Source organism: Amycolatopsis sp. cmx-11-32, from assembly GCF_047608695.1.
GTDB lineage: Bacteria > Actinomycetota > Actinomycetes > Mycobacteriales > Pseudonocardiaceae > Amycolatopsis.
The window spans coordinates 1-115,343 of record NZ_JADNQN010000007.1 but is presented as its reverse complement, the minus strand read 5'-3'; the positions used below and the strand labels follow the sequence as shown (position 1 = coordinate 115,343).

At 68.5% G+C, this 115,343-nt stretch carries 102 protein-coding genes, 4 tRNA genes, 1 rRNA gene and 2 pseudogenes (1 of these 109 running past the window's edge); 28 read left to right on the top strand and 81 right to left on the bottom strand.

What is annotated here, in order from left to right; all coding sequences use genetic code 11:
• On the bottom strand, nt 1-89 hold the beginning of the coding sequence (gene pdxS, locus ACM6LR_RS22370) for a pyridoxal 5'-phosphate synthase lyase subunit PdxS (protein ID WP_414940359.1). It extends 826 nt beyond the left edge of the window; the window shows 89 of its 915 coding nt (coding positions 1-89); its start codon is at nt 87-89; its stop codon lies beyond the left edge, outside the window.
• A 173-nt stretch (nt 90-262) separates the two neighbouring features.
• Nucleotides 263-568, bottom strand: a complete 306-nt coding sequence (locus ACM6LR_RS22365; protein WP_414940455.1) for an FAD-binding oxidoreductase — start codon at nt 566-568, stop codon at nt 263-265.
• Between the two features lie 358 nt (nt 569-926).
• Here ACM6LR_RS22365 and ACM6LR_RS22360 point away from each other — a divergent pair, with 358 nt between their 5' ends.
• Nucleotides 927-3,035 carry an elongation factor G-like protein EF-G2 gene (locus ACM6LR_RS22360; RefSeq protein WP_414944437.1) on the top strand — a complete coding sequence of 703 codons (2,109 nt, stop codon included), beginning with the start codon at nt 927-929 and terminating at the stop codon, nt 3,033-3,035.
• A gap of 26 nt (nt 3,036-3,061) precedes the next feature.
• Here the strand turns inward: ACM6LR_RS22360 and ACM6LR_RS22355 are convergent, their stop codons facing one another.
• From ACM6LR_RS22355 to ACM6LR_RS22330, 6 genes are all read right to left on the bottom strand, one after another.
• Entirely contained in the window at nt 3,062-3,544 is a 483-nt protein-coding gene (locus ACM6LR_RS22355; protein WP_414940357.1) for an XdhC family protein, read from the bottom strand.
• A gap of 13 nt (nt 3,545-3,557) precedes the next feature.
• A complete protein-coding gene (locus ACM6LR_RS22350) occupies nt 3,558-4,040 on the bottom strand; it encodes an NUDIX hydrolase (RefSeq protein ID WP_414940356.1) in 483 nt (160 codons plus the stop codon).
• Nucleotides 4,037-5,182, bottom strand: coding sequence for a glycosyltransferase family 4 protein (locus ACM6LR_RS22345; RefSeq protein WP_414940454.1), 1,146 nt, complete (start codon nt 5,180-5,182; stop codon nt 4,037-4,039). Before ACM6LR_RS22345 ends, ACM6LR_RS22350 begins: the two co-directional genes overlap by 4 nt.
• 22 nt (nt 5,183-5,204) lie before the next feature.
• Nucleotides 5,205-6,122, bottom strand: a complete 918-nt coding sequence (locus ACM6LR_RS22340; RefSeq protein WP_414944436.1) for a phosphatidylinositol mannoside acyltransferase — start codon at nt 6,120-6,122, stop codon at nt 5,205-5,207.
• Entirely contained in the window at nt 6,119-6,760 is a 642-nt protein-coding gene (gene pgsA, locus ACM6LR_RS22335; RefSeq protein WP_414940354.1) for a phosphatidylinositol phosphate synthase, read from the bottom strand. Before pgsA ends, ACM6LR_RS22340 begins: the two co-directional genes overlap by 4 nt.
• 102 nt (nt 6,761-6,862) lie before the next feature.
• On the bottom strand, nt 6,863-7,405 hold the full coding sequence (locus tag ACM6LR_RS22330) for a MarR family winged helix-turn-helix transcriptional regulator (RefSeq protein WP_414940353.1): 543 nt from the start codon (nt 7,403-7,405) through the stop codon (nt 6,863-6,865).
• Nucleotides 7,406-7,521: 116 nt separating this feature from the next.
• Here ACM6LR_RS22330 and ACM6LR_RS22325 point away from each other — a divergent pair, with 116 nt between their 5' ends.
• On the top strand, nt 7,522-8,064 hold the full coding sequence (locus ACM6LR_RS22325) for a YceI family protein (protein ID WP_410600830.1): 543 nt from the start codon (nt 7,522-7,524) through the stop codon (nt 8,062-8,064).
• 116 nt (nt 8,065-8,180) lie between these two features.
• Here the strand turns inward: ACM6LR_RS22325 and ACM6LR_RS22320 are convergent, their stop codons facing one another.
• The 5 genes from ACM6LR_RS22320 to ACM6LR_RS22300 form a co-directional block, all read right to left on the bottom strand.
• A complete protein-coding gene (locus ACM6LR_RS22320) occupies nt 8,181-8,717 on the bottom strand; it encodes an HIT family protein (protein WP_414940352.1) in 537 nt (178 codons plus the stop codon).
• The gene (thrS, locus tag ACM6LR_RS22315) at nt 8,714-10,774 is read right to left on the bottom strand and encodes a threonine--tRNA ligase (RefSeq protein ID WP_414940351.1); all 2,061 of its coding nucleotides are present in this window, start codon (nt 10,772-10,774) and stop codon (nt 8,714-8,716) included. Before thrS ends, ACM6LR_RS22320 begins: the two co-directional genes overlap by 4 nt.
• Nucleotides 10,775-10,911: 137 nt before the next feature.
• Nucleotides 10,912-11,526 (bottom strand): malonic semialdehyde reductase, encoded by a 615-nt coding sequence (locus ACM6LR_RS22310; protein ID WP_414940350.1) that lies wholly within the window; start codon nt 11,524-11,526, stop codon nt 10,912-10,914.
• Between the two features lie 110 nt (nt 11,527-11,636).
• Complete coding sequence (locus ACM6LR_RS22305; RefSeq protein WP_414940349.1) at nt 11,637-13,163, bottom strand: sugar transferase; 1,527 nt, start codon at nt 13,161-13,163, stop codon at nt 11,637-11,639.
• A gap of 893 nt (nt 13,164-14,056) precedes the next feature.
• Nucleotides 14,057-14,128: transfer RNA gene (locus tag ACM6LR_RS22300), tRNA-Val, on the bottom strand.
• 400 nt (nt 14,129-14,528) lie between these two features.
• On the opposite strand from ACM6LR_RS22300, the gene ACM6LR_RS22295 reads away from it, so the two are divergent.
• From ACM6LR_RS22295 to ACM6LR_RS22280, 4 genes are all read left to right on the top strand, one after another.
• Nucleotides 14,529-14,954, top strand: a complete 426-nt coding sequence (locus ACM6LR_RS22295; RefSeq protein ID WP_220241370.1) for an SsgA family sporulation/cell division regulator — start codon at nt 14,529-14,531, stop codon at nt 14,952-14,954.
• A 136-nt stretch (nt 14,955-15,090) separates the two neighbouring features.
• Nucleotides 15,091-15,163 (top strand) — tRNA-Gly (locus ACM6LR_RS22290).
• A gap of 25 nt (nt 15,164-15,188) precedes the next feature.
• A tRNA-Cys gene (locus tag ACM6LR_RS22285) sits at nt 15,189-15,259 on the top strand.
• Between the two features lies 1 nt (nt 15,260).
• Nucleotides 15,261-15,335, top strand: a tRNA-Val gene (locus ACM6LR_RS22280).
• Nucleotides 15,336-15,571: 236 nt separating this feature from the next.
• Here the strand turns inward: ACM6LR_RS22280 and ACM6LR_RS22275 are convergent.
• Nucleotides 15,572-15,703, bottom strand: coding sequence for a hypothetical protein (locus tag ACM6LR_RS22275; RefSeq protein ID WP_414940348.1), 132 nt, complete (start codon nt 15,701-15,703; stop codon nt 15,572-15,574).
• 39 nt (nt 15,704-15,742) lie between these two features.
• On the opposite strand from ACM6LR_RS22275, the gene ACM6LR_RS22270 reads away from it, so the two are divergent.
• Both ACM6LR_RS22270 and ACM6LR_RS22265 read left to right on the top strand, forming a co-directional pair.
• A complete protein-coding gene (locus ACM6LR_RS22270) occupies nt 15,743-16,492 on the top strand; it encodes an alpha/beta fold hydrolase (protein ID WP_414944435.1) in 750 nt (249 codons plus the stop codon).
• Nucleotides 16,434-17,051, top strand: a complete 618-nt coding sequence (locus tag ACM6LR_RS22265; RefSeq protein ID WP_414944434.1) for an alpha/beta hydrolase — start codon at nt 16,434-16,436, stop codon at nt 17,049-17,051. Before ACM6LR_RS22270 ends, ACM6LR_RS22265 begins: the two co-directional genes overlap by 59 nt.
• Nucleotides 17,052-18,274: 1,223 nt before the next feature.
• On the opposite strand, the gene ACM6LR_RS22260 is transcribed toward ACM6LR_RS22265, so the two are convergent.
• The 17 genes from ACM6LR_RS22260 to ACM6LR_RS22180 form a co-directional block, all read right to left on the bottom strand.
• Nucleotides 18,275-19,000, bottom strand: a complete 726-nt coding sequence (locus ACM6LR_RS22260; RefSeq protein ID WP_414940345.1) for an O-methyltransferase — start codon at nt 18,998-19,000, stop codon at nt 18,275-18,277.
• Nucleotides 19,001-19,024: 24 nt separating this feature from the next.
• A complete protein-coding gene (locus ACM6LR_RS22255) occupies nt 19,025-20,245 on the bottom strand; it encodes a dihydrolipoamide acetyltransferase family protein (RefSeq protein WP_414940344.1) in 1,221 nt (406 codons plus the stop codon).
• Complete coding sequence (locus ACM6LR_RS22250) at nt 20,232-21,224, bottom strand: alpha-ketoacid dehydrogenase subunit beta (RefSeq protein WP_414940453.1); 993 nt, start codon at nt 21,222-21,224, stop codon at nt 20,232-20,234. The genes ACM6LR_RS22255 and ACM6LR_RS22250 overlap by 14 nt, the downstream gene beginning before the upstream one ends.
• Nucleotides 21,225-21,280: 56 nt before the next feature.
• Complete coding sequence (gene pdhA, locus ACM6LR_RS22245) at nt 21,281-22,390, bottom strand: pyruvate dehydrogenase (acetyl-transferring) E1 component subunit alpha (protein ID WP_414940343.1); 1,110 nt, start codon at nt 22,388-22,390, stop codon at nt 21,281-21,283.
• Entirely contained in the window at nt 22,387-22,839 is a 453-nt protein-coding gene (locus tag ACM6LR_RS22240; protein WP_414940342.1) for a MaoC/PaaZ C-terminal domain-containing protein, read from the bottom strand. Before ACM6LR_RS22240 ends, pdhA begins: the two co-directional genes overlap by 4 nt.
• Nucleotides 22,815-24,185 (bottom strand): 3-deoxy-7-phosphoheptulonate synthase, encoded by a 1,371-nt coding sequence (locus ACM6LR_RS22235; protein WP_414944433.1) that lies wholly within the window; start codon nt 24,183-24,185, stop codon nt 22,815-22,817. Before ACM6LR_RS22235 ends, ACM6LR_RS22240 begins: the two co-directional genes overlap by 25 nt.
• Nucleotides 24,182-24,457, bottom strand: coding sequence for a chorismate mutase (locus ACM6LR_RS22230; protein ID WP_414940340.1), 276 nt, complete (start codon nt 24,455-24,457; stop codon nt 24,182-24,184). Before ACM6LR_RS22230 ends, ACM6LR_RS22235 begins: the two co-directional genes overlap by 4 nt.
• 9 nt (nt 24,458-24,466) lie before the next feature.
• Nucleotides 24,467-25,087, bottom strand: coding sequence for a transferase hexapeptide repeat family protein (locus ACM6LR_RS22225; RefSeq protein ID WP_414944432.1), 621 nt, complete (start codon nt 25,085-25,087; stop codon nt 24,467-24,469).
• A 25-nt stretch (nt 25,088-25,112) separates the two neighbouring features.
• Nucleotides 25,113-26,321 (bottom strand): FAD-dependent monooxygenase, encoded by a 1,209-nt coding sequence (locus ACM6LR_RS22220; RefSeq protein WP_414944431.1) that lies wholly within the window; start codon nt 26,319-26,321, stop codon nt 25,113-25,115.
• A complete protein-coding gene (locus ACM6LR_RS22215; RefSeq protein WP_414940337.1) occupies nt 26,318-27,088 on the bottom strand; it encodes an AfsA-related hotdog domain-containing protein in 771 nt (256 codons plus the stop codon). The genes ACM6LR_RS22220 and ACM6LR_RS22215 overlap by 4 nt, the downstream gene beginning before the upstream one ends.
• Nucleotides 27,089-27,113: 25 nt before the next feature.
• On the bottom strand, nt 27,114-27,632 hold the full coding sequence (locus ACM6LR_RS22210) for a flavin reductase family protein (protein WP_414940336.1): 519 nt from the start codon (nt 27,630-27,632) through the stop codon (nt 27,114-27,116).
• A 6-nt stretch (nt 27,633-27,638) separates the two neighbouring features.
• Nucleotides 27,639-29,180: a 4-hydroxyphenylacetate 3-hydroxylase N-terminal domain-containing protein gene (locus ACM6LR_RS22205; protein WP_414944430.1), complete on the bottom strand. Its 1,542-nt coding sequence runs from the start codon at nt 29,178-29,180 to the stop codon at nt 27,639-27,641.
• 221 nt (nt 29,181-29,401) lie between these two features.
• A complete protein-coding gene (locus tag ACM6LR_RS22200; RefSeq protein ID WP_414940334.1) occupies nt 29,402-30,304 on the bottom strand; it encodes a LysR family transcriptional regulator in 903 nt (300 codons plus the stop codon).
• A 99-nt stretch (nt 30,305-30,403) separates the two neighbouring features.
• Complete coding sequence (locus tag ACM6LR_RS22195) at nt 30,404-31,117, bottom strand: siderophore-interacting protein (RefSeq protein WP_414940333.1); 714 nt, start codon at nt 31,115-31,117, stop codon at nt 30,404-30,406.
• Entirely contained in the window at nt 31,114-31,746 is a 633-nt protein-coding gene (locus ACM6LR_RS22190; protein WP_414940332.1) for a TetR/AcrR family transcriptional regulator, read from the bottom strand. The genes ACM6LR_RS22195 and ACM6LR_RS22190 overlap by 4 nt, the downstream gene beginning before the upstream one ends.
• Nucleotides 31,743-32,960, bottom strand: coding sequence for an MFS transporter (locus ACM6LR_RS22185; protein ID WP_414944429.1), 1,218 nt, complete (start codon nt 32,958-32,960; stop codon nt 31,743-31,745). The genes ACM6LR_RS22190 and ACM6LR_RS22185 overlap by 4 nt, the downstream gene beginning before the upstream one ends.
• Before the next feature lie 180 nt (nt 32,961-33,140).
• Nucleotides 33,141-33,575, bottom strand: coding sequence for a response regulator transcription factor (locus ACM6LR_RS22180; protein ID WP_414944428.1), 435 nt, complete (start codon nt 33,573-33,575; stop codon nt 33,141-33,143).
• Between the two features lie 1,039 nt (nt 33,576-34,614).
• On the opposite strand from ACM6LR_RS22180, the gene ACM6LR_RS22175 reads away from it, so the two are divergent.
• On the top strand, nt 34,615-35,490 hold the full coding sequence (locus tag ACM6LR_RS22175; protein WP_414944427.1) for a hypothetical protein: 876 nt from the start codon (nt 34,615-34,617) through the stop codon (nt 35,488-35,490).
• A 729-nt stretch (nt 35,491-36,219) separates the two neighbouring features.
• Here the strand turns inward: ACM6LR_RS22175 and ACM6LR_RS22170 are convergent.
• The 3 genes from ACM6LR_RS22170 to ACM6LR_RS22160 form a co-directional block, all read right to left on the bottom strand.
• Nucleotides 36,220-36,936, bottom strand: coding sequence for a twin-arginine translocation pathway signal protein (locus tag ACM6LR_RS22170; protein ID WP_414944426.1), 717 nt, complete (start codon nt 36,934-36,936; stop codon nt 36,220-36,222).
• Between the two features lie 364 nt (nt 36,937-37,300).
• Nucleotides 37,301-37,480, bottom strand: coding sequence for a helix-turn-helix domain-containing protein (locus tag ACM6LR_RS22165; RefSeq protein WP_414940452.1), 180 nt, complete (start codon nt 37,478-37,480; stop codon nt 37,301-37,303).
• The gene (locus ACM6LR_RS22160) at nt 37,449-37,853 is read right to left on the bottom strand and encodes a DJ-1/PfpI family protein (RefSeq protein WP_414944496.1); all 405 of its coding nucleotides are present in this window, start codon (nt 37,851-37,853) and stop codon (nt 37,449-37,451) included. The genes ACM6LR_RS22165 and ACM6LR_RS22160 overlap by 32 nt, the downstream gene beginning before the upstream one ends.
• Nucleotides 37,854-37,990: 137 nt before the next feature.
• Here ACM6LR_RS22160 and ACM6LR_RS22155 point away from each other — a divergent pair, with 137 nt between their 5' ends.
• Both ACM6LR_RS22155 and ACM6LR_RS22150 read left to right on the top strand, forming a co-directional pair.
• The gene (locus ACM6LR_RS22155) at nt 37,991-38,335 is read left to right on the top strand and encodes a hypothetical protein (RefSeq protein ID WP_414944425.1); all 345 of its coding nucleotides are present in this window, start codon (nt 37,991-37,993) and stop codon (nt 38,333-38,335) included.
• A 287-nt stretch (nt 38,336-38,622) separates the two neighbouring features.
• Nucleotides 38,623-39,084: a DUF6292 family protein gene (locus ACM6LR_RS22150; protein ID WP_414940326.1), complete on the top strand. Its 462-nt coding sequence runs from the start codon at nt 38,623-38,625 to the stop codon at nt 39,082-39,084.
• Between the two features lie 73 nt (nt 39,085-39,157).
• On the opposite strand, the gene ACM6LR_RS22145 is transcribed toward ACM6LR_RS22150, so the two are convergent.
• Both ACM6LR_RS22145 and ACM6LR_RS22140 read right to left on the bottom strand, forming a co-directional pair.
• Nucleotides 39,158-40,897 carry a pyruvate dehydrogenase gene (locus ACM6LR_RS22145; protein ID WP_414944424.1) on the bottom strand — a complete coding sequence of 580 codons (1,740 nt, stop codon included), beginning with the start codon at nt 40,895-40,897 and terminating at the stop codon, nt 39,158-39,160.
• Between the two features lie 420 nt (nt 40,898-41,317).
• The gene (locus ACM6LR_RS22140) at nt 41,318-41,758 is read right to left on the bottom strand and encodes a hypothetical protein (protein WP_414944423.1); all 441 of its coding nucleotides are present in this window, start codon (nt 41,756-41,758) and stop codon (nt 41,318-41,320) included.
• A 618-nt stretch (nt 41,759-42,376) separates the two neighbouring features.
• Here ACM6LR_RS22140 and ACM6LR_RS22135 point away from each other — a divergent pair.
• Entirely contained in the window at nt 42,377-43,633 is a 1,257-nt protein-coding gene (locus tag ACM6LR_RS22135) for a DUF222 domain-containing protein (protein ID WP_414944422.1), read from the top strand.
• A 192-nt stretch (nt 43,634-43,825) separates the two neighbouring features.
• Here ACM6LR_RS22135 and ACM6LR_RS22130 read toward each other — a convergent pair whose 3' ends face one another.
• Nucleotides 43,826-44,491, bottom strand: a complete 666-nt coding sequence (locus ACM6LR_RS22130; protein WP_414944421.1) for a hypothetical protein — start codon at nt 44,489-44,491, stop codon at nt 43,826-43,828.
• Between the two features lie 15 nt (nt 44,492-44,506).
• Nucleotides 44,507-45,610 (bottom strand): FAD-dependent monooxygenase, encoded by a 1,104-nt coding sequence (locus ACM6LR_RS22125; RefSeq protein WP_414940321.1) that lies wholly within the window; start codon nt 45,608-45,610, stop codon nt 44,507-44,509.
• Nucleotides 45,611-45,700: 90 nt separating this feature from the next.
• Here ACM6LR_RS22125 and ACM6LR_RS22120 point away from each other — a divergent pair, with 90 nt between their 5' ends.
• Complete coding sequence (locus ACM6LR_RS22120) at nt 45,701-46,432, top strand: TetR/AcrR family transcriptional regulator (protein WP_414940320.1); 732 nt, start codon at nt 45,701-45,703, stop codon at nt 46,430-46,432.
• Between the two features lie 275 nt (nt 46,433-46,707).
• Here the strand turns inward: ACM6LR_RS22120 and ACM6LR_RS22115 are convergent, their stop codons facing one another.
• On the bottom strand, nt 46,708-50,157 hold the full coding sequence (locus ACM6LR_RS22115) for an indolepyruvate ferredoxin oxidoreductase family protein (protein ID WP_414944420.1): 3,450 nt from the start codon (nt 50,155-50,157) through the stop codon (nt 46,708-46,710).
• A 160-nt stretch (nt 50,158-50,317) separates the two neighbouring features.
• On the opposite strand from ACM6LR_RS22115, the gene ACM6LR_RS22110 reads away from it, so the two are divergent.
• Nucleotides 50,318-50,788: an Lrp/AsnC family transcriptional regulator gene (locus ACM6LR_RS22110; RefSeq protein WP_414940318.1), complete on the top strand. Its 471-nt coding sequence runs from the start codon at nt 50,318-50,320 to the stop codon at nt 50,786-50,788.
• A gap of 489 nt (nt 50,789-51,277) precedes the next feature.
• Here ACM6LR_RS22110 and ACM6LR_RS22105 read toward each other — a convergent pair whose 3' ends face one another.
• Entirely contained in the window at nt 51,278-52,243 is a 966-nt protein-coding gene (locus tag ACM6LR_RS22105; RefSeq protein ID WP_414944418.1) for a helix-turn-helix transcriptional regulator, read from the bottom strand.
• A gap of 64 nt (nt 52,244-52,307) precedes the next feature.
• Here ACM6LR_RS22105 and ACM6LR_RS22100 point away from each other — a divergent pair, with 64 nt between their 5' ends.
• On the top strand, nt 52,308-54,593 hold the full coding sequence (locus ACM6LR_RS22100) for an excinuclease ABC subunit UvrA (protein WP_414944417.1): 2,286 nt from the start codon (nt 52,308-52,310) through the stop codon (nt 54,591-54,593).
• Between the two features lie 373 nt (nt 54,594-54,966).
• Nucleotides 54,967-55,314, top strand: coding sequence for a beta/gamma crystallin domain-containing protein (locus ACM6LR_RS22095; RefSeq protein WP_414944416.1), 348 nt, complete (start codon nt 54,967-54,969; stop codon nt 55,312-55,314).
• Between the two features lie 151 nt (nt 55,315-55,465).
• Here ACM6LR_RS22095 and yidC read toward each other — a convergent pair whose 3' ends face one another.
• On the bottom strand, nt 55,466-56,266 hold the full coding sequence (gene yidC / locus ACM6LR_RS22090) for a membrane protein insertase YidC (protein WP_414944415.1): 801 nt from the start codon (nt 56,264-56,266) through the stop codon (nt 55,466-55,468).
• Nucleotides 56,267-56,335: 69 nt separating this feature from the next.
• Entirely contained in the window at nt 56,336-56,773 is a 438-nt protein-coding gene (locus tag ACM6LR_RS22085) for a DUF6412 domain-containing protein (RefSeq protein WP_414944414.1), read from the bottom strand.
• On the opposite strand from ACM6LR_RS22085, the pseudogene ACM6LR_RS22080 reads away from it, so the two are divergent.
• The 4 genes and pseudogenes from ACM6LR_RS22080 to ACM6LR_RS22065 all read left to right on the top strand — a co-directional run.
• Nucleotides 56,748-56,832 (top strand): annotated as a pseudogene (locus ACM6LR_RS22080) (ATP-binding cassette domain-containing protein); the annotation flags it as partial. The gene ACM6LR_RS22085 and the pseudogene ACM6LR_RS22080 sit on opposite strands and share 26 nt — an antisense overlap.
• Before the next feature lie 16 nt (nt 56,833-56,848).
• Nucleotides 56,849-57,061 (top strand): annotated as a pseudogene (locus ACM6LR_RS22075) (ABC transporter ATP-binding protein); the annotation flags it as partial.
• Between the two features lie 209 nt (nt 57,062-57,270).
• On the top strand, nt 57,271-58,281 hold the full coding sequence (locus ACM6LR_RS22070) for an ElyC/SanA/YdcF family protein (protein WP_414940312.1): 1,011 nt from the start codon (nt 57,271-57,273) through the stop codon (nt 58,279-58,281).
• A 98-nt stretch (nt 58,282-58,379) separates the two neighbouring features.
• Nucleotides 58,380-59,204: a class I SAM-dependent methyltransferase gene (locus ACM6LR_RS22065; RefSeq protein ID WP_414940311.1), complete on the top strand. Its 825-nt coding sequence runs from the start codon at nt 58,380-58,382 to the stop codon at nt 59,202-59,204.
• Nucleotides 59,205-59,208: 4 nt separating this feature from the next.
• Here ACM6LR_RS22065 and ACM6LR_RS22060 read toward each other — a convergent pair whose 3' ends face one another.
• A complete protein-coding gene (locus ACM6LR_RS22060; protein WP_414940310.1) occupies nt 59,209-60,573 on the bottom strand; it encodes an ATP-binding cassette domain-containing protein in 1,365 nt (454 codons plus the stop codon).
• Between the two features lie 377 nt (nt 60,574-60,950).
• On the opposite strand from ACM6LR_RS22060, the gene ACM6LR_RS22055 reads away from it, so the two are divergent.
• Nucleotides 60,951-61,760: a DUF2382 domain-containing protein gene (locus tag ACM6LR_RS22055; protein ID WP_414940309.1), complete on the top strand. Its 810-nt coding sequence runs from the start codon at nt 60,951-60,953 to the stop codon at nt 61,758-61,760.
• A 63-nt stretch (nt 61,761-61,823) separates the two neighbouring features.
• Here ACM6LR_RS22055 and ACM6LR_RS22050 read toward each other — a convergent pair whose 3' ends face one another.
• From ACM6LR_RS22050 to ACM6LR_RS22040, 3 genes are read right to left on the bottom strand one after another with little or no spacing between them, the layout of a single operon-like run.
• Nucleotides 61,824-62,261, bottom strand: coding sequence for a response regulator (locus ACM6LR_RS22050; protein ID WP_414940308.1), 438 nt, complete (start codon nt 62,259-62,261; stop codon nt 61,824-61,826).
• Complete coding sequence (locus ACM6LR_RS22045; protein WP_414940307.1) at nt 62,258-63,820, bottom strand: sensor histidine kinase; 1,563 nt, start codon at nt 63,818-63,820, stop codon at nt 62,258-62,260. Before ACM6LR_RS22045 ends, ACM6LR_RS22050 begins: the two co-directional genes overlap by 4 nt.
• A complete protein-coding gene (locus ACM6LR_RS22040) occupies nt 63,817-65,043 on the bottom strand; it encodes a PP2C family protein-serine/threonine phosphatase (RefSeq protein ID WP_414940306.1) in 1,227 nt (408 codons plus the stop codon). Before ACM6LR_RS22040 ends, ACM6LR_RS22045 begins: the two co-directional genes overlap by 4 nt.
• Nucleotides 65,044-65,414: 371 nt before the next feature.
• Between ACM6LR_RS22040 and ACM6LR_RS22035 the strand changes: the two genes are divergently transcribed.
• Nucleotides 65,415-65,804, top strand: coding sequence for a hypothetical protein (locus ACM6LR_RS22035; protein ID WP_414944413.1), 390 nt, complete (start codon nt 65,415-65,417; stop codon nt 65,802-65,804).
• On the opposite strand, the gene ACM6LR_RS22030 is transcribed toward ACM6LR_RS22035, so the two are convergent.
• From ACM6LR_RS22030 to ACM6LR_RS21995, 8 genes are all read right to left on the bottom strand, one after another.
• A complete protein-coding gene (locus ACM6LR_RS22030; RefSeq protein ID WP_414942205.1) occupies nt 65,797-66,594 on the bottom strand; it encodes an alpha/beta fold hydrolase in 798 nt (265 codons plus the stop codon). The genes ACM6LR_RS22035 and ACM6LR_RS22030 overlap by 8 nt on opposite strands.
• A gap of 71 nt (nt 66,595-66,665) precedes the next feature.
• The gene (locus ACM6LR_RS22025; protein ID WP_414942206.1) at nt 66,666-67,814 is read right to left on the bottom strand and encodes an epoxide hydrolase family protein; all 1,149 of its coding nucleotides are present in this window, start codon (nt 67,812-67,814) and stop codon (nt 66,666-66,668) included.
• Nucleotides 67,815-67,936: 122 nt separating this feature from the next.
• Complete coding sequence (locus tag ACM6LR_RS22020) at nt 67,937-70,288, bottom strand: polysaccharide lyase 8 family protein (RefSeq protein WP_414944412.1); 2,352 nt, start codon at nt 70,286-70,288, stop codon at nt 67,937-67,939.
• Nucleotides 70,289-70,526: 238 nt separating this feature from the next.
• Nucleotides 70,527-71,984, bottom strand: a complete 1,458-nt coding sequence (locus tag ACM6LR_RS22015) for an aldehyde dehydrogenase (NADP(+)) (RefSeq protein WP_414944411.1) — start codon at nt 71,982-71,984, stop codon at nt 70,527-70,529.
• Between the two features lie 15 nt (nt 71,985-71,999).
• Nucleotides 72,000-73,145, bottom strand: coding sequence for a hypothetical protein (locus ACM6LR_RS22010; protein ID WP_414942209.1), 1,146 nt, complete (start codon nt 73,143-73,145; stop codon nt 72,000-72,002).
• A 4-nt stretch (nt 73,146-73,149) separates the two neighbouring features.
• Nucleotides 73,150-74,406, bottom strand: a complete 1,257-nt coding sequence (locus tag ACM6LR_RS22005; protein ID WP_414942210.1) for a glucarate dehydratase family protein — start codon at nt 74,404-74,406, stop codon at nt 73,150-73,152.
• A 2-nt stretch (nt 74,407-74,408) separates the two neighbouring features.
• Nucleotides 74,409-75,392 carry a 5-dehydro-4-deoxyglucarate dehydratase gene (locus ACM6LR_RS22000; protein ID WP_414942211.1) on the bottom strand — a complete coding sequence of 328 codons (984 nt, stop codon included), beginning with the start codon at nt 75,390-75,392 and terminating at the stop codon, nt 74,409-74,411.
• Nucleotides 75,393-75,437: 45 nt separating this feature from the next.
• The gene (locus tag ACM6LR_RS21995) at nt 75,438-76,949 is read right to left on the bottom strand and encodes a sodium:solute symporter family protein (protein ID WP_414944410.1); all 1,512 of its coding nucleotides are present in this window, start codon (nt 76,947-76,949) and stop codon (nt 75,438-75,440) included.
• A gap of 159 nt (nt 76,950-77,108) precedes the next feature.
• Here ACM6LR_RS21995 and ACM6LR_RS21990 point away from each other — a divergent pair, with 159 nt between their 5' ends.
• Together ACM6LR_RS21990 and ACM6LR_RS21985 are read left to right on the top strand one after the other, a co-directional pair.
• The gene (locus tag ACM6LR_RS21990) at nt 77,109-77,915 is read left to right on the top strand and encodes an IclR family transcriptional regulator (RefSeq protein ID WP_414942213.1); all 807 of its coding nucleotides are present in this window, start codon (nt 77,109-77,111) and stop codon (nt 77,913-77,915) included.
• 33 nt (nt 77,916-77,948) lie between these two features.
• Nucleotides 77,949-78,773, top strand: a complete 825-nt coding sequence (locus ACM6LR_RS21985; protein WP_414944409.1) for an NAD-dependent epimerase/dehydratase family protein — start codon at nt 77,949-77,951, stop codon at nt 78,771-78,773.
• Nucleotides 78,774-79,136: 363 nt separating this feature from the next.
• Here ACM6LR_RS21985 and ACM6LR_RS21980 read toward each other — a convergent pair whose 3' ends face one another.
• The 7 genes from ACM6LR_RS21980 to ACM6LR_RS21950 all read right to left on the bottom strand — a co-directional run bounded on the left by ACM6LR_RS21980 (nt 79,137) and on the right by ACM6LR_RS21950 (nt 90,590).
• Nucleotides 79,137-80,108 carry a peptidylprolyl isomerase gene (locus ACM6LR_RS21980; protein ID WP_414942215.1) on the bottom strand — a complete coding sequence of 324 codons (972 nt, stop codon included), beginning with the start codon at nt 80,106-80,108 and terminating at the stop codon, nt 79,137-79,139.
• Nucleotides 80,109-81,365: 1,257 nt separating this feature from the next.
• On the bottom strand, nt 81,366-82,805 hold the full coding sequence (locus ACM6LR_RS21975; protein ID WP_414942216.1) for a M1 family metallopeptidase: 1,440 nt from the start codon (nt 82,803-82,805) through the stop codon (nt 81,366-81,368).
• A gap of 115 nt (nt 82,806-82,920) precedes the next feature.
• Nucleotides 82,921-86,823: a Pls/PosA family non-ribosomal peptide synthetase gene (locus ACM6LR_RS21970; protein ID WP_414944408.1), complete on the bottom strand. Its 3,903-nt coding sequence runs from the start codon at nt 86,821-86,823 to the stop codon at nt 82,921-82,923.
• A gap of 244 nt (nt 86,824-87,067) precedes the next feature.
• Nucleotides 87,068-88,537: a ribosome biogenesis GTPase Der gene (gene der / locus ACM6LR_RS21965; protein ID WP_076167974.1), complete on the bottom strand. Its 1,470-nt coding sequence runs from the start codon at nt 88,535-88,537 to the stop codon at nt 87,068-87,070.
• Nucleotides 88,538-88,540: 3 nt separating this feature from the next.
• Complete coding sequence (locus ACM6LR_RS21960) at nt 88,541-89,215, bottom strand: lysophospholipid acyltransferase family protein (RefSeq protein WP_414944407.1); 675 nt, start codon at nt 89,213-89,215, stop codon at nt 88,541-88,543.
• The gene (cmk, locus tag ACM6LR_RS21955; RefSeq protein WP_414942243.1) at nt 89,212-89,916 is read right to left on the bottom strand and encodes a (d)CMP kinase; all 705 of its coding nucleotides are present in this window, start codon (nt 89,914-89,916) and stop codon (nt 89,212-89,214) included. Before cmk ends, ACM6LR_RS21960 begins: the two co-directional genes overlap by 4 nt.
• A 95-nt stretch (nt 89,917-90,011) precedes the next feature.
• Nucleotides 90,012-90,590, bottom strand: a complete 579-nt coding sequence (locus ACM6LR_RS21950; protein WP_414942219.1) for a TetR/AcrR family transcriptional regulator — start codon at nt 90,588-90,590, stop codon at nt 90,012-90,014.
• A 91-nt stretch (nt 90,591-90,681) separates the two neighbouring features.
• On the opposite strand from ACM6LR_RS21950, the gene ACM6LR_RS21945 reads away from it, so the two are divergent.
• From ACM6LR_RS21945 to ACM6LR_RS21935, 3 genes are read left to right on the top strand one after another with little or no spacing between them, the layout of a single operon-like run.
• Nucleotides 90,682-91,074 carry a DUF4267 domain-containing protein gene (locus ACM6LR_RS21945; RefSeq protein ID WP_414942220.1) on the top strand — a complete coding sequence of 131 codons (393 nt, stop codon included), beginning with the start codon at nt 90,682-90,684 and terminating at the stop codon, nt 91,072-91,074.
• Nucleotides 91,075-91,089: 15 nt separating this feature from the next.
• Nucleotides 91,090-91,572, top strand: a complete 483-nt coding sequence (locus tag ACM6LR_RS21940) for a cation:proton antiporter regulatory subunit (protein WP_409495087.1) — start codon at nt 91,090-91,092, stop codon at nt 91,570-91,572.
• Between the two features lie 6 nt (nt 91,573-91,578).
• Nucleotides 91,579-92,775, top strand: coding sequence for a cation:proton antiporter (locus tag ACM6LR_RS21935; RefSeq protein WP_414942221.1), 1,197 nt, complete (start codon nt 91,579-91,581; stop codon nt 92,773-92,775).
• A 167-nt stretch (nt 92,776-92,942) separates the two neighbouring features.
• Here the strand turns inward: ACM6LR_RS21935 and ACM6LR_RS21930 are convergent, their stop codons facing one another.
• The 9 genes from ACM6LR_RS21930 to ACM6LR_RS21890 form a co-directional block, all read right to left on the bottom strand.
• On the bottom strand, nt 92,943-94,811 hold the full coding sequence (locus ACM6LR_RS21930; RefSeq protein WP_414944495.1) for a Xaa-Pro dipeptidyl-peptidase: 1,869 nt from the start codon (nt 94,809-94,811) through the stop codon (nt 92,943-92,945).
• Nucleotides 94,812-94,958: 147 nt separating this feature from the next.
• Nucleotides 94,959-95,711 carry a pseudouridine synthase gene (locus ACM6LR_RS21925; RefSeq protein WP_414942222.1) on the bottom strand — a complete coding sequence of 251 codons (753 nt, stop codon included), beginning with the start codon at nt 95,709-95,711 and terminating at the stop codon, nt 94,959-94,961.
• Entirely contained in the window at nt 95,701-96,477 is a 777-nt protein-coding gene (gene scpB / locus ACM6LR_RS21920; protein WP_414942223.1) for an SMC-Scp complex subunit ScpB, read from the bottom strand. Before scpB ends, ACM6LR_RS21925 begins: the two co-directional genes overlap by 11 nt.
• Nucleotides 96,474-97,409, bottom strand: coding sequence for a segregation and condensation protein A (locus ACM6LR_RS21915; protein ID WP_414942224.1), 936 nt, complete (start codon nt 97,407-97,409; stop codon nt 96,474-96,476). The genes scpB and ACM6LR_RS21915 overlap by 4 nt, the downstream gene beginning before the upstream one ends.
• Complete coding sequence (locus tag ACM6LR_RS21910) at nt 97,409-97,834, bottom strand: cobyrinic acid a,c-diamide synthase (protein WP_414942225.1); 426 nt, start codon at nt 97,832-97,834, stop codon at nt 97,409-97,411. Before ACM6LR_RS21910 ends, ACM6LR_RS21915 begins: the two co-directional genes overlap by 1 nt.
• Nucleotides 97,831-98,847 (bottom strand): ParA family protein, encoded by a 1,017-nt coding sequence (locus ACM6LR_RS21905; protein WP_414944406.1) that lies wholly within the window; start codon nt 98,845-98,847, stop codon nt 97,831-97,833. Before ACM6LR_RS21905 ends, ACM6LR_RS21910 begins: the two co-directional genes overlap by 4 nt.
• 91 nt (nt 98,848-98,938) lie before the next feature.
• The gene (gene xerD / locus ACM6LR_RS21900) at nt 98,939-99,841 is read right to left on the bottom strand and encodes a site-specific tyrosine recombinase XerD (RefSeq protein WP_414942245.1); all 903 of its coding nucleotides are present in this window, start codon (nt 99,839-99,841) and stop codon (nt 98,939-98,941) included.
• Between the two features lie 361 nt (nt 99,842-100,202).
• Nucleotides 100,203-100,829 carry an NUDIX domain-containing protein gene (locus ACM6LR_RS21895; RefSeq protein ID WP_414942227.1) on the bottom strand — a complete coding sequence of 209 codons (627 nt, stop codon included), beginning with the start codon at nt 100,827-100,829 and terminating at the stop codon, nt 100,203-100,205.
• Entirely contained in the window at nt 100,826-102,526 is a 1,701-nt protein-coding gene (locus tag ACM6LR_RS21890) for a CTP synthase (RefSeq protein WP_414942228.1), read from the bottom strand. Before ACM6LR_RS21890 ends, ACM6LR_RS21895 begins: the two co-directional genes overlap by 4 nt.
• Before the next feature lie 88 nt (nt 102,527-102,614).
• Between ACM6LR_RS21890 and aroA the strand changes: the two genes are divergently transcribed.
• A complete protein-coding gene (gene aroA / locus ACM6LR_RS21885) occupies nt 102,615-103,901 on the top strand; it encodes a 3-phosphoshikimate 1-carboxyvinyltransferase (protein ID WP_414942229.1) in 1,287 nt (428 codons plus the stop codon).
• Here aroA and ACM6LR_RS21880 read toward each other — a convergent pair.
• From ACM6LR_RS21880 to rrf, 11 genes are all read right to left on the bottom strand, one after another.
• On the bottom strand, nt 103,898-104,824 hold the full coding sequence (locus ACM6LR_RS21880) for an aminoglycoside phosphotransferase family protein (RefSeq protein WP_414942230.1): 927 nt from the start codon (nt 104,822-104,824) through the stop codon (nt 103,898-103,900). The two genes, aroA and ACM6LR_RS21880, sit on opposite strands and share 4 nt — an antisense overlap.
• 23 nt (nt 104,825-104,847) lie before the next feature.
• Entirely contained in the window at nt 104,848-105,525 is a 678-nt protein-coding gene (locus ACM6LR_RS21875) for a GntR family transcriptional regulator (RefSeq protein ID WP_414942231.1), read from the bottom strand.
• Between the two features lie 272 nt (nt 105,526-105,797).
• Complete coding sequence (locus tag ACM6LR_RS21870; protein ID WP_414942232.1) at nt 105,798-106,745, bottom strand: copper transporter; 948 nt, start codon at nt 106,743-106,745, stop codon at nt 105,798-105,800.
• Nucleotides 106,742-107,926, bottom strand: coding sequence for a putative cytokinetic ring protein SteA (steA, locus tag ACM6LR_RS21865; RefSeq protein WP_414942233.1), 1,185 nt, complete (start codon nt 107,924-107,926; stop codon nt 106,742-106,744). The genes ACM6LR_RS21870 and steA overlap by 4 nt, the downstream gene beginning before the upstream one ends.
• Before the next feature lie 298 nt (nt 107,927-108,224).
• Nucleotides 108,225-110,021, bottom strand: a complete 1,797-nt coding sequence (recN, locus tag ACM6LR_RS21860; protein ID WP_414942246.1) for a DNA repair protein RecN — start codon at nt 110,019-110,021, stop codon at nt 108,225-108,227.
• 104 nt (nt 110,022-110,125) lie between these two features.
• The gene (locus ACM6LR_RS21855; RefSeq protein WP_414942234.1) at nt 110,126-111,037 is read right to left on the bottom strand and encodes an NAD kinase; all 912 of its coding nucleotides are present in this window, start codon (nt 111,035-111,037) and stop codon (nt 110,126-110,128) included.
• Nucleotides 111,034-111,849, bottom strand: a complete 816-nt coding sequence (locus ACM6LR_RS21850) for a TlyA family RNA methyltransferase (protein ID WP_414944405.1) — start codon at nt 111,847-111,849, stop codon at nt 111,034-111,036. The genes ACM6LR_RS21855 and ACM6LR_RS21850 overlap by 4 nt, the downstream gene beginning before the upstream one ends.
• 4 nt (nt 111,850-111,853) lie before the next feature.
• A complete protein-coding gene (locus ACM6LR_RS21845) occupies nt 111,854-112,078 on the bottom strand; it encodes a hypothetical protein (protein WP_414944404.1) in 225 nt (74 codons plus the stop codon).
• Nucleotides 112,079-112,100: 22 nt separating this feature from the next.
• Complete coding sequence (locus ACM6LR_RS21840) at nt 112,101-113,090, bottom strand: HAD-IIA family hydrolase (protein WP_414942237.1); 990 nt, start codon at nt 113,088-113,090, stop codon at nt 112,101-112,103.
• The gene (locus ACM6LR_RS21835; protein WP_414944403.1) at nt 113,083-115,053 is read right to left on the bottom strand and encodes a hypothetical protein; all 1,971 of its coding nucleotides are present in this window, start codon (nt 115,051-115,053) and stop codon (nt 113,083-113,085) included. Before ACM6LR_RS21835 ends, ACM6LR_RS21840 begins: the two co-directional genes overlap by 8 nt.
• A gap of 164 nt (nt 115,054-115,217) precedes the next feature.
• Nucleotides 115,218-115,334: ribosomal RNA gene (gene rrf / locus ACM6LR_RS21830) — 5S ribosomal RNA — on the bottom strand.
• Nucleotides 115,335-115,343: the final 9 nt, after the last annotated feature.

Genomic DNA, 115,343 nt, shown 5'->3' with positions numbered 1-115,343 from the left:
CCGCCCTTGAGCATCTCCGCCATCCCGCGCTTGACCCTGGCGGTGCCGGTGAGCGAGGTGGTGGCCGTGTTCGTGGAGTCGTCAGACACTGCTGGACCTTTCGGAAAGCGCACGAGGTGGGGTGACGCTTCCGAGGGTAGGCCGCTTTTGGACCTCTCAAGCAGGCCAGTTCGCAGCGATTTCAGCAGTCCACTGAGTGATCTCGCCCGCAATTAGTCCTCTGGTTGCGGTAGTTGCACGCGCAACTACCGCAACCAGAGGACTAATTGCGAAGGGGGGCTAGCGCGCCAGGCCGACCCCCGGACAGCTGCCGGCGGGCAGCGCACAGCCCGCCGCCAGGGCCTCGTACACCTGGCCCAGCACCGCGCCCGCCCCGACCGCCGCCCGGCCGGATCTCGACCGCGTTCAGCCGGGAAAGATCGACGACGAGCCCTTTGTCCACAATGGAGTACCCGGCGCAGCTGTGCCCACCCGACCGAGCCACGATCGGGATCCGGTGCCTTGCCGCGAAATCGACGCGCCGCCGGACGTCGTCCTCGTTCGCACATACTGCGACACCGTCAGGCATTCGATGGTCGTGAAGGCTGAAAAACCCGAGCCGCGCTTCGTCGTAACCGGGGTCACCGGGCCGGAACAGTTCACCCGCCAGGTGGGCACGCAGTCGCTCCCACGGGCCACCACCCTCGGGAACGCCACCGGTACCGCGGCCAGCGCCGGAACCGCGCCTGCCAGTCGCAGAATCGTCCGCCTGCCGAGCTCCATCGCTCATCCCCCACCGTCGGAGTCACCTCCGGGTGTCCGCCATCGAGCATAACGGCGGGTCGACATTCGGGGGGTCCCTCGCCGGTCGCCTTGCCGCGACGGCCGTCACGGGTGTGTGATCGAGGACACACCTGTTCGCGGCGTCGTGTGGTGAGGAGACCGGCATGGCCGACAAACAGAGCAAGAACGGAGACTCCGGGGCCGCCGTCGCTGTGGCCGACCCGGCGAAAGTGCGCAACGTCGTCCTGGTCGGCCCGTCCGGCTCCGGCAAGACGACGCTCGCCGAGGCACTGCTCGCCGCGTCCGGCACGGTGACGCGGGCGGGCTCCGTCGTGGAGGGCACCACGGTGTGCGACCACGACCCCGCCGCGGTCCGGCAGCAGCGGTCGGTCGGCCTCTCGGTCGCGCCGGTGCTGCACCAGGGCCACAAGATCAACCTCATCGACACCCCCGGATACGCCGATTTCGTCGGCGAACTGCGGGCCGGGCTCCGTGCCGCGGACGCGGCGCTGTTCGTGGTCTGCGCGGCGGAGGGCGTCGACGCGGCCACGATCGCGGTCTGGGACGAGTGCGCGGCGGTCGGGATGCCGAGGGCGGTCGTCGTCTCCCGGCTCGACCACCACCGCGCCGACCCCGAAGGCGAGATCGCGGCCTGCCAGGCGGCCTTCGGTGCCGGCGTCCTGCCGCTGTACCTGCCCGCTCGCGACGGGCTCGTCGGGCTCATCACGCGCCGCTACTTCGACTATTCGGCGGGCTTCCCTCCCACGGTCGGCGAGCCGGACGGGAACGAACTCGCCCGGATGACCGAAGCACGCAACGAACTGATCGAAGGGGTCATCGCCGAGAGCGAGGACGAGTCCCTGATGGACCGGTACCTCGCCGGTGAGGAGATTCCCGAGGACACCCTGATCGCCGATCTCGAGACCGCCGTCGCCCGCGGGTCCTTCCATCCGGTGATCCCGGTGTGCGCGACGACCGGCGTCGGGCTCGCCGAAGTCCTCGACGGGATCGTGCGCGCGTTCCCATCGCCGCTGGAGCACGTCCCGCCGGAGGTCACTTCGCCCACCGGCGAACCGCACGCGGGTCTCCGCGCCGATCCCGACGGCCCTCTCGCCGCCGAGGTCGTCCGGACAGCGGTCGATTCCTACGTCGGCCGGGTGTCGCTGGTGCGGGTGTTCTCCGGGACGCTTCGCCCGGAACGCCCGGTACACGTCTCGGGCCACGGCCTCGCCGAACGCGGGCACGAGGATCACGACGCCGACGAGCGGGTCGCGCATCTGTACTCGCCGCTCGGCGTGAACCTGCGCGAGGTCCCGTACTGCGTGGCGGGCGACCTCTGCGCGCTCACCAAGGTCGCCTCGGCGGAAACGGGTGACACCGTCTCCTCGCCCGAAGACCCGCTGATCATGAAACCGTGGACGATGCCGGAACCGCTGCTGCCGGTCGCCGTCATCGCGAAGACACGCAGCGACGAGGACACGCTGGCGCGCAACCTTTCCCGGCTCGTCGCGGGCGACCCGACACTGCGGCTGGACCGCAACGCCGAGACCAACCAGCTCGTGCTGTGGTGCATGGGCGAGGCGCACGCCGACGTCGTGCTGTCGCGGCTGCGCGCGGGAGGCGCCGACGTGGACACCGAACCCGTCCGCATCAGTCTGCGTTCGACCTTCGCCGGGCCGGGTCGTGGCCACGGGAGGCACGTCAAGCAGTCCGGTGGTCACGGCCAGTTCGCCGTTTGCGACATCGAGGTCCAGCCGCTGCCGCGGGGTTCGGGGTTCGAGTTCGTGGACAAGGTCGTCGGCGGTTCGGTGCCGCACCAGTTCATCCCGAGTGTCGAAAAGGGAGTCCGGGCCCAAGCGCAGCGAGGGCTGGTCGACGGCCATCCGCTGATCGACATCCGGGTGTCCCTCGTCGACGGCAAGGCGCACAGTGTCGACTCGTCGGACGCCGCGTTCCAGACGGCGGGCGCGCTGGCGCTGAGGGAGGCGGCCGCTGCCGGGAAGATCGCGTTGCTCGAACCACTCGATGAGGTGGCGGTGCGGCTTCCGGACGAGCACCTGGGCACTGTGCTGGGTGATCTCTCGTCCCGGCGTGGCCGCGTTCTGGGCACCGAATCGGGTGAGGGCGGCCGCACGGTGATCCGCGCCGAAGTGCCCGCCGCGGAACTATTGCGCTACGCGATCGACCTGCGTTCGCTGACCTCGGGCACGGCGACGTTCACTCGCAAGCACGCCCGGTTCGAGCCGATGCCGGAAGGAGCGATGGCCCTCTAAACCCAGACCCCGCCCCGCCGCCACCCTCAACGGACAGGCTGCGCCTGACTGCTGAATTCGAAACCGCCTGGACGCCCGTTCCGGTCGGCCAGCAGCCCGGCCAGGATCGCGACGGCGATCTCCGGCGGCGTACGCGAGCCGATGTTCAGCCCGACCGGGCGATGCACCCGCGCGATCTCGGCGTCCGGAACGTCCAGTGCCTTGAGCGCGACCACATGCGGGCCGGCGTGGCGCGGGTTGCCCAGCACGCCGACCCACCGGGCCGGGCGGTCCAGCACGGCCCTGAGCGCCTCGCCGAGTTCTGGCCGGTCGTGATCGGTGACGACCACGTCGGCGCCCGCGCCGAGTTCCGGCACGGTCGAGACGGCCTCGATGCCGTACCCGACGTCGGTCGCCCGCGCGCCGTCCGGCTCGAACAACACCGTCGTGTACCCGAGATCCTTGCCGTAGCGCAGAAGAAACGACGCGACCGGCGTCGCGAAGACGGCCACCAGCTTCCGCTCACTCATGGATTCGTTCCTCCTACAGCTCGGGCTCGGCGATCTCGAAGTACTCCGGGAGCCGGGCGGTACCGGCGAGGCCGAAGTAGCGGACCTTCCGGCGGCGGCGCAGATGCAGCGTGTCACGGACGGCGTCGTTGTGCACCCGCCGCGCGATGACGACGCGGTGCTCGGCGTCGGTCAGTTCCTCGGCCATCGGTGGTGGCAAGGTCGTCCGGTCGACGCGCGCCAGCCGCAGCGTCAGTTCGCTCTCCTCGGCTTCGCGATCCGGGCGCCGGGCGTGCTCGGCCCGTTCGGCCAGCGCGCGCAGTTCTTCGTCCGCCAGGATCACCGCGGCCGCCCTGGCGACGACGGCGCGGCGCGCGAGGGCGGCGTCGAGAGCCGCCCAGCCCGCGTCCGTGCGGACGTGCAGCCGGTCCAGCCGGTTCGCCGTCGCGAGCAGGAACAGCCCGCCCAGCACCACGATCGCGGCCAGCAGGCCGCCGAGCCACACCCAGGCCGTCATCGGCTGAACTCGCGTTCGCCCGCGCCGACCCGCCGGGGATCGGCGGCGATCGCCGCCTCGTAAACCCGCAGGACCTGCGTGGTGATGACGGACCAGTCGAACATCGCGACCCGCTCGCCCGCGGCCGCCGCCAGCGACGCCCGCCGCGCCGGGTCACCGAGCAGCTCACGCAACCCGTCGGCCAACGCCACCGGGTCACCGGTTTCGGTCAGCATCCCGGCCCTGCCGTCGTCGAGGACCCGGCGGAACGAATCCAGTCCGCTCGCCAGCACCGGGGTGCCCGCCGCCATCGCCTCGGTGAGGATCATCCCGAAACTCTCCCCGCCCGTGTTGGGCGCGCAGTACACGTCGGCGCTGCGCAGGGCGCGTGCCTTCGTCTCGTCGTCGACCTGGCCCAGCAGATCGATGTGCGGTGCCAGGTCCGGGCCCGCCTCACGCCGGAGCTGGTCCGCGTCACCCCCGCCGACGATCAGCAGCCGCAGGTCCTCGAAGTCCGGCAGCAGGATCCGCAGCGCCTCCAGCAGCACGCTCATCCCCTTGCGGGGCTCGAGGTACCGCCCGACGAAGCCCACCGTGCCGCCCGCTCGCGGATAGCCGTCCAGCGGGAGCGCGCGCGAGAAGAAGTCGACGTCGACGCCGTTGGGCACCTCGACCGCGTCACCGCCGGCGTGCTCGACCTGGACCCGGCGGGCCAGCGCCGACACCGCGATCCGCGCGGTGATCTTCTCCAGCAGCGGCCGCAGCACCGGCTGGAACGCCGCCAGCGTGCGCGAACGCGTCGTCGCGGTGTGGAAGGTCGCCACGATCGGGCCGTCCGCGACCTTCAACGCCAGCAGGGAAAGACTCGGCGCGGCGGGTTCGTGCAGGTGCAGGACGTCGAACTCGCCATCACGGATCCACCGCCGCACCCGTGCGTAGGACACCGGGCCGAACTGCAGCCGTGCGACCGAGCCGTTGTACGGGATGCCGAGCGCCTTCCCGGCGGGGACGACGAAGTCCGGGACGTCGGAGTCCTCGTCCGCGGGCGCGAGCACCGAGACCTCGTGCCCGCGCGCGAGAAGTGCCTTCGCGAGAGCGATGACGTGTCCCTGCACCCCGCCCGGCACGTCGAACGAGTACGGGCAGACGATCCCGATCTTCATGCCCCGCGTCTGAGCCATCGGCTCAACTCGCTTCGCCGAGGTTGGCCTGTTCCCCGGCTTCGAAATCGGAGAGCCAGAACTTCTGCATCATGTGCCAGTCCGCCGGATGCGCGGCGATGTCACCGGCGAAGATGTCCGCCAGCGCCTGGGTGGCCGCCGGGACCTCGGACCGGTTCGTGACCCGGATCCGCGGGTGCAGCCGGATCTGCCAGCCGTCCTCGGTGAACCAGCAGCCCGCCGGGATCAGCGCCGCACCGGTGGTGGCGGCCAGCCGGGCCGGGCCGCCGGGCATCCGGGTCTGCTCGCCGAAGAACTTGACCGGCACCCCGGAAGTCGTCAGGTCCCTGTCCCCCACCAGGCAGATCGCCTTGTTCTCCCGCAGCCGCTTGAGCAGCACGCGCATCGCGGAGCTGTCACCGGTCAGTGGCACGATCTCGAATCCGAGGGATTCCCGATAAGACACGAACCGCTGGTACAGCGATTCGGGTTTCAGCCGCTCCGCGACCGTGGTGAAGCCGCCGAGGTAGTCCGCCAGCCAGACGCCCGCCGCGTCCCAGTTTCCGCTGTGCGGCAACGCCATCACCGCGCCGTTGCCCTCGGCGAGAGCGGCGTCGAGGTTCTCGACCCCGGTGATCGACTGGGAGACCTTGCGGCTGACCTCCTTGTGATCCATCGAAGGCAGCCGGAACATTTCGTGCCAGTACCGAGCGTAGGACCGCATCGCGCGGCTGGTCAGTTCGTCGAGTTCGGCATCGTCCGCCTGCGGCACGACCCTGGCGAGATTGCTCCGGAGCTGGCGCACCGCACCGCCGTCCCGCCGGACGGCGAGGTCGGCGCCGAGGCCGAAGGTCACCGCGCCGATCTGCTCCGGCAGCCAGCGCGCGAGCCGCCAGCCCGCCGCGTAGCCGAAGTCGCCGAGCCGCTGGGAGTACCCGCTCATGACCCGCCTTCCGTGACGGGTGGCCCGGCCGCCTTCGCGGCCCTCGCCGCCTTGGCCACCGCGGCCGTCCGCTGCAGCAGGGTGATCACCGAAAGCACCGCGAGCAGCCAGAGCGTGATGTCCACGGTGTACGGAACGCCCAGACCGTGCAGCCCGGTTCCCACGAGGGCGATGATCAGCCGCTCCGCGCGTTCGACGAGCCCGCCGTCCGCCTCCAGCCCGGAGGCCTCGGCGCGGGCCTTGACGTACGAGATGACCTGCGCGAGCACCAGGCAGATCAGCGCGGCGGCCGCGGCGGGCCGGTTGTCGTCGTGGACGAAGCACCACCACGCGATCGCGGCGAACAACGCGCCGTCGACCAGTCTGTCGCAGGTCGCGTCGAGGACGGCCCCGAACGCCGTGCCGTACCCGCGGGCGCGGGCCATCGCGCCGTCGAGCAGGTCCAGCATCGCGAAGCCCCAGACGGTGAAGGTGCCCCACAGCAGCATGTCGTTGGGGAAGAACGCGAGCGCGCAGAGCACCGCCCCGGCCGTGCCGATGACGGTCATCGCGTTCGGGGTCAGACCGGCGCGCACGAGCACCTTCCCCAACGGGTCGGTGACGCGGGAAACGGAGGCGCGCGCGAAAATGTTGAGCATCGGTTCTTCAGGTGCACCTAAGCAGCAGGGTCGGATGGTGCCCGAAGCCTATCCACCCGCACCGACGCCCGTCGTCGCGCCTGCCCCTGGACCGGCTTTCCCTCAGTCCGCTTTGGCCAGTTCGGCCGGGTCCTCCAGGTCGGCGAGAGCGTCTTCCCGCAGCGCGAGTTCCGCCTCCGCGGCGGCACATTTCGGCGACAGCCGCCCCAGCACGGCGGCGCTGATCTCCCCGAGCGCTTTCACCTGTTCGGGGGTCAGCGGGTCGAAGAGGCTCTCGCGGACGGCCTCGACGTGCCCGGGCGCGGCCTTCTCCAGCGCGGCGAAGCCTTCGGCGGTGAGCACAGCCCAGGAACCACGCTTGTCGGCGGGGCAGGACTCACGGCGCACCCAGCCGTTCGCCTCGAGCCGCGCGACCGCGTGCGAAAGCCTGCTTCGTGACGCCTTGCGCGCGTCGGCGAGTTCGCTCATCCGCAGCCGACGGCCCGGCGCCTCGGACAGGGCGACGAGTACTTCGTAGTAGGTGTGGGGCATGCCCGCCTCGTGCTGGAGCTGGCCCTCCAAATGCGCTTGCAGCATCCGCGTGGCCGCGGAGAAGTCGCGCCAGGTTCTTTGCTCCTCGTCGGAGAGCCATCGGGGTTCGGACATGTCACTCATTCTACCCCTGGTTGAGCGCTCAACCAAACTGCGCTACAGTCGTGGTTGAGCGCTCAACCAGCCGAGGGTTCACCACAGACAGATCACAGACTTTGGAGATCGACTTAATGACCACCACCGAAATCCCGGGCTACGTCGCAGGCAAGTGGACCGTCGACACCGCCCACTCCGACATCGCCTACACCGTGAAGCACCTCGGCCTGGCGAAGTCCCGCGGCAACTTCACCGCCTTCACCGGCGAGGTCGTCACCGCCGACAACATCCTCGACTCCACCGTCACCGTCGAGATCGACGCCTCGTCGGTCGCCAGCGGTGTCGACGGGCGTGACACGCACCTCAAGTCCGAGGACTTCTTCCACGTCGACGAGCACCCGGTCATCACCTTCCGCTCGACCGGCATCCGCGAGGACGGCGGCGACTACGTCATCGACGGCGAACTCACCTGGCGCGGCAAGAGCGTCCCGGTCTCGCTCGAAGCCGAGTTCAACGGCATCGGCACCAACCCGGCCAACGACAACGCCACCACACTCGGCGTCTCGGCCACCGCCACCGTGAACCGCCGCGACTTCGGCATCGGCCCCGAGGGCAACGCCTTCCTGTCCGAGAAGGTCAAGATCGACATCGAGCTGCAGGCCGCGCTCAACGCCTGAGTCACGCTTCGGCCGGGTGGGCCGGTTGGGCCGTGAGTGCCTGGCGCAAGTAGTCCTCTAGTTGCGGTAGTTGCGTGTGCAAGGACCGCAACTAGAGGACTACTTGCGCCAGGCACCTACCAGGCATCCGCCAGCAGCTGCCGCGTCTCCCCCAGCAGCTGCGGCAAGACCTTCGTATGCCCGATCACCGGCATGAAGTTCGCGTCGCCGCCCCACCTCGGCACCACGTGCTGGTGCAGGTGCGCGGCGATCCCCGCGCCGGCGATCACACCCTGGTTCATCCCGATGTTGAACCCGTGCGCCGACGAAACCTCCCGGATCACCCGCATCGCGTGCTGGGTGAACTCGGCGACCTCGACGGTCTCCTCCGGCGTCAGGTCCGGGTAATCCGCGACATGGCGGTACGGCACGGCCATCAGGTGACCGGGGTTGTACGGGTACAGGTTCAGTACCGCGTACACGTTCTTCCCGCGCGCGAGGATCAGCGCGTCCTCGTCGCTCTTCTCGGGGAGGCGACAGAACGGACAGCCTTCGTCGGGTTTCTTCGAGCCCTGCACGTAGGCGAGGCGGTGCGGGGTCCACAGGCGCTGCAGCGCGTCCGGGACCCCTACTCCGTCCTGTCCGACGACTTCAGGGCCATCGGGGCCCGTCACCGGAGGACCGTCTCCAAGCCCGCCACCGTCGGCGAGGAGTTCTCGCGACGCTGGACCCAACCGGTGATCGCCTCGACCGCGTCGGCCACCGGGATGCCGTTGATCTGGCCGCCGTCACGGAACCGGAACGACACCGCGCCCGCCTCGACGTCCTTCGCGCCAGCCAGGAGCATGAAGGGTACCTTCTGCGTGGTGTGGGTGCGGATCTTCTTCTGCATCCGGTCGTCACTCGCGTCGACGTTGACCCGGATCCCCTTGGCCCGCAGCGCCTTCTCGACCCCGCGCAGGTGCTCGACCTGGTCCTCGGTGATCGGGATGCCGACCACCTGGACCGGCGACAGCCACGCCGGGAACGCGCCCGCGTAGTGCTCGGTCAGCACACCGAAGAACCGCTCGATCGACCCGAACAGCGCGCGGTGGATCATCACCGGACGCTGACGGCTGCCGTCGCCAGCGGTGTACTCCAGCTCGAACTTCTCGGGCAGCATGAAGTCCAGCTGGATGGTCGACATCTGCCACGTGCGACCCAGCGCGTCCTTGGCCTGCACGGAGATCTTCGGCCCGTAGAACGCCGCGCCGCCCGGGTCCGGCACCAGTTCGAGCCCGGAGTCCACGGCGGCGGTGCGCAGCACCTCGGTCGCCTCGGCCCACACCTCTTCGGATCCGATGTACTTCTCTTCGTTCCGAGTGGACAGTTCGAGGTAGAAGTCGTCGAGACCGTAGTCGCGCAACAGGTTCAACACGAAGTCCAAAAGGGACTTCAGCTCACCGGGGACCTGCTCCAGGGTGCAGAAGATGTGTGCGTCGTCCTGCGTCATGCCCCGGACGCGGGTGAGTCCGTGGATGACACCGGACTTCTCGTAGCGGTACACCGAGCCGAACTCGAACATCCGCAGTGGCAGTTCCCGGTAGGAACGCCCGCGTGAGCGGAAGATCAGGTCGTGGAACGGGCAGTTCATCGGCTTGAGGTAGTAGTCCTGGCCCGGCTTGCGGACCGAACCGTCCTCGTTGTGCTCGGCGTCGAGGTGCATCGCCGGGTACATGCCGTCGCGGTACCAGTCGAGGTGGCCGGAGGTCTCGAAGAGCGCGCCCTTGGTGATATGCGGGGAGTAGACGAAGTCGTACCCGGCCTCGACATGCCGCCGGCGCGAGTAGTTCTCCATCTCCTGCCGGATGATCCCGCCCTTGGGGTGGAACACGGGCAGCCCCGAGCCGATCTCGTCGGGGAAGGAGAACAGGTCCAGCTCGACGCCCAGCTTGCGGTGGTCGCGGCGCTCGGCCTCGGCGAGGCGCTCCAGGTAGACGTCCTGCGCCTCGGCGGATTCCCATGCGGTGCCGTAGATCCGCTGCAACTGCGGGTTCTTGTCGTCGCCGCGCCAGTACGCCGCGGCGACGCGGGTGAGCTTGAACGCCGGGATGAACTTGGTGGTCGGCACGTGCGGTCCGCGGCAGAGGTCGCTCCACACGCGCTCCTTGGTGCGCGGGTCGAGGTTGTCGTAGATGGTCAGCTCGCCGCCGCCGACCTCCATGATCTCGGAAGTGTCCACATCGGACTTGATGTCGACGAGTTCGAGCTTGAACGGCTCGTCGGCCAGTTCCTTCTTGGCCTCGTCGACCGAGTCGAAGACGCGGCGGGAGAACTGCTGCGAACCCTTCACGATCTGCTTCATGCGCTTTTCCAGCGCCTGCAGGTCTTCCGGGGTGAACGGGGTGTCGACGGCGAAGTCGTAGTAGAAGCCGTCCTTGACCGGCGGCCCGATGCCGAGCTTGGCCTGCGGGAACTGCTGCTGCACGGCCTGGGCGAGCACATGGGCGGCCGAGTGACGGATGACGCTGCGGCCGTCTTCGGTGTTGGCGGCGACGGCCTCGACCTCGACCTCGGACTCCGGGGCCCAGGCCAGGTCGCGGAGGTTGCCCTCGGCGTCGCGCACGACGACGATCGTGTCCGGCCCCTTGGTCGGCAGACCTGCCTCTCGGACCGCGGCGCCCGCCGTAGTGCCCGCCGGTACCACCACGCGCGAGGCGGTTGCGGCTGCTACTGACGACGGCTGGGACACGATGGACTCCTCGCGGTGAAAGCGGATGGTTCCCGTGATGTTAGTCGTCACGTGCGGCGCGACTCACGCGCATTACCCCTAACCACGCGTTGGCCTCCTTCTCATTGGAAGGAGGCCAACGCGTTTCGAGCGACGGGTCAGATGGTCTCGACGACCTCGTCGAAGTCCAGCCGCGGCAGGCGGTCGAACCAGGGGTTGTCACCCGGCTTGCCGACGTTGATCACGACGAGGGACTTCCACGACTTGTCCGCGAAGAACTCCTTGTCGACGCCTTCGCGGTCGAAGCCGGTCATCGGACCGGCGGCCAGCCCGGCGGCGCGGACGCCGATGATGAAGTAGCCGACCTGCAGCAGCGCGTTGAGCTTGGCGACCTCGGTGCGACCCGCCTCGTCGGCGAACAGGTCCTTGGCGCCGGGGAAGTGCGGGAACGTCCGCGGCAGATGCTCGTGGAACTCGGTGTCGGCGGCCAGCACGACGGTCACGGGCGCGGCCTCGGTCTTCGCGCGGTTGCCCTCGGACAGCAACGGGGAGAGGCGCTTCTTGCCGTCTTCGGTCCGGATCACCAGCGCGCGCAGCGGCTGGTTGTTCATCGACGTCGGGGCCCACTTGACCAGTTCGTAGATCGCGCGGAGCTGCTCGTCGGTCACCGGCTCGGCACTGAAGTTGTTCGCGGTGCGGGCCTCGCGGAACAGCAGGTCCTGCACGTCCTGTGGGAGGTTCAGGGTTACGGCCGACTCAACGCTGGTGGTCATGGGTGGATCTTCCTTCCGTACGCTTCCAGTTACTCGGCTCAACCTGGTTGAGCGTTGAACTATTTCTCGTTCAACTATCCGGATGTGTGCGGTCGATCACTATCGGGAGGTCAGTAGGCCCCTCGCCCCTGCACCACGGCCCGGAAGGTCTTCCAGAGGATCACCAGGTCCAGGGCGAGCGACCAGTCCTCGACATAGCGCAGGTCGAGACGGATGCTCTCGGCCCAGCTGAGGTCGCTTCGACCGCTGACCTGCCAGAGCCCGGTCAGGCCCGGCTTCACCAGCAGGCGACGGCGCGCGTCGGGGGCGTATTTCGCGGTCTCCTCCGGCAACGGCGGACGAGGGCCGACGAGGGACATACGCCCGCTCACGACGTTGAGCAACTGTGGCAGTTCGTCGAGCGAGTACCGGCGAAGCATGCCGCCGACCCGCGTGATCCGCGGATCCTCCCGCATTTTGAACAGTGGTCCCGCGCCTTCGTTGTCCGCCTGGAGTTCCTGCTTGAGCTTGTCGGCGTTGGTGACCATGGTGCGGAACTTCAGCATCGTGAACGTGTGGCCGTCGCGGCCGACACGGCGCTGCCGGTAGATCACCGGACCGCGGTCGTCGAGCTTGATCGCGACCGCGATCGCCAGCAACAGCGGGGAAACGAGGGTGAGGATCAGGGCGGAGCCGAACCTGTCGAGCACTTCCTTGACCAGACGGCGGCCACCGGTGAACATCGGCGCGCTGACCCGCAGCAGTGGCATGCCGAGCACGCCGGAGACGTTCAGCCGGGGACCGGCCACCTCCATCAGCATCGGGGCGACCACCATCTCGGCGGAGGTGCCTTCGAGGTCCCAGGCGAGGCGCTGCAGGCGTTTCGGGTTCCAGTGCTGGTCCGCGGTCACGGCGACCACGCGGTAGCCGCCACGGCGGACATGGCCCGCGAGGTCGTCGAGCTTCCCGACGACCGGAACGCCTTCCACCTCACCGCTCCCCCGCTCCGCGCCGGCGCCGGAGTACGTGCAGACCGCTTCCACCCGCCAGCCGACGTGCGGGTCGGCCTTGGTGCGGGCGATGAGATCGGCGACCGTGTCGGCGCTGCCGGCCGCGAGCACCGGCAGCAGGCACTCACCGAGCCGTCTGCGCCGGTGCAGCACCTGTCGCAGCGCGTACCGCTGCAGGAACATGAAGACCGAGATCATCGGGACGACGATGAAGACCCACGGTTGCACGGCGAGCGCGCCGAAGAGCAAGCCGCCCAGCGCGACGAGGACCGCGGTGGCCACCAGACCTCGCCCCAGCGTCCGGTACTCCTCCGCGCCTTCGCCCAGCACGCGAGGACTCCAGGCGCGACAGACCGACAAGCCGAACAGGAACGCCGCCGCGGTACCGAGCGCGTGCATGTCGTGCGGATCGGATCGATCGATCAAGAAGGCGCTCATCACGATGAGTGCGAAGGCGGTGAAAACGTCACTACCGATGACCCAGGCACGGTAGCGCGATTCCCAAGCCGCGTACGGCGGCCGCGCCGACGTCGTGTCGACCGCCGCGGCGATGCCCGCACCCCTTTGCGGGGGAAGCGGGATCGACTGAAGGTCGATGTGCTGCGGCGTCCCGTTAACGGTGGACGACGGCCGCACCGACTCTTCCATCAGACCTCCCGGATTGGGGATTCCCGAACGCCGGATCAACACGCTGAGTAAATGAGAGTGATTTCGAAGAGTGATCGATTCTCAAGGTCCCGCAGCGGCCGATGGGGCGACACACGACAAGGTATCGGCCACTCTCCGGCCATCGTTACAAGGATTTCCAGCCACGCCCTGCGCGACCTTCCGGCAAATGAATGACCTGTTGATAACAAGATGATGACGATGCGTAATAGATCGTATCCTCCGAACAACTACGCAAAGTAGTCACGAATTCCCGGCCTTCCCGGCCACTTGGAGCACAGCGCACCCGAACGGCCGAACAGCCCCGAAAACTCCATAGTGGACGGTCCGGAAAAGTCGATCTCCGACCGGTCCACTGTGGATTTCACCCCCTGGGAGCAGCACGGCCCCAGAGGCGCGCTCACCTCGTCCCGACCTACCTTGTCAATCGGTCACGGGAGTGGCGTTTCGTCACATCACGTCAGCATCACGGCGACCCCGCAGCCAGAGCCGGACGAGTGAGCCGCTCCTCCGTGCTCCGCATCACTTCCACCATGGTCTAGACCTCCTAGGAGGGCACGGCGTGCCGAGGATCACAATGTTGTCTCGATGGACCTCTCATGTGACGTTTTCGTCGCGCGACACCAAATTTCCGGCGAATGTCCACACCGGCCGGACCGGCCCGCTGTGGAGATGTCCGATCCGGTGATCCCGGCCATCCCTTTCGTACCGGGCGAATTCAGCCGGGCAGGCGGGCCTGCCCGCGACGGTAGAAGTACCGCCCCCACATAACCCGCGTCCGACCTGGGGATCGAATGCCGCCGGACGGCTGCCCGCCGACACCGTCCGAGAACGAATCAAGGCCCCGGACCGAGTGGTCCAGGGCCTTCATCCGGTGGGCGATACTGGGATCGAACCAGCGACCTCTTCGGTGTGAACGAAGCGCTCTCCCGCTGAGCTAATCGCCCGCTCGCGGTGTCCGGCAGACACTACCCCACGACTTTAGGGCGCCTGCAAACGGGTGGTTCGTCCCGACCACACTCCGCTCACCAGCAAATACGGAGCGAACAACCACGAGCTAGCCGGGGTTGTCGAGGCCAGGGGGCGCCTGCGACCCGTTTCGACATTCATGCGACGGTGCTATCGCGTGACGACTAAACCGCGCAGTATGTACATGTGGACTGCCTGCAGGGCGCATGTAGGGCTGCGCGTCGCGCGGGTGATGATGGGGTGGCGGAGTATGGATCCGGGGTCCGATGACCCCGTCCGGGTGATCTGCGGCAAAACCGCGTTCCGATCAGCCGGCCGATACGTCACATCATCGCCACTCGGTTCGACCGGGCCGGGAAGGAGACGAAGGGTAGGACGATGCGCAACGATCACGTGACGCTCCGCTCGACGGCGGTGTTCGACCTCCTGGCGCCGCGGACACCCGCGGTTCCGGTCAAGGTGGAACTGCGATACGACACACGCGACCCTTACGCGGTCGTCGCTGCCTTCCGCACCGGCCGCGCCGGCTGGGTCGAGTGGGTGTACGCCCGCGATCTCCTCGCCGACGGCCTCCTGGCCGACGCGGGCGATGGCGACGTCCGCATCCGCCCCTCCGTCGAAGATCCCGAGTCCGTCCTCATCGAACTGAACTCGCCCTCCGGGCACGCCATGTTCGAGGCATCCGCTCAGGAGCTGGCCGACTTCCTCGACCGGACCTACGACGTCGTGCTGCCAGGCAACGAGCACCTGTGGGTCGACGTCGACGACGCATTGACCCACCTCATCCCCAACGATCTGACCTGATGACGGGCTTGCGAACAGCAAGTGGCACCCCGGTTGCAAAGCCGCTTTCAGGGTCGGATAGTGTTCACACACACCACGGCGACGAGGTGAGAGACGGAACCGCGAGGGTCTGACCTCCCACCTGGACCGAGGATGTGCGGATGTAGCGCAGCTGGTAGCGCATCACCTTGCCAAGGTGAGGGTCGCGGGTTCGAATCCCGTCATCCGCTCGGAAGGCCTTCCAGGGCCTGACACGGTGGAGTGGCCGAGAGGCGAGGCAACGGCCTGCAAAGCCGTGTACACGGGTTCGAATCCCGTCTCCACCTCGCGCGATTAGCTCAGCGGGAGAGCGCTTCCCTGACACGGAAGAGGTCACTGGTTCAATCCCAGTATCGCGCACCAACTGTTTTCGCACGACGGAAGCCCTGTTCCTCCTCGGAGGAGCAGGGCTTCCGTCGTTCAATGGCAATGAAATGGCGATGACCTTCGGGCCGTCTCGAGTCGCATGTCACCGAACGTGGCATGCAGGTGCGGGAACCACTCCCCCAGCTTCGTCCGCTCACTCGGGGTGAGGGCGACCAGCGACCCGATCCAGCGGGTCTCGAGCGCTTGCAGAATCTGGCGGCGCATCAGCGGAGTCACGTGTCGTAGACCCTCGCGATGCCCTTCATCTTCTGACCCAGCCGCCCCCGGCGGGCGACTTCGGGGATGCCGTCCTCGGCCATCCAGGTGCTGTGACTGTGCCGTCCTTCGTGGAAGGTGAAGGTCAAGCGTTTCCGGTGGCAACACGCGAGCGAGTTCGGTCACAGATGGAACCTTTCCGAGTCGCCGTCAGCGACCCCGTCCCGGTGGATTGGACCGATCGGACGGGACCGGCCACCGTTGTCGACGTGGTGCGGGTCGCGGCGAAGGATCCGGCTCGCCGGTCAGGCACAGTGGTGGCCAACCTCGGTGCGGGCAACAGCACGGCCGCGATCACCGGCCCGCGGTCGGCGCCGATTCAGAGCTGGCTCGATCAGCTCACCAAACGGCTGGACGTCGTGGTGTTCGACCCGCGCGGGCTCGGCCGGGACGCCGGGCGGATCGAGTGCCCGCGCTCTCCGGCGTCGATCCTCGGTTTGGTGCGCGGGCAGGATGAGGCCACGTGGCGGGCGCACGCCAAGGAGAACGCGGCGTACGACGCCGGGTGTCGTCAGGCCGCCGGACCGGCGTTCGCGGGCCTCAACTCCTGGCAGATGGCGCATGATCTGGACGCCCTCCGCGCGGCACTCGGCGAGGAGAAGCTGCGGTACTTCGGCAATTCCTACGGCACCACTTACGGGCAGGCGTACGCCGAACTGTTCGGAGCGCGGCTGGAGCGGCTGTACCTCGATGGTGTCGCCGACCACACGCAGGCCCGGCTCGTCGACTGGTTGTCCGACCACGCCCCAAGCGCAGGAACAGCAGTTGTCGCGCTTCCGCGATTGGTGTGCGCGAACACCGTCCTGCGCGCTGTACGGCGTGGACGCCGCAGCAGCCTGGGACGACCTCGTCGCGTCGGCCGGCCACTTGACCGGTGACCTGTTCGCCGGCGCGCTCGTCGGCATGAACCCACCTCGGTGGCCGGATCTGGCACGGGCCATCGCGAAAGCGCGAGCCGGTGACTTCGGCGACTTTCGCACCGTGCTCCAGTACCCACCGAATGGTCCGACCGGATCCGTGCAAAGCGCGACCCTGTGCCACGACTTCGTGCCGGCATTGCCCGGTTACCACCGATTTCTCCGGATCGAACGACAGCTGAAGGCCATCGCCCCGCGCTTCGGCTGGATCGAAGGCCGCTACCAACTCGGGCGCTGCGTCGGCATCCCCGGGGAGCCCGCTTACCCGCCACACCCGCTTTCGGCGCCACACTCACCGCCCGTCCTGGTGACGATCGGCGAACTCGACAACAACACTGGCCATCTCGGGGCGGCACACGTCGCGTCGCAGTTCCCTCGGGCGCGCCCGGTCCGGCACGGCGACGGACATGCCGCCTACCTGCTGGGCAACACCTGTCTCCGCCGCCACGGAAACGCCTATCTCATCGACGGCACCCTGCCCGCGCCCGGCACGGTCTGTCCCGGCGAGCTCGCACCGTGAACCTCCCCGATTTTCCGTCGATCAAGACGCCGGTCGTCCGGCGACAGCGCACTCAGTCGACTACACGCGTGGACGCTGCCCGGACTCCCCGTGCGCTACACCGACTTCGCCACCTGGCAACGTTCTCGGCCGACCGACCCGGCGCTGCGGCCGCATCTGTCGAGTACACCGAGCACCTGATCGGGATCAGTGCGGTCGGCACCGCGCAGGACTGTCTGGATCACCTGTGCGGCAGCACATTCGGCGTCGGCCACCACCGCTCATGGTGGAGGGGAATGAGGGCGCGTCCATGCGGGCAGAGGTCTGTGTCAGGCAGACCCCGGCGGTATTCGCATCGTGTCCGGCGTGGGTGGGCATGGCTCCCAGCCGGCGTCGAGTTCCGCGATATCGCCGCAGTCGTCGCCGGTGATCGGAAGAGCACAAACGCAACGTGCATGCCGCGCTGCGGGCGGCTCTTGGAATCTAGGCCATCGAAACCGGTGTTCCCGGTCCAGGTGGTTCCATCGTGCGCCTTCGGCATCGCCCCGGCGTAGCGAGCAGAGTGACACGGTCGTACTGGATGTGAGCTTCCCAGCGATCCCGGAAGGTACCCAGCCCGTTGTCCTTGCTCTACGCCCGAAACGCGCTGTGTGGTGCCGAGGCGGTCGCTCGTCGCGACGGCGCCACTTGCCCACCAGCCATCCAATAAGCCGAATCCGGTGAAGACGGGTTCGCCAACGACTGCGAGGTCGCATGTCCACCGGCGGCTTGATGCTGCCATCGGCCCACCGCTGCCACATCCAGCCGTCAAAATCAGCGAAACTCGCGGAAGTTTGGAGACGGTCGGAGTAGGGCACGGAACCCGGATCGGGGTTTTCGACGACGACCAGATCAAGCGTCAGCTTCTCCCCCGCATCGAGCCGGTGAGCGACGGCGAAGGGGACCTCCTGCAAAAGTGCGCTGTGCACACGAATGAAGACGTCGGTGATGGGCAGCTCGCCGGCGTTGAGCACCTCGGCGGTGACGCGAGCGAATCCGGGCTGCGTCCCCGAGGTGGAGACGAGGTGCGGGCTCACGGCCACCCGCCGAGCGGCGACCTCGAATGCCTCGCACGTCCGCGCCGATGACGATGTCGGCGCGCGCGGCGGAACCGTTCGCGCCGCCCCGGCACGTATGGGTGCTGCCACCGGCCGACCAGGAGCGGACTGCCCGGCGGTGACGTACGACAACGGCGACGAACCGGTTCATCCGGCCTTCCCGGACTCGATCGCCCCGGCGGACCCCTCCCTCAGCTCGCGGCTGACGTAGGTCGATGCCTCCAGGCCGTTGCCCAGGGGGACCTCCACGGAGAAGAACCCGTTCGCGCTGTCACGCACGTGATCCAGGTATGGCCGTGCCTGTACGCCGAAGCGGCGCGTGGAGTTCGCGTAGATCTGCGCACCGGGTCGCAACGCGGGCCGCAGGACGATAAGCGCGTCCAGGTACGAACCCACCCAGCTGTCCAGGTACACCAAGTCGACCTGCTCGCCGAAACCCTTCAGGCTCGTCGCGGCGTCTCCCAGCAGGACCCGTACGTGGGAGTGGAGGCCGGCCGCGGTGAAGTTCCAGGTCGCGTCCCTGGCCTTGCGAGGGTCGATCTCGGAGGTGAAGACGGTCCCGTGCCCGTTGTCCCGCAGGGCCGCGGCGATGTGCAGGGTGGAAAACCCGTACGAGGTACCGAGTTCGACCACCACGTCCGGTTTGATCGATCGGACCGCCGAGTACAACAGCAGTCCGATCTCCGGCGGTGACGCGAAGGCGCCGTCCCGGTAGACCTCGAGGACGTCGCCCAGTTCCGGTTGCGCGTCCGTGCCACGCAGCAGCCGGTCCAGCGCCGGCTCCTCCCCCGAGTTCCATCCGTTCCGGTCACCGATCCGGTCGAGCACGCGCCGCACCTTGGCCTCGTCGAGAGCCGTCCCGCCGTTGCGCATTCGCTGTCCTTTCAGCCGTCAGGGTCAGTTGTCCGCGAGGAGCCGCATCGGCTCCTCCACGCAGTCGGCCACGTAGCGAAGGAATCCGCCCGCCACGGCGCCGTCGCACACCCGGTGGTCGAAGGTGAGGCCGAGCTGGACCAGATCGCGCAGTTCGATCCCGCCGTCGTGGCCCCACGGCCGGGGCACGATGCGGCCCACGCCGAGCATCGCCGCCTCCGGATGGTTGAGCAGCGGCGAGGCACCGTCCACTCCGAACACCCCATAGTTGTTGAGGGTGAACGTCCCGCCCGACATCTCGGCGAGCGACAGGTCACCCGTGCGGGCGCGTTCGACCAGCCGGGCCATCTCGGCCGCGAGCTCGGCGGTGCTCAGTTTCTGCGCGTCGCGCACCACCGGGACCACCAGTCCGTCCCGGCCCTGTGCGGCGAACCCGAGGTGCACGACCCGGTGCAGGACCAGCTCGCCGCGTTCGACGTCCACTGTGGAATTGAGATCGGGATACCTCGCCAGCGCGGCGACGCAGACGCGGCCGAGCAGGGCCGACAAGCCGATCGGCCGGGCGTCGGTACTGATCCGCTGCCTCGCCGTGCGCAGCTCCGTCGCGTCGGCGTCCACCCAGCAGGTCGCGGCCGGGATCTCGCCGTGGCTGCGGGTGAACCGGTCGGCGGCGGTCTTGCGGCGGCCGCGGATCGGGACGCGCTGGGCCTCATCGTCCGCCGCGGGCCGGGTGACGGCGACGACGTCCGCGCGCACGATCAGCCCTCCCGGCCCACTGCCGCGCAGCTTCGTGAGGTCGACGCCGTGGTCCTTGGCCAGCCGCCGCACCACCGGTGAGGCCACCGCGACGGCACCGCGCGCCGGGGCCGCCGCGGTGCCGCCGCGAGTGGCGGGCTCTCGGCCGCCGAACAGGTCACGCCGGTTCCGCGTCGAGCGCCGGGTGGTGCCGTAACCGACGAGGACCGGGCCCGAGCCGGGATCGGACGCTACCGGGGCTTCCTCGTCTTCGTCCGCCACCACCAGCAGCGGTCTCCCGATGGCGAGTGTCTCGCCTTTTGCCGCGCAGAGCACCGTGACGATGCCGCCGTGCGGGCTCGGCACCTCGACGGTCGCCTTCGCGGTCTCGACCTCGGCGACCGGCTGGTCCACGGCGATCAGGTCGCCGACAGCGACGAGCCACTGGACGACGGTGGCCTCGATCAGGCCCTCGCCGAGGTCGGGCAGCAGGAATTCACGCGCCGGCACAGGAAACACCTCCCGGACGGCCGTCCCACTGCAGGCGCGCGAGGGTGTCGAGCACGCGGTCCACGCTTGGCAGATGGTGGCTCTCGAGCTTAGGCGGCGGGTACGGGATGTCGAACCCGGTCACCCGCAGCACCGGCGCTTCCAGCTGGTGGAAACAGCGCTCGACGATCCGGGCGGCGATCTCCGCGCCCACTCCGCCGAAACCGGTCGCCTCGTGCACGACCACCGCGCGGCCGGTCCGGCGCACCACTTCGCAGATCGTCTCGTCGTCCAGCGGGACGAGGCTCCGCAGGTCGAGCACGGCGACGTCCAGCCCCAGCGGTTTGGCCGCCTCCGCGGTTTCGAGACACACCTCGAGGCTCGGCCCATACGTGACGAGCACGGCGTCCCGGCCGGGGCGGCGCACGACCGCGCGGCCGATGGGCGGCACGTCGAGGGTGCGGCGGAAGGGCTGCTTGCCCCAGTACAACCGTTTCGGCTCGAGGAACACGACCGGGTCATCACTCGCGATCGCTTGCCGCAGCAGGCCGTAGGCGTCATCGACGGTGGCCGGGGTGACGACGTGCAGCCCCGGGGTGTGCGTGTAGTACGCCTCGGAGGAATCGCTGTGGTGCTCGACGCCGCCGATGCCACCGCCGTAGGGCACCCGGACGGTGAGCGGCAGCGAAACCGCTCCCCTGGTCCGGTTGCGCATCTTGGCGGCGTGTCCGACGAGCTGCTCGAAGGCCGGGTGGGCGAACGCGTCGAACTGCATCTCGACGACCGGACGGGCGCCGTAGAGGCACATGCCGATGGCGCTGCCGAGGATCCCTGCCTCCGCGAGCGGCGTGTCGGTGCACCGGTCTTCCCCGAACTCGGCGGTCAGGCCGTCGGTCACCCGGAACACGCCGCCGAGCGCACCGACGTCCTCACCCAGCACGTGCACGGACCGATCCGCCGCCATGCTGTCGCGCAGGGCGGCGTTGAGCGCACGGGCCATGCTTTCTTCGACGTCCTCGGGAGCGGGCCGTACCCGGGGACTCGTCTGGACACTGGTCACGGCGAGCAATTCCCTTCCACGTCTTCGGAAAGCTCGGCGAGCAGGAGTTCCCGCTGTTCGAGCAGCTGGGGGGTCGGTTCGGCGTAGACGTGGTCGAACAGGCCGAGCGGGGCGACGGCGGGCTCGGCGTGCATCCGCGTCCGCAGGTCGGCCGCCATCCGCTCGGCCGCGGCGCGGGCCTCTTCGATCGTCCCGGTGTCGAGCCTGCCGGTCTCCAGCAGATGACGTTCGAGTCTGTCCAGCGGGTCGCGTTCGCGCCACGCCTCCACTTCGGCGGTGGAGCGGTACCGCGTCGCGTCGTCGGCGTTGGTGTGTGCGTCGACGCGATAGGTCAGCGCCTCGACCAGCGTCGGGCCGCCACCGTCGCGGGCGCGGTCGACGGCTTCGGTGAGCACGCCCAGCATCGCCGGCGCGTCGTTGCCGTCGACGAGCACACCCCGGATGCCGTAGCCGACGGCTTTGTGCGCGAGCGTCGGCGCCGCGGTCTGCTTGGCGAGCGGCACGGAAATGGCGTATCCGTTGTTCTGTACCAGGAACACGACTGGCGCACCCCAGACCCCGGCGAAGTTCAGCGCCTCGTGGAAGTCACCCTCGCTGGTGCCGCCGTCCCCGACCAGCGCCATCGCGACGACGTCGTCCCCGGCGACCCGCGCGGCGTGCGCCAGGCCGACCGCGTGCGGCAGGTGGGTGGCCAGCGGGGTGCACAGCGGCGCGACCCGGGTGGCGTGCGGATCGTAACCGGTGTGCCAGTCGCCCCGCAGCAGCGTCAAAGTCTGTACCGGGTCGACCCCGCGCAGGACGACCGAGAGCGTGTCCCGGTAGGTCGGGAACAGCCAGTCCTGAGTGGACAGTGCCAGTGCGGCGGCCACCTGGCAGGCCTCCTGCCCGGTGGACGAGGGGTACACCGCCAGCCTGCCCTGCTTCACCAGCGCGGTCGCTTGCTCGTTGTACCGGCGTCCGAGCACGAGTTCGCGGTAAAGGCGCAGCAAGTCCTCGTGATCGAGATCCGCCGCGGCGGGGGTGTCCAGCACGCGCACCGGATCGTTGTCGGGCAGCAGCGCCGTGGCGTCGGGCCGGACGAGGGCGGTGTCTTCGGTGAGCGTCATCCCGCCACCGCTTCCCGGCGGCCGACGAGGACGCGGGTCCGCAAGGTCAGGACGTCTTCGCCGTCCGCGCCCGCGGCGGCGACCAGCAGGTGCACCACGCCGGTGTCCGGGCGGCGCGGATGGCCGACCGCCTGCTCGACCTCGGCGCGGACGGCGAGCACGTCACCGGCGAACACCGGCCGCAGGTACCGCACCTCGTCCAGACCGTAGGAGCCCCGGCAGGTCGAGTCGGCGAGCAGCTGCGAGACGTACAGCCTGGTCGCGTGCGCGGTGGTGTGGTTCCCGCTCGCCACCAGCTTGCCGAACGGGCCGGCACTCGCCGCCGCTTCGTCGGTGTGGAAGGGCATCGGGTCCCATTGCCTGGCGTAGCCGATGATCTCCTCTTCGGTCATCGCGACCTGGCCGAGCTGGTGCTCGTCACCGGTCACGAAGTCCTCGAAACAGCGCATGCCGTCCTCCTGTCCTCCGCGGCCCGGTCCTCGAACACCATTGCGAGTTCGAGGGCCAGATGCAGGGACTGATCGTGGTTGAGCCGCGGATCGCACGCGGACTCGTAGCGGGTGGCCAGGTCGTCGAACCCGACACCCGAGCTGCCGACGCATTCGGTCACGTCTTCGCCGGTGAGCTCCAGGTGCAGGCCACCCGCGTGGGTTCCCAGCTCGTGGTGAACCGCGAAGAAATCCTGCACCTCGCGCAGAATGTCGTCGAAGTGCCGCGTCTTGTGGCCATCGGGTGCGGTGATCGTGTTGCCGTGCATCGGATCGCAGATCCAGATCGCCGGGGACCCGCTGTCGCGGACCCGCTCCACCAATGGCGGCAACAGGTCGCGGACCCGGTCGGCGCCCAAGCGGGCGATGAAGGTGAGCCGACCCGGCTCCCGATCCGGGTCGAGCCGTTCGGCGAGCGCCAGCGCCTCTTCCGGCCGCACCGCCGGCCCCAGCTTGACCGCGACGGGGTTGCGCACCCGGGCCGCGAACGCCACATGGGCGCCATCGGGCTGACGGGTGCGTTCGCCGATCCACAGGAGATGGCCCGAGCTGCCGTAGTCGTCACCGGTGCGGGGGTCGATGCGCACCAGGGCCGTCTCGTAGTTCAGCAGCAGCGCCTCGTGGCTGCTGTAGAAGTCCGGCGCGCGCAGATCGCTGTCCGCCCCGGCGTATCCGGCGAGGAACCGCAGCGCCACCGAGATCTTTTCAATCAACTCCTGGTGCCGCTCGTTGCGTGGGCCGCGGGCGGCCATCTCCCGGATCTGCTCGTGCAGCGACGTCAGGTCGATGCCGTCGTGTCCGATCAGCGCGCTGATCTCGTCGAGGGTGTCGGCCGAGGAGCGGTACGTGCGCAGCAGCCGGTACGGATCGATCCGGCGCGCGTCCTCGGTGAATTCGACGTCGTTCACCGCGTCGCCCAGGTAGGACGGCAACGTCACGCCGTCGCGGGTCTCGACCGGCCGCGATCGCGGTTTCGCGTACTGGCCGGCGATCCGGCCCACCTGCACGACTCCGAGTCCGGAGGCGCAGGCCAGGATGACGGCCATCTCTCGCAGGCAGCGCAGCTTGCCCCGCACCGAGGCAGGTGTCGCCTTGGCGAACGTCTCGGCGCAGTCACCGCCCTGCAGCAGCATCGCGCGGCCGAGCGACACGTCGGCGAGGCGATCACGCAGCCGGTCGCACTCGCGAGGCGCGACAAGCGGCGGATAACCGGCCAGTTCGGTCTCGACCGCCACGATGTCGGGGCCGGTGGGCCAGTCCGGCTGGTGTGGCGCGCGCTCGGCGCGCCACGTCGGCAACACGGTCATGTTCGTGTCCTTCCCGGCTCGGTGCCGCGGCAGAGCCGCAGGAGGGTTTCGGCCAGGGCGCCACCGGTGCCACCCAGCGCGTCGCGATAGCGCCCGATGACGGCCTCTTCACGCCCTTCGGCGATCCGCGCGCCACCGGTCTTCGTCCGCCGCCGCTGAATGCTGCGGGAAATCTCCAACCGCTGCCGCAGCAGCGCGATGATGGACTGGTCGAGCTGGTCGATCCGGGCCCGGTCGGTCCGGAAGTCCAGAGTTCCTTGCTGCTCAGGCACTGCGTGCTCCTATCTACCGCGGTAGCTGTGGAGGGTGACGTGGACCGGTTCGGTGCCGTCCGATCCGGCGAAACTGCGGCGGCCGGGCTCTTCCCAGGAGGCGGGCTCGGTTTCGCGCAGGCTCGCCAGGCTCCGCCGTGCGAGGTCCTGATAGGTGCGGGTCCCGTTGGCCTTCCAGTCGATCTCGGCGTCCGTCAGCTCGCGCAGCACCTTCGCCGGGCTGCCCGCGATCAGGGAACGCGCGGGCACCCGGGTTTCCGCCTTGACGAAACTCATCGCCCCGACGAACGACTGGTCCTCGACGATGACTCCGTCCATCAGGACGCTGTTCATTCCCACCAGCACGTCCCGGCCGACCTGGCACCCGTGCAGCACGGTGCCGTGGCCGACGTGCCCGTTCTCGCCGACCACCGTGACCGAACCGGGGAAGCAGTGCACGACACAGCCGTCTTGGATGTTCGCCCCGGCCCGGACCTCGATCCGGCCGAAGTCACCGCGCAGGCTGGCCAGCGGGCCGATGTAGCAGCCGGGGCCGATCAGGACGTCGCCGATGAGGACCGCGTCCGGGTGCACGAACGCCTCCGGGTCGATGACCGGGACCACTCCGTCGATCTCGTAGACGCGAGCCATCTGCCGCGTTCCTTTCGTTCCGGGGTCAGACGCCGAGACCGAGTTCGGCTTCGGCGTCGAAACCGTGGATCCAGGCGACGTTGTCCGCGAGGTGGGTGAGCCGCTCGTCGCGCTTCAGCGCCTCCGGCCCGTCGGGGACCTGGAAGCAGTCGCCGTTGGTCCGCGAGCCGATCTGCAGCTGCCGGGACCTGGGCTTGCGCAGCGCTTCGTACCGGCGCAGGGCTTCGGCGATGCCGGCCGGTTCACGGACGCCGTCGAGCTGGCCCGCCAGCACGACCGCGTCCTCGATCGCCTGATTCGCGCCCTGCCCGTGGTGCGGCAGCATCGCGTGGGCGGCGTCGCCGAGCAGCGTGACCCGCGAAGTGCTCCAGCGGTACAGCGGTTCACGGTCGTACAGCGCCCATTTGCCGATACTCCGTGCCCCGGCGAGGATCGACGTGACCACGGTGTTCCAGCCGTCGAACGCCGCCACCGCCTCGCCGACGTCGCCGCGCGTGACCCAGGATTCCTGGGTCCAGTGCCGGTCCGGGACCACGCCAAGGAAGTTGATCAGCCGCCCGCCGCTGACCGGGTAGCAGATGAAGTGCCGCCCCGGTCCCGGGAACAACCAGAGCGCGGGCTTCCGCGGATCGAATCCCGGACCCAGTGGGAGGTGGTCGATCGGGGTGAGCCCGCGCAGGCCGCTGGTGCCGGAGAACGTCGCCTCCTGCGGACCCCACAGGGCCTCCCGCAACGCGGAGTGCACGCCGTCGGCCCCGATGACGATGTCCGCCCGCGTGGTGACGCCGTTGTCGAAGACCAGCTCCACGCCGTCGGCGTCCTCGGTGACCGAAACGCATTTGTGTCCCAGGTGCAGGGCACCGTCGGCGAACCCGTCCAGCAGCAACCGGTGCAGGTGGCCGCGGTGCACCGTGTAGTACGGCGAGCCGAATCTGCCGGTGTAGTGGTCACCCAGCTCGTGGGAGCAGAACACTTCGCCACCGGCCCATCGGTGGAACTGCGCGTGTGACGGCAGCACGGCGTCGGCGCGCAAGGCGTCACCCAAGCCGAGACGCTCCAGCAGCCTGCTGGCGTTGGCGCCGATCGCCACCCCCGCGCCGACCTCGGCGAACTCCTCAGCCTGGTCGTAAAGCGTCGGCTCGAGGCCCCGGCGGCGCAGGGCGACCGCGGCGGCGAGCCCGCCGATGCCGGCACCCACCACGGCGACCCGCGGGGACGCCTGCGCCGCGATCACCGGGCGGCCGCGGAGTTTTCCAGCACCGTGGCCAAGGTCTGCTTGGCGCGGCGCTGTTCCTTGTCGTCGATGACGCCGAGGTCGATCGCGGCGAAGTCGATCCTGGTCACCGCGGCGGGGCGGCCCGCCTGCTCGATGACGACCTCGTGGGAGAACACCAGCTGCTCAGGCTTGTCCAGGTCGGCCTGCAGCACGGTGAGGCGGAGGGTGGCGCCGACCGGGAACAGGAAGTTCTTGAACGTCGTGTTCATCGCGTTGATGACGAGGTAGTACCGGCGGCCGGGGGTACGGCTGAGGTAGAACCGCTCGGTCACCGCCACGAACATCTGGCGCGCGGCCTCGACCGCCACCATCCCCTGCACGTGTGGCCGGGTCTGCGCGTCGACCACCAGCTCGTTGTCGTTGTGCAGTCGGAGATCGGCGGTGAAGACCTCGGGGGTCTCCTCGGTGAGGTTGGCCACCAGGACGTTGTGCGCCTGGCCCTTGTGCAGCTCGTGCCGGTCGGCGATGACCTCTTCCGGCCGCAGCAGGCTCACCTCGGACTCCTGGACACCTCGCCGCGTCAGCGCGGCCAGCAGGTAGGCGCCGGAGTAGTCGTCGATCCCTTGCCCTATCAGGATTCGCAGCGGCCACGGCCCTTCGTCGAACTCGCCTCCCGTGATCGCGGCGACGAGTTCGCTCAGCGACCAGGCGCCGACCGACTCGGCGAAATCGCGGAAGCGGTCCCCTACGACACAGATGACGCGGGGCGACCCGGTTTCGGACATCGCGGATACCTCCAGGTGGCTGCCGTCAGCGCGGCAGATCGGAAAACGGGGCGTGATAGGCGCCGCGGTGGAACACCAGCGGCGGCGCCGGGGTGGTGTCGAGCCCGACGACCGAGCCGATCACCAGGACGTGGTCTCCGAGCTCGACACAGCGGTAGAGCTCGCATTCGATCGTCGCGGGACTGCCGTCCAGTACCGGGCAGCCGGTCTCAGGGCCGGAGTGCCAGGCGCCGACTTCGGCCAGCGGCGGCCGGCTTCCGTACGGGCGGCTCAGCGCCTTGGCCACCTCGGCCGTGCCGGACCCCAGGATCGAGGCGGCCCAGACTTCGGACCGGCGCAGGCGGTTGAGGAAGGTCGAGTCCTGCCGCAGGTAGAGCGAGACCAGCGGCGGGTCGAGCGAGACGGAGGTGAAGCTGTTCACCACGACCGCGTCCTCGGCCTCCCCTGGTCTGCCGTGCACCAGGGTGGACACGACGCAGATTCCGGTCACCAGTTCGCTCATCACCGTGCGCAGGCGGTCCCGGCCGTCGGTCGATGCGGTCACGACGGGTCACATCCCGCGCAGCGCCGGGCTCCGGGGCCCGTGCAGGTGCGGCAGCTTCCAGCCGTCGACGTCGTACTCCGACAGGCAGGAGTCGACCAGGCCGGTGTACTCGTCGAACTTGCCGGTGGCCTGCTGCGCCTGCAGCGCCTCGAACCGGATCTGCTCGTGGTTACCGGCGTAGTTCATCTCGTACAGCTCGTGCCTGCCGCCGAACTCGGTCCCGACCGCGTCCCAGATGAGCTTCATCAACTTGACCCGCTCCTGCGCGGGAACGCCCCGGCCGCGGATGTACTTGTCGAGGTACGGGCGCAGCTCGGGCACTCCCCAGTCCGCGGCGTCGGAGTTGTTGTAGATCAACGCGCTGCCGAGGTCCTTGAAGAAGATCTCCTTGATCTTCGGGTACACGCTGGTGGCCAGCACCCGGAAGGCCATCGCGGTCTCGCCGTTCGGGGCGAGCGTGCCGTCGGGCCAGGGCGTCGGGTTGTGCACCATCGAATCGATGAGGCCCCAGAACACGCTGCGGTAGGACAGGACCTCGCCGAGCCGCCCCTGCACACCGCGGTAGTCGAGAGTGCCGGTGGTGTCGAGGCCCTTGGCCAGCAGGCCGGTGAGGAAGTCGAGCTTCACCGCGAACCGGACGCAGGCGTGCAGCATCGCGCGGTAGAAGAAGCCGGAGCCGACGAAGAAGTTGTTGGCCTTCTCGACGTCGTAGCAGAACACGTCCTCCCAGGGTACGAAGACCTGGTCGAACACGAGGATCCCGTCGTTCTCGTCGAACCGGCTGCTCAACGGCTGATCGAACGGGGTGCTGGTGGCCGAGGCGACCTGCTCGTAGGACCGGCGCGAGATGATCTTCAGCCCGGAGGCGTTCATCGGCACGATGAAGAACGCCGAGAACTCCTTGCCTTTCTCCGGGATCCGCGCGTAACTGCCGACGAAGATGTGCTGGGTCACGGCCGCGCCGGTGCCCACCACCTTCGCTCCGGACACGACGAGGCCGGCGTCGGTCTCGCGGTCGACGGTGAGGTAGACGTCCTTGTGCTCGGTCATCCCCCGGTGGCGGTCGATCGGCGGATTGACGATCCCGTGGCCGATGAACATCACCTTTTCCTGGGCCTTGCGGTACCAGTTGGCGGCGTTGTCCTCGAACGGCGCGTAGTGGTCGCCGTTGGAACCCAGGGTGGACAGGAACGCCGCCTTGAAGTCCGGCGTGCGGCCCATCCAGCCGTAGGTCATCCGCGACCACTGGGTCATCGCCTCGACGCCCGCCTGCAGGTCCTCGACCGTCCGCGGTGCCTTGAAGTAGGGATGGGTGAAGCCGCCGTTGCCGGTGTCGGTCGGTACGATCAGCTTCTTGCTGGTGGCCGGATCGTGCAACGAGTCGTAGAGCCGCGCGATGGAACCGGCGTTGTTCCGGAACGCCGGGTGCGCGGTGACGTCCTCGACGCGCTCACCGCCGATCCAGACCTCACGCCCGTCCTTCAGGCTGTCCAGGTACTCGGCACCGGTGTAAGGAAGTTCCACGGATTCGGGTCGCGAGGTCGTCATTGTCCACCTAGTTTTCGTCTCTTTCGTCCGTCCGCTACAGCATCTCCGGCCCCGGTTCGGTCCAGTACCCGCCTTTTGGTACTAGCCGTTAAGGACTATGGCGAACGGGGACCGTGAATACCCGGCCGAAAGGTGGGCGCATTCCCGCGACCGCGACTTCGCGCGCACCACGGCATTCTTACCCACGGGGAGATTCGGATAAACGGAGGCGAACCGGGTGTTCAGCCCGCCATTTCCCGGTGACAGACGTCGCGGAACTGGTGGCGCAGCCAGCGGTGGGCCGGGTCTGCGTCCATCCGGGGGTGCCAGGCCTGGGAAATCGCGACCGGCGCGCTGATCGGGTGGTCGACCTCGGCGAGGCCGAACCGGCCGATGGCCGAGCCGAGCACCCTCGACGGCACGACCGCGACGAAGTCCGACGCCGAAGCCACTTCGAGGGCCACGTAAAACGACGCCACCACCAGGCTCACCTGGCGGTTCAGGCCTTCGCGCCGCAGAAGGCCGTCCAGCGGGCCGTGGGTCCGCCCACGGCGCGAGACGTTCACGTGCGGATAGGCCGCGACCTGTTCGAGGGTGGCCTCACCGGTCACCAGCGGATGACCCTTCCGCACGGCGATCACGAACCTGTCGTCGAACAGCCACTCGACCCGAACCTCAGGGCCGAGATGCCCGATCATCCCGATGTCGAGGTCGATTTCCCCGTCGCGCAACGGGTCGACGTCCTCCCCGCCCTCGGCCGTGAACCGCAGCACCGCGTTCGGCGCGCTCTCGCCGAACCGTTTCACCAGCGGGCCGACCACCGCCGACGCCAAGCCGTCACTGGCGCGGACCACGAACGTGCGGGTCATCGAGAACATCTCGAGCGGGTCCTTCGGGCGAAGGAGCTCCGATGCCTCCTCGACCAGGCCGCGAACCCGATCACGCAGGGCCAGCGCGTGCGGAGTGGGCACGAGCCGGCGACCCGCCCGCACGAGAATCGGGTCGCCGAGCTCGAGCCGTATCCGCGACAGCGACCGGCTGACCGAAGGCGCGCTGAGTCCCAGCTTCTTCGCCGCGCCGGTCACACTGCATTCCTCCAGCAGCGCGTCGAGAACGACAAGCGTATTGAGGTTCAGAGCCTTCATCTCGCCAGTTTATCCAGCGAACCGTGCCGCGAAATGACCTCTTCGGAGAACTAGGGGTCCGTTCGGGCCGCCCGAAAAGGCAGATACTTGAAAGCTCAGCTACTCGCGATGGTCGGGCTCACCGTATTTCCAATAGCCTTTGGTTGAGAATTCATCGCGATCGAGACCCCATTCGTTGAGAAATAACATTCGCGCCTGCTTCACTGCGCCGCCCTCGCCCGCGACCCAGATCACCGAGTCGACGGAAGGTTTCGGGAGCGCACGCAGCGCCGGGGTGATCAACGTGCCCTTCTTCATCCCCTCGCTCCGGCGAAGCGAGCACACCGACGTCATCGTCGGATCGATGGGCGGCAGCAAGTGCTCACCGCCCTCGAGCACCACGGTCACCTTGCCGTGTCCCGCGGGCAGGGAGCCGAGGATCGAGGCGATCGCCGGTGCGGCGCTTTCGTCGCCGGCGAGCAGGTATGGCGTTCCGGGCTTCGGATGGGTGAACCCGCCGCGCGGCCCGGCCACCGTCACGACCTCGCCGAGCAGCGGCGATTCCGCCCACCGAGCCACCGGGCCGTTGCCGTGCAACACGATGTCGAGATCGATCTCGGCGGAGCGTTGCCGTCGCACCGTGTAGGCCCGCCCGACCTGCGCTCCGGTGTCGGGGTCGACGACGAACAACTTCACCCATCGGGTCGGCCCGTCGAACCGCACTCCGTCGGCGCCGCCGAGCATGAGCGTGATCCGCACGAACGGCTCCGACAACCGGACGACGTCGACCACCGATGCCGGGACGCGGTGGCGGTCCGGCCGCGACCGGGTCATTCCCGCCGCCCCTCACGGGCTTGCCCGACCACCGAATGCGCCAGATCCGCCAGGAACTCGGGGCTCGACGAGATCCCGAGCACCACTGACCGGTAGTAGATCGGGCCGAGCAGCCGGTCGAGCAGTTCGGCGAGCTCGGCGTCGCCCGTTGGCGCACAGTCCAGGCGCTCCAGCACGTTCCGCAGCCCGGCCAGATCCCGCCGCCGCTGCGCGAGCAGGAAACCTTCCCGGAACCGCTGGGCGGTGTCGAGGTCGTGCAGGGCTTGGCCGATGAGGCTGTGCATGACGGCACCGGCGGCTTCGTCGCGCAGGAACGCCTGCAGCCGCGAGAGCTGGCCGACCAGCTCCGCCAGCGGCTCACCATCGCCGTTCTCCCAGGCCAGCGCGGCTTCGCCATCTTCCTCCAGGTTGTCGAGGAGGATCTCGACCTTCGACTTCCACCAGCGGTAGATCGTCTGTTTGGCGACTCCCGCGCGGTTCGCGATGGCCTCGATGGTCACCCCGGCGAAACCCCGTTCCACCAGCAGGTCGTCCGCAGCGTCGAGCACGGCCTGTCGGGCGCTCACGTTGCGGCGGGGCCCCGCGTGCCCGTGGGGGTTCTTACCGGTGGACGGACGTGTGCTGGTCATTCGGCTGCTTTCTTCTGGCTGGTCAGACTGAGCAGCACCCCTGCCGCGATCAGCGCGACCACGATCGCGAACGTGGTACCCGCGACCCGCAGGCCGGACAGCTGGATGAGCACGCCCACGCCCACCGCGGGCAAGCTCAGCATCCCATACAGGATCGCGAAGAAGGTGGACACGGCGGCGCCGCGCAGCTGGGGCGCGGCGCCCGTGGTGATCGCCAGCATGCCGCAGCCGATCGCGATCCCGGTGCCGAAACCGGTGGCCACCGCGGCGAGCAGCAGCGCTGTCAGCGAAGCGGCGAGCACGGCGAGGGCGACGAGCACCGAGGCGAGGATCAGGGCCGAACACGCGACGGGCAGGGCGATGGCGGGCCGCATCCGCCGGAGAACGAGCTGACCGAGCGCGGTGCAGGCGAACGCGAGAAACACGACGAAGCCGGTCAGCGCCGGACTGGTCAGGTGCAGTTCGGAGGCCAGCAGGATGCCGGTGACCGCGGTGAGGACGCCGAGCACCGCGAAGCCCGCGCCACCGGTCATGGCCGAACGCAGGAAGACGCCGCGGATCTCGCGCGGCACGTGCAGTTTTTGCGGGGCCAGCTTCAGCTTGCCGGCGACGGTCACCGTCTCGGGCACGAACGCCTGGGAGACCAGGGCGATCAGCAGCAGGCCGCCGTGCACGATCCACGGCAGGCGCAGCGGCGCGATCCCGGTGTCGGCGAGCAGTCCGGCGATCAGGTTGCCGCAGGCCAGCCCGCCCATGTTGGACAGCAGGGTGACGATAGGTGCCCTTCCTTTGCGCGCCAACGGAAACAGTTCCATGATGCCGGCCGTCGCCGCACCGGTGACGAGAGCGGCGGAGAAACCGGACAGCACGCGACCGACGAGCAGGCCGGGCAGGCCTTGCGCGGTCAGGAACACGACCGCGGCGACGGCGGCCAGCAGCACCGCGGCGAACACCACCGGCTTGCGCCCGACCTGGTCCGACACCCGCCCGAAGACGAGCAAGCCGGCGACGACACCAACGGCATAGACGGCGAACAGGATCGTCACCGCCAGCGAGCCGAAGGCGAACTGCGACTTGTAGAGCGGGTACAGCGCGGTGGGCACCGTGGTGCCCACCATCACGGCCCAGAAGGCGAAGGCGGTGACCGCCGCCAACGGGCCACGCGAGCGCTCGACGGAAGGCGGTAAGTCGGGCGACGTCTGGATGTTCGACACGCGGAGCGCTCCTTGCGGGTTCAGGGGATCAGGCTTTGAGGGCGCGGAAAAGTTCACGAAGCGGCGACCATACGCTTGCCTATACGCAACGTTGAGTCTCGATATAAGCATAGACGCACCGTTGCGTCAATGCTTCACCGTAGGAGTGGACTTCGAGACAAGAACTTCGGAAGAGGGCTTCTACCTGCCGGTTTCCACCAGGCCCAGCCGCAGGGCGCTCAGAACCGCCTCCGTGCGCGACGCCACCCGAAGCTTGGAGAAGACCGTCTTCAGGTGCACCTTGACCGTCCGCTCGGAGATACCCAGCGTCCGGGCGATCAACCGGTTCGACTTGCCTTCCGCCAGCTGCCGGACCACCTCCAGCTCGCGCGGCGTGAGCTGGCAACCCAGTCCTTGCCGCGAACCGGAAACGGTCCCCACGACCGCCTGGCCGCCCTCGGTGTCCAACGGATAGCCGATCACCGTCTTGACGAACTCCGCCGGCTCCGCCTGCTCCTTCGGATGCATTCTGGAAAGCAGTATGATGATCATGCTTTGGGTTTTCAGCACCTCGCCGAGCAGGTGCGTCATGCGTTCTGAAACGGATTCGTGAAGATCACCATTCGCCACAGGCATAGAAGTCCCCCAGATACAGTAACGGCAGGCATTTTGCGCGTCATCGCGGATACCGCGACCTACCGATGTCGGCAGGTCGTCGCAGGTGATAGGCCGAAGGCCCCTCGATCGGCCGGACCAAGTCTAACCTCGACGTCGCGGAGCCGACAACCACAACACTGCACAAAGAGACTTTTTGCCAGGCGCAACAATCGGAATCCTTCGGGGATACCGCCCGAGAGGCCGGGACCTGCGCCGACACGTATTCGAGGATAAATACGTCAACTTCGATCACGATAGCGCATCAACTGATCATTCCGTCGCGGATGGCACCGTGGAGCCGCCGGGCCCAGACCACGAGAGTCGGGCCAACCCGACCGCACGGAGGGCGGCAGGAAGGCCAGGACGTCGCCGAACCCGAACAGGAACGTCAGCCCCACGATGACGCCGATGATCACCGTGACTAGCTGCAGAACAGCGTCACGCTCGACCGGAAATCCAACAGCTTTGACAGACACGAAGCAACTTCCGTAACTAGCAATCCAAAGATCAACTGGCGATGTTGAGGCGACCGGAACGCGTTCGAAGTCGCCCCTCCGAGGAGGAACGGGAGACCGCGAACCTGCGAATACAGAGGAAATGCCTGGTCAGGAGCTAGTTCAATGGCGATGAGACGGCGATGGCCTCGGTGCCGTCTTCGACTGTCCGTCACGGAAGGTGGCGTGCAGGTGAGGGACCACTCCCCCAGCTTCGTCCGCTTACTTGGGGTGGGTGCGACCAGCGACCCGACCCAACAGGTCTCGAGCGCTGGTGTACGTGGCTATGTGCCCGCGCCCCTGAGACGTCCAGCGAAAGGTCCTTGGCTCAAACGCGCGGCCTTCGGCGGCCTCGCCGTCCGGATGCTGCTCAGCGAAAACCGCTTGCGCGGCCACGACAGCTCGCTCCGAAGCCGTCAGCATCCGAAGATGCCGGTCCTGTCGTGTCTTGACTTCGACTTTGGTCGAGGTCGGAGACTGGCGGCATGTTGTTCACCAGAACCCCGCTTGGTCAGGTGAGGCGAGTGGCGCTGCTCGGTATCGTGATGGCCGTGGTCCTCGTGGCGGGCACGCCTGCTCCCGGATCGACGGCGTCGGCCGAAGTCCCCGTCCAGCCGAGGCCGCCCGTGCAGGTGATCGCCGATGAGGACAAGCTCAGCATCCCCGGCGAATCCACGCTACCGCCGGGTACCACGACCTTCCGGGTAAGCACACCGCGCGGCACTCCCAATACCCCCTCGCGCTGGGTGATCGCCGTCCGATTGCGCCCCGATGTCCCTTTGACCGCGTTCCTGGAGACCATGACGACCGTCATGCGGAGCGTGGACCCGGTCGAGCGTGCGCGTGCCGTGCGCAAATGGAACCGGCAGGCCACCGCCCTCGGTGGCGTCTCGGTGACGGGCGACGCGCCTCAAACCTTCACCTCGTTCCTCACATCTGGGACCTACTACCTGATGGATCTGCGGTCGCTGGCCCAGCCTGATCCAGGAGACCCCGTCAGGCGGCTGACGGTGCAAGGCGACTGGCAGGTCGAACCTGTCGAATTCGACCAGGTCATCGAGCACTTCATCGGCGCGGACGGTCAGCCGCGATTCTCCGCACCCGGACGCCTCGCCGCGCACGCCAGGTTGTTGGTGCGCAACAGGACCGGTGCCCACGAGGAAGCGATCCTTATGCAGGTCAGGGCCGACACCACCGAGCAGGACGTGCAAAGAATGATCCGGGGCGAAGGTCCCGACCCCGTTATCGCCCAGCCTCGGGGCATAACCCCGATCGCCGGCGGCAATCAGGTCGTGGCACACCTGGACCTCGTCCCCGGCCGATACCTGCTCATCTCCTGGGTGAACAACCCGCAGGCCATGCACCGCTTCATCGACGTCGGCCAACGTCCACCGCGGTAGTCGCCGTGCCGGTCGCGATCTGGCTTCGCGACCGTGAGGTCATCGGGCGGACGGCGGCGCGGCGAACTCCAGCTACCGGCCGGTTCGACCTCGCCCGCGCCCGCGCCCGGCAACTGCTGTCCGGTTATGCGGAGGTTCGGCCGCTGTCCGACCCTGTACCTAAAAGTACCGCCGTATCTGGCGGACATTCGAAACTCGTTGGCCGGAGCTGGAAAGGAGACATCGATCGTAACGGGGGCCTGTGCCGAGCCAGCACCGCTGCAAGTGACACCCGACGGCAAGCCGTCCGCCCACCGCCGCATTCTTGGTGTTGGTAAGGACCAGATCGCGGCGAAGCGGGCGGTCGAAAGTCATCGACAGCTGTTGGCGCAAGACAGGGCAACATACTGGCAGACCGACGAACAGCGGGACGCTACCGTCGTGAAGATCGGAAGTAGTCAGGACCGGGTCACCGGAACGCGTCGACCTTTCAGCCCGTCCATACCTGCAATTCCGGCGACTGGGCTATTCGCGTCGCAACCGCTTGTTGGCTTTCAGAGCACGTAGCGACTGTCGCGCCCCTCGGGAATGCGGACGGCAAGTCCCCCTGCGACCTCGCAGGGGGACAATAGCGCCCTAGAATGCTGCTTCGACCAGCCCAAACAGCCATGCCACGCGCGCCGCCACAACTAGGCAGAACTCACCGTCGCCGTCCACGATCTCTGGTCCTGGTGGCTTACTGGGCCTGCTCTAATCGGGCCTGCCGACTTGGGTGTTCGACAGGTCGAGGCCGATCGCGAAGTCCGCCGTGTAGCCGCTTCCGGCCTGCTGCGGGCGCAGCAGCATCTGGGCGCCGCCGTTGCGGTAGATCGAGTCGCGGTTGTTGGTCGTGTCGGCCGGGCCTTTCCGCCGGTACGGTTCGGTCCGCAGATAGGCCGCGCCGAACTCGGGCGTGAAGTAAAGCTGCGATGTGAACTCGTACGGCCGGCCGTTGGTTCCGACGGTGCGTATTTTGACGTGGATGTGCAGCGTGCGCCCCGAATACCAGCCCGGCAGAATGGTAGTGAACCGGGCCGCCCCCGACTGGTCGGCGTTCTGGTAACCGCGCAGGAATCGGCGGCCGGAACTTCCCTGAGACGGAATGTCCGAGTACAGGCCGAACGCGTCGCACTGCCAGAGGTCGATCATCGCTCCCGGCAGTGGCGTGCACGACTGCTGACGAATTTGCTGAATGGTGAAATTGATTACCAGCGCAGTGCCGGAAACTAGTTGTCCGGTGGTCGGCTCACTGCGGATATCGGAGCGGTTGAGTCGTTCGTCGACGAAGTACGGACCCTCCATTTGCTCTGGCTTGACTACACAATCCAGCGTGCAGACGTCGGGAGTTCCTGCGGTGGAGGTGGTGGCACTGGCCGTGGTGGATCCAGCGACAGCGAGTGTCGCACCAGCGGCACCGAGCAGAATCAACGCCTGCCGCCTACCGAGCACCCGACCTACTGGCTCATCATCGTCATGCATAGGTTTCCTTTTCGCCAAATGATGGGAGCAGGGAACTGAGCGCAACAAAGGCTTTGCTTGCAGGGTGCCGCGCACATCCGATTATCCGCCATGACTCGACCACTGTCGAGACCGTTCACTCTCACGCATCATACTCCGAAGCGAGCAGCATCCTTTGATGGGCCAAATTATCGAACCACTGCTACGGCATTTCGCCTACGGCCGCCTCGAAGTCCAGGTCGAGAAAGTCCGACTCGCCGAGGTGGTCCGCCGCTGTTCAGGTCGATCACCCCGCGAACGCGGCTCCGTATCTTCGTCGAGAGCCGGACGCGTTTCAGCGGTGCCGGGAGCCGAACGTGCGGCGATAGGCGGCGGGGGTCGTACCGAGGTTCCGGTGGAAATGCTGCCGCAGTAGATGTCCGCTGTCGAAGCCGGTGCGGGCGGCGATGCTGTCGACGGACAGCGTGGTGGTTTCCAGTAGCTCACGAGCCGCGGTGAGGCGCTGCCGGTTCAGCCATTTCAGCGGAGGAAGCCCGACTTGACGAGTGAAGTGCCAGGCACATGTCGATCCTCGCCGCTGTTCCCGCGCTGGTGAGAACGTCCCCTTCGTCGATGTAGAGCGCGCGTTCGTCGACTGTGACCCGAGGGTAGCCGCGCCGCAGATCGTCGGCGTGCATCCAATGTGTGGTGGCCTTGCGCTCGTCCAGAAGTCCCGCGGCGGCCAGCACGAAAGCACCGGAGCACACCGACGCGATCCGCGTGCCTCGACGGTGCGCTCCGCGAAGCGCCGGTCGTGGCCGAACACCTCGCACGGCACCGCAAGCTCGAACAGCGGAAGGTCGGCCATCAGTGGCACGGCCACCCGTACCCGTGCGCCCCCCCCCCATGACGGTCATGGCGCAAATCTTACTCGGCCTGACGTGAAAGCGACTGTTACTGGAAGGAGAAACAATCAACACTGGGTGTCGTTGGTTGAACAATAATTTCCTTTCGAGAACTGGGGTAGTCAGCTATGCGCAATTCGATGAAGCGGGCAATGACCGTCGTCGGTGCGGTACTCGGGATCGGGCTGAGCGGGAGTGTCGCGTTCGCAGCGAGCGACAATGGCGCGGTCGCCGCCCGACCCGGTGTAACGGTCGATTCGAGCTACGTAGGCGGGCTCCCGCTGGACGACTGGTGTCAGCGCACCGGGCACGCCCGCTCCGGGATCGTTCGCTGGGATGTCTATGGCTGGGTCTGTGTCGATCACGACGGCCGGCAATCCGGTATCGACTTGAACGCCGCTTGCCGTACCTACTGGGGCAGCGACACCTATGCCGCGTACACGAACTACTACGATCCGTATTCGTGGGGTTGCTACCGCGACTGATCGGCTCGGGTCATGACGCCGGCTCGCCCCGAGTTCGTAAGCCGCCAACACGGGGCTTGGTACTCAAGTCTGGCAGGTCTTGTTCGAGTTCGTCTCGGTAGGTTTCGGGCCGCTGATCACCGGATCGGTGATCAGCGGCCGCCGTCTGGAAGCCGGCAGAATCCGCCCCCGGCCGAAGGTTTGAAGCGATCAACGGATGGTCATCCTGTGCTCGGACGGGGCCTTCCCCTCATTCCGCGTCAAGCAGCCGGCGCCGCAGACCAGACGAGTGCGAGGTGGCTATCAGCATGGAATCGGGATTCGGTGACACTGTCATCCGGGGACTTCATCGCTATGTGCGGCTGGTGATCGCGGAACTCGGACTGCACGGCGACGCCTTCTACGCCCAACTCGAGCCGACTGCCGGTGCGTACATCGCCTTGGACCGACGACTTCCCGGTCATCCCGCCCAAGACGTCGCGCTCACGTGGGACGAACGGTACGGCTGGTCCCTCGCACTCGAAACGCACAGCAGTGAAGACCTGATCACCGTGGCCTATCACGGAATCGAGATTCTTCCCTCGCCGGCGGCGGTGGCCGCTTTCACGAACGAAGTGTTCGCGGGCGCGCTTGCCGGTCGCTCCGGCACCGCTCCAGTCGCGGCACACGAAGGCGACGCGGACCTCGCGGAACGCCTGACCGCGTACTCGTACCCTGCCGCGATCACGCGTTCGTCGTCTGATCGGACGAAGGCCCCTTCCACCGTGTGAACCATGGGGAAGGAACAGGCCTTCCAGCGTGGATCAACGATCTGCGTGACACATCCCAGTCGCTGTGCTGAGTTCAGGGCCGGGGAATGTTGCGGAGGTTGGCCCTGGCGAGGTCGATCATCCGGCCGACACCGCCTTCGAGGACGACTTTGCTCGCGGCCAGGGCGAATCCGCCGAGCTGGCCGGCGGTGATGTGCGGCGGGACGGACAGCGCGTTGGGGTCGGTCACGACGTCCACCAGCGCGGGACCGTCGTGGCTCAGCGCGACCTCGAGAGCCGAACGCAGCCGGGTCGGATCGGTCACCCGCTCGGCGTGCAGACCCGCACCGCGCGCGATCGCGGCGAAGTCGACAGGCTGATGGTCGGTCTGGTAGTCGGGCAGGCCGTCGACAAGCATCTCCAGCTTGACCATGCCGAGCGAGGAGTTGTTGAACGTGACGATCTTGACCGGAAGGTCGTGCAAGGCGACGGTGAGCAGCTCGCCGAGCAGCATGCCCAGCCCGCCGTCGCCGGACATCGACACCACCTGTCGTCCCGGGTAGGCGAATTGCGCGCCGATGGCGTGGGGCAACGCGTTGGCCATGGTGCCGTGCAGGAACGACCCGATGACCCGGCGGCGACCGTTGGGGGTGAGATAACGGGCGGCCCACACATTGCACATGCCGGTGTCCACGGTGAAGATCGCGTCGTCCGCGGCGAGCTCGTCCAGGAGGTCGGCGGCGAACTCCGGGTGAATGGGGACGTGCCGTTCCACGTTGCGGGTGTAGGCGTCGACGACCTGTTCCAGTGATTTGCAGTGGTCGCGCAGCATGCGGTCCAGGAACGCCCGGTCGGTCTTGCGCCGCAAGAGCGGCAGCACGGCTCGCAGGGTCTCCCCCACGTCGCCGTGCACGGCCAGTTCCAGCGGGGTGCGCCTGCCCAGCCGGGTCGCGTCATGATCGATCTGCACGGTCCTGGCCTGGGGCAGGAAGGAGTCATAAGGAAAATCGGTGCCCAGTAGCACCAGCAGATCCGCCTCGTGCATGGCCCGGTAGCAGGCGCCGTAGCCGAGTAGGCCGCTCATTCCGACGTCGTAAGGATTGTCGTACTGGATCCACTCCTTGCCACGCAGGCTGTGGCCGACCGGCGCCTGGACCGCGCCGGCGAACTCCATCACCTCGGCGTGCGCGCCGCGCACCCCGGCACCGGCGAACAGGGTGACGGTTTCGGCCTCGTTGATCAGCTCGGCCAGCCGTGCCACCTGCGGCTCGGGCGGCATGACCGTCCCGTGCTCGGTGACCTGTGCCCCGCTCCCGGTGGGCGAAGTGGCCTCGAGCTGCGCGACGTCTCCCGGCAGCACCAGCACCGAAACCTCGCCGCGGGACAGCGCGTGTTGCATGGCTATCCGCAGCACCTTGGGCATTTGAGTGGGCTGACTGATCTGCTCGCAGTAGCCGCTGCAGTCGACGAACAGCCGTTCGGGGTGAGTCTCCTGGAAGAACCCGGTACCGATCTGGCCGGACGGAATGTGCGAGGCGAGCGCGAGTACCGGGGCACCGGTGCGGTGCGCGTCGTACAGGCCCTGCACCAGATGGGTGTTGCCGGGTCCGCAGCTACCCGCGCACACCGCGAGCCGTCCGGTCAGCTGGGCCTCGGCGGCCGCGGCGAACGCGCCCGCCTCCTCGTTGCGCACGTGCACCCACTCGATACCCGGGGTACGGCGGATGGCGTCGACCACCGGGTTCAGGCTGTCACCGACCACGCCGTAGATCCGTTCCACCCCGGCCTGCAGCAGGACTTGGACGAATTGCTCGGCGACGTTGGGCTTGGCCATCTCGACCCCTTCGATGCTGCGGCGGCGGGAACGTCCCCATGATCCACGTGACGGACCGACCTCGCAGGTTCTGCGCGCGGGCGGGTGACAGCGGAAACCCCTCTGCTCGCGCTCGTCCCCGTCGGGAGCAATGCCGCCGGAGCCACTCTGCTCGTCGCCGAATGCGACATCGGCAAAACGGTTCAGGCATTCGAAACGGCCGATTTGCAGACGACGGCCAGCCCCCGAATCTGGGGGTTTCTCGCCGTTTCCCCGCCGATCGGCTTTCGTCGTAGGTTCCGGTCGGCTGGGCATCGTGGTACTGCGGGTGGGTCGGCTGAACCGCGCTACGGCTTGTGGCTCGATCGCGGAATCTGCGAGCGTCTGAAGGCCCGACTGCCGAAGTTCCGCTGTCGCCACCGGCGCGCTTGGTGACCCCGGTCAGCGACGGCCGGTGGCCAGGATGACGAGGAACTGGCCGCCACCCGGCTCGATACCGGCAGTCACCGGCAGCCCCGGTACCAGCCGGGAGAACCGGTCCACCAGCCACTCCGCCGCCTCTCGGGCATCCTTTTCGGTCGGGCAACGGGCCACCATCTCGCGACCCCCCTTGCGCTCCAGCCTCCCGGCGACGGTGATCAGCGGTGCGGGTTCGACCACGTGCAGGCGGTCCGGCCAAGAGATCACCACCTTGACCGCACCCTTGCGGGTGTTGCACCCGCGATGCGCGAGCCGCTCGGGGACCTTGGCCTTCCGGTCGGCGGTCCGGCTGTCGACGCTCGGCCCCCGAGGGTCGTTCACCGACATGTCCGCGTCGACCGGTTCGTCGCACACCCAGCATCGCCAGCCGTCGCGCTCGGCCACAACATCGAGGAGACTCACCTGAGCAACCTAGCCTGCCCCGCCGGACGCGATGATCTCGCACCCGCCCGTGCACGAGACCAAGCAACCGGCGGGCCCGTGGTCTGCCCGGGCCCGTCGTACCCGAAACTGCTTTGCGGTCGAACCTTTCTAGACGTGGCGGGTTGGCGTCGATGACGTTCGGTTGCCGATCGATATAGAAGGCGCGGGCCGAGTACGGCGACGCCCACGGTGCAGGCTTCCAGCCAGACGGGCCTGAGGATGCCGGTCTGGCGGCAGACGTTCTCGGACTGGACGCGGAGCGAGAGATTCAGGTCGCCGGCGAAGAACGGCGCCGTCGGGTTACCCGTGGCGAACTGGCCGCAAGGCCGGATCAAGGACGCGGTGGAGGCGACCCGCCAGCTGTCGCCGTACGCATAGACATCGCCGAACGTGCGGACGCGGTCAAGCCGGGTTTAGGGGGATGTGTCGATCACGCGACACTAGGCGGGTTCGCTTACGGGCCCACAAAATGGCGAACCGTTTCCGTGCGTATTCGCTCTCGTCGCACTTTGCCCCCTTTCGAGTGAAAGATACACCTGGGCTCGTCACATAAATAACCACTAGCACACTTGTTCGAATGCGAGTAATGTTGATCACGTGGCCAGCGAAAACAGTCCCCAGGCAGCACGCACCGAATGGTGGCGTGCCGATACTGCGACGCTGCACGCCCGAAAACAGGAAAACGAGGTCCTCAAACGCCAGCTGGATTTCGAGCAGGACTCGATACTGGCGGAACTGAATACCCGGGGCATTCGTGGATGCAGCGGGCATTCGACGTTGTCGGCGTTGATCGGTGAGGACTTCCACCTCATCAAGGGCGACGCCGACGACCGCGCCGACCGAGTCCTCGCACTGCACCCCGGGGTATCCGTCGACGGTGCCCCGGTCCCGCCGCTGGCACCGTTGACCGCTGAAGCCGCCGCGGAGGGCGCGATCGGCGGTCGGCAAATCGACGCCATCATCCGCGTCCTCGCCCGTATCCCCTCCACTGTCCCCGACGACGGTGTCCGCGCCGGGGAGATGACGCTCGTCGCCCTCGCCCGCCGGGCCGGACCCCGGGAAATCGCCAAGGCCGGACGTCGTCTGCTCGACCATCTCGACCCCGACGGCAAAGAACCCCGCAACGAAGACCCCAAAGACACCCGGCCCGAACTACGTTTCGTCAAACACCGCGACGGCAGCCTCGGTCTCAAGGCGAGACTTGACCTGGAGACGTATGCGCGGTTGAAGTCCGACCTCGATCCGATGGCCAAACCCCACAAGGCCATCGACGGGATCCGGGACTCCCGCACCCAAGACGAACGCTACGGCGACGCCTTCACCGACTATGTGCGCTTGAAAACCACCAGCCGCAATCTTCCCGGCCAAGCGGGCGAGGCCACCCACATTCTGGTCACCATGTCCTACGAAGACCTCATCCGGGATATCGGTGAAGCACACCTGGATCTGGTGGGACCGATCAGTGTCACCGATGCGAGAATCCTCGCCTGCGATGCTCGCGTCCGTCCCGGAGTCCTCGGCACCGCAGGGGAACCCCTCGACATCGGCCGCTCCAAACGCACCGTGTCCCTGGCTCAAAAGTATGCGTTGACCATCCGCGATGGCGGTTGCACCTTTCCAGGCTGCGATATGCCGGTGCCGCGCTGCACGGCACATCATCTTGTTTTCTGGCGCCACCACGGGGAAACAAAGATCGACAACCTGGTTCTGTTGTGCACCAAGCATCACCGGTTGATCCACCACAGCGAATGGAAAGTCCAGATCGCCCAAGACGGACTCCCCGAATTCACCGCCCCCGCCTACCTCGACCCCACCGGAACACCAAGACGCAACACCATGCACCTCCGGACATAGGCCGGACCGCCGCTGTCGAAAACGTCACCGGAGCCGCAGACGAATGGCGCTGGAGTTCAAACCTGGATTCCTTTACGTAGCGAATGAATTCCTCGAAACGCGAAGAACCGATCGCGACTGCCGCGGCCGGAAGCAGGACGCCGGGGTCTGAGCGGCCGGATAGTCGGACGACGTCCGCGGCCAGCAAGCCGGCTACCGGCGATCGCCAACGCACACCACGGCACCGTCGTTGACACGTCGATTCGATAAGGCGTGGTCAGCGATGTGTACCAGCCGACCGCGCTGCACCTTGAGAGCCCGCTGTCGCTTACGCCGATGACCTGGCTCCTGCAAACGGGCTCGGGCCGTTCTTCTTCGCCGCCGGATACGCTGCACGCGCAGTAACAGTGGCCAAAAGCCTCTGCCATAACTGGCATCCTGTCTTCCTCCGAAAGGGAAAGACATGCCCGAGCTGCGCCAAGCCTGCAACGGTGGTGGACGATCATGGACCCCCGACCAGGCCCGCGAACTTTCCTGGTCGCGCGCGGCCTGATACACCGTGCCGCTGTCCGACGAGGTCGCGGTCATCGTGACCGCCCCGCCGTCCCGTTCCGGTTCCGCCTGCTTCGGCGGGGTGACGGCAGGCACTTCGTGATCAGCTGGACAGGGATGGTCCGGACGGCTGACCCACGCCACCGCCGCGGTCTCCTTCACCACCACCCGCACTTGACGGAACGTCGCCGGATCCGCGACCGCGCTGTTGCGCACGACCTCGTCGAAGAACCATCCCGACGTGATCACCGCCGGCACGCCCGGCGACTTCGCCAGTGTTTCCTTCACCACGGGCGCGTCCAGCAGCCGGAAAGTCATCGTGATCACTCCGACGACGGTTTGTCAGATAGTCCAGGTGTAAGCGGGGACGAGTGAGCGCTCGAAGAAGGATCTGGGCAGGCGAGGAAGCACTGCGTCGCGTAGGGCGATCAATGGCGGGAAAGTCCAGTGCGCGGGAGCCCCGACTTGAAGGGAGCGGCGGGCGATCATCTGCGTCCGCGGCCGACGGGAACGGTCGTATTCCTCCAGACCCGCGGGCACGCCGAGCGTGTCGACGGCGAGAGCGAGCGTGACGGCGTCCTCGAGTGCCTGACACGCGCCCTGCCCGAGGTTGGGCGTCATGGCATGAGCGGCGTCGCCGAGAAGAGCGACCGTGCCGGACACGTAGGTGGGCAACTCCGGCAGCTGGTGGCTGTCGTGCTGCGACACCGTGTCCTCCCGCGCCGCCGCCAGCAGTACGGGAATGGGATCGTGCCAGCCCGCGAACCGCTCGCGTAGCTGGTCCAGACCGGTGCGCGAACGGATGGGGGCGTTGGCCATCAGATAGCAATAGACGCGGCCGTCAGGCATCGGAAGGTGCCCGAACCGTTCGCCACGGCCCCAGGTTTCCACGCTTCCGGTGATCGGGTGCGGAGGGACTATGAAGCGCCAAGTGGTGTACCCGACGTAGCGCGGTCCGCGTACATCGGGCCACAGGGACCGCCGGGTCGCACTGTGCACACCGTCGGCGCCCACGACCAGGTCGGCGGCGGCGGTGCCACCGCTGTGCACGACGACGCCGTCGGGCCGCACCTCACGCACGTCGGTGCCGGGCCGCAGCGCCCGCGCGGGCAGGGCCTCGACGAGCAGGTCGATCAGGTCGGCGCGGTGCACGGTCGCCCATTGGCCGAACCGGTGCTTCAGGTCGGCGACGTCGTTGCGGAACAGCCATCGCCCATTCGCACGGCGGACACCCGCGAACGGGTCGGCCAGTCCGCCGGAGCGAAGACGATCACCCAGACCGAGTGCGTCCAGCGCGCGCAGGGCGTTGGGCTGGATCGAAAGCCCCGCCCCGAGCTCGGTGAATTCGGGTGCGCGCTCGAGAACCTCGACCTCCCAGCCGCGCTGATGGAACGCGACTGCGGCGGTCAGTCCGCCGATACCGCCGCCCACGATGGTCACCTTCATCGGCCGCACCAACACTCCACGAGATCTCCTTAATGGCTCTAGGCTATCTTAGCGTCATTAAGGAAACATAGGTGCTCTAGGATGTCAACAGTGCGACGAGATGAGGCGGCGATGGCGGACAGCCCGAGCAGCAGGCGGGAGAGAAGGCGCCAGGACGCGCTGAAGGAAATCCACGCGGCCGTGCGCACCCTGCTGGTCGAGCAGGGATCGGCCGCGGTGACCATCAACGCGGTCGCCCGGCAGGTCGGCATGAGCGGCCCCGCGCTGTACCACTACTACGCGGGTCACGACGAGCTGATCGGTGCCGTGACCGCCGACTTCTTCCGCGAACTGACCGCCGCCTTGGAACAGGCCCGCGACGTCGACGCCGATGCGCCGACCGGCCGTCGCATCCTCGAGGTGTGCCGGGCCATGCGCACCTGGGCGATCACCAATCCGGCCGAGTTCGGCTGGATCTTCGCCAGCCCGATCACCCCGTCCGACCTGGATCAGAGCTCACCCCGGCACGAGGCCGGGCAACGGTTCGAACTCGTCCTGCTCGAACTGACCGCCGAACTGTGGCGGACCCGGCCTTTCCCGGTACCCGATCCGGCCGATCTTTCCCCGGCGCTCCGCAAGCAGCTGACCGCCTACTCCGCCACCATCGAAGCGCGTCTCCCCCCGGAGGCCGCGTACGTCTTCCTGACCTGCTGGACTCGGTTGTACGGCCTGCTGTGCATGGAAGTCCTGCACCAACTCGACTTCGCCTACACCGACCTGGAGCCGGTCTTCGAGGACTGCCTGCGCGGCCTCACCGTCCTCTTGGGACTGGACGGGGACTGACGGCGGCGACATCTCTGGTGTCGCCGGCGATGTCGCCGCCCATCCAGGTCACTGATCAGCAGGTGCAGACGCCGTAAGGTGGCGTCGGATGCGGGTGTGTGAAGATAGGGACTGTGTGGATTTTGGGTCATCTGACGTCCCAAAATCCACACAGTGAGGGTCGCGGTCCGGCAGCGGAACCGGTGACCGGCACCGCACTCGAACACGACACCTTTGCTTCACCTCTCAATATCCCGCAGTGCCGACATCTCCGGCCTCAGTGCCGACGGGCCTACTCACCCGCTTACGCTGAGCCTGTCTCCCGGCACGAGTTCGGCGAGGAGCGCCGACTGTTCCCGGCGGTAAGCCTCGACGTTCGCCAATTTCACGTCTTCGTAGCCGCGAACCAGATCGGGCAGCTCGGCCAAGGCCAGCAGCCTGCCGCGATCGGCGTCCACGGTGCCGAAAGCGGCGAGGATCGTCTCCCGGTACTGAACGACGAGCTCCCGTTCCACCTGCCGGACCCCTGCCCTGCCGAACGGGTCCCAGCGCGTGCCACGCAGTTTCCGCGCGGCGCGCAATGCGACGAATACCGGACGGAAACCCTTACCCAGTGCGATCTTCCGCTTCATCCCGAGTGCGCGGAGAACAGGCGGGTGCAGCCGGTAGGCGTAGCGGCTGCCCACGCCGAACTCCGCCTCGATCCCCGCGAGCACGGTGGGGTCGAGCGAAAGCCGCGCGACCTCGTATTCGTCCTTATAGGCCATCAACTTGTGCAGGTTGCGCGCCACCGCTTCGGTGACGGTGGTCGAGTCACCTTCCAGCACTCGGACGCGTTCGACGAACTCGGCGTACTCCCGCGCGTAGCGAATGTCCTGGTACTGAACGAGTTCGGGAACGCGGATGTCCAGCAGGCGCGCGAGTTCCGAACCCGGCTCGGCGTGCACGAGCGCGCGGGTACGGAGAGTGGCCTCCGACGGGGCCGGGATCGCGGCGACGGCGGGAGGCGTGACCGCCGCGTGCAGTCCGTCGGGATCGGCGACGAGCTGCCTGCCGCGCCGGAAAGCCTGCAGATTGCCCGCGACCGCGACCCCGTTGAGTTCGATCGCGCGTTCCAGGCTGGCCGCGTCCAGCGGGATGGCGCCGGTCTGGTGGGCCGCGCCGAGCTGCAGGATGTTGGCGAACTGGTCGTCGTCGAACAGGGTCTCCGCCAGCGCGCGGGCGTCGAGCACCACGGTTCGCGCCGCGTTCTCCGAGATCGCGCCCCGCACGGTCGCCGCGTCGGGGAAGGACACGGTGGTGTCGACGACCATCCGGCCGGTCGGCACCTCGGTCGTGGAGACCACCGCGGTGGTACGGCCGGCATCCGCGACCGTCAGATGCACCGGGTCCGCGCCGACGAGGACGTCACAGGCCAGGTAAAGATCGCATTCCCCGGCCGCGAGTTTCGGGGCCTGCGGGGTCGGCTCGGCGGTGATCTTCAGATCCGAGACGACGGCGCCGCCCTTCTGCGAGAGCCCGGTCTGATCCAGCGTCCGGACCTGCCTGCCTTCGAGCACGGCGGCGGTGGCGAGGATCTGCGCGACGGTGACCACGCCGGTCCCGCCGACCCCGGTGATCCGCACGGTGAAGTCGGTGCCTGCGGTCTCGGGCTCGGGCAGCTCGGCCGCGGTGATCTCCCCCATCCGCCGCCGCTGCTTCCGCCCGGTGGGCACCACCGTCATGAACGAGGGACAGTCCCCCGCCAGGCACGAATAGTCCACATTGCACGAGGACTGATGGATCGTGGTCTTGCGACCGAACTCGGTGCTGACCGGCTGCACCGACAGGCAGTTCGACTTCTCACCGCAGTCGCCGCACCCCTCGCACACCCGCTCGTTGATCACGACCTTGGCCGCCGGGGTGGCCAGCTTGCCGCGACGTCGTTTGCGGCGCTTCTCCGCGGCGCATTCCTGGTCGTGGATGAGCACCGTCACCCCGGGAACGGCCGCCAGTTCCTCTTGGGTACGCAGCAGTTCGTCGCGATGCCGGACCTCCACACCGTCGGGCAGGCGGACGCCGCGGAACCGCTTCGGCTCGTCACTGGTGATGACCACCCTGGCGACGCCTTCGACCAGCAGGAGCGACGCCAGCCGCTCCACCGGGAGGCCGCCGACGGCGTCCTGGCCGCCCGTCATCGCGACGGTCGCGTTGTAGAGGATCTTGTAGGTGATGTTCACCCCGGCGGCCACCGCAGCCCGCACCGCCAGGCTGCCGGAATGGGTGAAGGTGCCGTCGCCGATGTTCTGCACGAAATGCGAGGCCTCGACGAACGGCTCCATCCCGAGCCACTGCGCGCCCTCGCCGCCCATCTGCGTCAGTCCGACGACGTCGCCGACCTGTTCTGGTTCCATGAACAGCGCCATGGCGTGACAGCCGATGCCGCCGCCCACCACGGTTCCCTCTGGCACCTTGGTCGAGGAGTTGTGCGGGCAGCCGGAACAGAAGTACGGCGTCCTGGTCAGCAACGGCACCGAGATGCGCTCACGCCGCCGTTGTCCCCGCCACGCGGTCACCGACGGGATCTCGTGGTGCGCGGTCAACCGTCCGGCCAGCACCCTGGCGACGGCGTCCGGGTCGAGTTCGCCGAGTTCGGTGCACAGCGTGCGGCCGTCCGGGCCGGTCTTGCCGTGGACGGCCGGCGCTCCGGCGGTACCGTAGAGCACCTCCTTGATCGCCGATTCGACGAAGGAACGCTTCTCCTCCACCACGACGATCTCGGCGAGGCCGTCCGCGAACCGGCGGATGATCGACGGTTCGAGCGGATGGATGACGCCGAGTTTGAGGATCCGGATCCCGTGCCGGGACAACGCGTCGGAGTCCAGGCCGAGCAACCGCAACGCCTGCATCAGGTCCAGATAGGACTTTCCGGCGGTGACGATGCCGACGCGGTCCGCGGGTCCTTCCTGGACGATCCGGTTGACCCCGCTCGCGCGAACGTATTCGACGGCCAGCGGCAGGCGTTCGGTGTAGAGACTGCGTTCGAGCGCCATCAGCGTGGTGCCGAGCAGCCGGGAACTGGGCTTATGCCGATAGGCGGGCAGCGCCAGCTCCGGCGGCGTCCACTGTGGCCGGACGTGGGCGGTGCTCGCGGCGTCGGCCACGTTCGCCACCAGTTTCATCGACGACCACAGCCCGCTCGCCCGGGACAGTTCCACGGCGTGCAGGCCGAAGTCCAGCACGTCCTGGGAGTCGGACGGGAAGAACACCGGCATGGACAGGTCGGCCAGCGCGAGTTCGGAGGCACAGGGCACCGAGGACGACTTGGCGTTCGGATCGTCGCCGACCAGCGCCACCGCGCCGCCCGCCGGATCGGTGCCCGCGAGGTTGGCGTGCCGCAAAGCGTCCGTCGCCCGGTCCAGACCGGGTGCCTTGCCGTACCAGAACCCGGTGACCCCGCCGGGCGACGAGCCGACCGATGCGGTCAGCTGGCTGCCCATCACCGCCGTCGCGGCGAGTTCCTCGTTCAGGCCAGGGCGGTGCACGACGTCGTGGTTGTCGAGCAGGACCGACCGTCGGCCGAGTTCGAGGTCGTACCCGGCCAGCGGGGACCCCTCGTAGCCGGAGACGAACACCGCCGGGGACGCACCGGCGGCGCGGTCGTGCCGCACCCGGTCGAACAGCATCCTGACCAGCGCCTGTACCCCGCTGAGGTAGACGGTGCCGTCTTCCCGTAGATACCGGTCCTCCAACGTGAACTGCTCCACCGACCTGCCTCCTTCGGCACCCCCACGTGATGTCACGACAGAAGACCCGAACTCCCGGGTCGCCGCAACAAGCGGAAGTCTATTGACATCGATCGCGCAAAATATCCAGCCCATCCTCACCACTGGCCGATATCTGTTGCGTCTGCGTACCATCCGGCTCATGGCGGACCAGCTCATCGACGAGACCGATCGCGAAATCCTCGAACTCCTGCGGGAAGACGCCCGGCGCACCCTCGGCGACATCGGGGCCCGCGTCACGCTGTCCACCGCCGCGGTCAAACGCCGCATCGACCGCATGCAGGAGAACGGCGTCATCGTCGGCTACACCGTCCAGATCGACCACGCCAAACTCGGCTGGGCCATCGAGGCGTTCACCGAACTGCGGTTCACCGGGACCACCAAGGTCGGCGAGATCGTCCGGACGACCACCCGGATGCCGGAAGCCCAGGCCGTGTTCACCATCGCGGGTGACCCCGACGCGCTCGTCTGGCTGCGGGTGCGGGACATGGGCCACCTGCAGCACACCATCGACGAGATCCGGCGGCATCACCAGGTGACGGGGACGAAGACCCTGATGGTGCTGGACTCCTGGAGCCGCGGCCAGCAGTGGCCCCAGGCGGGTGACGCCTGAGGCCAGCCGGCCCGTCAGCGAGTGATCTGCCCGGACGGCTGCCGTTGGTGACCCACCGCAGGAGCCATGATGAGCGACGCCAGCCCCATCGTGGCCAGTGGCGAAAGAGACCCCGCGGCGCCGAACCCGACTCCGGTGAAGATCAGCAGGCCGATCGAGGACTACATCGTCTCGAGGTCACACCGGGTGCGGAGCTTGCTCAACAGAGGTTCAGGGACATGCCCCTCCGGCACACGTCCGAGCGGGGGAGAGTTCGGACGTCCAAGGTCCCACCTCCCCACTCGGCCCTGGCAGGCACTAGCGATGTCAAGCCCGGCTTACCACCAGCGGTGACCAGCGGCTCCGCGACTTTGCCGAGACCCTGACCCTCAAAGCAGGGAAGGAGGCCTTCACGCGGCACGACACACCGCAGGCCTGATGTCCCCAGTGCCACATTGGGGGCAGCGAGACACGCTTTGCCCTAATTCTCGAGAGAATTGTCCTTAACACTCACGAGGTGCCGGGCTCGGTCGCCCACAGCAGGCGCCGCCCCGTCCGCGCGAGGTACTCGCCGAACTCGGCCGGTTCCTCCACGGTGAAGCCGATGTCGGTCAGGGTCAGGACGACGGCCAGCCATTCGAACGAATCCACATACGCGACATACCGGCAGCGGTGGTCGCCGAGGGCTTCGAAACTCCCGTCGATCCGGTGGAGACGGGCCGCGGCCTCACTCGCGCCGACGTGCAGGGTCAGCGTGACCCGGAGCGATTTCGGGCTGTGGAAGCGTTCTTGGAGATGCGCCGCGACGTCGTCGACGGGCAGGGCACGAGGCTCGAACGCCACCTCGGTCGTCTTCGGCGCGGTGATCCGGTCGAGCCGGAAACTCCGCCAATCCCGCCGGCCGAGGTCCCACGCGTAGAGATACCACCGCTTACCGAGCTGGACGAGGCGCATTGGCTCGACTGTCCGGGACGACGGGCCCCCTTTCGCCGTATACGCGAACTCGATGCATCGGCGAGCCGCGATCGCCGCGGCGAGGACGTTCAGGACGTCAGGGGCGACCCGCGCCTGTTCACCGCTTCCGAACTCGACCGCGGCGAGCATTTCGTCGGTCCGCCGGCGCAGGGCCGCCGGGAGGACGCGGCGGAGTTTCGCGGCGGCGCGGTCCGCCGATTCGGCGGTGAAGTCGATGCCGGTTCCGCCCGCCGCGGCGAGGCGCAGCCCGAGCACGGTGGCGATCGCCTCGTCGTGTTCCAGCATGAGCGGCGGCAGCGCGCCGCCCGCGACGAGACGGTAGTTGCCACCCGGACCGCGGGCGCTCTCCACGGGATAGCCCAGAGTGCGGAGGTGGTCGATGTCCCGGCGAAGCGTGCGCGGCGGGACTTCCATGGCCGTCGCGAGTTCGGCGGCGGGCCACTGGCGGCCGGTCTGCAGGAGTGACAGCAGCCGCAGCATCCGTTCTCGTGGTGCCGTCACGGCGCCTCCCACCTTGAGATAATTGTGGCCGCAAACCGGCCACATCTCATCGTAGCCTGGCTTCATGGCGAAAGTACGGACTGAACGCGGCCAGTGGATCACCGTGGAAGGAGCCCGGACGCACAACCTCCGCGAGGTGTCGGTGCGGGTGCCGAAGCACAAGCTGACGGTGTTCACCGGCGTCTCGGGTTCGGGAAAGTCGTCGTTGGCCTTCGACACGATCGCTGCCGAAGCCGAACGTTTGGTCACCGGAACCTATCCCGCCTTCGTCCGGAACCGGCTCCCCCAGCATCCGCCCCCCGACGTCGACCGGATCGACGGGCTGGTCTTCACCACGATCGTGGATCAACGGCGGTTCACCGGGAACACGCGGTCCACGGTGGGCACGGCGAGCGACATCGCGCCGTTGCTGCGCCTGCTGTTCTCCCGCCTCGGAGAGCCGGGCGCCGGATTCTCGCCCGCCTATTCGTTCAACGATCCCAGCGGGATGTGCCCGCGGTGCGAAGGGCTCGGCGTGGTCGACGACATCGATCTCGACCGGCTGCTCGACCCCGCGCGGAGCCTGCGCGAAGGCGCCGTACGCTTCCCGACGTTCGCCCCTGGGACTTACCGGTGGAAGCGGCTCGTCCACTCCGGACTCGTCGACCCGGATGTCCCGTTGGGCCGGTTGCCTGCGGCGAAGGTCGAAACCCTGCTGCACGCCGAAGGACTATCCCTCGACGACCCCGGCTCCGAGTATCCCAAGCACGGCATGTTCGACGGAATCCTTCCGCGGCTGAGGGATTCGTATCTGCGCAAGACGCCCTCACGCCTCACCACCGAGGAGCAGGAAGGGCTCGCCGAAGTCGTCACCCGCGGCACCTGCCCGGACTGCGCGGGGACCCGCCTCGCCGAGGCGGCCAGGAAAAGCCTGATCGACGGGCAGTCCATCGCGGACTGGTCGGCGCTGCCGGTGGGCAACCTGCGCGAGGTCGTCGCGAGCGTACGCGATCCGGCTGTGGCGCCGCTGGTGGAGGCGATCCGGGAACGCCTCGACGCACTGGATTCCGTCGGCCTCGGCTATCTCAGCCTGTCGAGGGAATCGAGGACGCTGTCCGGCGGCGAAGCCCAGCGTGTCAAGATCGTCCGTCACCTCAGCAGCGCGCTCAGCGACGTCTGCTACGTGTTCGACGAGCCCAGCACCGGCCTTCACCCGCATGACGTGCACCGGTTGCTCGAACTGCTGGCCGAACTCCGCGACGCGCACAACACGATCCTCGTGGTCGAACACCACCCCGCGGTCATCGCGGCCGCCGACCACGTCATCGACCTCGGACCCGCCGGCGGCGCCGACGGCGGTCGCGTCCAGTTCGAAGGCGGTCCGGGCGAACTCGCCGCGACGGGCACCGAAACCGGCAGGGTCCTGCGTGCTCCGCTTCGCTTCCGGCAGCGGACTCGCACCGCCCGGGGAACCGTGACGATCTCCGGCGCGAGCAGTCACAACCTTCGTGACGTCACCGTCGACGTGCCGCTCGGCGTCCTGACCGTCGTCTCGGGGGTCGCCGGCTCCGGCAAGAGCACCCTGATCGCGGACGAACTCCCCCGGCGGCATCCCGATTTCGTCGTCGTCGAACAGGCTCCGCTGCGCGGCGGCATCCGCTCCACCCCCGCGACGGTGATCGGCGTCGCCGAACCCATCCGCGACACCTTCGGCAAGGCGACCGGGAAGCATCCGTCGTGGTTCAGTGCCAACGGCCGGGGAGCTTGCCCCGTCTGCAAGGGCAAGGGCGTCATCATCACCGACCTGGCGTTCCTCGACGACGTCCAAACCGGCTGCGACGCCTGCGGCGGCACCCGGTTCAATCCGGACACGCTCGCCGCCCGGCTGAACGGCCGCACCATCGCCGACGTCATGGCGATGAACCCCGCGGATGCCGCCGCCCTGTTCGGCGAGGACTCCCCCATCGCGCGGCGGCTGCTGTGGCTGGAGAAGGTCGGCCTCGGCTACCTGACGATCGGACAGAGCCTCGACACCTTGTCCGGTGGCGAACGGCAACGGCTCCTCCTCGCCCGCCACCTCGCCGACGCGGGCCCCGCGGCCGACTTGCGCCTCGTCCTCGACGAACCCACCGCCGGGCTGCACGGCAGCGACGTCGACAGGCTCCTCGCGCTCTGCGACGACCTCGTCGACGACGGCGCGACCCTCGTCCTGATCGAACACAACCAGCGCGTGATCGCGCACGCGGACCACGTCATCGACATCGGGCCGGGCGCGGGTCACGACGGCGGGACGGTCGTGTTCGAGGGCACGCCGTCGGCGCTGGCCGAGGACCCCGCGTCGCTGACGGGCCGTTACCTGCGGAAGCGCTGACCCGCGGCAACGCGTTCCCGGCGCCGGACGGCGCCGGACGGCGCCGGGAACACCCACCCGCCAGGGAACAGTTCCCAGGCAGAGCGAGATGATTCCTGATCAAGCTTTGCCCGACACGCCGGTACCGAACAGTTCTTGGACCTTTTCCGTCCTCGGACTGAGGTCATGGTCACACCCCTCCTGCCTTTTCGGGCAACGACAGAACACGAAACAGGCAGCGTCACGGACGTTTCATTCCGTGCCGCGCACGGGAAGATAAGCTCGCTCTCGAGCACTGGAAAGCACCGAGAACCCATTTTTGATTTGTTTCACCCTTCGCGGCCAACGAAGCGAGAGAGGTGACCATCCATGCGAGAAAGGAAATGCAGCCATAATGCGAAATGGTCTCAAGAGGCTTGCGGTCGTAGGCACCGCCGCACTCGGACTGTTCGTGGCCGTTCCGGCGAGCGCCTTCGCCATCGGTCAGGTCAGCTGTGGAAATCGGGATGACTTCGTGAAGCTGGACATTTCGTTCGGAAACGGAATGGGCACCAACAGGTGCTTCGCCAACTCGGGTGTCACGGGCACCGATATCGGCGGCGTCTACAACATCTTCTCGGGCAACAACAAGGTGACGGTCAACTACGAACGCAATGGCCGCTACGAATCGTCGAACCTCGGCTGTTGGCAGGGCGTCGGCTTCTCTGGCACCGTCCGGGTTTACGAAGTACGCATCTGGTGACGGCACGGTGACCACCTCGGTGACCGGCCCGTTCGCCGCACTCGCGTGCTCCTGAGTACGCCTGGGACGCCACCCGGTGACGCAGGAGGGCCCAAGCAGCAGGACTCAGGACACTAGCGCCGCTGGGGTTTCTGCCCGGGCCGAGGACCCGTCACCTTGGGCTTCGCCACCTTCCGGGCCGCCTCTTCCCGTCGACGACCTTGGTGAGGAAATGCTGCTGCCCCAACGTCCACCCGTTGGTGGCCAGGAAGTACAGCAGGACACCGATCGGCACCGGGAAGAACGAACCCGAGACCAGCATCCCGAGCGGCGCCAGGTACATCATCAGCTTGGCGATCCCCGCTGCCTGCGGAGCGGTCGTGGTCTGCCGGGTGAGGCTCGAGCGCATCGAGAAGAACGTGGCCAGGCTCGCGATCAGCATCAGCGGTACCCCGACGGCGATCATATGGGCGTGGTCGGTGCCGAACGCGGCCAGCTCCGTCGCCGGTTGCGAAAGCCAGTTGCCGAGCTTCGCGCCGAACAGGTCGGCGTTCAGGAACGACTCCACCCCGGCACGATCGAACACGTGGTTCGACTGGGCATCCGGGGTGAAATCACGCAGTACCCAGTACAGCGAGAGAAACACCGGCAGCTGGACCAGCGCCGGCAGGCAGCCGCCCAGCGGACTGGAACCGTTGTCGGCGTGCAGTTTTTGGATCTCCTTCGCCATCCGCTGGCGATCCTTGCCGTATTTCTCCTTGATCTTCTGCAGCTGCGGGGCGAGTGCCTGTGTGCGGCGGCCCGCGCGCAGCGCGCCCAGCGCGGGTTTGACCAGCAGGAGACGCAGGGTGAAGACGAGGAACACGATGGAAAGCACCCAGGCCACGCCTGAGTCCTGGCTCGCCACGGCGCCGAAAACCTTGTGCCAGAACCAGAGAATCGCGGAAACAGGGTAGAGAAAGGCATCGAACATGACCAGGTCACTCCGTCGTTTGAAGGTGCGTGGGCAGGAGTGACTGCCTCACCTTCGAACGAGGAGAAGTCAGGCAGCCACGATGCCCCGTGACGGAGCGCGTGGCCGGACGCGGCCGCGCGCGTCGGGATCGCGCAGGCTCAAGAACAACTGCGCGCGTTCGCGCAGGCTGATGGCGCGCACCTTCATCGCGGCGGCCGTCGGCTCCAGCCGGAGATGCGCCGCGAGCGCGAGCAGGATGACGGCGAGCGACGCGGTCAAGGCGGCGGCCAGCCCGAGCGGGTTGGCGACCGCCACCGACGCCGTCAGCGCGGTGACCAGGCTCAGCGGGTTGACCCCGCCGACGACCGGGAGGACGACGAACAACTCGGGCAGGAACAGCGCAAGCATCAGCTTGAGCCGCACGCCGAAGTAGGTTCGCTCCACGTCACCGACCTTACCGGAGATATTGCGTTGCGCGATCGCCGGAGCCGTCTGCGCGCTCGTCGGCGCCAACGGGGCGGGCAAGACGACCTTGCTACGGCTGATCTCGGGCGAGCTCAAGCCCGACGGCGGCTCGGTGACCATCAGTGGCGGGCCGGGGTGCTCGACGAGCCGACCGACAACCTCGACCTCGCCTCGGCGGAAGCGTTGCAGCAGGCACGGGAAGCGTACGAAGGAACCACGGTGGCGGTGACGCACGACCGGTGGTTCGCGCGATCCTTCGACCGGTTCCTCGTGTTCGGCACCGAGGGGAAGGTGCGGGAGACGATGGAACCGGTGTGGGACGAGCGGCCGGTCCAGCGGGCGCGGTAACTCCGCTGGATCCCGACCATGCCGAGGGTGAGACTGTCGCCGACGCACCGGCCATCCCGAGTCAAGCGGCTACACCGTTTCCCCCTGTCGGGCAAGGAAAGCCGACCCGCCGACCGTCGTCGCCACCAGCGCCGCTACCGTGTGCTTCAATGCCGCCGCACCGCGTGCCGATACATGAGTGCTCGCATAGTCCGAAGGCTGGAGATCTCGTGAAGGCCGCCGCAATTCCCTTCGCCATCGCGGCACTGTGCTGCGCGGCGTTCCTGGTGAGCTTCCTCCGCGACCGACGCCAGCTACGGAACGGCTTCTACCTCTTCTTCGCGCTCCTGTTCCTCGGCATCACCCTCATCGCGCTGCTCGCCTCGGTGTCGCCCGACGCGGCGGGCGTGGTCACGTTGGGGGTGGTCCTGCTGATCGTGCCGACGACCCTCGCGTTGACGGTCTTCCTGATCTGCAACGGGATCACCATGCTCCGCCGCGAGGGACGCCGGCTCGCCAACGTGCTGTCGCTGCTGACCGGGGTCGGCATCTGCCTGCTGATCGTGTTCAACGCCACGGTCACGCAACTGGCCTGGGAGCCGCTCGACATCCTCAGGGGCAGTCTCAACGGAATCATCGTCTACGTCTCGTTCCTCTTCGTCTGCTTCCTCCTGTACTCGATCGTCTACGGCCGTATCGGCCCCGAGAAGGGCGTGGACTTCATCGTGGTGCTGGGCTCGGGGCTGCTGGACGGCCACCAGGTGCCGCCGCTGCTGGCCAGCCGCCTGAAGCGGGCCAAACGCGTCGTGGACGCGGAGGCTCGCCGTGGCCGGGAGACGATGGTGGTCACGTCGGGCGGGCAAGGTCCTGACGAGGACCTGCCGGAATCCCATGCCATGGCCGATTATCTGGTCGAGACCGGGCTGCCGAGGGAGCGGATCCGCCTGGAAGATCAGTCTCGGACGACGTTCGAGAATCTTACTTTCAGCGCCGAGATCATGAAGCGGGAGAAGGCGGACTATCGGTGCACAGTGGTCACGAACAACTTCCACGTGCTCCGCGCCGCCCTCGTCGCCCGCCGCGCCAAGGTGCACGGCCAGGTCATCGGGTCGCCGACGGCCTGGTACTTCTGGCCGAGCGCCACCATCCGCGAATTCGTGGCCATCCTGGTCGACCACAAGGTCAAGAACCTGATCATCTGCGGCTTGATCGTCCTCTCCCAGTTGTCCCGAGCCTTCTAGCCGGCAGCTCAGCGCTCGCGTCGCCGCCGATCGGCACGGGATGACAAATCCCGGCCCTTCCTTTGACAACGGCATTCCGCCGGGTCATCGTCCTGCGCATGAGCGCGTATACCCGGCAGGCGATGGCGCAGCTGTTCGACCGGACGGCGAAAACCTACGACGCCCTCGGCGTCGACTTCTTCGGCGCGTTCGCGCGCGAACTGCTCGATCGCGCCGGGGTCGCCCCCGGTGAGCGGGTGCTGGACGTCGGCTGCGGACGTGGCGCGGTGTTGTTCCCGGCGGCCGAGCGGGTCGGCGCGGGCGGATCGGTGCAGGGCATCGACCTTTCCTCCGCGATGATCGAGCGCACCGCGAAGGACATCGAGGACCGCGGGCTGGCCAATGCCTCGGTTTCCCTTATGGACGCCCAAGAACCGACGCTGGCCGACGCCTGCTTCGATGTGGTCCTCGCGTCCTTCGTGGTGTTCTTCCTACCGGATCCGGTCGCCGGTCTGCGGTCGTGGCATCGCCTGCTCCAGCCGGGCGGCCGCTTGGGCATGACCACGTTCGGCGCGGACGATCCCCGGTGGGCGGCCGTGCGCGAAGTGTTCAAACCGTTCGTACCGCCGGAGCTGGCCTGGACCCTCGCCATCAGATCCGGCCTGTTCGCCACCCTCGAGGGCTTCGACCAGGCCGTGGACTCGGCGGGCTTCACCGGTGTCACGTCCGTGGAACGCGTCTATCCGGTGAAGTTCGCCGACCCCGGGCACTGGATCACCTGGTCCTGGTCGCACGGCCAGCGGATGTTCTGGGAACTGGTCCCGGAAGACCGCCTCGACGCCGTACGCCAGGCCGTGCTCGCGGAGCTCGAACCACTGCGCGAACCCGACGGGAGCGTGGTGCTGGCACAGACCGTGCGCTACACCATCGCCCACCGCGGTTGACGGCTCACAACGCGAGCCGCGGCCAGGACGCCGTATCCCGCGACAACTGCCGGTCGTGCGTGGCGATCACCACCGCGGCCGGCGTGGCGCCGAGCGCGACTGTCAGCTCGTCGACGAGCGTGGCGGACAGGTGATTGGTCGGCTCGTCCAGCAGCACCACGTGCGGGCGGCGGGCCAGCACCAATGCCAGGTCCAGCCGCCGCCGCGCGCCGACCGACAGCTGGGCCACCGGCCGGTGCCGGTCGTATCCGGCGAGCAGGCCCAGTTCGCCCAGCCCCGGCCCCGGAGTCCCCGCCCTGGCGAGCTGTTCGTCGTAGAGTTCCATCGCCGTACGCCCGCCCGGTAGCTCGGGCATGGCGAACCTGGCGGGCGGTGGCGGGACCGCCACCACGTGCCCGGCCAGTTCCTCCTGCCGCCGGTGGACCGCCCTGACCAGCCCCGGCGCGCGGGTCACGCGGACATGCCTGCCGGTGCCCTTGGGCGGCCGCCAGTTGTCGCGCAGCCGGTTCTGAGCCGACGACAGGTCGTCCGCGAGCCGCTGCCGCTCGGCGATCTGCTCGGCGTGCGACGTCTCCCAGCGAGCCCGTTCGGCTCGGCGGGCCTCGACATAGGCGGCGTAGCCACCTCCGTAGACCCGTGGCCGCTCGTCGCTCGACGGATCGAGGTCGATCACCGTGGTGGCCACGTCCGCGAGCAACGCCCGGTCGTGACTGACCAGGACGACCACGCCAGGGTGGGCACGCAGCCGTTCGGTGAGGTGATCGAGCCCGGCGGCGTCCAGGTGGTTGGTCGGCTCTTCGAGCAACAGGACGGAATGCCCGGCCCCGAGCAGGCAGGCCAGCCGCACCCGGTGGCGTTGCCCGACCGACAGTGTCCCGAGTGGACGATCACGGTCGTCGACGGCGTTCAAGGCGGCCAGCGAGACCGCGACACGCCTGTCCGCGTCCCACGCGTCGAGGGCCTCGGCCTCCGCGAGCGCGGCGGCGAAGACGTCGTCCGCGCCGGGACGGCCATCGCCGAGCGCGCCGGTGGCCGCCTCCAGACGAGCCAGCGCACCGTGTACGGCGGCCAGTTCGAGATCGATCAGCGCGCCGACGGTGTCGGTCGCCGCGAGCGGAATCTGCTGGTCGGCGACACCGGCCGTGCCCGCGCGGTGCACCTCACCGCGGTCTGCGGCCAGCTCACCGGCGAGTACCCGGAGCAGGGTGGTCTTGCCACGGCCGTTCTCCCCGACGATGGCGACCCGCTCACCGGCGGCGGCGACAAGGTCGACTCCGGAGAGTACCGGCCGTCCCCCGAAGGACAGGTGGACGTCGGACAGGCGGACGTGCGCCGCGCGCAGTGGCGCGGGCGAAAGAGGGGATGACATGAAGGAACTGCCTCCAGCGAAGTGATGAGCAGGAAGAACGAACTCCGGTGCCGCGGTTCGCGGTACCGGTGAAGGCGTCGTTTCTCAGAGGAACAGCAGTTGCTGCATCACGAGCACGAGGGTAGGACATGGGCCAGGATCCGCGCATCCGGTTTTCGGCGAGTGGGAGTTCCACACCTTCGCGCCGACCAGTGACCATCGGTCACCCCTCGGACACCCCCTTCCACCTGCGGCGACACGCCGTGCTTGGCCCGCGAGCGCGGCTTCAAACCAGCACTTTCCGGGGTCACCCACAGGTACACCACGACGGTTGCCATGTGCACCGGCCCGACAGACGGTTGGCCCCTCAGCAACATCGTTCGGGAGGAGCAGGACCGATGGCGAAGACCATGCAGCCGCAGGAACTCATCGACAGTGCCGTGGTCGATCCGACGGGCAACAAGCTCGGGAAGGTCGGCAACGTCTACCTGGCCGACGCGACGCACCAGCCGGAATGGATCACGGTCAAGACGGGCCTGTTCGGCACCAAGGAGAGCTTCGTCCCGCTTACCGGCGCGCACAAGGACAAGGACGGTGTGCACGTCCGCGTCGACAAGGAAGCCGTCTCCGACGCGCCCCGCATCGAGGCCGACGGCCACCTCTCCACGGAGGAGAGCGCGCAGCTGTACAAGCACTACGGGATGCCGATGCCGCGGACGTCGCCGGACGGCAAGCTGGACGACCAGACGCGGGGCAAGACCCGGCCCGGGATGGACGACGCGACCGCCGGGAAGGGTGCCATGGGCGGCACGGGCACCGGCAAGAGGGACCGGGACGCCGAACACTCCATGACGCGTTCCGAGGAGCGGCTGAACGTCGGCACCGAACAGGTCGAGACCGGCCACGTCCGGCTGCGCAAGTACGTGGTCACCGAGGAACAGCAGGTCACCATCCCGGTCAGCCACGAAGAGGTGCGCATCGAGCGGGAACCGATCACGCGGGGTTCCGGCGGGAATGCCGAGATCGCCGAGGACGAGACGGAGGTCGTGCTGCACGCCGAGAAACCGGTGGTGGGCAAGGAAACCGTCGCGGTCGAGCGGGCTCGGTTGAAGACCGAGACCGTCACCGAGGACCAGACGATCTCCGGCAAGGTCCGCAAGGAGCAGTTCGAGGTCACGGACGACGAACGCAAGCACCGCAAGTCCTGATCCCGGCGCAGGGGGCGGCCCGCGCGACGGGCCGCCCCTGGCCGTGCCGCGCTTCCCGTGCGGTCAGCGGGGCAGTTTCACCACGGTGACGAAGAAGTTGTCGATCTGCCGCACCACTTCGATGAACTGGTCGAAGTCCACCGGCTTGGTGACGTAGGCGTTGGCGTGCAGGTCGTAGCTGCGGAGGATGTCCTCTTCGGCTTCGGACGTGGTGAGCACGACGACGGGAATGGTGCGCAGCTCCGGTGACGCCTTGACCTCGCTGAGCACCTGGCGGCCGTCTTTGCGGGGCAGGTTCAGGTCGAGCAGGATCAACCCCGGACGCCGCGCGTCCTCGTACGGCGCCTCGCGGCGCAGGAACTGCAGGGCCTGCTCGCCGTCCGAAACGACCGACAGGGTGTTGCGGATCTTGTGGTGCTCGAACGCCTCCCGCGTCATGAGGACGTCGCCCGGGTCGTCCTCGACCAGCAGGATGTGGATCGGTTCCAGGGACTCGGTCATGCTTGTTCGTTTCCTCCGCTGGAGCTTTCGGCCGTCGCCGGTTCCGGCGCCGGTTGTGCGGGCAGGGTGAAGCAGAATCGGGTCCCGGCCGTGACGGTGGTGTCCAGCCAGATCCGCCCGCCGTGGTGTTCGACGATCTTGCGGCACAGGGCCAGCCCGATCCCGGTACCCGGGTAGTCGCCGCGGCCGTGCAGACGCTGGAAGATCACGAAGATCCGCTCGGCGTACTCGGCGCTGATGCCGATTCCGTTGTCGGTGACGGAGAATCGCCAGTCCGCGCCGTCACGCTCGGCGGAGACCTCGATCTCCGGCGGATTCTCCCCGCGGAACTTGAGCGCGTTGCCGACCAGGTTCTGCAGGACCGCCGTCAGCAAGGACTTCTCCCCTTGCACGGCGGGCAGTTCGCCGCGGGTGATCCGGGCGCCGGACTCGGTGACGGCGTCGTCCAGATTGGCCAGCGCGGTGTCCAGCAGGTCCCCGGTCTCCAGTACCCCGCTCTCGCTCTCCCTGCGCCCGACCCGGGAGAAGGCGAGCAGATCGTTGATCAGCGCCTGCATCCGTTTCGCGCCGTCGACGGCGAACCCGATGTACTGATCACCGCGCTCGTCCAGTTTCCCTTGGTAGCGTTTCTGGAGCAGCTGGCAGAAGCTGGCCACCTTGCGCAGCGGCTCCTGCAGGTCGTGCGAGGCGACGTAGGCGAACTGCTCCAGATCCGAGTTCGACCGCTCCAGCTCGCGCGTCCGGACGGCGATCGTCTCCTGCGCGCGCTCCAGATGGGTGACCTCGTCGAGGATCCGTGACCGCAGCGATTCCACATCGGACGCCAGCACTCGCATTTCCCGCGGGCCGGAGCCGCGGATCGGGCGGTGGATGTCGTTCTGCGCGACGTCGCTCACCTCGGCCGCCAGCTGCCGGATCGGCTTGATCAGCTTCCGGTGCAGCAGGAAGAACACCAGTGCCACCACCGCGCAGAGCAGGACCGCGATCATGATGAGCATGGCCCGCAAGACGTCGGCGGAGGACGACAGGTCCTCGCGGGCGTCCAGCCGTTCGGCTTCCAGACGGCTCTGCAGCACACTCAGGGAGCCACGCACGTCGTCGAACAGCGGTTTGCTCGCGTCTATCTGCGCGCCGGTGGTGGGAGCGCCTGCCAGCACCGGCTCGATGATCTTCTGTCGCCAGTTCGAGGCGGCGCCGAGCACCCGGTCCAGTTCGTCACCGGTGGGAGTACCAGGTGCGGCGCCGAGCTGTCGTAACTGGACGACGGCCGCGTCCTGCGCCCGCAGCCCGTCACGGTAAGGCTCGAGGAATTCGGCACGCCCGGCGAGGATGTAGCCGCGGACGCCGGTCTCCTGGTTCAGCAGCGCCGTCGAGAGCGACGTGGACTGCAGCACCTGCGGATTGGTCACGTCCAGCAACCTTGCCCGGGAGTCGGTGAGGCTCACCAGCGCCATCGAGGCCGCCACGATCGCGCCGCCGAGCAGCAGCGACGCGATCACGCCGGACAGCACCGCCCAACGGCTGATCGACCAGACGCCGGGGTGGGGGTCGGGTTTCATCGAGGCGTCTCCTCGGCGTCGAACGTGAGCAGGGCCAGCGCGACGTCGTCGTCCAGTGGCCCGCCGTGGAGGACGTCCATCTCGCTGATCAGGTGGTCCAGCGCCGCGGCGGAGTCACCCTTGGCGGACAGGCTGTTCAGCGCCGCGGCGGCCATCCGTTCGAGCCCGACCCGTTCGCCGCTGCCTTCGACGCGTCCTTCGAACAGGCCGTCGGTGTAGAGCAGCAGCGACCATCGCGGCCCCATCGGCACCGTCAGCTCCCGCCACCCGGTGCCGGGCGCGACGCCCAGCGGCGGACCGAGCGCTTCCCTGGACAGCAGTCTGCCGCCCGAGTCGTCGACGAGCAGCGGCTGCGGATGACCGGCGAGGGTCATCCGCAGGGACCGGCGGTCCGGGGCGACCGTGATCATGCAGACAGTGGCGAACAGCGGTCCCAGCGCCTCGTGCTGCAGCATCTTTTCCACCATCGCCAGCGTTTCCGCCATCGGCAGCCCGGCGAGCACGACCGAACGCCAGGCGATCCGCAGCGCGACCCCGAGTGCCGCCTCGTCCGGGCCGTGTCCGCAGACGTCGCCGATGACCAGCTGCAGGGTGCCGTCGGGAAGTTCGACGGCGTCGTAGAAGTCCCCGCCCAGCAGGGCGCCGTTCCGGCCGGGCCGGTACCGCACGGCGAGGCCGAGCCGGGGATCGGTCACCAGCGGGGTCGGCAGCAGGCCGCGTTCGAGGCGCGCGTTCTCCCTGGCCAGCAGCTGGTGCTGCAGTAGTTGCTGCTCGATGTGTTCGGCGCGGCTGCGTTCCCAGGAGTACCGCAGTGTCCGCGCCAGCAGCTGACCGTCCACCTGGTGCTTGACCAGGTAGTCCTGCGCGCCCGCCCCCAGCGCCGACACCCCGAGCGCCTCGTCCTCGCGGCCGGTCAGCACGATCACGGCGGTGGACGGCGCGTGCTGCCGCAACCGCGTCAGCCCGGTCAGCCCGGTCGCGTCCGGCAGTTGGAGGTCGAGGAGCACGCAGTCGGCCGTGATCGGCCGCGCGAGGGCCTGTTCGAGCGTCGTGGCCCTGTCGAGGACGACCCGTTCGAGACTCTCGGCCGCGTCCGCGAGCATCTCTTCGACCAGGAGCGCGTCACCGTCGTCGTCCTCGACGAGCAGGACGTGCAAACGATCCAGCTGCGGCGAAGGTCTACGAGGTGGGGACTGCTCGCCGTGACGCACGGCGTTGGACACGGACAGCCACCTTTCCTCACCGGTATTTCCGGCGTGCGGACAAAAGAGGGCTGACTTCTCAACCACCGGGGAGCGTACCGGCCGTACCGGACATGCCGCCGGTTCGGACACCCGACACGCCAGCATTCGATCACGGTCACGGTCCGCGTGGCGGACGGGGCGGCCGCCAGATCGATCAGGACGCCGACGACGAGTCCGGTGATCATCGCTCGCTCCCGTGTCGCCCGTGCGGCTTCGCGGCGCCGCGCGTACTGGCTGGTGAACGAAACCGTGACGAGGACGGCGATGATCACGCACAGCGAAACCGGCGTCGGCACCTGCGGCACCCCCGGCCAGATCCCGTTGTCTCAGGTACCGACCGCGGTGCGCGGATGGCGGTTTCGCTTGCCCAGCGGGACGACTCGCGTGGCCTTCCGGGTGTCGCGAAAGCCACTTTCGCGACGTCTGATGTCCCGAAAGCCACTTTCGGGACATCAGAGGTCGCGAAAGTGGCTTTCGCGACACCCGGGATGGCGGCCCGCGCCCCGTGTGAGCTGTTGCTGGCCATGGCGGCCAACAGCCTGGGCACCGCCTGCCTAGCGCTCGGCGAGACGTCGTCGACGGGGCTCGGGCAGCATCACCTCGCGCTCGAAACGGCGAGGCGGATCGGCTACCGGCTCCAGGAGGCCCGCGCACTGGCCGGGATCGGGCAAGCCCGCGCCGCACGGGACCTCTATGCCGCGATGGGCCCGCCAGCCGAGCCGCTGAAAGTCGTCACCTGAGGAACTCGGTGAGCAGCCCGCGCAGGACGTCCGGCTGGCGAAGGACGCCGTGATCCTGGCCCTCGACGGTGACGTGCCGGGCACCGGGGATCGTTTCGGCGACGGCGCGGGCACCGGCCCGCATCCAGGCGTCGCTCTCCCCGCCGTCCATGACCAGCGTCGGCACGGAGATCTTGGCCAGCTTGTCGGCGGGCAGCCCGTTGCCGGGGCCGCACAGGGCGAGGTCATAAGGCAGCGTGTGCGCGAGGCCGGTGAACCAGGCCCAGAACGGTTCGTCCCGCATACCTTTGACGATCTCGGCCGGGGTGGCCGTCCCCTCGACCAGGAAGAGTTCCACCGCGGCGCCGCGGTCGCCGTCGGCGATCAGCGTCCGGACCCGGTCGAAGAGGTCAGCGGCGGGCTTCGGACGGCTGTCGTCGACGACGTACGGCGGCTCGTACACGGCGAGGCTGGTCATCGTGACACCCCTGGCTGCGGCTTCCAGCCCCAGCACGGCACCCGACGAATGCCCGAACACCGCCGCCGAGCCGCCCACGTGGTCGATCACCGCGGCGAGATCCTCGACCTCGCGTTCCACCGAATAGACCGCCCCCGCCCCGCTGCCGCCCCGCCCACGCCGGTCGTAGACCAGCACGGTGAAGTCCGGGGCCAGCGTCGCGGCGAGCCCGGCGACGGTCGTCCGGTCGTTGAACGCGCCGCCGACCAGGACCACCGGCGTGCCTTCCCCGGTACGGTCGAGGGCGATCGAGGTGCCGTCGGCCGAGGTCACGGTCTCGAACGAGGTGGTCATCAGGTCCTCCACAGGGTCACTTCGACTCTAAGCTTTGTCCCCGAGTCGGAGCCGATGACCACCCCTCGACATCACCGCCGGAGTTCCCCGAAGAATTCCCGGAGCTCGGTGACCACGTCGTCCGGGACGGCCATCGCGACCATGTGACTGGGACTCTCGTGATCCGCCCAGCGCACGATGTCGTTCTTGCGGGAGGCGATCTTGCGCAGGACGGACGGTCCGCCGTGCGAGACGCCGGTCGGCACCACCGTCTGATCGATCGGCATCGCGGCCGCGCCCTCGTAGTACGGCCACAGCGCGGTGCCGCCGGTCGCGGTCAGCCAGTACAAAGTCGCGTTGGTGAGCAGGAGGTCGCGGTCGATCGGTTCGGCAGGCCCGGCACCGTCGGGCCAGCCGTCGAACTCCTTGAACCGTTCGACCAGGTAAGCCAGTTGCGCGACCGGCGAATCGAGGAAACCGAAGCTCAGCGTCTGCGGCCTGTTCGTCAGGTACGGTGCGTACCCGCTGCCGCCCGCGAAGCGCGCCGCGAGATCCTGCAGGGTCGCCAGCTCTTGATCGCTGAGGCCCTCGAAGTCGGCCGGATCGCCCATCGGGATCCCGAGTCCGGACGTGATGTGCGAGCCGATGACGTGCTCGGGCGCGTGTACCGCCAGACACGGCGTCACCAACGCGCCGGCGTCGTTCCCGTGTGCGCCATAACGTTCATAGCCGAGACGGCTCATCAAATCCGCCCAGGTCCGCGCCACCCGCGCGATGTCCCACGGCCGCTCGTCGGCTGGTTCAGGGAACGTCGAAAACCCGAAGCCGGGTAACGACGGCGCGACGACGTGGAACGCCCGCGAAGGGTCGAGGCCGTGGGCTCGCGGGTCGGTCAGCGGGCCGACGACGTTCAGGAATTCGGCGATCGAGTTCGGCCAGCTGTGCGTCATGATCAGCGGGATCGCGTCCGGTTCGGGCGAGCGGACGTGCAGGAAATGCACGCGCTGGCCGTCGATTTCGGTGGTGTACTGCGGGAACTCGTTGAGCCGCTTCTCCAACCCGCGCCAGTCGTAGCCGTCTCGCCAGTACTCGGCCAGATCCTTGAGGTAGGAGACGGGGACGCCTCGGCTCCACTCGGCACCGGGCAGCGCCGACGGCCAGCGGGTGCGGGCCAGCCTGTCGGCCAGGTCGTCCAGATCGGACTGCGGGATGTCGATGCGGAACTGCTCGATGTCAGTCATGGGGCAACCGTATGGACCCTTTAGGACAGATCGTGTCCTAAAGGGTCCGATTCGAGCGTCGCGAAAGCCACTTTCGGGACATCTGACGTCCCGAAATGGCTTTCGCGACATGCTCAGCAGGGTCAGCGGGCTAGTGAGACCACCTGCGTAGCCCCGAAGGTGCCCTTCACCGGCACCTCGACGGTCTTGCGCCGCACCGTCACCTTGATGACGTCCTGCCGCTGCGTCGGGTCCGTAACGGCCAGCTGCCGGCCGTTGCTCCCCCGTCCCAGCGCCACCGACGCCGGACCGGACACCGACACCTCGTCGACCGAGCCCGCGGCGAAGAAGTTCGCCAGCAGCGTCGCGTCCCAGAGCCGGATGGCCTGCACGGTCACGGTGTTGGACCGCACCCGCCACGCCCAAGCCGAGGCGATCGTCTCCAGCACCGACGCGGTGAGCAGGACGGCGTAGGCGTAGCTCGCCCCTGAAGGCTTGGCCCCGTGCTCGATCACCAGCTTCTGGTAACGCCGGGTGTAGGGCACCGTGGTGCCCTTGGTGTTGGCGCCCTTGTCGACGTCGCGCCAGGTCCCTGTCCGGTCCTCGCGCAGCGCGGTCACGTCGGAGGCGTCGAGCAGGACGTACCCACCGACCTTCTCCAGGTGCAGCCATCGCTTGCGCCGCAACGACTCCGACCCGGTGACCAAGCGGCCGTCGGCGAGCAGGGCACCCGAGCCGTGCTCGCCGAGGTTGCGATTTTCAATCGTGGTGCGGATCCGCTCGCCCGACGCGTCGGTGATCCCGGCGCCGAGGCAGACCACCCCCGACGGCGTGAAGAACCACGACTTCTTCGCCGTCAGCGTGCCGTCTTGCGAGACGAAGTCGAGGGCGTGCGCGCCGTGCCTCGCGTCCCAGCGGACGCCGCCGCAATGATCCTTGGTGGTGAGCGGTACTTGCTCCAGTGCCGGGGTCGGACCGGCCTTGGTGGTCGTGCCCGGCAGCAGCAGCGGATCCACGGTCGGCCAGTAGGCGTCGGTGAAGTGCCCCTTGGCCTTGGGCAGGAACAGGTACAGCGAACCGTCGCCGGTGTACCAGCCGTGCAGGTTCATCGCGTTGACCGACTCGTACCGCGAGATCCGTGTCGAGGCGACGCCGAGCGAGGCCGACCAGCCCTCGGTGATGTGCACCATCCGGTCCTGCTGGCCGAACACGCGATGCGTCGCGACGGTGGGCGTCGGCCGGATCTTGGTCGCCAGCAACTCCTGCGCGAACTCGATGCCGGGGACGGCGACGAGGTCCGGGCCCGGCGCGAACCGCTCGGGGTCGGGGATTTCGAGATATGGCGCGAAGGTGTCCTCGGTGATCCACTTCGCGGCGAGCCCGCCGAGTTCCTCCTTGCGTTTCCCGCTCGCCGACCGCGCCAGCAGGACGACCGCGCCGGTGACCTGATGCCCGATGTCGTGCGCGGATTCCCCTTGCCGGGAAAGGAACCGGCCGCGGACCGACTCCATCAGCGCGCCCGCGTGGACGAACGGCGCGAACGTGTCCGAAACCAGTGCGTACGCCGCCTCGCGAACATCGACGGGCAGTTCGAACTCGGTGCCCTTGGTGACGTGGATGGCGGACGCGACGGCGGTGAGCAGGACGATCCCGTAGTGCCCGGGATACGGCACCGAATCGTGCTGGATGAACGAGCCGTCGGTGTGGAATCCGTCGCCTGCCGCGCGATGCAGCTTGGCGATGACACTCGCCACTCCCCCGCCTTCGACGTCGGTGAACGCCCCGACACCGCGTCTGATCCGTTCGGTGTCGCCGAGCATCGCGCCGGAGACGATGGAGATCGTCGACTTGTCCGCGCGATTGGCGCCGGTCTCGACGACCGTCGGGTTGTTCGTGCGCAGGTTCGGATCACCGGAGAACTTCAGCACCGGCTTCAGGTACTTGGCGAGTTCGTCCTTGGTCAGCTCACCGGCCACCGTGGACAGAATGTGCAGCAGGTAGAGCGGGATGCCGATTTCGTAGGTGTACCAGTTGCCGATCTCGGCGGTCTTCTCGCTGTACTGATCGCTGATGTACAAAAGTTCCAGCGCCGCTTTGATCCGGCCGAGCACGGCCGCGTCACCCGCCAGCGCGCCGCCAGGGGTGCCCCAGTTGACCGCGATCGCGCGAAGCCGGGCGTACATCGACGTCGTGAACTCACTGCCCGGGCCGAGAGGGAGGTCCTTCCACAAAGGACCATCGCCGACCGTCATGCTGTCGTAGTAGGCCTTCGCGACCCTGTCGAGGTTCGCCAGCGCGGTGGCGCGTTCCGCCGACGGCCGGTTGATCCCGGTCTGCAGTTCGCGGTAGCCGGTGACGATGGCCGCGGCCTCCGCCGGAACCGCGGACTGGGCGAACGAGGGCCGGGCGATCGCGGTCGTGAGCGCGACCGAAGCGGCCGCGGCCGCGCCTCCACGCAGGGCGGTTCTCCGGTCGACATAACCGAATCCGGGCATGACGGGGCCTCCCAAGGGGTCGAATGACAGCAACTAGGGGCGGCGGCGTGAGGTGGGGCCTCGTGAGTGACCTGCTCGCGCATCAAGGGTTCCCGATGTCGGTGAAACCTGGCTCCGGGTACGCGTTGACGAAGCGATTGGGACGTCGAGCGCCCAATTCCTTCATCAACAAGCCTGAGACCAGACTCGCCACCTTTGCCTTACCCCCCATAGAACGACCCAAATCACTCACGAGCTTCTAGCGTTTCCCGTCGGTCCTGCGTGGCAAGCCCCACGGGTTGTTCTCCCGCAACGGTTCCGGCAGCAGCGCGTCGGGGAAGCCCTGCCAGGCGATCGGCCGCAGGAACCGCTCGATCGCGGCGGTGCCGACCGAAGTGCTGGTCGGCGCGGTGGTCGCCGGGTAAGGGCCACCGTGTTCCTGCGCCCAGGTGACCGTGACACCGGTCGGCCAGTCGTTCCACAGCAGACGGCCCGCGACCCGGGTCAGCGACGGGAGGACCGGGCGGATCCAGTCCACATCGGACTCTTCGCCCTGGATGGTCGCGGTGAGCCCGGGTTCCATCACCTGGAGCAGGCTGATCAGCTCGGCCCGGTCGGTGTAGGTGACGAGCAGCGACGCCGGGCCGAAGCACTCCTCGCGGACCGTGCCGGCGTCGGCCAGGAAGTCCTTGGCGGTGGTGGCGAGCAGGGTCGCGCCGTGCGAGATCCCCTCAGTACCACCGGACTCGGACAGCACCTCGACACCCGCCACGTCCCGCAGCTTCGCCAGCCGGTCGGCGAATCCGGCCGCGATGCGCTCGTTGAGCATCGGCTGCGCCGCGATCGTCGAGACGGCCTCGCGCAGGGTGTCTTCGAGCCCGTGGCCGTCGGGGAGGAACAGCAGCCCCGGCTTGGTGCAGAACTGCCCGGCACCGAGGGTGAACGACCCCGCGTAACCCTTCGCGATCGCCTCGCCACGCGCCTCGATCGCCGAGGGCGTGACGACGACGGGGTTGACGCTGCCGAGTTCGCCGTAGAACGGGATGGGCGACGGCCGCGAGGTCGCGATGTCGAACAGCGCGCGCCCACCCGGCACCGAACCGGTGAACGACGCCGCCTGGATCCGCGGGTCCTTCAACGCGGCCACCCCGTTCTGCTGGCCGTAGATGACCGCGAAGATCCCGTCCGGCGCACCGGCCTTGACCAGCGCCTCACGCAGGACCTCACCGGTGCGGGCGGACAACTCCGGGTGCCCGGAGTGCGCCTTGAGCACGACCGGGCATCCGGCGGCGAGTGCCGACGCGGTGTCACCGCCCGCGACGCTGAAGGCGAACGGGAAGTTACTGGCGGCGAAAACCAGCACCGGCCCGATCGGCGTGAGCAGACGGCGGATGTCCGGACGCGGCCCCATCGGCCACGCGGCGTCCGCGTGGTCGACGGTGGCGCCGAGGAACGCACCGTCGGCCAGCACCTCGCCGAACAGGCGCAGCTGGAACGTGGTGCGCTTCAGTTCGCCCTGCAGTCGCGGGGAAACCGGGAGGTGCGTCTCCTGGTTGGCCAGCGCGATCAGCTCGTCGGCGGAGGCGTCGAGGGCGGCCGCGGCCGCGTTCAGCCATTCGGCTCGCTGGGCTGGGGTCGCGGCCGCCGCCGTGCCTGCCGCCGCGGTGGCGGCCGCGAGGATCTGTTCGAGCGTGGCGGGATCTGTTGCCTGGCTCATGATTTCCTACTTCTCCTAGAGTTCTTGTGCGGCGCTGACGGCGGCGATGAGATCCGCCCAGCGCCCCGGGCCTGCGAGGCCGAGGTGGTACAGGTGCAGTTCGGTGGCGCCTGCCTTGCGGAGTTCGGTGGTGTAGGCCTCGATGTCGGGCACCGGGCTCGCCGCCACCGCGGTGACGTAGCTGCCGACGGCGACCTTGCGCGGCAGTTTCGCCCGCGCCGTCGCGACGGACTCCCGGCTGGCTTGCCCGGGTACCCAGTTCTGCAGCACCACCGCGTCGACGTCTTCGGGGACCGACGGCGTCAGCCCCGGCAGCGCGCCGGTGACCCACGGGTCCATCGCGCCGTGGAGCACGATCCGCGGCCCGGCCGGGATCTTCGCGAGCACATCACGCCGGAGCGCGTCCGTCGCCTTTTGCCGCGTATCGAGCAGGACCTGCCGCAGGGTGGGCAGGATCTTGTCCTCGGTGGCACGGAGGTCACCGCCGTCGATCAGCCGCCGGACCTCGGCACGCAGCTTGTCCAGCGCCTTCGCCGGATCCTTGCCTGCCGCGGCCCAGGACTCCAGGCAGGCGTCGCAGCAGCAGACCGACAGCAGTCGCGCCACCGCGGGCGACCAGACACCGTCGGTCTTCTCGTGCTGATGCTGGTGGATGGCACCGAGCGGGCCACACGCCTCCAGGATGACCGAAGCGAAGTCGAGCCCCGCGAGACTCTCGGCGGTCATGTTCGCCGCGTACTCGCGGACCTCCGGCTGCCCCGGGCACAGCGCCCACGGGTACCGCTCGCCGAAGCAGTTGCGCACGGTGAAATCGGGGAACTCCGTGCCCAGCTGGGAATTGTGGGTCAGCACGATCCACGCCGCCGCCGGGATACCCGCTTCGTTCAACGACCGGACGGCGTCGCCCGCGCTGTCGCGGCTTTCGACCCAGTCCGGTTCGGCGGGCCGCAGCTCACCCCAGGCCTCCTCGCGCACCGGCCGGTACAGCGCCGCGTGGCGAGCGACGACCGAGGTGCGCTCGGCCGACCAGGGCGTCGCCGCGCGGGCGCTGTGGTACGACACGGCGACGGCGACCTCGTCGACGCCGAGTTCCCGTACGCGCTCGACGAACCCCGGGTCGTCGACGACGTCCCAGGGGTAGGCGTATCCGGTGACCTTCACCCCGTCACCACCGCGCCGTGTTCGGTTCGAAGTTTCCGACGAACTTCCGCATATAGGTCACGTCATCCCGTTTGGTCTGTCCACTTCGGACATAGGCTTCATGGGCCCGCGCCAGCGCGTCGGGGTCGAGTTCGACTCCGAGCCCCGGTTCGCCGGGCACCGCGACCGCACCGTCGACGAACTCCAGCGCACCCGGGGCGATGACGTCGGCCGTCTTCCACGGCCAGTGGGTGTCGCAAGCGTAGGTCAGGTGCGGCGTCGCCGCGGCCACGTGCACCATAGCGGCCAGACTGATCCCGAGATGACTGTTCGAATGCATGGAAAGCCCCACGTCGAAGCATTCCGCCGTGGTCGAGAGGGCTTGCGTGTCCCGCAGCCCACCCCAGTAATGATGGTCCGAAAGTATTACGCTGACCGCTCGCTGTCGGAAGGCGGGCTCGATGTCCGCGAAGCGCACGACGCACATGTTCGTGGCCAGCGGCATGTTCGCCTTCTCGGCGACCCGCGCCATGCCCTCGATGCCCGGCGTCGGGTCTTCGAGGTACTCCAGGACACCGTCGAGCTCTTCGGCGACCCGGATCCCGGTCTCAGGAGTCCAGGCCGCGTTCGGGTCGATGCGCAGCGGGTGGTCCGGGAACGCCCCGGCGAGCGCGCGGATGCCGTCCATCTCCTGATCCGGGTCGAAGGCACCGCCCTTGAGCTTGATGGAGGAGAAGCCGTACTCCTCGACCATGCGCCGCGCCTCGCCGACCAGTGCTTCCGGCGTGGTCACCTCGCCCCACGAGTCCTCTTCGGCCCCGATGTGGGCGCCGAACTTGTAGAACAGGTAGGCGGAGAAGTCGACGGCGTCACGCGCCTTGCCGCCGAGCAGGTCCACCACCGGCCTGCCGAGGTAGTGGCCCTGCGCGTCGAGAGCGGCCACTTCGAACAGCGAGTACACGCTGGCGACCGTCTTGCTGACGGAGAATCCGCCGGTGAGCCCGTGCGCGTCGGCGAAGACGACCTCGCCCAGCGTGGTGGCGACCTTCCGGCGGAGGCCGGGCAGGTCGAACACGTCCTGTCCCTTGAGTTCCGGCAGTACCTTCCGGACCTGTTCGAGGAACGCGAGGTCACCGTAGGACTCGCCGAGACCGACCACACCGTCTTCGCAGATCAGCTGGACGACGCCGCGCAGCGCGAAGGGCTCGTGCACTCCCATCGCGTTGAGCAGGGGCGGGTCGGCGAAGGCGACCGGGGTCAGGACGACTTCGAGAACCTTCATCTTCAGGCACCGGCCCCGACGGACTTGAGGACGGCGAACCCGTCGTCGACGATCTTCTCCAGCCGGGCGATCTGGTCGGCGGTGGGCTCGACCAGCGGCGGCCGGACCGTGCCGACCTTGTCACCGCGCGACCGCGCCGCGGCCTTGACCAGCGACACGGCGAAGCCCTGTCCCTCGTCCCGCAGCGCCACCAGCGGCAGGTAGAACCCGGCGAGCAACGCCTCCATGACGGCGTCGTCGTTCTCCACGAGGGCGCGGTGGAAGCGGGCCGCGATCTCGGGGGCGAAGCAGTGCACTGCGCTGGAGTACCGCGCCACACCGATGGCGGCGTACGCGCGCGCGGAGACCTCGGCTGTGGGAAGACCGTTGAAGAACAGGAAATCCCGGGCCCGATCGCTGTCGACGGAGCGGATCGTGGTGATAATCCGGCTCATCAGTTCGACGTCGCCGAAGCCGTCCTTGAGACCGACCACCGACGGGATGTCGAGCAGTTCCACCGCGGAGTTCGGGGTGAACACCCCGGTGGAACGGTGGTAGACGATCACCGGGATCGAGGAATCCCCGGCGGCGTACCGGACGTGGTCGACCAGCCCGGACGGCGGGCCGGTGACCAGGTAGGGCGGCAGGAGGAGGACGCCGTCCGCGCCGCCCGCCTCCGCCGCCGCGATCCCGGCACGGGCCGACGCCGCACCACCGCCTGCCCCGACCCATACGGGCACGCGCCCGGCGACGACCTCGCGAGCCTTACGCAGGATCGCTGCGTGCTCGTCCGGGGACAGCGAGCTGAATTCGCCCGTACCGCAGGCGACGAACAGCGCGCCGGCTCCGGCGACCACGTGGCTCTCGACGTTTTCAGCGAACGCGTCGAGGTTCAGTTCCAGCCCCTCGGTGAAGGGGGTCAGCGGGAACGCCAAGAGGCCGTCGAGTTCGATCTGTGCTGATGAGTTCTCGGCGGGAAAGCGTGCCTCGAACTTGGGCTGTGCCATGGATTTCTCTTTCGTCTTTGTGGTTGGTCCCGGGTACGGGCCCGGTCAGGCGGGCACGGTGGTGCCGTCCTGCGACTTGCTGGGTGTGACGTCGTCGTCACGGTCGATCGTGTCGATGATCTCGTCGGTGGTGGCCTTGCGCTCGGGCATCAGGTGGCCGAGTCCGATGAACAGCGCCAGCGAGACCAGGATCGGGGTGGACACGGTGACCGCGAGGGTGGCGTTGTAGCCGTAGTAAGCGATCGCGTAGGCGATGAGACCGCCCGCCCACGAGATCAGCGCCGCGCGGGAGCCGGAGCGGCGGAACGCCGGGAGCATGCCCAGCAGCAACGGTACCGAGATCGGGCCCATCAGCGCCGCGACCCACAGCACGACGATACCGAGCACACCGCCGAGTTTCTCGGCCTGCGTGGCGACCGCCATGGTCAGCACGACGAAGACCACCGTCGAAACGCGCGCGGCGAGCAGCCCCTGTGCTTCGGTGAAGCTACGGGCCTTCTTCCACAGCACCGGCATCATGTCGCGGGTGATCACCGCGGAGATCGCGTTGGCGTCCGAGGAGACCATCGCCATCGTGTGCGAGAAGATCCCGGCCAGCACCAGCCCGACCAGCCCCGGCGGGAGGAACGTCGTGGTCATGATCGCGTAGGCGTTGTTGGGGTTCGCGATGTCCGGGATCAGCAGCGGGGCGGCGAACATCGGGAACATCATCACCAGTGGCCACACCAGGTACAGGATCGAAGACAGCCGCGCGCTGCGCCGGGCTTCGAACGTGTTCGGCGCGGCCATGTAGCGCTGCGCCAGGTTCCACATACCGCCGTTGTACTCCAGCGTCTTCACCAGGACGTAGACGAGCAACACGACGGTGGTGAACTTCGAGGTGGTCGGGTTCAGGTGGGCAGGCGGGAGGTCTCCCCACACGGTCCACAGGCCGGAGACGCCGCCGAGTTTGTCCAGCACGACCCACAGCATCACGATCGCCGCGATGGCCTGGATGACGAACTGGCCGAAGTCGGTGAGCGCGTCGGCCCAGAGACCGCCGACGGTGCAGTAGATCAGCGTGATCGAACCGGTGATGATGATGCCCCAGGTGTAGGGCACACCCGCGAAGACGTTGAGGATCGTCGCGACCGCGAACCATTTGGCCGCGATGTCGAAGATCTTCAGGAGGCTGCCGCTCCAGGCCAGCGCCTGCTGGGTGGGCACGTTGAAGCGCTTCGCCAGGTACTCCAGCGGTGAGGAGACGCCCAGCTTCGAGCGCAGGCGGTTCCACCGCGCGGCGAACAGCCAGCTGCCGATGCCGACGCCGACGCCGATGCTGGCCATGCCCCAGAAGTAGACCGTGATGCCGTCGGTGTACGCGACGCCCGCGTACGCGACGAAGAGCACCGCGCTGTAGCCGGACATGTGGTGGGAGATCCCGGCCAGCCACCACGGCATCTTCCCGCCGGCGGTGAAGAAGTCACTGACCGTGTTGACCCGGCTGTGCGACCACAGGCCGATCACCACCATCAGCACGAAATACGCGGACACCATGATCCAGTCCAGCAAATGCACCGCTGACTCCTCTCCGCGTCCACGGTGATGTGATCCAGCCCGACATGTTCACATCCATGAACGGATTCTGTTATAGTGATTATGTTCATCCATAAGAACGCTGTTCGGGACGCTAATATGGCCGAGGTCACTAGTCAACGGCCGGATGGAGGAGCGCGGATGCCACAGCAGGAAGCCGCTGTCACGGTGGCGAACGGTGCGTCCGAGCCCGCCGGGGTCAAGTCGGCACGGCGGGCGATCGACCTTATCGAGACCTTCGCCGCGAACGACGTCTGGCTTTCCCTGTCGGATCTCCACGCGCGGACCGGTTTTCCCAGGTCGAGCCTGCACGGACTGCTCCGCACCCTGCTCGAAGCAGGCTGGCTGGAAGTGGACACCAACACCGCCCGCTACCGCCTCGGCGTACGCGCGCTGATCTGCGGCACGGCCTACCTCGACCGCGACCCGGTCGTCCCGTTCGCGACCGAGGCGCTGGAGCGGATCCGGGAGAAGACCGGTTTCACCGCGCATTTCGCGCGCCGCGAGGGCACCGACGTCGTCTACCTGGAAACACGGGAGTCACGGCACTCGACGCACCTCGTCTCCCGCGTCGGCCGCACCCTGCCCACCCACGCGACCGCGCTGGGGAAGGCTTTACTGGCCGAACTGACGCACGACGAGATCGACGGACTCCTCACCGGGGAGTTGTCGGCGCTGACCCCGAACACCATCACCTCGGCCGAGTCGCTGCACGCCGAATGCGCGAAGACCCGCGAGCGCGGCTACGCGTCGGAAATCGAGGAAGGCAGCCTCGGCGTCCGGTGCGTCGCGGCCGTGATCCCGTACCGCATCCCTGGCACGGACGCGATCAGTTGCTCCATGCCGGTCACCGAAGTCACCGACGCGGACGCCACACGCGTCGGCGAACTCCTCGCCGAAATCACCGCGGAACTCGGCCAGCAACTGCGCCGCGCCGGTATCCGTTGATCATTCCCGTTTCTTCACTGACAAGGGGTACTCATGGCAGACCAGCGCGTCCTGATCACCGGCTCGGCGGGCATCGTCGGCACCCTGATGCGGCCGCGGCTGCGCCGCTCCGGGCGGGTGCTGCGGCTGCTCGACCTGGCCGCGCAGCCCGAAGCCGCGGGAGGTGAGGACGTCGAGCTGATCGTCGCGTCGGTGACCGACCCGGAGGCGATGGCCAAGGCGTGCGCCGGTGTCGACGCGGTGATCCACCTGGGCGGGCACAGCCGGGAGCACTCGTGGGAAGCCACGCTCGACGTCAACATCAACGGCACCCACACCGTCCTCGAAGCCGCGCGGGCGGCCGGTGTGCCGCGGGTGATCCTGGCTTCCAGCAACCATTCCGTCGGTTTCCGTCGCAACGACGAGGCAGGCGAGAACGGCCTCCCCGCCGATTCCACCCCCCGCCCCGACACCTACTACGGCGTCAGCAAAGCGGCCATCGAAGCACTCGGCAGCCTGTACCACTCGCGGTTCGGCATGGACGTGATCGTCATCCGGATCGGCTCGTGCTTCGAAGACCCGCTCGTCCTTGGTCCGCGCGGCCTGATGACCTGGCTCTCCCCCGACGACGGCGCCCGCCTGTTCGAGGCGTGCCTGAGCTACCCCTCCCCCGGCTACCGGCTGATCTGGGGCGTCTCCGACAACACGCGCCGGATCTACTCGCTCGCCGAAGCCGAGGAACTGGGCTACAAGTCGCTCGACAACGCGGAGACCTACGCCGATCAGCTGGCGGACAAGCCGGCGCCGACCGGCGCGGCGGCGGAGTACGTCGGCGGGCCGTTCTGCACCGCTCCGCTGGGCGCTTACAACCCGCTCTGACCCAAGCCTCGTGAGTGGTAGGGACGGTTGAAGCGGACCGGTATGTGCCTACCCACGTGTGACCAGGATCGGCACGAGGTTTCACCGGTCTCGGACCTGATCAACGGAGGATCGGGGACGTTGAGTGTCCCCGATCCTCCCCACTCAGTCCCTCCTGTATCACCTTCCTGGCTCGAGACTCAGTATGAGTCCGGTGGCAGTGTTTCGATGACTGTCAGGGTTGACGATGGGAGGAATCGGGACCCGTGCGCCCGCCCACACTCACGAGGGCCACCCGATCAGGGCCTCGAGCGCGGTGATCGAAGTCAGTAGGTAGGCAAACCGGTCCAACAGAACCGTCCTTACCACTCACGAGGTGGCCACTCAGCCGACCGCGATGGACTGGAACGTCACCGGGGTCTTCGGCGGCCCCGTCCCGTCGCCGGGTCCCTTCGCTTCGTCCACGCCACCGCGCGCGACCTCGTCCAGCACCTGCAGTCCCGCGTCCGAGATGCTCCCGAACACCGTGTACTCCGCAGGCAGTTCCGCTTGACCGAAGACCATGAAGAACTGGCTGCCGCCCGAGTTCGGCGCCTGTGTCTTCGCCATGGCGAGGAGCCCGCGGCCGTACTTGAGTTCCGGGAAGACCTCGTCCGGGATGGTGTACCCCGGCCCGCCCATGCCGGTGGCCGCCGGGTCGCCGCACTGGAGCATCTGGAGCCCCGACGTGCCGAGCCGGTGGCACGAGGTGCCGTCGTAGTAACCCTGCTGCGCCAGCGAAAGGAAGTTCGCCACGGTGCACGGCGCGAGCCCGCGGTCCAGTGTCAGTCCGATCTCACCCGCGGTCGTCTTGACCGTGGCCGCCGTCGTGCCGGACGCTGGGGTCGGGCCCGCCGCGGGCGGGGTGGCCTTCTTCGGCACCTCGCCGCTGGAGCTCGCCGGATACGCGCAGTCGGTCGGATCCGCCAACGGCGTGGAGCGCTTCGGCAGCGGAATCCGGCCCGCGGGGATCTGCACCGGGCTCCGCGTCGTCGTGTCCTGGGCGCTCGACGTCGGAGCCTGCGACGAGGACGCGACCGCGCTCTCGCCCTTCGAGTCCGACAGGAAGAACCCCGGCGCCACGAATCCGGTGATGGCCACGACGGCCACCACCACGACCAGTCCCAGCACACCCAGCCCGACCCAGAGCGCCGTCTTGTTCGACGACGGCGGCGGCGGCTGTTGCGGCGCGCCGTACCAGCCCTGCTGCTGGTACGGCTGCTGCGGATAGGGTTGCTGCTGGTACGGCTGCCCCTGCGGGGGCCCGGAATCGGGAACCTGGCCTTCGGGCTCGCCCGACTGCGGCGGCTGGGACATCTGTGCTCCTGTCATCCGGCGGAGGAAGTGCAGAAACACTCTCACGTACCACATGCGGAAGTCAGGGCATCCCCCGCGGCGCGCCGTCCCCGTTCGCCGGGACGGGCCGGATCTCGAGGTCGGGCCCGTCGCCCCGCGCGGTGCACGACGGCCCCCTCCCCGCGCCTCAGGTCGATCTGGACGTCTCCGCCTGCCCCATCGGTCGCGGACGGTGTCGTACGCAGTCACGAGTTCAGCGGCGACCTCCTGCGGCTCCGATCTCAAGCGGCTCGGCAAAGTCTGCAGGACAAGGATTCCCTCGGCGGTGTATCGACCGTTCCTCTCGAGCGTGCCGGCGTACTGCCTCCGCGCGAAATGGAAGTCATACGAGTCGATTTCCCACGCAAGACGGACTTTCCTGAAGTAGCCATCGGGAGTCCCGACGTAGCGACCACCGGAATCCCTCAGTTCGTGATTCCACAGCGGTTCCGGGAGACCGGTCCGGCGCCAGACAGCCATCGCGTCGATTTCCGCGACCGAACGCCCCCCTCTGAGGACGTCACGCAGGACCTCACGGGGCATTGCGCTACCTCGATCACTGCCTGCTTCGAGTTCCCGGATGAGGGCCTCGGGATTCAGCCCGCCTCGGTGAACGGCCTCGATCAACAACGCTCGAACCGGGTCGTGCGCGGCAAACCTACGACATTCATCGAGAACCGCCCGGACGAGTGGAGCCATGGCCACTCCGTCGACGATCACTGGGCGAGGCATTCGAGTAGTCCGCTCTACGAGCACATACCTTGCGCTGCTGACCTGGCAAGAAGCGGGCACCAGCAGATGAACCCGGTCAGCCGTGCTCCGCGGCCCCCTCAAACCTTGACGGCGGCAAGCTTCGAGACCGGTGACGATCGCTTCCGACCCGCCACAGAGCAGAGCTGCGTCGACCATCTGGCGGCGAGTCGGCCGCCCCGAGCCGAGCAGCAACACTCCGGGCAACAACCGCTGCCAGGGCTGCCCAGGTCGGCAACGCCGGTAGCAGGTTCTCTTCGAAACGCCGAACTCCACCAGCCGCGCGACAGTGATCACGCCGTCGCGGCTCAGCTTGTAAAGGCCCTCGTGATCGCGAGCCCATTCCCCAGATCGCACCCCAAGATCATCGTCAGCGACACGTACCCCTCACCAGCACTGATTCGTTCCCTGTGGACAACTCGCCACACCAGCCCCATTGTGGACAACTCAAGACATGCCCCCAATGTGGCATTGGGGGCATCCGGACCTTTAGACCAGCGGAGGCAGCGCTGGAGCGTCAGGGGCGGGAAGCGGAGGCAGCGCCGGAGCGTCCAGCCAAGCTTCGAAGAAGGCGTCCAGCGAGCGACCAGCGAAGCGTTCAGCCAGCGCGACAAAAGCAGCAGTGGTCACCAAACCGTGCCGGTTCTCCACCGCCCAGGCCTTCACCAGCGGGAAGAACACCGCACCGCCGACGGTACAACGCAAAGCGTGCAACAACAGGCCGCCGCGTTTGTACACCCGCTCGTCGAACATCCGCGAGACGCCGGGGTCGGCGAGACGCAGATCCGCGGGCTTCGCCTTCATCCGCGCGTGCCACGTCTTCGCCAAGGTGTGGGCGCTCTGCTCGCCGGATTCCTCGGACCAGAGCCATTCCGCGTACGTCGCGAAGCCCTCGTTCAGCCAGATGTGCCGCCAGTCGGCGACGGTCAGGCTGTTGCCGAACCACTGGTGCGCCAGTTCGTGCACGACGAGCCGTTCGTGGGTGCGCCGTCCGTCGACGTGGTTGGCGCCGAAGATCGACATGCCTTGGGCTTCGATCGGGTCGTCGAGGTCGTCGTCGGTGACGACGATGACGTATTCACCGAAGGGATACGGCCCGAAAAGCCGTTGCAGCGAGTCCATGATCCGGCCCTGCCGCCCGAAATCGTGCTCGAAGGGCCGGCGCAGTCGCGGCGGCACGGCGGCCCGTTGCGGGACCGAAGTGACCACGGAGCCGCCGTCGAGGTTGATCCGATACGCGGCGGCTTCGGGGTGCGAGAGCCAGCCGGGTTGGGGGCCGGAGACCAGTTCGACGTCGTCGTACCGTCCTGTTTGGACGCTCATCAGGTAGGTCGCCGTCGGCTCTGGCCGTTCGAAGACCCACGTCGTGGTGCTCGCGCGCTCGTGCCGCGACACCAGGTCCCCGGTGATGGCCACGAGATACGGCGACGATGTCGTCAGCGCGACGCGGTAGGTCGCCTTGTCCGCCGGATGGTCGTTGCACGGGAACCAGGACGGGGCCCCGACCGGCTGGCTCGCGACGAGCGAGCCGTCGGTCAGTTCGTCCCAGCCGATGTCGCCCCACAGCCCGGAAAGCGGGCGCGGGTTGCCGACGTAGAAGACTTCCGTCAGGAACTCGGCCCCGTCGGGCACCGACTTCGCGGGTTTCACCTGCAGCTTGTGCCCACGCCGCAGGTACTTCGCGGGTTTGCCGTTGACCAGCACCCGGTTGATCCGGAAGTCGCCGAAGTCGAGTGTGAACCGCGACAGCGCCTGCGTCGCCTCCGCCGTGATGGCGGCGGAGGCCGACAGCCGGTTGGGACCGATCTTGTAGTCCAGCTCCAGATCGTAGTGCCGGACCCGGTAACCGCCGTTACCGTGATGGGGCAGATAGGAGTCGCCGGAGGTGTCCGCGCCGGGCGAGGGCTGCGCGGAGGCCTTCGAAATCACCCGCGAAGAACCCCGCTTCCCATCTTGTCTGTTGATGAACCCGCGGCCGTGATCGACGGCGGGTTCACCCGCACGGTCACCATTCCGAACACACCTCAGCTCCGCCGACAGTCCCCTACTTCGTCCAGGCCGAGATGGGATTTCCCAGCCAGCGCGAGTCGGCGGGAACCGCGTCGCCCCGGGTCACCAGTGACCCCGGTCCGACGGTCGTCCGCGCGCCGATGCTCGCGCCAGGCAGCACGATACCGTGCGACCCGAGCGTCGCTCCCTCGTCCAGGGTCACCGGCGACATCGTCATGATCCGATCGTGGAAAAGGTGCGTCTGCACGACACAACCGCGGTTGATCGTCGCGCCGTCACCCAAGCTCACGAGGTCCGACTCGGGCAGCCAGTACGTCTCCAGCCACACACCGCGACCGATCTTGACGCCCATGGTGCGCAGCCACGCGGGAAGCAGCGGCGTGCCGCCTAGCGAACCGATCAGCCAAGGCACGGCGAGCGCCTCGACGAAGGTGTCGGCGAGTTCGTTGCGCCAGACGAACGAACTCCACAGCGGGTGGTCGACCGCGCGGAACCGGCCGACCAGCAGCCACTTCATCGCGGTGGCGGTCAGCGCGGCGACGGCACCGGCGGCGAGCAGCAGCGGCCCACCTAGCAGCAGCGCGACCAAGAAGCCGTAGGACCCGGCCAGCGCGAGGATCCCGGCCGCGACCAGCACGGTCAGCGCGACGCCACACATCACCGGCACGATCCGGCACAACTCGACGAGCGCGCGGGCCGCCTTCAGCCGCAGCGGCGGCGTGTAGGTGCGGCTCGTGTCGGATTCGCCGACCGACCGGCGGACCGGCAGCGGCGGCATCCCGAGGTACGACGAGCCCTTTTTGGCCTTCAGCGGAGCCGACGACAGCACGCCGACCAGACCGCGTTTCGGCACTGAATGACCGGGCGCGGCCATCCCCGAGTTGCCGAGGAACGCCTGCTTGCCGATCCGGGCGGGCGCGACGTGCAGCCAGCCGTGGCCGAGTTCGTAGGTGGCGACCATGGTGTCGTCCGCCAGGAACGCGCCGCTGTCGACCTGGGTCATCTTCGGCAGCGCGAGGACGGTGGACGCCTCGACGTTGCGGCCGACCTTCGCCCCGAGCAGCCGGAGCCACACCGGGGTGAACAGGCTGGCGTACAAGGGGAACAGCCCGTCGCGCGCCATGCCCATCAGCCGTTCGGTCGCCCAGACCTGCCACGCGACGCTGCCGTGGACGGGGTGGTAACCCTCGACCATGCCGATGCTCAGCGAACGGACGCCGACGAGCACGAGCACGGCGTAGCTCAGGAAGTACGCGACGGTGGCCAGCGGCGTGAACAGCAGCGCCTGGCCGAGCGCGGCGCCCAGCGAAGGAGTGCCTGCGATCGCGTAACCCAGCACCGCGACGGCGGGCAGGGCGGCGACGGCGGGCAGGAGGCCCAGTGCGACCGAGGTCGCGCCGTAGACCGAAGACCAGAACCGCGAACGCGGCGGGCGGCTCGGCGGCCACTTCAGCGCGTCCTTGGCGGCGCGGGCGGCGGGAGCACCGGCCCAGCGCTGCCCGGCGGGCACGTTGCCGCGGACGGTCGACCCGGCCGCGATCTCCGCGCCCTTGCCGATCCGCGCGCCGGGGAACAGCGTGCTGCGCGCGCCGATCCGCGCGTCGGCGCCGATCCGGATCTTGCCGATGTGCACGAGGTCGCCGTCCACCCAGTGCCCGGTCAGGTCGACCTCGGGTTCGATGGCGGCACCGCGGCCGAGCTTCAGCATGCCGGTGACCGGCGGCGGCGAATGCAGGTCGACGTCCTTGGCGATCCGCGCGCCGAGAGCCCTGGCGTACGTCGTCATCCAGGAAGCACCCGCGACACTGTCCGCGCCGCTGAACTCGGCGATCTTCTCGGCCGTCCACAGTCGCAAGTGGACACTCCCGCCACGCGGGTAGCTGCCGGGACGGACCCCGCGCAGCAGCAGCCGCGCACCGGTCGCGGAGATCGCGATCCGGCCGGCCGGGCTGAACAGCGCGACCCACGCGACGGCGATCCACGCCCAGTGCAGCGTCGGCGCCCAGGTGAAACCGGCCAGCGACAGGATGTTCGACAGCGTCGCGGCGATCGTCGTCCAGCGCAGGCCGACCAGGCCCATCAGCGGGATCATCAGCAGCGACTGGATGATCCCGGCCTTGCGCGGGGTCGGCGCGATGTCGCGGCGTTCGGTCTTCTCGCCGCTCAGCGCGTCCAGCAGCGTGGCCAGCGCGCCGAGCTTCGGGTTGGCATAGATGTCGTTCACCGACACCTGCGGGTGGCGGGTACGGATCCGCGCGATCAGCTGCGCGGCGGTCAGGCTGCCGCCGCCGTTGGTGAAGAAGTCGGCCTTCGGATTGCCGACCGAGACGCCGAGGATCTCCGCCCAGCCTTCGGCGAGCCAGCTCTCCGTCGGCGACAGGCCCGATTTGGCGGCGTCCACAGTGGACAGCGGCCAGGGCAGCGCGTTGCGGTCGACCTTGCCGGAGGTACGCGTCGGCAGGTCATCGACCAGCGCCAGCAGCGGGACGAGCGCCGCGGGCAGCTGCTCGCGCAGCCTGGTCGCGGCCTCGTCGTGATCGAACTTCGTGCCTTCGGCGGGCACGACGTACCCGACGAGCACCTGGTTACCGGCCTTGGTGCGGCGGATCGCGGCGGCGGCGCCCTGCACTCCGGGCAGCGCCTGGAGCGCGGCGTCGACCTCGCCGAGTTCGATGCGGCGGCCGCCGAGCTTGACCTGCTCGTCGAGGCGGCCGAGGAACAGCAATCCTTCAGCCTCGGCGCGGACCATGTCACCGCTGCGGTAGGCGCGGCGCCAGCCCAGCGACGGCAGCGGCGCGAACTTCTCGGCGTCCTTCTCCGGGTCCAGGTAGCGGGCAAGGCCGACACCGCCGATGACCAGCTCGCCGGTCTCCCCCATCGCGACCGGCTCACCGGCCTCGTTGACGACGGCCAGCTGCCAGCCTGCCAGCGGCAGGCCGATGCGGACGGGTCCTTCGCCGGTCATCTGCGCGGCGCAGGCGACGACGGTGGCCTCGGTCGGGCCGTAGGTGTTCCAGACCTCGCGACCCTCGACGGCGACGCGCTCGGCCAGTTCGGGCGGGCACGCTTCGCCGCCGAAGATCAGCAGACGGACGTCTTCGAGCGCGTCGGCGGGCCACAGCGCGGCCAGCGTCGGGACGGTCGAGACGACGGTGATGCCCTGCGCGACCAGCCACGGGCCGAGGTCGACACCGGTCCGCACCAGCGAACGCGGCGCCGGGACCAGGCAAGCGCCGTGACGCCAGGCGAGCCACATCTCTTCACAGGACGCGTCGAAGGCGACGGACAGGCCCGCGAGCACGCGGTCACCGGGGCCGATCGGCTCCTCGGTGAGGAAAAGCCGCGCCTCGGCGTCGACGAACGCGGCGGCCGAGGCGTGCGAGACCGCCACGCCCTTCGGCTTACCGGTCGAACCCGAGGTGAAGATGATCCACGCGTCGTCGGTCGGCGCGGGAGAGCCCTCGATGCCGTTGGGTGAGCCGAGCACGGTGATCACACCGCCATCGGAGACGACGGCGGCGACCTCGGCCTCACCGAAGACCAGGTCGGCGCGCTCGTCCGGGTCGTCCGCGTCGACCGGCACATAGGCGGCGCCGACGGACAGGACGGCGAGGATGGCGATGTACAGCTCCGCGGTGCCGGAGGAGATCCGGACGCCAACCCGGTCACCGACGCCGACGCCGTTGGCGGTCAGCTTGCGGCCGTAGGCGTCGATCTCCTCGACGAGCTTGCGGTAGGACAGCGTGGTCTCGCCGTCGTCGATCGCGCCCGCGTTGGGATGGCGGGCGGCGGTCTCGGCGAGGAGGTCGGTCAGGGTGCGCTCGCCGGCACCGAGGCCGGACCAGAACAGGGCGCGGTCGGCGATGGGGGCGGGTGACGGGGCGACGGTGATGTCGGCGACACAGGCGATCGGCCGGGAATCGGCGGTCAGCGTCATCGGGACATCACCACGGGCAAACCAGAACCATGGGCGCGCAAGCCCATCACACCTTTCACGAAGTGCGTCATTCGGGCTCGCTCTTCGAATGAGGCGCCCGCTAGTCAGACCATTCAGTTTACCGCAGTTGCCCGACATATCTCGGCGAGGTCTCGGCAGAGTGTCGAAACTCACCGGGGACACGCCGAAGACCGAGGTCATCGACGTGTCCGCCTGGTGAACTATTCACCTACATGGTGAGAAATCAGCGGGTCTTCGGTTTTCCTGCCGCTTTTCCGCCGACCTTAGGCCTCTGCTTCTTTTCGCGTACTCGGACATTCACCCGGACGGGGCTGCCTTCGAAGCCGAAACGCTCACGGAACTTGCGTTCGATGAATCGCCGATAGCCGGCCTCGAGGAAGCCCGTGGTGAACAGGACCAGCGTCGGCGGCCGAATGCCGGCCTGGGTCGCGAAGAGCACCTTCGGCTGCTTGCCACCTCGGACCGGCGGCGGGGTCGCGGCGATGAGGTCGGCGAGCCAGCCGTTCAGCTGACCGGTGGGGACCCGCTGGTCCCAAGACTTCAGCGCGGTCCGCAGCGCGGGCGCGAGCTTGCGCACGGAACGCCCGGTGAGCGCGGAGATGTTGACCTTGTCCGCCCACGGCACCCGGACCAGGCCGCGGTCCAGTTCCCGCACCATGGCGTGACGACGGTCCTCGTCGACGAGATCCCACTTGTTGAAGGCGAGGACGCAGGCGCGGCCCGCCTCGACGACCATGGTCAGCACCCGCAGGTCCTGCTCCGAAAGGGGTTCGGCGGCGTCCAGCAGCACGATCGCGACCTCGGCCGCGTCGATCGCGGTCTTGGTCCGCAGCGACGCGTAGTACTCCGCGCCATTGGCCGAGTTCACGCGCTTGCGCAGGCCCGCGGTGTCGACGAACCGCCAGATGTCGCCATCCAGCTCGACCAGCGAGTCGACCGGGTCGACCGTGGTACCGGCGACCGAGTCCACGACGGACCGCTCTTCGCCGGAGATCTTGTTCAGCAGGCTGGACTTGCCCACGTTCGGCTTGCCCACCAGCGCGACCCGGCGCGGGCCGGCGGTGGCGCGGTCGCCGTCACGCGGCATCGTCGGCAGTGCCTTGACGATGGCGTCGAGCAAGTCACCCGAACTACGGCCGTGCAACGCGCTGACCGGATGCGGTTCGCCGAGGCCGAGTGACCACAGCGACGCGGTGTCGGCGAGCAGGCGGTCGTCGTCGACCTTGTTGGCGACGAGCAGCACCGGCTTCTTCGAGCGGCGCAGCACCTTCGAGGCGGCCTCGTCGGTCGCGGTCGCGCCGACGCTGGCGTCGATGACCAGCAGCACCGCGTCGGCGGTGGCCATCGCGATCTCGGCCTGCGCGGCGACGGAGGCCTGCAGCCCGGTCGCGTCCGGCTCCCAGCCGCCCGTGTCGACAAGGGTGAACCGGCGGCCCGCCCAGAAGGCGTCGTAGGCGACGCGGTCCCTGGTCACGCCGGGGACGTCCTGTACGACCGCCTCGCGACGGCCGAGGATGCGGTTGACCAGGGTCGACTTGCCGACGTTCGGCCTGCCGACGACGGCGAGGACCGGCTGCGCGAGTTGCGCCTCCTCCTCGGCCTCGCCGGCGGCGATCTGCGCGTCGAGCGCGGTGAATTCGGACTCGTCGGACCAGGAGCCGTCGATCTCGCCGACTCCGTCAAGCTCAGACATTCGTTACTTCACATTCTGTCGCGTGTCTTGGAGCCCGTGCTCCAAGCGCCATTCGTCCAGTGCCTTCACGAGGTCCGCGAGCGCGATGCGAAGCCGCTCGGTTCCCTCCTCCAGCCCTGTCCTTCCCTTCCCGATCGCGGGAGTGAAAGGTTCGCCGACCATGATGTCGACGCGGGGCCGCCAGCGCCTCTTGGCACCAGCGGGTCTGTATGTCCCCCGAGTGGCGACCGGAACCACGGTCGCGTTCCCGGCGCGGACCAGGAAGGCCGCGCCGCGCTCGAAGTTTTCGGCGTCACCGAGGCCGCGGGTGCCTTCGGGAAAGATCCCGACCGCACCGCCGTCCTCGAGCACCTTGACCGCCATCATCAGCGGTTTGCGGTCCACCGCCCCCCGTTTCACCGGGATCTGGCCCAGTTTCGAGAAGAACCAGCCGACGAAACCCGTGAAGAGTTCCGCTTTGACCAGGAACGCGGTGCGCCGCGAGAACATTCCGAACAGCAGCTGCGGTTCCACCATCGAACTGTGGTTGGCGACGAACACCACCGGACCGGACGACGGCACGCGGTCGCGGCCGTGCACCCTGACCCGGAACGCGGGCCGGACGATGAACTTCGAGATCCCCCGGCCGAAGGCGTGCAGCGGGCCGCTCGCGCCCTCGGGCAGGCCTTTCGCGCTCACCTGGCGGCCTCCGCGGGGCAGCCTTCGAGCAGACCGCGGTGCAGCGCCAGCTCCGCCAGCGCGACGATCACCTGGTCGATGTTGAGCTGTGAGGTGTCGACCTCGACGGCGTCTTCGGCCGTGCGCAACGGTGACGCGGCCCGCGTGGAGTCCAGGTGGTCACGCCGCTCCACCGCCGCCTTCGCGACGGCGTGGGTGGACTCGCGACCGGCGGCCGAGTCCTGCGCGCTGCGGCGCGCGGCACGGACCTCGGCCGAGGCGGTGAGGAAGATCTTGAGCGGGGCGTCCGGTGAGACGACGGTGCCGATGTCGCGGCCTTCGACCACGATGCCGCCGACGCGGCCGAGCACCTCGTCGATGATCTCACGCTGCCGGGCGACCAGCAGTTCGCGGACGGCGGGAACGGCCGAAACCGGCGACACCGCGGTGGTGACGTCCGCGCCGCGGATCTCGGCGGCGACGTCCTCGCCGGACAGGGTCACGGTCGCTTCGTCAGGGCTGGTCCCGATGCCGAGTTCAGCCTTCCGGGCGACGTCGGAGACCGCGTCCGCGTCGGCAAGGTCTGCCCCGGCGCGCAGAACGGCGAGGGTCACCACGCGGTACATCGCGCCCGTGTCGAGGTAGCCGGCGCCGAGCTTCGTCGCGAGCTTCCGCGAAACCGTCGACTTCCCGGTACCGGATGGGCCGTCCATCGCGACCACACCACGCAGGGCTCCCGCCACCGGAACACTCCTCTGACTCATCGTCGTCGCTCACCTGATCGACGACCATTCTGCCTGGTGGCGAACGGCCCGCCTCAGCCGCCCACGGCGAACCGGTCGACGAGCATGCCGATGCGTTCCGCGCGCGCGTGCGGCGGCAGCCGTCGGCTGCGCTCGAGGGTGACCAGGCCGTGCAGGGCGGCCCAGAAGGTCTCGGTGTAGAGGGCGGGATCGTGCTCACCCGCCGCGGGGCCTGCGCATTCGAGCAGGGCGCCGAACGCGTCCCGCAAGGGGGCGGGGCTGTCCGCGCTGGCGAACGTCAGTTCACTGGCGAGGGTGAATATCGCGTCGTAGAGCGCGGGTTTACGGTCGGCGAAGTCGAAGTAGTTCTCGGCCAGCCGCAGAAGGGCGCTACGCGAGTCCTCCGCCATCCCGGCACCCTTCCGCAAGTCCACGGCCATTTCGGCGCACCCTTCGAGGGCCGCGGCCGCCATGATCGCCCCTTTGCCGGAGAAGTGGCTGTAGAGCACCGGCTGGCTGTACTCGATCTTCGCCGCCAGCCGCCGGGTGGTGACCGCGTCCCAGCCCTCGTCTTCGGCGATCTCGCGGGCGGTCGTGACGATCAGCTGTTCGCGTTGCGAGCGGTCCCGCTCACGCCGGGGGTTCGTGACCATACGTAAACACTAGCATCGCTAGACAATCTAGCATCGCTAGCACTAACGTCCACCGTGTTCCTAGCGCTGCTAGCTTCTGGAGTCGGAGACCATGACCAGGATCAAGATCGCTTACACCCTGTCCGCCGCTCTCGTGCTCTTCGTCCTTTACTTCGGTACCGGTTACGTGTTCTTCCCGCAGACCCAGACGGGCGGCTTCGGGCTGCCCGTGATGCCCTCCGTCGGCGACCCGATCCTCGCGGTCAAGGGTGTCCGCGACATCGGCACCGCGCTCGTGCTGCTCGCGCTGCTCCTGTTCCGGAACGCCCGCGCGGTGGGCTGGGCGCTCCTCGCGCTGGCGTTCATCCCGGTCGGCGACATGCTGATCGTGTTGACCCACAACGGGGCCGTCGGCGCCGCGTTCGGCATCCACGGCGCGACGGCGGCGGTGATGGTGCTGATCTCGGCGCTGTTCCTCGTCCGCCCCGCCCAAAACGGACAGTGAGTTACTGTTGACAGCGTGAACGTCGAAGTGACCCCGCTCCCCGGCATAGGCGTCCGCAAGGACTTCGCCACTCGCAACGGACGCCGCGTAGGCGTCGTGACCCATCGCGACGGGCATGTCGAGCTGATCGTGTCCAAAACGGACGATCCCGACGCCTGCCTGGCCTCACTTCCGCTCAGCACCGACGAGGCCGGCGCGCTGGCGAATCTGCTCGGCGCGCCCCAGCTCGTCGCCCAGCTCACCGAGGAACACCGGGACCTGCCAGGGATCAACACCAAGCAGCTCCCGATCAAGTCGTCGTCGCCGTTCGACGGCCGGACGCTGGGCGACACCGCCATGCGGAGCCGGACGAGCGTCTCGGTCGTCGCGGTGATGCGGGCCGGTCAGGTTCACCCCTCCCCCAACCCGGACTTCAACCTCACCGCGGGCGACGTGCTCGTCGCGGTCGGGACGTCCGAGGGACTCGAAGCCGCCGTCAAGATCCTGAAGTACGGCTGATCGCGGATGGATCACACCGCACTGTCCTTGATCGAACTCGGGGCGGTCTTCTTCGGGCTGGGCGTGTTGGGGCGCCTCGCGGGGAAGATCGGAATGTCCCCGATCCCGCTGTACCTGATCGGTGGCCTGTGTTTCGGACAGGGCGGGCTGATCCCGCTCGGCGACATCGGTGACTTCACCCACCTCGCCAGCGAGATCGGCGTCGTCCTCCTGCTTCTGCTGCTGGGCCTGGAGTACTCGGCGGCCGAACTGTTCACCGGGCTGAAACGCTCGTGGATGGCGGGGCTCGTCGACATCGTGCTCAACGCCGCGCCGGGTGCGATCGTGGCACTCATCCTCGGCTGGGGGCCGATCGGCGCGATCGTGCTGGCGGGCGTCACCTACATCTCGTCGTCCGGGATCATCGCGAAGGTGCTCGGCGACCTCGGGCGGCTCGGTAACCGGGAAACGCCGGTGGTGTTGTCGATCCTGGTGTTCGAAGACCTGGTGATGGCGCTTTACCTGCCGATCCTCACCGCGGTGCTCGGCGGTGTGAGCTTCCTCGGCGGCATGAAGGCGGTCGGGATCTCGCTGATGGTGATCACGGTCGTCCTGGTGATCGCGCTGAAGTTCGGCCGGTACGTCTCCGCGGCGGTGGACAGCCCGGACCGCGAGGTGTTCCTGCTCAAGGTCCTCGGCGCGGCACTGCTGGTCGCGGGACTCGCCTCGGCGATGCAGGTGTCGGCCGCGGTCGGCGCGTTCCTGCTCGGCATCGCGATCTCGGGTTCCACGGCGGAGAACGCGACGCATATGCTGGAACCACTGCGGGATCTCTTCGCCGCCGTGTTCTTCGTCGTGTTCGGCCTCAACACGAACCCCGCGTCGATCCCGCCCGTGCTCGGCTGGGCGGTCGTGCTGGCGGTGGCGACCACGCTCACGAAGGTGGGCACCGGCTGGTGGGCCGCGTGGAGGCAGGGCATCGGGAAGATGGGCCGGGCGAGAGCCGGGGCCGCGCTGGTCGCCCGAGGCGAGTTCTCGATCGTCATCGCCGGGCTGGCGGTGGCGGCGGGAGCGGTGACCGCCGAACTGGCGGCCCTCGCGACGGCCTACGTGCTCCTGATGGCGATCCTCGGCCCGACAGCCGCGCGGATCGTCGAACCGGTGGCCCGCGCTCTGCAGCGCCGTCCCTTCGGCTCGAAGAGCCCCGCCTCCCAGACGAGCTGAATCTCTCTCACGTGTTCCCTAGTGTCGCGTGATCCTGCAGGTCTTACCCGTGATCAGACGGCGATCTCCGGAGATCGCCGCCCAATCACGCGTAATAGCCGTCTGATCACGCGAGATCGCCGTCCGAGGAACGAAACCCAACGTCAAGCAAGCAGGATCACGCGACACTAGCCGCGCTCAAGCCCCGAAAGGGTGGCCGGAGCGATCTGGACCGGAGCCGCCGGAAGCGCGGCCGGAACAGCCGACGGACCCGAGCCCGCGACCGGCAGAGCGAGCGACGTCTTACCCAGGTCCACCGTGATCTTCGGGTACCGTGACGGCCCGCCGATGAACGATCCGTCCGTCCCGCCGATGATCAGCGCGAGCTGATGTCCTTGCGGGACAACGTGATCCGTACTCGCCAGCCGGAACGTCATGGTGTACGGCTGCCCCGGCGTCAGCGGTGATTCCTGGCTCAGCGAACGGTGGTTGGCCAGGTCGGCCCAGCCGCGGCTGATGATGTTCAACCCGACCGAAACCGCGTCGGTGCTCGTGTTCAGGTAGCAGGCGTCGTTGCCGGAAGCGCTCGATCCCCAGCACGACTGCGTCATCTCGTTCTTGATGCCTTCCTTCGGCCCGGTGTAGTTCCGGATGGTCGCCGGGCCGTAGTCCACCAGGATCGCCGAGAGCCGCGCGGTGGACGTCGACGGCGTCGCGGTCACGGTCACCTTCGCCGTCCCGGAGACGTGGAAATCCTTCGCGAGAGCGCCGGTGCTGAACAGCACGCGCCCGCCGGAGGTCTCCGTCGGTCGTGCCGCCCAGCCGTTCGACGTCTGGCCGGAGGAGTCCGTGAACGAAGCTGTGCCCGTCCCGGCGGTCGTGCCGAGCGTGCCGACGCCCGGAGTGCCGCCGGACGCGGGGCGCAGGGTCACCGCGCTGCCCGCCGGCCAAGCCGCCTGGTCCACCCAGACGTCCGGAGCCCGTTCCACGCTCGCACCCGGCGTCTTCTCGATGCCGTTGTCGACGCCGAGCAGGTAGTGGTCGAACCACTTGTGCAGGGTGTCGACCCACGCCGAGCGCCGGTAGTCGAACGGGTCGACGTGACCGGCCTGCGTCAGCCACACCTTGCGCTCGACCTTCAGCGCTTCCCACCACTGCCCGAAGTTGATCGTCTTGACGTTGAGGTCGCCCAGGCCGTGCGAAGCGAGCACGCTGGCCCTCACCTTCGAGGCGCTCTGCATGTGGTCGCGGTCGAGCCAGAACGAGTTGTAGTCGCCGTTCGCCGTCGCGCCCTCGGTGAGCTTCCGGTTCGCGGCGCTGCAGTTCTGGCCGCCGTTGCGCTGGGAGACCGTCTGCGCCAGCCCGGCCGGGCTGCCCTGGCGCAGGCTCGCGCCGTCGGAACGGTAGTAGTCGTACCAGGAGCTGATCGCGCCGATCGGCACGATGGTCTTGAGCCCGTCGACGCCGGTCGCGGCGACACCGTTGGCGATCGTGCCGTCGTAGGACTTCCCGATCATGCCGACCGCGCCGGTCGACCACGTCGCGTGCGTCTTGGCGGATCCGGTCGCCGTCAGGTAGCCGTTGGCACGGCCGTTCAGCCAGTCGACGACCTTGCGCGCCGAGTTGACGTCCGAAGGCCCGCCGACGTCGGTGCAACCGCGGGATTTGTTGGTACCGGCCAGATCCACCAGGACCACGGCATACCCGCGAGGGACGAAGAAGTTGTCGTAGTAGAGCGGGAACCCGACCGGCCTGCCCGCCGGGTCGTAGGTCTTGAGTTCGCTCTCGTTGCCCCGCCCGCAGCACGAGTAGTACGGGCTCGCGTCCATGATGACCGGGACCTTCTTGCCCTGCGCCGCCGGTTCCTTCGGGCGGATGATGTCGGCGGCCACCCGGTCCGAGCGGCCGTCTCCGTCACCGTCGAGCCCGATGTCCACCCAGGCCGTCTCGCGGACGGCCTGGGCGAAATCGTAGACCGGTTCGCTGCCCCGCGGTTTGGCGGCGGCCTGCGGCACCACGACCACGGCCGCGGCGACCGCCAAAATCCCTGCCAGCACAACTGTTTTCACGGTTGAGCCCTTCCCCGTCGGCTGAAAGCCCGTCAGGAAGAGCTAAACGCGATGCTTACCCGCGCAGTAGAGCGGAAAGTCTTACAGTCAGGCGCAGCCTGTCCGTTGAGGGTGGTGGCGGGGCGGGGTCCGGGCTTACAGATCGACGGCGCGGTAGAGCGAACCGACCTCGCCGCGGTTGAGCCGCCGGACCGAACCCGACCGCTGAGCACCGAGCTGGACGTCGCCGAGCGCGGTCCGGACCAGTTTGCGCACCGGGTGCCCGGTGGCCGCCATCAGCCGCCGCACGATGTGCTTGCGACCCTCGTGAATGACCAGTTCGATCTGGGTCCGCCCGGCCAGCATGTCCTTGACCCGGAACTGGTCGACCTTGACGATGCCGTCCGGCAGCTCGAAGCCCGCCCGCAGTTCCTTGCCGAGCCCACGCGGGACGATGCCCTCGACCTCGGCGAAGTAGGTCTTCAGCACCTGGAACGACGGGTGCATCAGCCGGTGGCCGAGGTCGCCGTCGTTGGTCATCAGCAGGAGGCCTTCGGTGTTCTCGTCGAGCCTGCCGACGTGCACGATGCCGGGTGTCTCCTCGAACCGGCCGCGCAGGTAGTCGCCGACGCACGGGCGGCCGCGGTCGTCGCTCATCGTGCTGTGCACGCCCTTGGGCTTGTTCAGTACGAGATAGACGAGATCATCACGGACCTGGACGCGGGTGCCGTCGACGTGGATCACGGAGTTGTCCGGATCGACCCGGCGGCCGAGTTCGGTGACCACCTTGCCGTCCACGCTCACGCGACCGCGCACGATCAGGTCCTCGGCCGCGCGCCGCGAGGCGACGCCTGCCTGCGAAAGGACCTTCTGCAGCCGAATGCCGTCGGGATGCGGGTCAGATGTCATCGATGGTGTCCACTTCGGGTAGCAAAGGAGCGATCGGGGGAAGGTCGGCCAGGGACGACAGCCCCAGTCGCTCCAGGAACAGCTCGGTCGTCACGTACAGCGTGCCAGTGGTTTCGGGGTCGGTCCCCATCTCCTCGATCAGGCCGCGTGCCAGCAGCGTCCTGATCACCCCGTCCACGTTCACACCTCGGACGGCGGCGACCCTGGCCCTGGTCACCGGCTGCCGGTAGGCGATCACGGCGAGGCTCTCCAGTGCGGCTCGCGTCAGCTTGGAACGCTGGCCGTCGAGCAGAAGCTTCTCCACGAACGGGGCATAGACGTCCCTAGTGTAGAACCGCCACCCTTCACCCACTCGGCGCAGGTCGATTCCGCTGGCCCGGTCGGTGAACTTCTGCGCCATCGTGCGCAGCGCGACGGTCACCCGTGACTCGGGCTGCCCGACGGTGTCGGCAAGCGATTCCTCGTTGATCGGCGAGTCCACGACCAGCAGCAGCGCCTCGAGCGAGGCTTCGAGCGCTTCGTCGGAGGTGACGTCGGGGTAGTCCCCGTCGCCTGCCGCGACGAGCCGTTCGTCGGCGGGCGGCTCCGGCGTGGCCCCGGTCTCCGCCTCAAGCTCCGGGGAGCTGAAGGGGACTTTCCCCTCATCAGATGCGACGAAAGCGTCCTTCACCTCATCAGACTCGGCGATGGGAGCCTTCGGCCCGTCACTGGTCTCGGCCGGGGTCTCTTCGGTCTTCTCGGTCTCTTCGGTGTTCTCCGGGCTCACCCGTACTCCTCGTCCTCGACGACGGCCAGATCCTGTTCGGCCGCCACCGACGCCTCCGCCACGGACCCGCCGGTCCAGCGCACGTGCAGTTCTGCGAGCGCCTCCAGCTGCTCGAACTGGACCGTCGCTTCGCGGTACAGCTCCAGCAGCGCGAGGAACCGCGCCACGATCTCGACGGTGTGCTCGCAATCCTCGATGAGTTCGCTGAAGGTCGCTTCGCCCCGTTCCGCGAGTTTGAGCCGCAGCAGCGCGGCGTGTTCGCGCACCGAAACCCGGCCCATGTGGATGTGCGCGATCGACACCGTCGGCGGCGGCTTCGGTTTGAAGACCGCGACCGCGATCTCGGCGAACTTCGCCGGGTCGACGCCGAGCATCACCTCGGGCAGCAGACCCATGAACCGGTCTTCGAGCGCGACCGACCGCGGGTACCGGCGCAGCGCGCCGGCCTCCAGCTCGCCGAACAGTGCCGCGACCTGCTTGTACGCCCGGTACTGCAGCACGCGCGCGAACAGCAGGTCCCGTGCTTCGAGCAGGGCGAGGTCGTCTTCGCTCTCCACCTCGGCGGCGGGCAGCAGTCGCGCGGCCTTGAGGTCGAGCAGGGTGGCCGCGATGACCAGGAACTCGGTCGTCTCGTCGAGGTTCCATTCCGTGCCGAGCGCGCGGGTGTAGGCGATGAAATCGTCCGTGACCCGGTGCAGCGCGACTTCGGTGACGTCGAGCTGGTGCTGCGAGATCAGCTGGAGCAGCAGATCGAAGGGGCCCTGGAAGTTCGCCAGGTTCACCTTGAACCTGGACGTGCTCAGCTCTTCATTGGCCAGTCCTTCGGGGACCATCCCGCCGTGCACGGTTTCGTGCACGGCGGGGGTCTCGTCTGCCTCTGTCCGCTCGACCGGCTCTGGGCCGCTTGGAGCAGCCTCGGCCGGGTCGTCCATCAATTCTCGGTCTCTTTCCCGTCCTCGGTGCCCGCCCGCAATCGCTGGACGAGTACCGACTCTTCACCGCCCGCGTCGAAATCGGCCAGCAGGACGGCCACCGCCTCGCGGACCAGCCTGCCGCGGTCGAGCACGAGCCCGTGCTTCGCCCGGAGGTTCAGCCTGGCCTGCTCCATCGCCAGCAGTTCGTCGCCGGAGACGTAGACGGTGATCTTCGCGTCGTGTTTGGTCCGCCCGGAACCACTGCGCGCGGCACGGGTCAGCTGTTCCTTGTGCCCCTGTCCCGCCTCGTTCTCCGTGTCGTGCCCGTTGCCGTTCCCCGTCGAGGGGGCGGGCTGCTCGGGCGCGGGCGGGAGATCGAGGGCCGGGCTGGAGGTGATCCTGAACAGCTCGGACGCTCCGGGCAGGGAAGCTCGCCTGCTCACCGGGCTATCACCTCACGGGCCAGCGCGCGGTAGGCCGCCGCGCCGGCTGATTTGGGGGCCCAGGTCGTGATCGGCTCGCCCGCGACAGTCGTCTCGGGGAACCGCACGGTGCGGTTGATCACCGTGTCGAACACGATGTCGCCGAATGCCTCCACCACTCTCGCCATGACCTCCTTCGAGTGCAGGGTTCTCGGGTCGTACATGGTGGCGAGAATCCCGGTGATGTCCAGTTTGGGGTTGAGGCGTTCCTGCACCTTCTCGATGGTGTCGATCAGGAGCGCTACGCCTCGCAGACTGAAGAACTCGCACTCCAGCGGGATGATCACACCGTCCGCGGCGGTCAGTGCGTTCACCGTAAGCAGGCCTAGCGAGGGCTGGCAGTCGACAAGAACATAGTCGTAGTCGTTCATGACCGGACGAAGGACCCGTAACAAAGTGTGTTCGCGCCCTACCTCTGCGACCAACTGGACCTCGGCCGCGGACAGGTCGATGTTGCTCGGCAGCAGGTCGACGCCGTCCACCCGGGTCTTCCGGATGACGTCGGTGATGCTGACCGAGCGCTCCATGATGACGTTGTAGACCGTCTGGTCCAGCTCGTGCGGCTGGATGCCGAGGCCTACCGAAAGCGCGCCCTGTGGATCGAAGTCGACCAGCAGCACGCGGCGGCCGCATTCGGCGAGCGCCGCACCGAGGTTGATGGTCGAGGTGGTCTTGCCGACGCCGCCCTTCTGGTTGCACATGGCCATCACCAGTGCCGGGCCGTGCCGTTCCAGCGGCGGCGGTTCGGGGATCTCGCGGTACGGACGGCCGGTCGGGCCGATGCCGTCCTTCTCGCGTTCTTGCTGTTTGGTTTCTTTGGCGCGCTTGGCCTTGCGGCCGCGGGAAGAGATCGTGTCCTCCGACGGTTCGTCGCCGTCGTGTTCGGCGGGGGTTGCGATGGTCACCTGGCTGAGGCCCGCCGCGGCCGAACCGGCGGACGCGGACGGCTTCGCCGGCTCGTTCGGTGTCGACATAACGCGAAAGCTCCTCTTCGGCAGGATCCTCGGCAGCCTATGCGCGATTCGCGAATCGAGCCAAAGAGGCTCGCCGTGCCGACAGGGTCGATTAGCCGAGCGCGCGGGGGTGTGCTGTCGCGTAGACCTCGCGGAGCGTGTTGACCGTGACCAGGGTGTACACCTGGGTGGTGGTCACCGAAGCGTGGCCGAGCAGTTCCTGCACGACGCGGACGTCGGCGCCGCCTTCGAGCAGATGCGTGGCGAAGGAATGGCGCAGCGTGTGCGGGGAGACGCCCGCCTTGATGCCCGCGGATTCCGCCGTGTCCTTGAGAACCTGCCACGCGCTCTGCCGGGAAAGCCTGGAGCCGCGGGCGTTCAGGAACATCGCCGGTGTCCCCCTGCCGTGTGTGGCGAGCGCCGGCCGCGCGCGGACGAGGTAACCGTGCACCGCTTCGAGTGCGGGACGGCCGATCGGAACGATCCGCTGTTTGCCGCCCTTCCCGTCGAGCAGCACGGTCCGTTCGGTGTCGTCGATGTCGTCGACATCGAGCCCGACGGCTTCGGAAATCCGCGCGCCGGTGGAGTACAGCAGTTCCAGCAGCGCCCGGTCCCGCAGCGGCCGTTCCCCTTCCGGTGGCGGGGTTTCCAGGAGTCTCAGCACATCGTGCACCGGCAACGCCTTGGGCAGCCGCTTCGCCGCGGCGGGCGGCCGAACCTCGCGGGCCGGGTTGTTTTCGGTGATGCCGTCGGCGTGCGCGAACTTGTGCAGCCCCCGCACCGCGACAAGCGCACGAGCCGCCGAGGACGCGGCCAGTGGCCGATGCTCTTCGTCGCCTTCGCGCAGCGCCGCGCCGAACGAGGTCACGTGCGCGGGGGTGACGTCGGCGAATCGCTCGACCTCGGCGCCGCCGAGGTACGCGGTGTACCGGCGCAGATCTCGGGAGTAGCTGTCGAGGGTGTTCCTCGCGGTTCCGCGCTCGACCACCAGATGGTCGAGGTAAGCGGCGACCACCTGGGCGACTCCGGCGGCCCGTGACACACGGACACTCTAGGACGACCGCGGCCCGTTCGGGGGTTCGCCGCGCGTACCGCGTCGCAGGTGTGAAACGGGATACGTTGTGGGCAGGTCTTCGGAGGACCTCCGCTCTTCCGGGGCCTGCCCGCGCGCAGCCGAGATACCCAGCTGTTGGTCGACAGGACTACTGCCTCGTGAGTGGTAAGGACGGATAGAGCCAAGGGTGTCTTGGATACCTACTGTCGGCCGTCTCCGGTGTCGCGAAAGTGGCTTTCGCGACACCGGAGACGGCCGCGCTTCGGTCGGGGTGGTCGTGAGTGGTAGGGACGGTTACAACCGTCCCTACCACTCACGAGTTTCAGAGACCGCGCGAAGCGAACTTCGTCGGCCGATCCTCCCAAGGCGCGTCCGACGGCCGCGTCGCGGCAGCGCCCGTGAGCACCGCGTGCGCGGCCAGCACGCCGCCGACGGTCGCCCCGTTCACCAGCTCTCCGGCCAGCGCCATCCGGACCGCCTCGGCGAGCGGGAACTTCGCCGTGACGAGGTCGGCCTCCTCCTCGCCGAGGATCTCCCTGTCCACTTCGGACAGTTCCCTGGCGAGGTAGACGCGCACGACCTCGTCGGTGAACCCTGGCGACGCCGCGACGTCGACGAGGGTCTCCCAGCGCTCGGCGCTGAGCCCGACCTCCTCGACCAGCTCGCGTTTCGCCGCGCCGACGGGGTCCTCCCCCGCCTTGTCGATCAGGCCGGCGGGCAGTTCCCACAGCCGCCGCCCGACCGGGTGGCGGTACTGGTGGATGAGCGTGACCGCCCCGTCGGCGTCCAGTGCGACGACGGCGACCGCGCCGAGGTGCTCCACGACCTCGCGGCGCGCGGTGCCACCGCCGGGCATCACGACCTCGTCGACCCGCAGACCGACGACCCGTCCGATGTGGACGTCCCTTGTGGACGCCACGGTGAACTCGTGCTTGCCTGGCTCGGTCACCGGGTGGCCGCGGGGGTCTCGGCCAGCTCGACCGGGAGCCGCTCGGCGACCTTGCGGTCCACGACGGCCTTCACGAACGCGCTGAACAGCGGATGCGGGCGGGTCGGGCGGCTCTTGAGCTCCGGGTGCGCCTGGGTGCCGACGAAGAACGGGTGCTTGTCGGCCGGCAGCTCCACGAACTCGACGAGGTGGTCGTCGGGCGACGTGCCCGAGAACACCAGACCGGCTTCGGAAAGGCGCTTGCGGTAGGCGTTGTTGACCTCGTAGCGGTGACGATGCCGCTCGGAGACCTCGGTGCTGCCGTACGCCTTCGCGACCTGCGAGCCCGGCTTGAGCTTGGCGATGTAGGCGCCGAGCCGCATCGTGCCGCCCATGTCGCGCTCGCCCGCGACGACGTCGCGCTGGTCGGCCATCGTCGAGATGACCGGGTTCGCGCTCGCGTCGTCGAACTCGGCCGAGTTCGCGTCCTCGATCCCGGCCAGGTTCCTCGCCGCGTCGATCACCATGCACTGCAGGCCGAGGCACAGGCCCAGCAGCGGCAGCCCGTGGGTGCGGGCGTAGGCGATCGCGCCGACCTTGCCCTCGATCCCGCGCACGCCGAACCCGCCCGGCACCAGCACACCGTCCACATCGGACAGCGCGGCCGCGGCACCGGCCGGGGTCTCGCAGGAGTCCGAGGGGACCCACGAGATCTGGACCTTGGCGCGATGAGCGAACCCGCCCGCGCGCAGCGCCTCGGTCACCGACAGATAGGCGTCCGGCAGGTCGATGTACTTGCCGACGAGCGCGACCCGCACCGTCTCCGACGGGTTGTGGACGCGGTCGAGCAGGTCGCCCCACACCGTCCAGTCGACGTCGCGGAACGGCAGCCCGAGACGACGCACCACGTAGGCGTCGAGCGCCTCACGGTGCAGCACCTTCGGGATGTCGTAGATCGACGGGGCGTCGGGGCAGGCGATGACGGCCTCGGTGTCGACGTCGCACATCAAGCCGATCTTGCGCTTGAGGTCCTCCGGCAGCTCCCGGTCGGCGCGGCAGACGAGCGCGTCGGGCTGGATGCCGATGTTGCGCAGCGCGGCGACCGAGTGCTGGGTCGGCTTGGTCTTCAACTCGCCCGACGGCGCGAGGTAAGGCACCAGCGAGACGTGGAGGAAGAAGCACTGATCACGGCCGACGTCGTGGCGGACCTGACGGCAGGCCTCCAGGAACGGCAGCGACTCGATGTCGCCGACGGTGCCCCCGACCTCGGTGATCACGACGTCCGGGCTGTTCCCGTCCTCGTCCGCGGCCGCCGCGGCGGTGATCCTGGACTTGATCTCGTCGGTGATGTGCGGGATGACCTGCACGGTGTCGCCGAGGTACTCACCACGGCGCTCCTTGGCGATGACCTCGGAGTAGACCTGCCCGGTGGTGACGTTGGCCTTGCCGTCGAGAGCCCGGTCGAGAAAACGCTCGTAGTGCCCGATGTCCAGATCGGTTTCGGCGCCGTCGTCGGTGACGAACACCTCACCGTGCTGGAACGGGTTCATCGTGCCTGGATCGACGTTGAGGTACGGATCCAGCTTCTGCATCGTGACCCGGAGCCCACGTGCGGTAAGGAGCTGACCCAGGCTGGAAGCCGTGAGTCCCTTACCCAGAGAGGAGGCAACGCCTCCGGTGACAAAGACATACTTGGTAGCCCGCGACTGAAGTCCCACGGGCTTCCACCTTATCCCACGCCCGCCGGAGCGCTCACCGGCCACGCCGCAAGCGTCCGATGGAGTGGAAAACCGCTACCCTCGCGACGTGACAGACGCGCACGACACCTGGACCGCACCGGTCGCGGAAGGCCCGCTCGACGCGGACATCCGCGTTCCCGGCTCGAAGTCGATCACCAACCGGGCCTATGTCCTCGCCGCGCTCGCCAGCGCGCCGACGCGGGTGCGGGCCCCGCTCGACTCGCGGGACGCGCGGCTGATGCTCGGCGCGATCTACGCACTGGGCGCCCACTCGCAGGGCAGCATCGGCGGCTATCTCGTGCATCCGCTCGGCCCCGGCCGCGTCCATCCCGACGAGACCGTCCGGGTGGAACTCGGCAACGCGGGAACGGTCGCCCGGTTCACCCCCGCGCTCGCCGCGCTGGGCACCGGCCCGGCGCTGTTCGACGGGGACGAGGCTCTCCGGCGCCGTCCCATCGGGCCGCTGTTGAAGGCGTTGCGTGGCCTCGGCGCCCGCATCGACGACGACCGTCGTGACGCGCCGCCGTTCACCGTCCACGGCGAAGGTGGCTTGCGGGGCGGCAAGGTCGATCTGGACGCCTCGGCGTCGAGCCAGTTCCTGTCCGCGCTGCTGCTCGCGGGACCGTCGTTCCAGCAGGGCGTCACCGTGCGCCTGGTCGGCGGCGCGGTGCCCAGCGAACCGCATATCGCGATGACCGTGGAGATGCTGCGCCGCTTCGGCGCCACTGTGGACCGTGAGGGAGCCGAATTCCACGTCGCCCCGACACGGCTTTCCTGCCCCGAGTACATCGTCGAGCCGGATCTCTCGACGGCCGCCCCGTTCGTCGCCGCGGCGCTCGCGACCGGCGGCACGGCGCGGATCGCGGGCTGGCCGCGGCAGACGACCCAGCCCGGCGACTGGCTTCGCAGCCTGGTGCCCGTCCTCGGCGGGACCGCCGAACTCGACACGGGCGGCCTGACGGTCACCGGCGACGGCACGATCCCCGGCGTCGAACTGGACCTGCACGAGGTCGGCGAACTCACGCCGGTGATCGCCGCGCTGCTGTGCTTCGCCGAAGGCCCGTCGGTCATCTCCGGGGTGGCGCATCTGCGCGGCCACGAGACCGACCGGCTGACCGCGCTCGCCACCGAACTGTCGTCGCTCGGCGCCGACGTCCGCGAGACCGAAGACGGGCTGCGGATCACGCCGGCGCCGCTGCACGGCGGGAAGTTCCACACCTACGACGACCACCGGCTCGTGATGGCGGCCGCGGTGCTGGGGCTGAAGGTCGAAGGCGTCGAGGTGGAGAACCCGGGGACGGTCGGGAAGACCTACCCCGGATTCGCCGAAGCCTGGACCGCAATGCTCGGCTAACCGGGGAACGGCGTCTCGCGCCACTGGTCGATCATCGGCTTGAGGCCGTCGACGAGCATCGGCAGCTCCGGTGCCATCGCCAGGCAGGCGACCACCTGCAGCAGGCCCACGGCCTCCAGCGTCCGCAATACGCCTTCGTCGACCTTGCGCAGCCCTGCTTCTTCGGCGGCGGCGTTGTACGCCTCGATGCCCTCGGGGCCGTTGAAGGTGAGGTCGCGCTCGATCGGGCCGCGGTTGACGAGTTCGAAGTCGGCGTAAAGGTCGCCTTCGGTGGTGACGATCAGGTTGTAGCCCGGCGAGTCGCCGTGGATCGGCTGGACGGTGACACCGGGGAAAGCCTCGGCGAACGCCTCCTCCGATTCGAGCATCGGCCGGAACACGTCCCATTCGCGACGGGCGCGGTCGAGGTCGGCGGGGGCGAGCAGATCCGGCCGGTCTTCGAGCTGGGCGAGAGCGTCGGGGACGAACGGATCGAGTCCGTTCAGGAACTCCAGCTCACCCGGGTATTCACGGAGCGCCGCGTGCAGCTTCGCCACGAGCTTGGCCGAGTGCTCCACACTGAGGTTCGCGTCCTCGACGAACTCGATGTACTCCCAGAACGTCATCGAGAAACCGTCGTGCTGCACGGGTTCCGCCGGCACGAGCGGACTTGGCGCGACGACCGGGAGCCCCTGCCCGGCGAGCCAGCTCGCGACGGCGAGTTCGCGCCGCTGGTCAGCTTGTTGTGTCTCCAGGGTGGTCGTGCGCGGCAGCACGGTCGGCACGCGCACGACCACGGGCGAAGGCGCCAGCCGCACGATGACGGAGAAAACGTCGTAGAGGACCTCGGGTTCGGTGACGGTGATGCCGAGGTCTCGTCCCGCGGCGACCGCGGCGGCCACCGCCCGCGCGGTGCGGGCGGCCCGTTGTTCGTCGGTGATCATGTCGCGAGTCTGACATGTCCGGTTCACCCGGCGGAGCGTTCTCCGTCATCTTCGGGGAACAGCGCCTTCAGCGTGACCTCCCGGTTCACCTGCACATGCTCGACGGCGTGGGTCCGCGCTTGGTCCGCGTCGCCCGAAGCGATCGCGTCGTAGAGGCGACGGTGCTCGTCGAGCAGCTCGCCCCAGTGCTCGTTCTGGCTGGTGAGCCAGCGCAGCCTGCCCTCGAGCGGGCGGAGGATCTCGTGCAGGAGCCCGTTGCCCGCCAGCGCGACGATCTCGTCGTGGAAGCGGGTGTTGAGCAGGGTGATCCGGGCCGGATCACCGCTTTCGGTGGCACGCGCGGCTTCCGCGAGCAGGCGTTCGAGCGCACGGAGTCCCGGTTTGTCCGCCCTCTCGGCGGCCAGCCCCGCGGCGAGGCCTTCCAGGGCTTCCCGGACGTCGAACAGCTCCTCGACGTCGGCCCTGGCCAGCTGCCGCACGACGATGCGCCGAGGCGACTGGACGGTGAGGAAACCTTCGGCCTCCAGGCTGCGGATGGCCTCGCGCACCGGGACCCGTGAGACACCGAGGTCCTCGGCGAGTTCGCGTTCGACGAGCCGGTCTCCCGGCTTCAACCGCCCGGTGAGGATCCGTTCACGCAGCTCGTCCCGGACCCGTTGCCGGGTCGCGGCCAGCGGCTGGCGCGGTCCGTCCTCGGCCACCCGACCTCCTTCTCGACACAGCCGTAACAGCTCGTAACCGAGTCTATCGGCAGAACCTTGACGACGGGTCACCTCGTGATGATATTTGGGATACCAAATCGCCCATCGCTTGTCAGCGGTCGGTTTCCTGGGCCTGCACGCACTCGGCTCTATCTGTTTCATCGCGCTGTGGCTCGCGCAGGCACCGGTGCTCGCGGCCCCGCAATTAGTCCTCTGGTTGCGGTAGATGCGCGTGCAAGTACCGCAACTAGAGGACTAATCGCGAGGGGGGGTCAGTTGCCCGCGGCGGCGATACCGGGGGCGGGAGCCTGGGCGTTGCCCGCGATGCCGTAGCGTCCGGCGCCGCCTTCGAGCTGCTCGCGCAGCGCCATGATCGTGGTGACCCGGCCCGCCGAGGTCTCCGCGTTGTCCACAGTGGACAAGATCGAGGTCGCCGAGGTGTCGGCGCGGACGACGCCGATCGCGCCGGTGCCGTCGGCGGACCCCGCGTCGCCTGCCAGCACCGTACCCGCGCCGGAGCGGTCGAGCTGTGCGGCGAAACGCGCGACGGTCGAAGCACGGTCACCGGCGCCGTCGCCGGTGTACTTGGAGCCGGTGAGCACGATCGCGAGCTGTGCGGGCTTGACGTCCTGGCCCGCCTTGAGAAAACCGCCGTCGGTGAGCCCGCCGAGCGCGGCCGCCAGTTCCACCGGTGTGGACTGCGGCTGTGCGTTGTCCTTGTTCAGCAACGCCACGGAGCCGAGCAAAGCACCGGCGAGGGTGCCAGGGTCGCCCGCGGTCGGGAACTGGACACCGGCGGGCTGCAGGCGTGTCACGACGTCGCGCAGCTGATCGGACCGCATCGGGTCGGAGAACGCCTCGGTCAGCTGGATCTCACCGGTGACGGCGGCACCGGACTGCCCCACAAGCTGCTTGAGCGCGTCGCGGTCCGCGGGCTTCGCGTCCTCCGTGGTCACCAGCACCACCGAACGCTTGTCCAGCTGACCGGCGACGACTTTCGGTCCCATCGCCCCGGCGAACGAGTCCGCGTCACTGAGCCGGGCGTTCAGCGAATTGCGCTGTGCCTCGAGATCCGCGACCTGGGAGCCCAGGTCCTCCTTCTGCCCGGCGAGACCGGACAGCAGCGAACCGTTCAGCGCCGTGGACCCGAGCACCACCCCGATGGCGAGCGCCAGGAAGCAGGCGGCGATGGAAACGATGTGGTACCGCAGTGAAATCACGTGAAAAGTCCCTTGCCCCAGGCGATGAACGAGTTCCAGGTGTCGCGGATCCAGTCGAGATAGACCGAACCCACGTCGGAGACGAGCAGCGCGGCCGCGACGGCAACCAGAGTCGCCAGTACCAGCAGGACAATGGCGCCGATCGACACACGACTGCGGTGCAGGGTCGCGACCGCCTTGCCGTCGACCAGTTTCGTGCCGAGCTTGAGCCTGGTGAGGAATGTCGACGGGTTCGACCCGGACCGCCCGTGGTCGAGGAATTCCCGCAGCGTCGCCTGGAAACCGACGGTGACCACGAGGCTGGCCTCGTGCGCGTCCGCCAGCAGCAGCGCCAGATCCTCGGCGTTACCCGTGGCGGGGAAGGTCACCGCGCCGATCCCGAGGTCCTGGATCCGCTCGACGCCCGGCGCGTGCCCGTCCGGCTGCGCCGGGACCACGACCTCGCCGCCGCTGCGCAGCGTTTCCGCGCCGATCCCGTGCGGGTCGCCGACGATGACGTCCGGCTGGTACCCCTGCGCTCGCAGGGTGTCGGCCCCGGCGTCGACGCCGATCAGCACCGGACGGTGCTCGGAAATGTACTTCTTCAACTTCTTGAGGTCTTCGGCGTGCCCGTTGCCGCCCGCGACCACGAGGGCGTGCCGGTCCTTCAACGGAACCCGGATCTCCGGTACCCCGACGCCGTCGAGAATGAGACTGCGTTCCCGTCGGAGGAATTCGATCGTGTTCGCGGAGAACGCCTCCAGCTGGGTGGACATCCCGGCCTTGGCCTCGATCATCTGGTCCGCGACGCTTTCGCGCGTCTGCTGGATCCCCGATCCGAGCTGCCGCTCACCGATGTAGACGATGCCCTCGTGCAGGCGGAGTTTGGTGCCGTCCTTCACCTTGCGCAGCAGTTCGCCGCCGATCGAATCGACAAGGGGGATCCCGGCCTCGAGCAGGATCTCCGGGCCCAAGTTGGGGAACCGGCCGGAGATCGACGGCGAAGCGTTCACCACCGCCGCGACGTCGGCCTCCACCAAGGCATCGGCCGTCGACCGGTCGAGATCGAGCTGGTCGAGGACGACGATGTCGCCCGGGCTCAGCCGGCGAAGAAGTTCACGCGTACGCCTGTCGACCCTGGCGACGCCGGTGATCCCGGGGAGGGTTTCTTGGTTACGAGTGAGCAAGCCGGTGAGCTTCATGCGACCGATAGTGACAAATCCGCGCGGCCTTCTGCGTCCGCCACGCCGAAGAAAACACGCCGATTAACCCACACCCGGTCGCGCCACGTCGGCTGTCCCACGAAGGGGTTGACCTGGTTTCGGAACGTAATTCAGGCTGGCGGCAGGCCCGGTGGGCGGCCACTCCCTGTGACTACTCGGTCCGAGCGCTCCCCTGGTCCGGATGAGATGAACGGGACTTTCATCGCAAATTTTGCGATGAAAGTCCCGTTCATCTCACGCTGTCGGCGGCGACCTGACCGTGGCAGGAGCGGAGCCGTTACTTCGCCTTCTTGCGCTTTCCGCCGCGGCGGGCCTTGGGCTTGTCCGGCGCGCTCTTGTCGGCCTCGGCGACGGCGAGCAATTCCTCCGCGTGCGCCCGGCCGGTCTCGGTGCTCTCCATTCCGGCGAGCATCCGCGCGAGTTCGACGACGCGCTCGGATTGTTCGAGCACGCGTACGCCACTGCGGGTCACTCCGCCGCTGGTGCCCTTGTCCACCACCAGATGCTGATCGGCGAACGCGGCCACCTGCGGCAGGTGGGTGACCACCAGGACCTGGTGACTGCGCGCCAGCCGCGCGAGGCGCCTGCCGATCTCGACCGCCGCGCGGCCGCCGACCCCGGCGTCGACCTCGTCGAACACCAGCGTCTGCACGGTGTCGGCGTGCGCGAGAACGACCTCGATCGCCAGCATCACGCGGGAAAGCTCACCGCCGGAAGCGGCCTTGTGCACCGGGAGCGGCGGCGCGCCGTTGTGCGCGCGCAGCAGCAGTTCGACGTCGTCGACGCCGTCCGGCCCGGCGTGCACGAGCCTGCCTTCGACCTTCACCGCGTGGGTGTCGCTCTCGTCGACGGTGCGCCGCTCGACGGTGATCTCGATCTCCGCCTGTCCCATGGCGAGCCCGGACATCTCGGCGGTGATCGCCTCGGCCAGTTCGGCGGCGGCCTCGACCCGCGCCTCCGACAGGCGGAAAGCGTGTTCCGCGAGCGACACCGCGAGTGCGTCACGGCGGGTGGCCAGTTCGGACAGAGCCTCCTCGGAGGTGTCCATCGTGGACATCCGGCGACGGGCGTCGTCGGCCCAGGCGAGCACACCGTCCACATCGGCCGCGTACTTGCGGGTGAGCCGCTTCAAGTCGGACTGGCGCGCGAGGACCTTCTCCAGCAGCGCGGGGTCGGCGTCGAGCGTTTCGAGGTAGCTGCCCAGCTCGGTGCCTACTTCGGACAACAGCACCGAGGCTTCGTCCAGCCGTGGCCCGAGTTCACGCAGCACGGCGTCCTCGGACCCGGTCAGGTGGCGTGTCGCCTCCCCGATGAGCCCCAGCGCACCGGGAGCGTCCGGGTCACCGTCCGCCGAACCGGCGACGGCGGCATGCGCCGCACTCGACGCGGCACGCAGTTCGTCGACGGCGGCGAGCCGTTTGATCTGCTCGGTGAGCTCGGTGTCCTCGCCGGGTTCCGGAGCGATGGCGTCGATCTCGGCGAGACCGTGCCGCAACAGGTCGGCCTGCTGGGCCATCTCTCGGGAGCGCGTGGACCGTTCGGTCAGTTCGGCGACGACAGCGAGCCAATCGCCGCGGACCGCGCGGTACTGCTCCAGCGGTTCGGTGACGGCCTCGCCGGCGAACCGGTCGATCACCGCACGCTGCTCGGCGGGCCGCAGCAGGCGCAGCTGATCGTTCTGCCCGTGCACCGCGATCAGCTGCTCGGACAGGTCGGCCAGCACACCGACCGGCACCGAACGGCCACCGAGGTGGGCCCGTGACCGGCCGTCGACCGAGACCGCGCGCAGCGCGATGACGCTGCCGTCCTCGTCGACCTCCGCCCCGGCGTCGGTGACGATCCGGGTGGCGCCCTCGGCGCCGCCCAGCTCGAATCGGCCTTCCACGAAGGCCTTCAGCATTCCTGTTCGCACCTTGGACACTTCGGCTCGGCCGCCGGAGAGCAGGTGCAACCCGCTGACGACCATCGTCTTGCCCGCACCCGTCTCACCAGTGACCACGGTGAAGCCCGCGTGCAGTTCCAGCAGGGCGTCCTCGATGACTCCGAGGCCCTGGATGCGCATCTCGGCCAGCACGACGCCCACCGTAGCGGCCCACCCCGACGGTTCCCGCACCCGCCATGAGATGAACGGGACTTTCATGGCGAATTTTGAGATGAAAGCCCCGTTCATCTCATCCGTCAGCGGGCGTGTCGCTCCCGCCAGCCCTTGATCGGCAACGAGAACTTGTGCACCAGCCGGTCGGTGAACGGGCCTTCCCACAGCCGGATCAGGCGCACCGGCACCTTGCCGCAGGTGACCCGCACGGCCGCGCCGGCTGGAAGATCGAAGGTCCGCGATCCGTCGCAGGTCAGGACGGCAGGCGAGCCGTCCGGATCGATGACGACGGTGATCTCCGAGTCGCGGGAGACGACCAGCGGCCGGGAGAACATCGCGTGCGCGTTGCTCGGCACCACCAGCAGCGCCTGGACGTCCGGCCAGATGATCGGTCCGCCCGCGGAGAACGCGTAAGCCGTCGAGCCGGTCGGAGTGGCGCACAGGACACCGTCGCAGCCGAAGGACGACACGGGCCTGCCGTCGACCTCGATGAGCGCGTCCAGCACCCGCTCCCGCGAGCTCTTCTCGACACTCGCCTCGTTGAGCGCCCAGGTGTGGACGGTCTCCTCACCGTCGACGGTGACCGCCACGTCGACGGTCATCCGCTCTTCGACCTGGTAGTCGCCGTCGACGGCGCGCTGGACGGTGTCGGCCAGCTTGTCGGAATCGGCCTCGGCGAGGAACCCGACCCGGCCGAGGTTCACGCCGAGCACCGGGACACCGTTCGGCCTCGCCAGTTCGGTGGCCCGCAGCAGCGTGCCGTCGCCGCCGAGCACGAACACCAACTCGGTCCCGGCGGCCGGATCCTGCTCCGGTGCCATGACCGTGCAGGGCGCGCCGATCCCGCCGTCCGCCTCGAGCATCTCCCGGACGTCCTCGTCGAGTACCCGCAGCCGCACACCGGCCTTGGCGAAACGGGCCGAAACCTCGCGTGCCGCGTCCCGGGTCGCGTCCCGGTCCGGGTGCACGACGAGCAGCACCTCGCGATCGCTCATTGGGGTCCCTCCAGGACTGCGGTCCGGACGAGCCGTTCGGCGTCGGTGCCGACGGTCTCCCCCGCCCCGCGGGTAAGCCAGACGAAATATTCGACGTTCCCGGCAGGCCCGGGAAGCGGGCTCGCCACGACGCCGCGCAGGCTCAGGTCCAGCTTCTCGGCCTCGGCGAGCACGCCCAGCACCGTTTCGACGCGCAGCTCCGGGTCACGGACGACGCCACCGCTGCCGAGCCGGTCCTTGCCGACCTCGAACTGGGGTTTCACCATCGGCACCAGGTCGGCGCCGTCCCGCACGCAGGTGGCCAGCGCGGGCAGGACGAGTTTGAGCGAGATGAACGAGAGGTCCCCGACCACGAGATCGACCGGTCCGCCGAGGTCTTCCGGGGTCAGGTTTCGGACGTTCGTCTTGTCGAGGACGACCACGCGGTCGTCGGTGCGCAGGCGCCAGTCCAGCAGGCCACGGCCGACGTCGGCGGCGATCACCGTGGTGGCGCCGTTGCGCAGCAGGACGTCGGTGAAGCCACCGGTCGAGGCACCCGCGTCGAGGCAGCGCTTTCCTTCGGTGGAAAGACCTTGCGGGGTGAAGGCTTCGAGCGCGCCGAGCAATTTGTGCGCGCCGCGCGAGGCCCAGCCCGGATCGTCGCCGTCGCGCACCACGATCGGCGCACCGGACTCGACGCCGGTCGCGGGTTTGGTGGCCACCATGCCGCGCACGCTGACCTTGCCCTCGGCGATCAGCGCGGACGCCTGCTCGCGGGAGCGGGCCAGACCCCGCCGGACTAGCTCCGCGTCCAGGCGGGCGCGTTTGGGCACGCGGTCAGACCTTGTCGATGGTGGACAGTGCCACCGTCAGCTCGGTGTGCACGGCTTCGAAGCGTTCGACGTGCTCCGAGAGCGGAAGCGAAGCGAGGTCATCGAGACCGGCGACGGCCTCGTCGACCCCGGCACGGGGGTCCGTGTCCTGCTGGGCGAACTGGTCAGCCTGTACCGGCGGCGGGCCGGGCACCGGGGGCCGCGGAACGGGTTGGAAGTGGTCTTGCACCCCACCAAGTTAGCAGCGCTGGTCAGGCGAGGCGCAGCTCGCCGAGCGCGGCGCGGGCGGTGTCGCCCACACCACGGACCTCGGTGATCCCCGACTCCCAGGCCACCGCGCACAACGCGCGCAACAGGTCCAACGAGTCACCTTCACCCTCGGCCTCGAGCACGTCACCCTGTGCGGTGACACGCCAGCCGTCCTTCGGGCCGACCTCGAGCAGATCCGCACGGTCACTCAGACCGGACAGGTCGTACGCGAGGTAGCGCGGACGCTCCTCCGGCCTCGCCTTGAGCAGGGAGGCCGCGTCGGCGACACCGGTCAGGACGCAGAGCGCGTCGATCCCGGCCGCGACCGCGCCTTCGATGTCGGTGTCCAGCCGGTCACCGACGACCAGGGCGCGTTCCGCGCCGGCGTCCTTCGCCGCCGTCGTGAACAGCAGCGGTGCCGGTTTGCCCGCCACCAGCGGTTCGGCGCCGGTCGCGTGGCGCAGGGCGGCGGCCATCGACCCGTTGCCCGGCAGCAGACCACGTTCGGTCGGCAGGGTCGCGTCGACGTTGGTCGCCACCCACAAGGCGCCCGCGCGGATGGCGAGACACGCCTCCGCGAGGGCGGCCCAAGTGTTCTCCGGAGAGTGACCCTGCACCACTGCCGCCACGTCCGGACCGGCTTCCCGGACCGTGCGCAGCCCCACCGATTCGATCTGGGCGGACAGGGACTCCGTGCCCACGACGAGCACGACGGCGCCCTGGGGCAGCCGCTCACCCAGCAGGGCGGCGGCGGCCTGAGAGCTCGTGTGAACCTCGTCCGGGGTGGCGGGGAGTCCGAGTGCCTCCAGATGCGCGCAGACCTCCGCGGGTGCCTTGGAGGCGTTGTTCGTGACCCACCGGACGGCGGTGCCGTGGTCCCGGAGCGCCCGGAGTGCTTCCGGAGCACCCGGGACCACTTTGCTGCCGTGATAGACCGTGCCGTCGAGGTCGAACAGGACCGCGTCGTACCCGGCCGACAGGGCGTCAGCCATTCGTGAGCTCCGCGGCGCGCTCGGCGGCGTCGGTCTCGTCCTCCTCGTCGGCCTCTGCCGCGTTCAGGAACCAGCGGATCGCTTCGTCCTTGCGGTCGGCGGCGGCGAGGTTGTCGGCGTAGGCGTAGAACAGCCGGGCGCTCCACGGGTCGCGCTTCTCCGCCTTGAGGTCGTCGCCCTGCAGGGAGACGACGGCCGCGTCCAGCTGACCGAGGTCACGGCGCGCGCCGGCGGCGACGATCGAGAGTTCGACCTGGGTCGCCTTGCCGAGACGCTCCTTGTCGACCTCCTTCGCGAGGTCGAGCGCCCGCTCCGGGCGGCCGATGGCGCGCTCGGCGTCCGCGATGATGGCGATGTGCTCGTCGGACCGGGTCATCCGGCGGACGGCCCGCAGCTCGGACAGGGCTTCCGACCAGTTGCCCGCGTGGTAGGCCACCAGGCCGAGCGCCTCACGGACGATCGGGACACGCGACGCCTTGGCCTTCGCGTACTTGGCGTGCTCCATCGCGGCTTCGGGGTCTTCGTCGATCAGACCGCCCGCAGCGACGAGGTGCTTGCCGACGGTTTCCGCGAGCGCCTTGGGCAGGGTGCGGAGTTCACGGCGGACCTCTTCGTCGAGTTCGGAGAACTCGATGCCCTCAGGCAGTTCCGGAGCCGACAGCAGCTCGCGCGCCATGGTCTCGTCGTCGACGGGCCTGTCGTCGGTGCGAGGCGTGGAGCGGAAGTCTTTGCGGCCCTCGGAACGGTCACGCTGGGGACGGTCGTCGCGCTTGCGCTCGAACCGGCCTTCGTCGCCACGGGAGTCGCCGCGCTTGTCGTCGTAGCGCTTCTCCGGGCGGTCGGAGGAAGGCCTGCGGTCGGGCCGGTCGCCGGAGGGACGGTAGCCGCCGCCGCGGTTGTCACGGTTGTCGCGGTCGCCGTAGGACTTGCGCTCGTAGCCACCGCCGCTGGGACGACGGTCCCCCGAGGAGGGGCGATTGTCGTCACGGCGGTCGCTGTTGTAGCCACCGGAACGTGAACCACCGCGGTCGTCACGGTCGCGGTAGGACGGACGACGGTCGTCGCTGCCACCCCGGTTGTCACGGTCGCCGTACGACTTGCCCTGGGGGCGCCCTTCGTAGCGGTTGCCGGACGGGCGGTCGTCGGAACGGCCGCGGTTGTCCGAGCCGTAGCCGGAACGGGCCGGCCGGCTGTCGGAGCGCTTCTCGTACCGGCCTTCGGAACGGTTGTCCGAACGGCTCTCCGAGCGATTGTCGGAACGGTTGTCGTAGCGACGCTCGGGACGGCTGTCGGAAGAGCGGTAACCGCCGCGGTCGCCACCCCGGCTCTCACTGCTGCGGTTGTCGGACCGAAAACCACCGCGGTCACTGCCACGATTGTCGCCGCGGTTGTCGCCGCCGCGGTAACCCCCACGGTCTCCGCCGCGGTTGTCCCTGCTGTCGCGATTGTCGCGATTGTCGGAACGGTACCCACCGCGGTCACTGCCCCGGTTGTCACCGCCACGGTTGTCCGACCGGTAACCACCGCGATCGCCGCCGCGGTTGTCACTGCGGTTGTCGCCGCCGCGGTAGCCGCCACGACGGTCGTTGTCGCGGCTACCGGACCGGTCGTCACGACGGTCGCCGGCACCAGGGCCGCGACGATCGTCGTTGTTGTAGCGCGGGCGGTTCTCGTCACGCCCCTGGCCCGCGAACCGACTGCCGCCGGAGCGCTGGTCACGGGGACCGTCTCCACTGCGCGCGGGCTTGCCGGGATAGCTGCTCGTACCGCGGGCACCGCGGTCGTCACGGCGCGGGCGGCCCTGGTAGCCGCCATCGCGACCGCCCCGGTCCTGGCTGCCGCCGGCGGAACCACGCCGGTCACCTCGCTGCGCGTCAGACCGGCCTCCGCGGGGACTCTCGTCCCGGCGGCCCGACCGGCCGGACGCGCCATCATCTGAGTCACGTCGACCGAACTCGGACACCTGGCCTCCTGCCACTATTGAAAAAGTTTCGATACCGGCGACACCCTCTGGGCGCGCCAACGGACCACTGTAGTCCGTCCTCGGACATGAAAAGAGACAGGGCCCTGACCGGGGAGAACCTGTCAGAGGTTCTCGACCCTGGTCAGGACCCTGTCCTGAAGTTAGTCCGGCGGTGTCCTACTCTCCCACAACCCTTCGGTTGCAGTACCATCGGCGCTGTCAGGCTTAGCTTCCGGGTTCGGAATGGGACCGGGCGTTTCCCTGACGCTATAACCACCGAAACACTGTGA

Bases quoted from the DNA above. Each gene is read 5' to 3' on its own strand.
- ACM6LR_RS21970 (WP_414944408.1), bottom strand. From the start codon at position 86,823: ATGACGCTGACCGCCGATTCCCGGCCGATCGCCTGTGTCGCCGACATC.
- ACM6LR_RS22005 (WP_414942210.1), bottom strand. From the start codon at position 74,406: ATGAAGGTTCTCGAAGTCGTCCTGACCCCGGTCGCCTTCGCCGACCCG.
- ACM6LR_RS22205 (WP_414944430.1), bottom strand. From the start codon at position 29,180: ATGACGACCTCGCGACCCGAATCCGTGGAACTTCCTTACACCGGTGCC.
- ACM6LR_RS22155 (WP_414944425.1), top strand. From the start codon at position 37,991: ATGAAGCGGGCAATGACCGTCGTCGGTGCGGTACTCGGGATCGGGCTG.
- ACM6LR_RS22125 (WP_414940321.1), bottom strand. From the start codon at position 45,610: ATGAAGGTGACCATCGTGGGCGGCGGTATCGGCGGACTGACCGCCGCA.
- ACM6LR_RS22045 (WP_414940307.1), bottom strand. From the start codon at position 63,820: ATGAAACCCGACCCCCACCCCGGCGTCTGGTCGATCAGCCGTTGGGCG.
- ACM6LR_RS21855 (WP_414942234.1), bottom strand. From the start codon at position 111,037: ATGAGCGATCGCGAGGTGCTGCTCGTCGTGCACCCGGACCGGGACGCG.
- steA (WP_414942233.1), bottom strand. From the start codon at position 107,926: ATGAAGCTCACCGGCTTGCTCACTCGTAACCAAGAAACCCTCCCCGGG.
- ACM6LR_RS22000 (WP_414942211.1), bottom strand. From the start codon at position 75,392: ATGGCACAGCCCAAGTTCGAGGCACGCTTTCCCGCCGAGAACTCATCA.
- ACM6LR_RS22270 (WP_414944435.1), top strand. From the start codon at position 15,743: ATGGAACCTTTCCGAGTCGCCGTCAGCGACCCCGTCCCGGTGGATTGG.
- yidC (WP_414944415.1), bottom strand. From the start codon at position 56,266: ATGTTCGATGCCTTTCTCTACCCTGTTTCCGCGATTCTCTGGTTCTGG.
- ACM6LR_RS22100 (WP_414944417.1), top strand. From the start codon at position 52,308: ATGGCGAAAGTACGGACTGAACGCGGCCAGTGGATCACCGTGGAAGGA.
- ACM6LR_RS22215 (WP_414940337.1), bottom strand. From the start codon at position 27,088: ATGTCCGAAACCGGGTCGCCCCGCGTCATCTGTGTCGTAGGGGACCGC.
- ACM6LR_RS22060 (WP_414940310.1), bottom strand. From the start codon at position 60,573: ATGTCATCCCCTCTTTCGCCCGCGCCACTGCGCGCGGCGCACGTCCGC.
- ACM6LR_RS22150 (WP_414940326.1), top strand. From the start codon at position 38,623: ATGGAATCGGGATTCGGTGACACTGTCATCCGGGGACTTCATCGCTAT.
- ACM6LR_RS21950 (WP_414942219.1), bottom strand. From the start codon at position 90,590: ATGGTCACGAACCCCCGGCGTGAGCGGGACCGCTCGCAACGCGAACAG.
- ACM6LR_RS22365 (WP_414940455.1), bottom strand. From the start codon at position 568: ATGCCTGACGGTGTCGCAGTATGTGCGAACGAGGACGACGTCCGGCGG.
- ACM6LR_RS22110 (WP_414940318.1), top strand. From the start codon at position 50,318: ATGGCGGACCAGCTCATCGACGAGACCGATCGCGAAATCCTCGAACTC.
- ACM6LR_RS22355 (WP_414940357.1), bottom strand. From the start codon at position 3,544: ATGAGTGAGCGGAAGCTGGTGGCCGTCTTCGCGACGCCGGTCGCGTCG.
- ACM6LR_RS21990 (WP_414942213.1), top strand. From the start codon at position 77,109: ATGCCACAGCAGGAAGCCGCTGTCACGGTGGCGAACGGTGCGTCCGAG.
- ACM6LR_RS22240 (WP_414940342.1), bottom strand. From the start codon at position 22,839: ATGCGCTGTTTCGAGGACTTCGTGACCGGTGACGAGCACCAGCTCGGC.
- ACM6LR_RS21925 (WP_414942222.1), bottom strand. From the start codon at position 95,711: ATGACATCTGACCCGCATCCCGACGGCATTCGGCTGCAGAAGGTCCTT.
- ACM6LR_RS22145 (WP_414944424.1), bottom strand. From the start codon at position 40,897: ATGGCCAAGCCCAACGTCGCCGAGCAATTCGTCCAAGTCCTGCTGCAG.
- ACM6LR_RS21880 (WP_414942230.1), bottom strand. From the start codon at position 104,824: ATGATCACCGACGAACAACGGGCCGCCCGCACCGCGCGGGCGGTGGCC.
- ACM6LR_RS22350 (WP_414940356.1), bottom strand. From the start codon at position 4,040: ATGACGGCCTGGGTGTGGCTCGGCGGCCTGCTGGCCGCGATCGTGGTG.
- ACM6LR_RS22055 (WP_414940309.1), top strand. From the start codon at position 60,951: ATGGCGAAGACCATGCAGCCGCAGGAACTCATCGACAGTGCCGTGGTC.
- ACM6LR_RS21840 (WP_414942237.1), bottom strand. From the start codon at position 113,090: ATGGCTGACGCCCTGTCGGCCGGGTACGACGCGGTCCTGTTCGACCTC.
- ACM6LR_RS22200 (WP_414940334.1), bottom strand. From the start codon at position 30,304: ATGAAGGCTCTGAACCTCAATACGCTTGTCGTTCTCGACGCGCTGCTG.
- ACM6LR_RS22260 (WP_414940345.1), bottom strand. From the start codon at position 19,000: ATGCGCAACGGCGGGACGGCTCTCGACGAGGCCAAGGTGCGGCGCGTG.
- ACM6LR_RS22195 (WP_414940333.1), bottom strand. From the start codon at position 31,117: ATGACCCGGTCGCGGCCGGACCGCCACCGCGTCCCGGCATCGGTGGTC.
- pdhA (WP_414940343.1), bottom strand. From the start codon at position 22,390: ATGACGCTCACCGAAGACACCGCCCTCGTCCGGCCCGACGCCACGGCG.
- ACM6LR_RS22345 (WP_414940454.1), bottom strand. From the start codon at position 5,182: ATGAAGATCGGGATCGTCTGCCCGTACTCGTTCGACGTGCCGGGCGGG.
- ACM6LR_RS21935 (WP_414942221.1), top strand. From the start codon at position 91,579: ATGGATCACACCGCACTGTCCTTGATCGAACTCGGGGCGGTCTTCTTC.
- ACM6LR_RS22035 (WP_414944413.1), top strand. From the start codon at position 65,415: ATGGCGGTTTCGCTTGCCCAGCGGGACGACTCGCGTGGCCTTCCGGGT.
- ACM6LR_RS22160 (WP_414944496.1), bottom strand. From the start codon at position 37,853: ATGGGGGGGGGGCGCACGGGTACGGGTGGCCGTGCCACTGATGGCCGA.
- ACM6LR_RS22050 (WP_414940308.1), bottom strand. From the start codon at position 62,261: ATGACCGAGTCCCTGGAACCGATCCACATCCTGCTGGTCGAGGACGAC.
- ACM6LR_RS22250 (WP_414940453.1), bottom strand. From the start codon at position 21,224: ATGGCCCGTGCGCTCAACGCCGCCCTGCGCGACAGCATGGCGGCGGAT.
- ACM6LR_RS21980 (WP_414942215.1), bottom strand. From the start codon at position 80,108: ATGTCCCAGCCGCCGCAGTCGGGCGAGCCCGAAGGCCAGGTTCCCGAT.
- ACM6LR_RS22235 (WP_414944433.1), bottom strand. From the start codon at position 24,185: ATGACCGTGTTGCCGACGTGGCGCGCCGAGCGCGCGCCACACCAGCCG.
- ACM6LR_RS21905 (WP_414944406.1), bottom strand. From the start codon at position 98,847: ATGTCGACACCGAACGAGCCGGCGAAGCCGTCCGCGTCCGCCGGTTCG.
- ACM6LR_RS22030 (WP_414942205.1), bottom strand. From the start codon at position 66,594: ATGACCACCTCGTTCGAGACCGTGACCTCGGCCGACGGCACCTCGATC.
- ACM6LR_RS22340 (WP_414944436.1), bottom strand. From the start codon at position 6,122: ATGAGCGGGTACTCCCAGCGGCTCGGCGACTTCGGCTACGCGGCGGGC.
- ACM6LR_RS22325 (WP_410600830.1), top strand. From the start codon at position 7,522: ATGACCACCACCGAAATCCCGGGCTACGTCGCAGGCAAGTGGACCGTC.
- ACM6LR_RS22360 (WP_414944437.1), top strand. From the start codon at position 927: ATGGCCGACAAACAGAGCAAGAACGGAGACTCCGGGGCCGCCGTCGCT.
- ACM6LR_RS22295 (WP_220241370.1), top strand. From the start codon at position 14,529: ATGCGCAACGATCACGTGACGCTCCGCTCGACGGCGGTGTTCGACCTC.
- ACM6LR_RS22225 (WP_414944432.1), bottom strand. From the start codon at position 25,087: ATGGCTCGCGTCTACGAGATCGACGGAGTGGTCCCGGTCATCGACCCG.
- ACM6LR_RS21915 (WP_414942224.1), bottom strand. From the start codon at position 97,409: ATGGACGACCCGGCCGAGGCTGCTCCAAGCGGCCCAGAGCCGGTCGAG.
- ACM6LR_RS22065 (WP_414940311.1), top strand. From the start codon at position 58,380: ATGAGCGCGTATACCCGGCAGGCGATGGCGCAGCTGTTCGACCGGACG.
- ACM6LR_RS22330 (WP_414940353.1), bottom strand. From the start codon at position 7,405: ATGTCCGAACCCCGATGGCTCTCCGACGAGGAGCAAAGAACCTGGCGC.
- ACM6LR_RS22020 (WP_414944412.1), bottom strand. From the start codon at position 70,288: ATGCCCGGATTCGGTTATGTCGACCGGAGAACCGCCCTGCGTGGAGGC.
- ACM6LR_RS22095 (WP_414944416.1), top strand. From the start codon at position 54,967: ATGCGAAATGGTCTCAAGAGGCTTGCGGTCGTAGGCACCGCCGCACTC.
- ACM6LR_RS22015 (WP_414944411.1), bottom strand. From the start codon at position 71,984: ATGAGCCAGGCAACAGATCCCGCCACGCTCGAACAGATCCTCGCGGCC.
- ACM6LR_RS22180 (WP_414944428.1), bottom strand. From the start codon at position 33,575: ATGCCTGTGGCGAATGGTGATCTTCACGAATCCGTTTCAGAACGCATG.
- pgsA (WP_414940354.1), bottom strand. From the start codon at position 6,760: ATGCTCAACATTTTCGCGCGCGCCTCCGTTTCCCGCGTCACCGACCCG.
- der (WP_076167974.1), bottom strand. From the start codon at position 88,537: ATGTCTGAGCTTGACGGAGTCGGCGAGATCGACGGCTCCTGGTCCGAC.
- ACM6LR_RS21985 (WP_414944409.1), top strand. From the start codon at position 77,949: ATGGCAGACCAGCGCGTCCTGATCACCGGCTCGGCGGGCATCGTCGGC.
- ACM6LR_RS22305 (WP_414940349.1), bottom strand. From the start codon at position 13,163: ATGGAAGAGTCGGTGCGGCCGTCGTCCACCGTTAACGGGACGCCGCAG.
- ACM6LR_RS22310 (WP_414940350.1), bottom strand. From the start codon at position 11,526: ATGACCACCAGCGTTGAGTCGGCCGTAACCCTGAACCTCCCACAGGAC.
- ACM6LR_RS21945 (WP_414942220.1), top strand. From the start codon at position 90,682: ATGACCAGGATCAAGATCGCTTACACCCTGTCCGCCGCTCTCGTGCTC.
- ACM6LR_RS22025 (WP_414942206.1), bottom strand. From the start codon at position 67,814: ATGACTGACATCGAGCAGTTCCGCATCGACATCCCGCAGTCCGATCTG.
- ACM6LR_RS22190 (WP_414940332.1), bottom strand. From the start codon at position 31,746: ATGACCAGCACACGTCCGTCCACCGGTAAGAACCCCCACGGGCACGCG.